The organism is Corynebacterium sp. AOP12-C2-36, assembly GCF_052379185.1.
Lineage (GTDB): Bacteria > Actinomycetota > Actinomycetes > Mycobacteriales > Mycobacteriaceae > Corynebacterium.
On record NZ_JBQSYJ010000003.1, the window covers coordinates 1 to 115,343 of the forward strand.

The window sequence follows — 115,343 nt, forward strand, 5'->3', positions numbered from 1 at the left end:
TGATGCGAGGTGGAAACGGGAATCGAACCCGTCTACACGGTTTTGCAGACCGTTGCCTAAGCCACTCAGCCATTCCACCGTGGCGTCGCCGCCTCGTATCGGATCTCGACCCTACCGACTCGGGAGCCGGAAGAGAAATGAGAACCTGAGCGGATGACGAGACTCGAACTCGCGACCCTAACCTTGGCAAGGTTATGCGCTACCAACTGCGCTACATCCGCAAGCACCGTGTAGTACCGGTGCGCCACAGAACTCTATAGGTTCCGGCTTCCACGCACAAACATGCAGGTGAAGTCGCATATCCAGGCTCAAGGGGAGTCATGGTGAACCCCAACGGTGTGATTCGTCCGCGTTTTGTGACGGTCCTCGACGGCCCGGTCGGCTCCGTCGGCGTCTCGTAGCCTCCACGCGCCGCGCGCGTCGCCCGCTCGCGCACGCGCGAGGCCGCAGGATGCCCCGAAGTGCAGCACGCCCGGGGCCGCGTCCTGCGCGACGGAGGCGCCATGCCTGCGCCGTCCCCGGGGCGTCCTGACCTGGCGATTTGTACGTAGGCACGGCGAGGGTGATAGATTACCTCTCGTTCCACAGAGGTCCCATAGCTCAGTGGGAGAGCGTTCCGTTCACACCGGAAAGGTCGCTGGTTCAATCCCAGCTGGGACCACCACCGCAAAGCCCCCGGCAGTCACAACGACTGCCGGGGGTTTTGTCGTCGTGGAACGGGTCGGGGGTGAGCTTGGTCATTCGGTGGCGGTCCCGCCGCGGCGGCGCCGTTAAGGTGGGGAATCGACCTCATGCGGGCACTGCCTCCCGCGACCCTGCCGAGCGAAAGGACCCCCATGTCCCGTCTGCCGTCTGCCCGTTCCGACCGTTCCCATGCTGCCCGGGGTGCCCGTGCCGCCCGTGTCGTCGCCGCCCCGGTGCTGGCCGCTGCCATGATCTCCGCCCCCGTCTTCCTCGGTGCCGGGGCGACGGGTGGACTGCCGGTGGCGTCGGCGCACGATGCGATGGTCGGGGCCACACCCGAGCCGGACTCCACGGTCGCCGAGGCGCCGACCAGCATCGAGCTGGAGTTCTCCGGCATCCCGCAGGACACCTTCAACACCGTCGCGCTGTCCCGGGACGGCGACGTGGTCCACACCGGCGAACCCACGATCGACGGGCGCATGCTGACCCTGGACATCTCCGACAACGTGGACATGGAGGACGGCACCTACACCGTCGGCTACCAGATCACCTCGTCCGACGGCCACGCCACGCGCGGCGACTACACCTTCAACCTGGGGGAGGCGTCGGCCACCGGTACGTCCGAGGATTCCGATGCTTCCGACGTCTCCGACGAGGCGCAGGACGACGGCCTGCCGGGCTGGGCGATCACGCTGGGCAGCATCGCCGGGGTCATCGTGGTGCTCGGCGCGCTCGTCGTGGCGATCGCACGCTTCCGCAGCATGTCCTCGAACGACACCGAGGGTACGGACGGCCCTGACGGCTCCGACGGCTCCGACGGTTCCCGGGATTCCGACGACAGGTAAGGTGGTCCTCGACTTACGGCTGTCACCAGGTATGTGACCGCCGCCATCTTTTCCGTGTAAGGAGCACAGCACCCGTGAGTGAATCAGCACTGGACGCCGAACGAGGAGCCGTCACCGCGGTGCCCGTGGTCTTCACCGTCCCCGCCGGCGAGTCCGCCGGGGCGGCCATGCGCCCGTTGGACCTGCCCAACAAGGGCGCCGACGCCATCGTCTGCGTCAAGGACGCCGAGGGGTCCCTGCGCGACCTCGCCTTCGTGCCGGAGACCGACACGGAGGTCACCGCCGTCGCCGCGAACACCGAGGACGGACGCGCGGTCATCCGCCACTCCTGTGCCCACGTGCTGGCACAGGCGGTCCAGCGTGAGTTCCCGGGCACCAAGCTCGGCATCGGCCCGGCGATCGAGAACGGCTTCTACTACGACTTCCAGGTCGACGAGCCCTTCACCCCGGAGGACCTCAAGACGCTCGAGAAGCGCATGAAGAAGATCATCAAGTCCGGTCAGCGCTTCGAGCGTCGGGTCTACGAGTCCACCGAGGCAGCCGCCGAGGAGCTCGCCGCCGAGCCGTTCAAGCTGGAGCTGATCCAGGACAAGGGCAACGTGGACCCGGACTCCGACGAGGCCACCGAGGTCGGTGCCGGCGAACTCACCGCCTATGACAACGTCAACCCGCGCACCAGCGAGGTCGAGTGGTCGGACCTGTGCCGCGGCCCGCACATCCCCACGACCCGCTACATCCCGGCCTTCGCCCTGACCCGGTCCTCGGCCGCCTACTGGCGCGGCGACCAGTCTCGCGAGGGTCTGCAGCGTGTCTACGGCACCGCCTGGGAGTCCAGGGAGGCCCTCGACGAGCACCAGCACATGCTGGCGGAGGCGGAGAAGCGCGACCACCGTCGTCTCGGCCAGGAGCTTGACCTGTTCAGCTTCCCCGACGACCTGGGCTCCGGCCTGCCGGTCTTCCACCCGGACGGCGGCATCGTCCGCCTGGAGATGGAGGAGCACTCGCGGCGTCGCCACATCGAGGCCGGCTACTCCTTCGTCAACACCCCGCACATCACCAAGGGCGACCTCTACGAGCGTTCCGGGCACCTCGGGTTCTACAAGGACGCGATGTTCCCGCCGATGCAGGCCGACGGTGAGTGGGACGAGGACGGCAACTGCACCAAGCAGCCGCAGGACTACTACCTCAAGCCGATGAACTGCCCGATGCACAACCTGGTCTTCGACTCCCGTGGCCGCTCCTACCGTGAGCTCCCGCTGCGTCTGTTCGAGTTCGGCACGGTGTACCGCTACGAGAAGTCCGGCGTGATCCACGGCCTGACCCGTGCCCGTGGCTTCACGCAGGACGACGCGCACATCTACTGCACCGAGGACCAGCTCGAGGACGAGCTGACCACCGTGCTCGAGTTCGTCATCTCGTTGCTGCGCGACTACGGCCTGGACGACTTCTACCTGGAGCTGTCCACCCGCGACCCGAAGAAGTCCGTGGGCTCGGACGAGATCTGGGAGCGTTCCACCGAGACCTTGCGTCGGGTAGCCACGCAGTCAGGTCTCGAGCTTGTGCCGGATCCGGAGGGTGCGGCGTTCTACGGCCCCAAGATCTCCGTCCAGGCTCGCGACGCCATCGGCCGGACCTGGCAGATGTCCACCGTTCAGCTGGACTTCAACATGCCCGAGCGCTTCAACCTGGAGTACACCGCGCCCGACGGCACGAAGAAGCAGCCGATCATGGTGCACCGTGCGCTCTTCGGGTCGATCGAGCGCTTCTTCGGCGTGCTGCTCGAGCACTACGCCGGCGCCTTCCCGGCCTGGCTGGCACCGCACCAGGTGACCGGCATCCCGGTGGCCGACGAGTTCGTCGACTACCTGGAGGACATCACCGCCCAGCTGCGCGGGCAGGGCATCCGTGCCGCGGTCGACACCTCCGACGACCGGATGCAGAAGAAGATCCGCAACCACACCACCGGCAAGGTCCCGTTCATGCTGCTGGCCGGCGGACGCGACGTCGAGGCCGGTGCGGTGAGCTTCCGGTTCCTCGACGGCACCCAGGTCAACGGCGTGCCGAAGGACGATGCGGTGCGCATCATCACCGACTGGGTGCGTAGCCGGCGCAATGAGCAGCCGAGTGGAGACAACATTGGCGAGCTCAGCTGACGACCTGTCGCCGGACGGCCTGCAGAGGTTGTGGGCGCCGTACCGCTCGGCCTACATCGGTGAGAAGAGCGGGTCCGGCGAGACCGGTGGGGACACCGGCGCCGACCCGGACGACCCGTTCCTGACGATCCCCGACAAGTCCGACGAGGACGGTCTGATCGTCGCCAGGGGAGCGGAGGTCTTCTGCATCCTGAACCTGTACCCGTACAATCCGGGGCACATGATGGTCCTGCCGTACCGTAGGGTCGCCTCGTACGAGGACCTCACGGACTCCGAGACCGCGGAGTTCGCCGAGTTCACGAAGAAGGCGATCCGGGTGCTGCGGGCGGTCTCCGGGCCGGACGCGCTGAACGTGGGCATGAACCTCGGCCGGGCGTCCGGCGGGTCGGTGCCTGGTCACCTGCACCAGCACATCGTTCCGCGCTGGCAGGGTGACACGAGTTTCATGACCGTGTTGTCCGGCTCGAAGGTGCTGATCCAGGTGCTGGGGGAGACCCGGGAGCTGCTGGCCTCGGCGTGGCAACAGCTCGACTGACACGGAACTGAGAGAATATCGGCGGAGATGAAGTCTGCAAGCACGGCAAGGAGACCTGAAACATGTTGAGCGTTCGTGGACGCCGGCCGGCGGCGGTGGTCATTGAACCGATCGCCCGACGGCTGGTGAACTGGGGAGTGACCCCCAACACCGTGACGATCACCTCGACCACGGTCGCCGTCGTGCTGTCGGTGGCGTTGATCCCCACCGGGCACCACTTCCTCGCCGGCATCCTGCTCGGGATCACGGTGGCCACCGACATGATCGACGGCACCATGGCCCGGATGCTCGGTGGTGGCACCAGGTTCGGTGCCACGCTGGACGCGACCTGCGACCGGATCACCGACGGTGTCCTGTTCGGCGCGATCGCGTGGTGGATGGCCTTCCAGCACGACCACGAGCCCTACAAGGGGCTGTTCGCCGCGGCGCTGGTGATCATGATCGCCAGCCAGGTGACGTCCTACGTCAAGGCCCGTGCGGAGGCCTCGCAGATCAAGGTCGACGGTGGGCTCATCGAGCGCCCGGAGCGCCTGATCATCGGCCTGGTGTCGCTGGGGCTGTCCGGCCTCGGGGTGCCCTACATCCTGGGAGCGGGCCTGATCCTGCTGGCGGTGGGGTCGGTGTACACCGTCTTCGAGCGCCTGGTGATCGTGTCCCGCTCCGACGCGGCGTCCGAGCGCATCGCCCCGCCGACCGGGGCGAAGAGCTATGAAGACACGGCGGACGCAGAGGAAAGCAGGTCACATGAGTGAGGACGCGTCGTTCGCCGAGCGGCTCAGCGCGCTCGGCTACCAGGCCGGATGGGCGCTGACGCGACGGTTGCCGCAGGGACTGGCGGACCGTCTGTTCACCGTCATCGCCGACAGGGTGTCCGGTAACGGGCGGGGTCCGGAGCAGTTGCGGGCGAACCTCGGCCGGGTCGTGGGCGACGAGAACGTGACCCGCGAGCTGGTGCGCGACTCCATGCGGTCCTACATGCGCTACTGGCGCGAGGCCTTCCAGCTTCCCAGCATGGCGGGCCCGGAGTTGGCCGCACGCGTGGCCGCGGGCTTCGACCCGGCGGACGTGGAACGTCTCGACGCGGCACTGGCCCGGGGCAAGGGCGCGGTGCTGAGTCTGCCGCACTCCGGCAACTGGGACATGGCGGGGGTGTGGCTCGTCGACCACTTCGGCCAGTTCGCCACCGTCGCCGAGCGGTTGAAGCCGGAGAGCCTGTTCGAGGCCTTCGTGGAGTTCCGTGAGTCCCTCGGGTTCGAGGTGCTGGCGCTCTCCGGTGGTGAGGCCCCGCCGTTCGGCCGGTTGCGCGAGGTCGTGCGCGCCGGCGGCGTGGTGTGCCTGCTCGGCGAGCGTGATCTCTCGGGCAAGGGGGTCGAGGTGGACTTCCTCGGCGAGCGCACCTCCATGCCGGCCGGCGCGGCGCGGCTGGCGCAAGAGACCGGTGCGGCGCTGATGGTCTTCCACACGTCCTTCACCCCCGACGGCTGGGAGTCCAGTTTCAGCGAGGAACTCGACACCAGCGGCACGCTGGACGAGATCGTCCAGCAGCAGGCGGACGTCTACGCCCGCAACATCACCGCGCACCCGGCGGACTGGCACATGCTGCAGCCCCTGTGGTTCTCCGACCTGTCGGACGCCCGGCGCCGACGCCTCGGCATCACCGGTGATGCCGGTGATGCCGGGGGAGACGGCGCGCGATGAAGATCGGCATGGTGTGCCCCTACTCCTTCGACGAGCCGGGAGGGGTCCAGATCCACGCCGTCGACCTGTGCACCGAGCTCATCCGTCGGGGCCACGAGGTCAGCCTGATCGGGCCGGGCGGGGAGGACGCCGAGGTCCCCGACTTCGTGGAGCTCGGCGGTGCCGCCATCCCGATCCCGTACAACGGGTCGGTCGCCCGGCTGGCATTCGGGCCGTCCACCTGGCGGCACCTGGGTGACTGGATCGACCGGCACGACTTCGACGTGGTGCACATCCACGAACCGAACTCACCGAGTTACTCCATGATCACCCTGGCCAAGGCCGACGGGCCGATCGTGGCGACCTACCACGCCTCGGCGAGCGAGTCCCTGGTCCTCAAGGTCTTCCTGCCGGTGCTGCGTCCCTTCCTGGAACGCATCCAGGGAGGTATCGCCGTGTCCGAGGAGGCGCGACGCTGGCAGGTCGAGATGCTGTCCGGGGATCCGGTGCTCATCCCCAACGGGGTGGACACCGCGACCTACCGGGCGGCCACACCGATGCCCGCGCTCGACCCGGACCGTCCTCGCGTGATGTTCCTCGGCCGGTTCACCGAACCGCGCAAGGGGTTCCCGTTGCTGCTCAAGGCGCTTCCGGGGATCCTGCGGGAGGTGCCGGACGTCGAGGTCGTCGTGGTCGGCGGTGGTGAGACCGAGGAACTTAGGCAGTCGCTGCGCAAGGCGCGGGTGAGTTTCGTGGAGGGCAGCGGCAACGAAGCCGGGGAGGGAGCAGGGCAGGACCGCGCCACCGTGCGCATCCTCGGCCGGCTCAGCGAGGCGGACAAGGCTGCGGCGCTGGCGGCGTCCGACGTCTACGTCGCTCCGAACACCGGCGGCGAGAGTTTCGGCATCGTGCTCGTCGAGGCCATGGCCGCGGGCGCGGCCGTGGTGGCCAGCGACATCCCCGCCTTCAGCGCGGTGACCGACCACGGTCGTGCCGGACGGTTGTTCTCCAACGGCTCGGCACGCGACCTGGCGCGCGCGGTGAAGGACCTGCTCGCCGATGACGGACGGCGCGCGCGTCTCGTCGAGCGCGGTTACGAGCGTAGCCGCGACTTCGACTGGGATCGGGTGACCACCCAGGTCGAACGGGTCTACGAGACGGTCGTCACCGACGGCAGGAAGGTGCGCAGGTCATGATCCCGGTGTGGTTGCTTGTCCTGGTCGTGGTGGTGGCGGTCCTGGCGTTGGTGGGGCTGTGGTTGTCGTTGACCGCCTCGCGGCTCAACCGGCTGCACATCCGCACCGACGCCGCACGTCTGGCGCTCGAGGGGGCGCTGCAGTCGCGCTCCGCGGTGGTCTCCGCGATCCATCCGGACCTGATGCGCAGCGCCGGACGCACCACGTCCGTGGCCCTGCGCGCCGAGGACATGGACGCCCGCTCCGACGCGGAGAACGTCCTGCTGCGGCAACTGCGCGCCGAGGACATCGCCAATCCGGCGTTCGTCGAGGCGTCGGTGAAGGTCGACCTGGCGGCACGGTTCTACAACGACGCCGTCGGCGACACGCGCGACCTGCGGGGACGCCCGGTGATCCGGGTGTTCCGGCTGGCGGGCTCCGCCCCGCTGCCCGCCTACTACGAGGCGATGTCGGTGGGTTCGGAGACGCCCTGACGGGCGTCCGCGATCTGATTCACACCCTGTGGACCGCACGGTCTGTCTTGCCCGGTAGAATGCGCCTTGATCACCATTAGGCTACCGAGATCACTCGAGAATCAGAGGTCATGATGACGCAGAACAGTGCCGACAACGTCGCAGCCAGGGGTACCGGGCGCGTGAAGCGCGGCCTCGCCGACATGCTCAAGGGGGGTGTGATCATGGACGTGGTCACCCCGGAGCAGGCGAAGATCGCCGAGGACGCCGGCGCCACCGCCGTGATGGCACTGGAGCGCGTGCCCGCCGACATCCGCGCCGAGGGCGGCGTGTCACGTATGTCGGACCCCGACATGATCGAGGGCATCGTCGAGGCCGTCACCATCCCGGTGATGGCGAAGGCCCGCATCGGCCACTTCGTCGAGGCGCAGGTGCTCGAGAGCCTCGGGGTCGACTTCATCGACGAGTCCGAGGTCCTCACCCCGGCCGACTACGCCAACCACATCGACAAGTTCGGTTTCACCGTGCCCTTCGTCTGTGGCGCGACGAACCTCGGCGAGGCGCTGCGTCGCATCAACGAGGGTGCGGCGATGATCCGTTCCAAGGGCGAGGCCGGCACCGGCGACGTCTCGAACGCGGTCACCCACATGCGCACCATCCGCGGCGAGATCAACCGGCTGACCTCGATGGCGCCCGATGAGCTCTACGTGGCGGCCAAGGAGCTGCAGGCCCCCTACGAGCTGGTGCGCGAGGTCGCCGAGAACGGCAAGCTGCCCGTGGTGATGTTCACCGCCGGCGGTATCGCCACCCCGGCGGACGCGGCGATGATGATGCAGCTCGGCGCCGAGGGCGTCTTCGTGGGTTCGGGCATCTTCAAGTCCGGCGACCCGGAGAAGCGGGCCCGCGCGATCGTGCAGGCCACGCTCAACTACGAGGACGCCGCCACGGTGGCCTCGGTCTCGCGCGGTCTCGGTGAGGCCATGGTCGGCATCAACGTCGACGAGATCCCGGAGCCCCACCGTCTGGCAGAGCGGGGCTGGTGAATGTCTGACGCCCAGTCTGCCCAGCCTGCCGACGGTCGTCGGCCGCGGATCACCGACGTCCTCGATCTCGAGCAGATCGAACCGGGGATCTTCCGCGGCCAGGTCATCCCGTCGGCGCTCTCGCGCACCTTCGGTGGCCAGGTGGCTGCACAGTCCCTCGTCGCCGCCACACGCACGGTGGGCGCGGAGTACCGGGTGCACTCGCTGCACGGGTACTTCGTGGGGCCGGGCAACTCGGACCGTCCGACCGTGTACCTCGTCGACGAGGTGCGCAACGGCCGCTCGTTCCGGGTGCGCTCCGTGCGCGCCGTGCAGGACGGCCGGACGTTGTTCGTGATGCAGGCCAGCTTCCACGTACGCGGTGACGAGGGCCCGGAGCATTCGGACATCGTCCGCAAGGTGCCGCCGCCGGAGGAGATCCGTCCGCAGGTGGACTCCGACCGTCCGCTGGTCCGCGCCTTCGCCAAGGACTGGGAGGACTGGGACATCCGCATCGTCCCGCCGGAGATGTGGGAGAAGAGCCCCGGCGCCGCCTCCCAGCAGGTGGTGTGGTTCAAGTCGAAGGTGCCGCTGCCGGACGACGAGACCTTCCACATCTGCACCCTGGCGTACATGTCGGACATGACCCTGCTGGGTTCGGCGCTGGTCCCGCACCGCGACGAGCCGGTCCAGGAGGCGTCGTTGGACCACGCCATGTGGTTCATGCGCCCGTTCCGGGCCGACGAGTGGCTGCTCTACGACCAGTCCTCGCCGTCCGCCCACGGTGGGCGCGCGCTGACCACGGGCCGGATCTTCAACCAGCAGGGCGACCTGGTGGCGACGGTGACCCAGGAGGGTCTTACCCGGTCCCTGGCCGAGGGGAAGCAGTCCGTGCCGATCAAGACCGACCTTCAGGGGAAGTAAGTGAGCGAACGTCCACTCATCGGTGTGCTGGCCCTGCAGGGCGGGGTCGTGGAGCATGTCCGCATGCTGGAGGGCCTGGGCGCGCGCACGCGTCTGGTGCGCCGTCCGGGTCATCTGGAGGGCCTCGACGGCCTCGTGTTCCCCGGTGGGGAGTCCACCACGATGTCGAAGCTCATGGAGCTCGGCGGGATGCTGGAGCCCCTGCGTTCCCTGATCGCCGACGGACTGCCCTGCTTCGGCACGTGCGCTGGCCTGATCCTGCTGGGCAGCGAGATCCTGGACACGCGCGCGGACGCGCACTGCCTGAACGCCCTGGACGTGACGGTGCGCCGCAACGCCTTCGGACGTCAGGTCGACTCCTTCGAGACGGACCTCGACGTCGCCGGCGTCACCGGTGCCACCGGCGACCCGGTGCACGCGGTGTTCATCCGCGCGCCGTGGGTCGAGCGGGTCGGCGAGGACGTCGAGGTGCTGTCCCGCGTCGACGACGGCGGCCCGGCGCACGGTGCCGTCGTCGCGGTCCGTCAGGGCCCCGTCCTGGGGCTGTCCTTCCACCCGGAACTCACCGGCGACGACCGGCTGCACCGGTACTTCCTCACGATGGTGGGGGAGTCAGCGCAGGCGCGGAAGTCACCGCATCACGTGTGAACACGGTGCGGTGAACCGGTGTTTCGGTGTGGTGCACTATCATGGGTTCGTCAAGCACCCGACCAATGGGAGATCAGGTAGACGATGAGCGGCCACTCTAAATGGGCGACAACGAAGCACAAGAAAGCTGCGAATGACGCCAAGCGCGGCAAGGAGTTCGCGAAGCTGATCAAGAACATCGAGGTCGCTGCCCGCACCGGTGGTGGGGACCCGTCGGCGAACCCGACCCTCGACGACATGATCAAGAAGGCCAAGAAGGCTTCGGTCCCCAACGACAACATCGAGCGCGCCCGCAAGCGCGGCTCCGGCGAGGAGGCCGGCGGTGCGGACTGGGAGACCATCGTCTACGAGGGTTACGGTCCCAACGGTGTCGCGGTGCTCATCGAGTGCCTCACCGACAACCGCAACCGCGCCACCACGGACGTGCGTACCGCGATGAACAAGAACGGCGGGAACATGGCGGACGCCGGTTCGGTGTCCTACCTGTTCGAGCGCAAGGGTGTCGTGATCCTGGACAAGGCCGACCACACCGAGGACGACCTGCTCATGGCCGTGCTCGACGCGGGCGCAGACGAGGTCAACGACCTCGGCGAGAAGTTCGAGATCGTCTCCAGCCTGTCCGACCTGACCAACGTGCGCAGCGCGCTGGACGAGAACGGCATCGAGTACGACTCCGCCGACCCGGACTACCGGGCCGACGTCGAGGTCCCGTTGGACGCCGAGGGCGCGAAGAAGATCTTCCGCCTCATCGACGTCCTCGAGGAGTCCGACGACGTCCAGGACGTGTTCACGAACATGGACGTCTCCGACGAGGTCCTGGCGGAACTCGACGCCTGACGTCCCGCTACCCGCCGAAGGGCGGGCCGACGACCAGCAGGCCGCCGAAGACGAGCAGCACGACCACGGCGAGGGTTCCGGCGGACAGGTAGGGACGTCCCACCAGTACCGCGAGGATCCGGTCGCCGAGGGGTGCCCCGGGGCCGGCCTCGGTACGCCACGGGCCGTCCAGCCCACCCCGGTTGGCCACGGCCATCTCGAAGGGGACGGTGGCGAAGGGGACGACGGCGGAGAACAGGCCCAGGATGCCCTGGCCGGCACTCCAGCGGTTGTTCATCCACACGAGGACGGTCACCACGACGAAGGCCAGAAAGGCCAGTCCGTGGATCGGGCCGGCGGCGGAGACACCTGCCTCGGTCACGCCGGTGTACTTGAGGATCATCCCGAGGATCAGCAGCCCCCAGGTCACGGCCTCGATGATTGCGGTGGTCCGGTATATTTTCAGAGGAGTCATCGGCTGCTGATGCTACCCGACGCCGCGGTGCCGGTCATAAGTCACCTTGGGGGAGTTCGCGGCACGTGGCCCGCGGCTTTCGCACAGGTGTGCTATGTTCAGGTCGCGAAGGTGTGCACGGGCGATCATGGTGAGGAGCAGACAGGTGACAGGGCAACCACGCTCCACCCCGGCGGCGCAGGGACTGCTCGTGATGGGTATCGACCCTGGTCTGACCCGGTGTGGGCTGTCGGTGGTGCGTTCCGGTCAGGGGCGCTCCGTGGTGCCGGTCGCCGTGGGTGTGGTGCGCACGCCGGCGGAGGTCGAGCTTCCCCAGCGGCTGCGCCGGCTTTCCGAGGCGGTCGAGAGCTGGATGGACGACTACCGTCCGGACGTGGTGGCCATTGAACGAGTTTTCGAACGCGGGAACGTGTCCACCGTGATGAACACCGCTCACGCCGTCGGGGTACTCATGCTCAGCGCCGCGCGCCGCAACCTGCCCGTGCACCAGTACACCCCCAGCGAGGTCAAGAAGGCGGTCTCCGGCAACGGCCGGGCCGACAAACGCCAGATGACCAACATGATCACCCGCATCCTCGGACTGTCGGAACCGCCGAAACCCGCGGACGCCGCCGACGCCCTCGCGCTGGCGGTGTGTCACTGCTGGCGTTCGCCGTACCAGGCCCTGGTCTCAGATGCCTCAGACTCGAAAGGTTCATAAGTGATTGCTTCATTGAGGGGCACCGTCATCGACAAGAGGCGCGACTCCGTGGTGATCGAGTGCGCCGGCGTCGGCTACCAGTGCCAGGCGACGGCCCCGACGTTGGCCACCCTGCCGCGCGGGGAGGAGGTCTTCGTGCTGACCACCATGGTGGTGCGTGAGGACTCGCAGACCCTGTTCGCGTTCCCGGACGTCGCCTCGCGCGAGGTCTTCGGCCTGCTGCAGTCGGTGTCGGGCGTGGGCGCCCGCCTGGCCATGGGCGTGATGTCGGTGCTCGACCCGGCCGAGTTGTCCCGTGCCGTCACCGAAGGCGACGTCAAGGCCCTGCAGCGCGCCCCGGGGGTCGGCAAGCGGCTTGCCGAGCGCATGGCCGTGGACCTCAAGGGCAAGCTCGACGGGTACGCCGTCGCGCCCACCGCGACAGCGGCCGATGGTGGCGTGGGGCAGGACGAGCCGCTCGCCGACGCGGTGCCCGGTCAGGTCGTCGACGCACTCACCGGCCTCGGCTTCACCGAACGTGACGCGGAGAAGGCCGTACGCGAGATCAGCGCGACTGGTGCAGACGGCGACGGCGGTGCTGCCGAGCCCGAGGACACCGCCACCGTCCTGCGCCGGGCGCTCGCCCACCTCGGTGGCCGACGGTAGCGTGGGCACCGGTACAAGAAGGAGAACAGATGGGTGACATCGAACGCACCGAGTTCGACACCGGCTCGGCCGGGGTGACGAACAGCGGGGGAGGCGCAGGGTTCGGCGGCAGCGGCAGCGGCGTCAACGAGGACCTCTCGCCGACGCCCCAGCCCGGGGAGGGCGACGCCGAGCTCTCGCTGCGTCCTCGCTCACTGGGCGAGTTCATCGGCCAGCCGAAGGTCCGCAGCCAGCTGGAGCTGGTCCTCGGCGGGGCGAAGGCGCGCAACGTCGCCCCCGACCACGTGCTGCTCGCCGGGCCTCCCGGGCTCGGTAAGACGACCATGGCCATGATCATCGCCCAGGAACTCGGCTCCTCGGTCCGCATGACGTCGGGGCCGGCCCTGGAACGCGCCGGCGACCTCGCGGCGATGCTGTCGAACCTCATCGAGGGCGACGTCCTGTTCATCGACGAGATCCACCGCATGGCCCGCCCGGCGGAGGAGATGCTCTACATGGCGATGGAGGACTTCCGGATCGACGTGATCGTGGGCAAGGGGCCCGGGGCTACCTCGATCCCGATCGAACTGCCGCAATTCACCCTCGTCGGCGCCACCACGCGTGCCGGCATGCTCACCGGGCCGCTGCGCGACCGCTTCGGCTTCACCGCGCAGATGGAGTTCTACGACACCGCCGACCTCACCCGTGTGGTCACCCGCGCCGCCGGCATCCTCGGGGTAACCGTGACCGCGGACGCCGCCGTGGAGATCGCCTCCCGGTCGCGGGGCACCCCGCGTATCGCCAACCGCCTGCTGCGCCGCGTGCGTGACTACGCCGAGGTCGAGGGTGACGGGACGATCAGCGTGGACGTCGCCCGCGCCGCGCTGCAGATCTTCGACGTCGACGAGCTCGGTCTCGACCGGCTCGACCGGGCGGTCCTGGACGCTCTGGTGCGTGGCCACAACGGTGGTCCCGTCGGGGTGAACACCCTGGCGGTCGCGGTGGGGGAGGAACCCACCACCGTCGAGGAGGTCTGCGAGCCCTACCTGGTGCGGGCCGGTATGGTCTCGCGCACGCCCCGCGGGAGGACCGCCACGCCGGCGGCCTGGCGGCACCTCGGACTGGAACAACCGGCCGATAGGTGACCAAACACCCGTGTGGCAGACTGGCCGCATGGAACCCTTTCTTCTGATTCTGATTGTCCTTGTCTTCCTCGGCCTGCCCGTCCTGTCGATGCGTAAGCAGTCGAAGCAGATCAATCAGATCAAGACCTTCCAGTCACAGCTGGAACCCGGAATGATCGTGCAGATGACCTCGGGCATCCACGCCCGGCTCGTCGAGGTGGGCACCACCACCGTCGACGTCGAGCTCGCACCCGGCGTGACCACCACCTGGGACCGCACCGCCGTGCTCAAGCTGGTGGAGACCGACCAGGGTGGCGAGGCCGACGGGGCCGTCGAGGAGAACGTCGTGGCCGAGGAAGCTCCGGCCTCCGAGTTCGAGAACTTTGACACCGTGGAGCCCTTCGAGGACCGTCAGGACGAGGCCATGGACAACCCGTTCAACGGCGACGAGCGTAAGGACGACGGCGACACGCCCCGGTCGTAACCGGTCCCGCCACCTCAGTTCCTTCCCCACACACCCCTCCGGTGAGACCGTGATGACCCACGTTGCCAGCCGGAGGGTCTAGACTCAGTCGACGACATGGCGGTGGTTCTTTTGTCATGCCCATGTTGCCGACATCCCCGAAACTTCAGGAGTAACCCGAGTGAGTTCCAAGGGCTCAACGGCCGCCAGAGCAAGAAGGTGGCCTAAGCAGGCACTTCTGCTCTTCGTCGCCATCCTGGTCGTGATTTACGGCCTCGTATTCTTCACCGGTGACAAGAGCCCCACGCCGAAGCTGGGCATCGACCTGCAAGGCGGTACCCGGGTCACCCTGGTGCCACAGGGCGAGGAGCCCACCAGCGACCAGCTGAGCCAGGCACGCCGGATCCTCGAGGAACGTGTCAACGGCATGGGTGTCAGTGGCGCCCAGGTCGTCTCCGACGGCAACTCCCTTGTCATCACCGTTCCCGGCGAGGACTCCTCCGAGGCACGCACCCTGGGCCAGACCTCCCAGATGCTCTTCCGTCCGGTGATGCAGGGCGGTATGCCCGAGGACGGTCTCAACGACGTCCTCACCGAGATGGCCGACCGCTGGGTCGAGACCGGGATTCTCACCGCCGACGAGGCGGACCAGAAGCTCGAGGACGCCATGGCGACCGTCGAGCAGATGGGTATGGAGACCCCGGAGGACACCCCGACCGTCACCGCGCAGGAACCGGCCGAGCCGGCCAACTCCATCGAGGAGGCCGACCGGCGCCAGGAGACCACCGAGGTGATGCGTGAGGACCGCCAGTCCGAGGACACCAACACCCAGATCGCCGCCTCCTTCCTCATGACCTGCTCGGACGGCGTCGACCCGCTCGCCGGTGCCGACGACGCCGCCAAGCCGCTGGTCAGCTGCAGCGAGGGTCAGCCGATCCTGCTGGAGCCGGCCCCGCTGCTCAATGGCCAGGAGGACGAGGAGAACGGGACCCGCCTCACCGGTGACATGATCGACACCGATTCGCAGATCTTCGGCGGACTGGACTCCGAGACCGGCCAGATCAAGATCACCTTCCGGTTCAAGACCGGCGACGCCACCCCCGGTGGCGAGACCTGGCAGCGCATCGGGCAGGAGTACGCCCAGCAGCAGGTCGCCATCACCCTCGACAGCCAGGTGCTCTCCGCACCGACGATGCAGTCGCCGACGCCCCCCGGCCGCGACTCCGAGATCACCGGTGACTTCACCGAGAGCGAGGCGTCCGACCTCGCCAACAACCTGCGCTACGGCGCGCTGCCGCTCAGCTTCACCGGCGAGAACGGTGAGCAGGGCGGTACGGCCGAGACGATCTCGCCGACGATGGGTACCGCCGCACTGCAGGCCGGTCTCATCGCCGGTCTGGTCGGCCTGGTCCTCGTCGCGCTCTGGTCGCTGATCTACTACCGCGGCTTCGGTGTCGTCGCCGTGTTCTCGTTGATCGCCTCGGGTCTGCTGATCTACGGTGCCCTGGTCCTGCTGGGCCGGTGGATCGACTACAGCCTGGACCTGGCCGGCATCGCCGGTCTGATCATCGGTATCGGTACGACCGCGGACTCTTTCGTGGTCTACTTCGAACGCATCAAGGACATGATCCAACAGGGGCACAGTTTCCGGTCCGCGGTGCCACGCGCCTGGAAGCGGGCGCGTGCCACGATCATCACGGGCAACGTGGTGTCCATCGTCGCCTCCCTGGTCCTGTACTTCGTGGCCGTCGGCGACGTCAAGGGCTTCGCCTTCACCCTGGGTCTGTCCACCGTCTTCGACGTGGTCATCGCCTTCCTGGTCACCGCACCGCTGGTGATCCTGATGTCGCGCTCGGAGAAGTTCGCCTCGCCGAAGCTCAACGGCCTGCACTCGGCCTTCCGCTCGGCGGAACGCCGCCGCGCCGGCCAGCTGGCCGAAGGCTCCGAGCCCGTGACGGTCCCCGACAGCGAGCCGGACGGAGAACCCGACGGCGATCCGGACAGCGCTCCACAGGACGGCCCTGCGTCCTCCACTGAGAACGGAAAGGACCAGTGAGCATGAACGCGACGACTGAAACCACGTCTTCCAACACGTCTTCCACCGCGCCTACCCCCAAGCCCGCCGGTATCCTCGAGAAGACCTATAACGGCGAGGCCAACTTCGCCTTCGTCGACAAGCGGCGCCGCTGGTACTGGATCTACGCGCTGCTGACCTTGCTGTGCTTCCTGGTCATCGCGATCAAGGGCTTCACCTTGGGCATCGACCTGGAGGGTGGCACGAAGCTGACCATGCCGCCGTCCAACGGTGCCACCGAGACCTCGGTCACCGAGGTCGTCGAGGACGCCACCGGTGTGACACCGCAGTCGGTGCAGACCGTGGGCAGCGGCAACAGCCAGAGCATCGAGGTCGCCTCCGAGCGTCTGTCGGACGAGCAGATCCGTGAGGCACGGGTCGCGCTCTACGATGAGTTCGAGCCGACCGACCAGACCGGCCAGCCCAGCCCCGACGCCATCAGCGACTCCACCGTGTCGGAGTCCTGGGGCCAGTCGGTCACCGAACGCATGGTCATCGGCATGGTGGTGTTCCTGGCGATCGTCTTCGTCTACATCACCATCCGCATGGAGCGCGACATGGCGATCTCCGCGATCGTCACCCTGCTGCTGGACGGCATCTTCGTCGCCGGCATCTACTCGCTCGTCGGATTCGAGGTCTCACCGGCCACGATCATCGGCCTGCTGACGATTCTGGCGTACTCGCTCTACGACACCGTGATCGTGTTCGACAAGGTCCACGAGAACACGCAGGACGTGTTCAGCTCGACGCGCTCCACCTACGGTGAACAGGTCAACCTGGCGATCAACCAGACGGTGATGAGGTCGTTGAACACCTCGCTGTTCTCCGTGGTCCCGATTGCCTCGCTGCTGGTCGTGGCGGTGTGGCTGATGGGTGTCGGCACGCTCAAGGACCTGGCCCTGGTCCAGTTCGTGGGCGTGATCGCCGGTACCTTCAGCTCGATCTACTTCTCGGCGCCGCTGCTGGTGACCCTGAAGAGCCGCCAGAAGAAGATGGTCGAGCACGACCGCAAGGTCGCCCGCGCCCGCGAACTCGCCGCGGACCGCAGCGTCGTACCGGCGGACCAGTCCGCTGCTGACGCCTCCGGCGACGAGGCCGCGCAGGACGGCCCGGCCGCCGAAGCGGCCGACGAGCAGCCGCGGCGCACCGTCACGTTGCCGCCGCACTCGCACGGCGGGGACACCGAACCCGGTCAGGACAGGGGCCGCACCTGGCGGCCCGGGATGTAATCTCACAAGGAAAGACAGGACGATGACGCATCGATTCCGCCGTCCGGCGGCTCTCCTCACGGCCACGGCGGTGGCCTTCGGGGTGGTGGCGTGCTCCTCCGACGACGGAGTCGAGGACGCGTCCGACCCGCTGTTCGGCTACGCACTGCCACGCCCGATCGTGACCCTCAACGCCGCGAGCGCCCAGGGCGCGGCGACCGATGCGGCGAAGGTGTCCGCACGCCTGTACCCGGGCTCCTACCTCACCGGGCCGGACGGACGGCTGTTGCCGAACACCGACCTGGTGAGGGCGACGCCCTCGGCGGACAACGGCGACATCGTCAACTACCGGATCAGCGACCAGGTGACCTACTCCGACGGCGCCCCGGTGGTCTGCGACGACTTCCTGCTGACGTGGGTGGCATCGAAGTACCCGGACCTGTTCTCCTCCGACCTGGGCCTGACCGCCCGGGTCAAGGACTTCAACTGCGACGCCGGTCAGCGTGACTTCAGCATCGAGTTCGACCGGGGCATGGGCAGCCGTTACCGCGAGCTGTTCAGTGTCGGCGAGGTTCTGCCCTCGCACACCGTGGCCGAGCGCGCCGGCGTGGACGACGTGGTCGGTGCCATCGACACCGGCGACCAGGATGCTCTGGCCGACCTGGGCCGGGAGTGGAGCTCCACCTTCCGCGTCGCCGAGACCGACCCCTCGCAGGTCCCGACCTACGGGCCGTACCGGGTGGCCTCCCGTGGTGAGGACGGCTCCCTGGCGCTCACCGTCAACCCGGAGTGGACCGGGGTGCGCCCCGGTCTGGACGAGGTCGTGATGTGGTCGGGTCCCGGTGCCGGCATCGAGGGACCCGACTTCGAGCAGCTCTCCTCGGACTACCGGCTCTACGTCGCCGACGTCCCCCCTGAGACCGACCCGGTGGCCGCGGGCCTCGAGGTCGCTCCGGAGACAGGGACGCAGACGGCGACTGACACGGCAACCGAGACCGGTGCACCGTCCAGCGAGACGACCGGCAGCGATGACGCCGACGGTGCCGACGGTGCAGAGGACGGTGATGACGGCATCCGGGCGGACACCGACGAGACCGCCCCGGACCTCTCGGACTCCGACGACGTCTCCGGACGCTTCGCCGTGACCCGTGGCTCCGGCACCCGTGTCGACGGTCTGACGCTGTCGGACAGCGGCATCTTCGACTCCGCGGAGAACCGGCGCGCCTTCGCGCGCTGCGTGGACCGCAGTGCGGTGGCCGACGCGGTGAAGTCGGAGTCCGGCATCACCGTCGACGAGGCACCCTTCCGGCTGATCGCCCCCGGCGCCCAGGCAGGGGAGAACCTCGGCGACATCGCCGCCCGCAACAACAACACCGACACCGCGCCGACCACCGACCGCCTGGGCGGGACGACCGTGCGCGTCGGCTACTTCTCCGACGTGGCACGCTACCGGGCGATGGTCGACACCCTCGTCGAGTCCTGCTCCGCCGCGGACGTGACCGTGGTGCCGGTCCCGCTGGGTGTCGACGACCTCGACGGCCTCGGCACCGACTACGACGCCCTGCTGGAGACCCGGTCGACCTTCGGCCAGAACCCGCAGGTCTCGTTCCCGGCGTCGTCGGGCGCCTCGGGCACGGCCACGGTCAGCCAGCTGCGTGACGCCGAGAACGTCCTGGCGGACTCGACGGCGACCGTGCCGTTGACCGCCGAGCCCCGCTCGGTTGCGGTGGACCGTGGCCTGTCCAACGTGGTCGACAACCCCGGCGAGACCGGCATGAGCTGGAACATGGACCGCTGGGTCTCCCCGGACTTCCCGACGACCTCGGCACCGACCACGGCGCCGACCGAGCCCAGCAGCAGCAACAGTGACGACAGTGACGACAGTGAAAACAGTGAGGACGAGCAGTGACTGACTACCCGGACGCCAGGACCGCCCTGGCGGCCAAGACCCGACACGTCCCGGACTTCCCGGGGCCCGGGATCGTCTTCCAGGACCTGACCCCCGTCCTCGCCGACGGAACGGCCTTCCGCACGATCGTCACCGAGATGGCCGACGTCTGCCGCGAGTTCGACATCGACGTCGTCGCCGGCCTCGACGCCCGCGGCTTCCTGCTCGGCTCCGCGGTCGCCCTGCAACTCGGTGTCGGTGTGCTCGCGCTGCGCAAGGCGGGCAAGCTCCCGTCGCCGGTGTTCCACCAGGACTACGCCCTGGAGTACGGCACCGCCGCCCTGGAGATCCCCTCGGAGGGCCTCGACGTGCACGGACGCCGCGTCCTGCTCGTCGACGACGTGCTCGCCACCGGCGGCACGCTGGTCGCCGCACGTGCCCTGCTGGACAAGGCCGGCGCGATCACCGTGGGTGTCGCCGTGGCCCTGGAGGTCCCGGAACTGCAGGGTGCGAAACGTTTGGGGGACCTTCCGTTGTACGTGGTTTCCCGCGGACAGTAGGCTTGTCGTTCACACGCTGCACACAGTAGGGAAACGGTGAGGCATGACGAACGAGAAGAACTCGCTGTGGATGGCCGCGCGTATCGCGCGCAGCCTCACCGGCAAGAGCAGGATCAACCCCGTGCTGGGGCCGCTGATCGCCGTGCACCGGCGCTACCACCCCAAGGCCGACGTCGAGATCCTCAGCCGCGCCTACACCACCGCAGAACGCCTGCACTCCGGGGTGCTGCGTAAGTCGGGGGAGCCCTACATCACCCACCCGCTTGCCGTGGCGACCATCGCCGCGGAGATCGGCATGGACACCACCACGCTGGTCGCCGCGCTGCTGCACGACACGGTCGAGGACACCGACTACTCCCTCGACGACCTCACCGCCGACTTCGGCGCCGAGGTCACCCAGCTGGTGGACGGGGTGACCAAGCTGGACAAGGTCGCCCTGGGTTCCGCGGCCGAGGCCGAGACGATCCGCAAGATGATCGTGGCCATGGCCCACGACCCGCGCGTGCTGGTGATCAAGGTCGCCGACCGGCTGCACAACATGCGCACGATGCGTTTCCTGCCGCCGGAGAAGCAGGCCAAGAAGGCCCGGCAGACCCTGGAGGTCATCGCACCGCTGGCGCACCGCCTGGGCATGGCCACGATCAAGTGGGAGCTGGAGGACCTGTCCTTCGCGATCCTGTACCCGAAGAAGTACGAGGAGATCGTCCGGCTCGTCGCCGACCGTGCGCCCAAGCGTGACCAGTACCTGGCGAAGGTCATCAACGACATCCAGTCCACGCTGCGCGACTCGCACATCACCGCCGAGGTGGTGGGCCGGCCGAAGCACTACTGGTCGATCTACCAGAAGATGATCGTGCGCGGCCGCGACTTCGACGAGATCTTCGACTTGGTGGGCATCCGCATCCTCGTCGACGAGATCCGCGACTGCTACGCCGCCGTCGGCGCGGTGCACTCGCAGTACCAGCCGATGCCCGGCCGGTTCAAGGACTACATCTCCCAGCCGCGCTTCGACGTGTACCGCTCGCTGCACACCACGGTCATCGGGCCGGACGCCAAGGTGCTGGAGGTGCAGATCCGTACCCACGAGATGCATTACCAGGCGGAGTACGGCATCGCCGCCCACTGGCGCTACAAGGAGACCAAGGGCTCGCACAAGGGCGACGCCGCCGAGGTCGACCAGATGGCGTGGATGCGTCAGCTGCTCGACTGGCAGAAGGAGGCCGCGGACCCCAACGAGTTCCTGGACTCGCTGCGCTACGACCTCTCGACGACCCAGATCTTCGTGTTCACCCCCCGTGGCGACGCGGTGACACTGCCCACGGACGCCACCCCGGTGGACTTCGCCTACGCGGTGCACACCGAGGTCGGCCACCGGTGCATCGGTGCGAAGGTCAACGGCAAGCTGGTCGCGTTGGAGTCGCCGCTCAAGACCGGCGACAAGGTGGAGATCTTCACCTCGAAGGACTCGACCGCGGGTCCGTCGAAGGACTGGGAGAAGTTCGTGGTCTCCCCGCGGGCGCGTAACCGCATCCGCACCTGGTTCAACAAGGAGCGCCGCGAGGAGACCCTGGAGAAGGGCAAGGAGGCTCTGGCGGCCGAGGCGCAGCGTACGGGTATCCCGTTGCAGCGTCTGGTGACGGCCACGGCGTTGCGCACGGTGGCTACGCAGCTCTCCCGCGATTCCGTGGACGACCTGTACGACGCCATCGGCAAGGGCGGGGTCACCGCCGGGCATGTGGTCCACATGCTGCAGGACATCTACCAGGGCGACGCCGACGAGGACGACCAGCCGGTCGCCCCGGCCCCCGCGGTGCGTCGCACGACCCCGCAGCAGCAGGTCCAGTCCGGCCGTGGTGACGGCTCCGGTGTGCTGGTGCAGGGCAACTCGGATTTCTCGGCGAAGCTCGCCAAGTGCTGTACCCCGGTGCCCGGCGACGAGATCTTCGGCTTCATCACCAAGGGTGGAGGGGTGTCGGTGCACCGTACGGACTGCACCAACTCCGAGAAGCTGCACTCAGAGCCGGAGCGCCTCATCGACGTGGCGTGGGCCTCGGACGTGCGCGACGCGGTCTTCGTGGTCACCCTGCAGATCGAGGGCCTGGACCGCACGGGCCTGCTCAGCGAGGTCACTCGTGTGGTCAGTGAACAGAAGGTGCCGATCATCGCCACGAGCACTCACGTGGCGGAGGACCGGGTGGCGATGTGCCGGTTCACCTTCGAGGTGTCGGACACCAAGCAGCTGGGTTACCTGATGAACCAGCTGCGCAACGTGGAGGGCGTCTACGACGTCTACCGCGTCACCACCGGGGGGTAGGACGCGCCGACGGCGCGACCTACCGGACGCGGGGTGTCAGGCGACCGTGGCGCTCTCGATGCGGACCTCGTCGACGGGCTCGCCGTCGCCGCCGGTGTCCTCGTGCTGACCCTCGTTCTCCTCGATGATGGAGTCCAGGGTGCTCAGCCCGTCCTCGGAGATGGTGCCGAAGATGGTGTAGTCGTTGGGCAGCTGGGTCTCGTCGTCGACGAGGAAGAACTGGGAGCCGTTGGTGTTCTCGCCGCTGTTGGCCATCGCGAGCACGCCGCGCTTGTACTGGCCCTCCTCCTCGACCGGCTCGCCGTCCTCGTTCCAGACGGGGTACTCGTCGGGGAAGGAGTAGCCGGGGCCGCCGGAACCGTCACCGGCAGGGTCACCGCACTGCAGGATCTTCATGGAGTCGCTGACGACCACGCGGTGGCAGGTGGTGTCGTTGTAGAAGTCCTCCGAGGCGAGGTGCTCGAAGCTGGTGGCGGCACAGGGGGCCTGGCCGTAGTCCAGGGTCACGCCGATGTCGCCCTTGTTGGTGGCCAGGGTGACGTCCGAGGTGCCGTCCGTGCGCAGGTCGTCGGCACTGGGCACGGAGACCTCCTTGGCGGCGTCGCCGGACTCGTTGTAGGCGCACTCCTGCGGGGCCGAGGCCTCCTCGGTCTCCGGGGTGCTCGGGGCGGAGCTCTGGCCGTCGGCGAGGTTCTCCTGGTCGTCTTCGTCGCCGCCACCGGCCGTGGCGGCGATGTAGATGCCGCCGACCAGGGCGACGAGCACGACCAGGGTGGCCAGCGTGACGCCGAGGGGGCGCAGCTTTTCGCGCCGTGCCCTCGACTTCAGTTCCTTGTCGAGATTCTTGAGTGCCGCGTCGCGGCGGGAGGAGTTGTCGGACAAAGCTCCGTGGCCTTTCCCTCGGGGATGGTCGTGATCGGATGTGATCGGTCGTGATCGACTGCCCCATTGTTCCACCCCGCACCTGCTTACTCCAGCAGCACGCCACCTTGTCGCCTGTGAATCTGCCCCGGGATCCACCTCGCCGGTGAATCCGGGCCGCGCCGGACGGTAGGGTGGCGGCCATGGCGAACCTCACCGTGGAAGTATTGCCCACCGGCCCGTTCGAGACGAACTGCCTGCTCCTGCACGACGGGGCCGAGGCCACCGTCGTGGACCCGGGGATGGGGGCCGCGGCACTGATCGAGCAGGCCGTGGCGGAGAAGGGGCTGCGGGTCACGCAGATCGTGCTGACCCACGGTCACATCGACCACGTCCGCGACCTGCCTTCGGTGCAGGCCACCTACGCCGTGGCGTCCCACATGCACCCGGCGGACAACGTCTTCCTGCAGCGCGAGGTGCTCGACGCGATGGGACCGTCCGGCGAGGCGCACGACGTGGCCACGATGGAGACCCCGGAGGTCCCCACGCCCGTCGCCGACGGCGACGTGCTGGACATCTGCGGGGTGGGGTTCACCGCCCACCACATGCCCGGGCACTCGCCGGGCTCGGTGATGTTCCGCAGCGAGGTCGAGGGCCAGGGCCTGATCCTCGGCGGCGACGTGCTCTTCCGCGGAGGGGTGGGACGCACCGACCTGCCGTTCTCCGAGCCGGCGGTGATGGTCGACAGCCTGCGCCGCCTGGTGGAGACCTTCGACGGGGAGGACACCGTGGTGCCCGGTCACGGCCCGGCGACGACGGTGGGCACGGAGAAGGAGCAGAACGGCTTCCTGCAGGGGGTCGTGTGAGCCGACGGCCGGGTCGCTATAGTTGACCCCCGTGAGTGACTCCAGCAGCACCGGTTCCACCGGACAGGTCCAATCGTTCGCCGGCCCCAAGGGGGTGCCGGACTACGTGCCCCCGGCATCCGCGGCGTTCCATGCTGTGCGCAGCACGTTCGAGGAGGTCATCCACAAGTCCGGCTACGGCCACATCGAACTGCCGGTCTTCGAGGAGACCGCCCTGTTCGCCCGCGGGGTGGGGGAGTCCACGGACGTGGTCTCCAAGGAGATGTACACCTTCGAGGACCGTGGTGGCCGCTCGGTGACCCTGCGTCCGGAGGGCACCGCCGGGGTGATGCGTTCGGTGATCGAGCACAACCTCGACCGCGGCCAGCTTCCGGTGAAGCTGACCTACTCCGGCCCGTTCTTCCGCTACGAGCGTCCGCAGGCGGGACGCTACCGCCAGCTCCAGCAGGTCGGCGTCGAGGCGATCGGCGTCGACGACCCCACGTTGGACGCCGAGGTCGTGGCCATGGCCGACCGCTGTTACCGCGCGCTCGGGCTCTCGGACTTCCGCCTTGAACTCTCCACGCTGGGCGACGAGACCTGCCGCCCGCAGTACCGCGCGAAGCTGCAGGAGTTCCTCTTCGCCCTGCCGTTGGACGAGGAGACCCGTCGACGTGCCGAGATCAACCCGCTGCGCGTGCTCGACGACAAGCGCCCGGAGGTCCGCGAGATGATGGCGGACGCCCCGTTGATGCCGGACAACCTGTCCGACGCGGCCCGGGAGCACTTCGAGACCGTGACCGGCACCCTCGACGACATGGGCGTGTCCTACACCCTGAACCCCCGCCTCGTGCGCGGGCTGGACTACTACACCAAGACCTGCTTCGAGTTCGTCCACGACGGACTCGGCGCGCAGTCCGGCATCGGCGGGGGAGGACGCTACGACGGCCTGATGGCCCAGCTGGGCGGCCAGGACCTCTCCGGCATCGGGTTCGGTCTCGGCGTGGACCGCACCGTGCTCGCCCTGGAGGCCGAGGGTGTCTCGCCGACGACGGGACGCCGTGTCGACGTCTACGGCGTGCCGATGGGTGCCGACGCGAAGCGTCGGATGGCGGTGGTCGTCGACCGGCTGCGCCGCGCCGGCGTCAGCGCCGACATGTCCTACGGCGACCGTGGTCTCAAGGGCGCGATGAAGGGCGCGGACCGGGCGGGCGCCCTCTTCGCTCTGGTCCTGGGCGACAACGAGCTCCGGGACGGCACCGTGGTGTTGCGCGACCTGTCGACCCGTCAGCAGACCGAGGTCGCGGTAGAGGATGTGGAGCAGGTTGTGACCAGGGCATTAGCGGAAGTAACCGCCTGATCTTGCTCTGACCTTAGCCTCTCCTCAACCGGGGGTGGCGGGTGCTCCGATGGGCTAGTCTTGTCTCTGAATCCTGAAAGTTACATTCAGGCGCAGAGACCTCACACTGAGCCCAGAGGAGTATTTTCATGGAAGAATCTGAGTCCCCGGGAGGCGGGGAGTCAACGACGGCAGCACGCAGTTCACCGGTCAACTGGCCGGTGTTTATTGTGTCCGCCGGACTGATGGTCGCCTTCGTGGTCTGGGCCTGGCTGGCCCCGGACTCCGCGGACAACGTGATCAACACGGTCAAGGAGTGGGTCTCCACCAACCTGGGCTGGTACTACGTGTTGACCGCCGGGGTGGTGGTGGTCTTCGTCCTGGTGATCGCGTTTCGCCGCGTGGGCAACACCAAGATCGGCCCGGACCACTCGCAGCCACGGTTCGGGATGTTCACCTGGGGCGCAATGCTCTTCGCCGCCGGCATCGGTGTGGACCTGATGTTCTTCGGCGTCTCGGGCCCCGCGACGAACTACCTCACCCCGCCGGAGACCGCCGAGCTCTCCGACGAGGCCGCCCGCATGGCCCCGCTGTGGACGATGTTCCACTACGGCATCCCGGGCTGGGCGATGTACGCCCTGATGGGGATGGCCTTCGGCCTGTTCGCCTACCGCTACCACATGCCGCTGAGCATCCGCTCGGCCCTGGCCCCGGTCTTCGGACGCCGCATCCACGGCGCGATCGGCCACGGCGTGGACATCGCCGCGGCCATCGGCACCGCCTTCGGCATCGCCGTCTCCCTGGGCATCGGCGTGGTGTTCCTGAACTACGGTCTCTCCGAGATCTTCGGGATCCCCACGAACACCGGCGTCCAGGTCGCCCTGATCGGCCTTTCCGTGCTGATCACCGTCATCTCCACGGTCTCCGGCGTGGACAAGGGCATCCGCCGGCTCTCCGAGCTCAACGTGTGGCTGGCCCTGGCGCTGATGGTGTGGATCGTGGTCATGGGCCGGACCGCCGAGCTGCTCAACGCCCTGGTGCAGAACCTCGGCGACTTCGTGGCCCGGTTCCCCTCGATGATCATGAACACCTTCGCCTACACCGACGGTGCCGCCGACTACCCGGCGGACCAGTGGCAGTCGGACTGGACACTGTTCTTCTGGGCCTGGTGGATCGCCTGGGCACCCTTCGTGGGCCTGTTCCTGGCCCGGATCTCGCGCGGACGCACCCTGCGCCAGTTCATCCTCGGCGTGCTCGTGATCCCCTTCGCCTTCATCGCGATCTGGATCTCGATCTTCGGCAACGCCGCCCTCGGCTTCTTCCGCGACGGCGACGAGGAGTTCCTGCAGACCGCGGTGGACACCCCGGAGTCCGGGTTCTTCCTGCTGCTGCAGCAGTACCCGGGATCGACCTTCGCGGTGGCCCTGGCCGTGCTGACCGGCCTGCTTTTCTACGTCACCTCGGCGGACTCCGGTTCGCTGGTGATGGCGAACATCACGTCCAAGCCCTCGGTGGAGGACGCGGACGGCCCGCCGTGGCTGCGGATCGTGTGGGCGGTGCTCACCGGTGCGCTGACGCTGGTGATGCTGCTCATCGGCGGTGTCTACACACTGCAGGCGGCGACGGTGCTCATCGGGCTGCCGTTCTCGGTGATCATGTACCTGCTGATGTTCAGCATCTGGCGGGTCCTGGGCGCCGAGGCCCACTGGTTGCAGTCCCGGGCGCTCTCCCTGCCCGGCGCGCTGTCCGACCGGGCGGGAACCCCGCAGCCGCGACTGGCGTGGCGCAACCGGCTCAAGCGCCGGATGAGCTTCCCCTCGGCGAAGGAGACCCAGGCCTACGTGGAGAGCACCGCGGCGCCGGCCATCACCGAGGTCGCCGAGGAACTGCGCGAACTCGGCCTGGACGTCTCGCTCACCCGCGACACACACCCGGAGCACCCGATCGACTTCGTCGACCTGCTGGTCCGGTTCCCGGGCCAGGACGACTTCAAGTACCAGGCGTACCCGGTGCCGGGGCAGGTGCCGAACTTCGCGGTGAACCTTAACGTGGACCACGACGTGTACTTCACGCTCGAGGTCTTCTCGGCGACCGGTTCACGCGGCCACAACATCCTCGGCTATTCGAAGGACCAGGTCATCTCGGATGTCCTGGACTCCTATGAGGTGCACGTGGAGTACATGTCCCTGACCGGTGACGGTGGTACCCCCACCGCCGACGCCCACGGCACGGCACCCTCGCTGTGGACCAACGACGACAACGACCCTGAACAGACAGGAAGAGAGAACAGCAATGACTGACACCATCCGGGACACCCCCCAGGACACCCCCTGGTCGCTGTACATCGACGGCGCCTGGACCGCCGCGGCCGACGGCGGCACCCGAACCGTGACCTGCCCGGCGGACGGCAGCGTCGTCGCCGTGGTCTCCGAGGCGACCTCCGCCGACACCGAGAAGGCCATCGCCGCGGCCCGACGGGCCTTCGACGCCGGCGAGTGGTCCTCCACCTCGGCTGCCTACCGTGGCGACCTGCTGCTCAAGGTCGCCGACGCCATGGCCGAGCGCAAGGACGAGTTCGCCCGCGCCGAGGCCCTGGACACCGGCAAGCGTCTGGTCGAGGCCGAGGGCGACATGGACGACATCATGAACTGCTTCCGGTTCTTCGGCAAGATCGCCGACCAGCACCCGGGCCGCATCATCGACGCCGGGGACGACTCGGTGATCTCCCGGGTCGTCTACGAGCCCGTCGGCGTGTGCGGGATGATCACCCCGTGGAACTTCCCGCTGCTGCAGGCCAGCTGGAAGATCGCCCCGGCGATCGCCGCCGGCAACACCTTCGTGCTCAAGCCCGCCGAACTGACCCCGCACACCGCCATCCTGATCATCGACGTGCTGGACAAGCTCGGGCTGCCCGCCGGTGTGGCCAACCTGGTGCTCGGCGCGGGTGCCGAGGCCGGTGCGCCGCTGTCGTCGCACCCGGACGTGGACATGGTCTCGTTCACCGGTGGTCTGGTCACCGGTCAGCGCATCGCCGCCGCCGCGGCCCCGTCCATCAAGAAGCTGGCCCTGGAGCTCGGCGGCAAGAACCCGAACGTGGTCTTCGCCGACGCCGACTTCGACGCCGCCGTGGACAACGCCCTCAACGCCGGTTTCCTGGACTCCGGCCTGGTCTGCTCGGCCGGCACCCGTCTGATCGTCGAGGAGAGCATCAAGGAGCGTTTCGTCGACGAGCTCGTCCGCCGTGCCGAGGGCATCGTGATGGGCGGTCCCTTCGACGAGGCCGCCGAGACCGGCCCGCTGATCTCGGTGGAGCACCGCGACAAGGTCACCGACTACGTCCGGCGTGGTGTGGAGGCCGGCGCGACCCTGCGCTGCGGCGGCCACTGGGGCGGCCCCGAGCTGGAGAAGGGCTGCTTCTACGCCCCGACGGTCCTCGACAACTGCACCGCGGAGAACCCCGCGGTCGTCGAGGAGGGCTTCGGCCCGGTCATCACCGTGGAGACCTTCACCACGGAGGCCGAGGCCATCGCCACGGCAAACCACACCGAGTACGGCCTGGCCGGCGCGGTGTGGACCAGCGATCGGGGAGTGGCGAACCGGGTCTCCCGGGCGCTGCGCCACGGCACGGTGTGGATCAACGACTACCACCCCTACGTCCCCCAGGCGGAGTGGGGCGGCTTCAAGGCCTCCGGCACCGGACGCGAGCTCGGCCTGGCCGGACTCGAGGAGTACCGCGAGGCCAAGCACGTCTACGAGAACACCGAGCCGGCCGCGACCGGCTGGTTCCCCCAGAAGTAGTACCCCGTCAGCAGTACCTGACTGTTCACCTGAATTCATGGAACACATGAGGAGTGGAGAAGACATGCGAGACAACTACGACTACATCGTCATCGGTGCAGGTTCCTCGGGCGCCGTGGTGGCGTCCCGGCTCAGCGAGGACCCGGAGGTCACCGTCGCCCTGATCGAGGCCGGCCCCACCGATGTCGACAAGCCAGAGATCCTGAACCTCGCCGAGTGGCCCGGACTGCTGGAGTCCGGCTACGACTGGGACTACCCGATCGAGCCGCAGCAGCACGGCAACTCCTTCATGCGCCACGCGCGTGCGAAGGTGCTCGGCGGCTGTTCCTCGCACAACTCGTGCATCGCCTTCCACACCCCGGCCCAGGACCTGGACCACTGGGTGAGCCTGGGTGCGGCCGGCTGGGACTCCGAGAGCGTCCTGCCGCTGATCAAGCGCCTGGAGACCAATGACCGTGAGGGCGACAACCACGGCCACGACGGCCCCGTCCGTCTGCGCTCGGTGCCGCACCGCGACCCGGTGGGCACGGCGATCATCGAGGCCTGCGAACAGCAGGGCCTGCCGAACACGCCTTTCAACGAGGGCACCACCGTCAACCACGGTGCGGACTGGTTCCAGATCAACGCCACCGACGAGAACGTGCGTTCCTCGTCCTCGGTGTCCTACCTGCACCCGGTCATGGAGCGCGAGAACCTGGACATCCTGACCGACCGTCAGGTCTCCCGGATCCTGTTCAGCGAGACCACCGACGGCGAGGGCGGGCAGCCCACGGCCACCGGCATCGAGTACCTGGACAACCCCTTCGGACGGCTCAAGACCCTGGACGCCAACCGTGAGGTCATCCTCTCCGCCGGCGCGATCGACAGCCCGAAGCTGCTCATGCTCTCCGGCATCGGCCCGGCCGAGCACCTCGCCGAGGTCGGCGTGGAGACCCTGGTCGACGCCCCCGGCGTCGGCGAGCACCTGCAGGACCACCCGGAGGCCGTGATCTCCTGGGAGTCCAAGGTCCCGATGACCCGTGACGCCACACAGTGGTGGGAGATCGGGATCTTCGACAAGGTCGACGAGGGCGGTGCCGACGGCCTGGACCTGCCGGACCTGATGATGCACTACGGTTCGATGCCCTTCGACATGCACACACGTCGTCAGGGCTACCCGACCGCGGACGAGGCGTTCTGCCTGACGCCGAACATCACCCACGCCAAGGCCCGCGGCACGGTGCGGCTGCGGACCTGCGACTTCCGCGACAAGCCGATGGTCGACCCGCGGTACTTCACCGACGAGGAGGGCTACGACATGCACATCGCCGTGGAGGGCATCAAGCTCGCCCGCGAGATCGTCGCCCAGCCGGCCATGGCCGAGTACGCCGGCCGGGAGCTCTTCCCGGGTACCGAGGTGCAGTCGGACGAGGACATCGCCGACTACGTGGCCAAGACGCACAACACCGTCTACCACCCGGCCGGCACGGTGCGCATGGGTGCCGTGGACGACGTCATGTCGCCGCTGGACCCGGAGCTGCGCGTCAAGGGTGTCTCCGGGCTGCGCGTCGTCGACGCCTCGGTGATGCCGCAACTCACCGCGGTCAACCCCAACATCAGCTGCATGCTGATCGGGGAGCGCGCCTCGGACCTGATCCGCGGCAACTGATCAGCATCCGATCGGCGAGGGGAGTCCTCAGCGCCTGAAGTCCTGGGCGCAGGACTCCATCGTGCCGTTGTCGTAGCCGGTAGTGAACCACTGCTGGCGCTGCTCGGATGAGCCGTGGGTCCAGGCGTCCGGGTTGACCTGGCCGCCGCCGGCGGACTGGATGGCGTCGTCGCCGATCGCCTGGGCGGAGGTGATGGCCTGGTTGACCTGCTCGGGGGTGACGGGGTCGAGCACGGCGTCCTCGCCCTTGTCGGCGTGGGCGGCCCAGACACCGGCGTAGCAGTCGGCCTGCAGCTCCATCTTCACCGCATTGGAGTCCTCGCCGGGGTCGTCGTAGTCAGACAGCCCCAGGTTCCCCTCCAGGTTCTGGATGTGGTGGCCGAACTCGTGGGCGACCACGTACATCTGCGCGAACGGGCCGTCGGAGCCGCCCATCTGGCGCAGCTGGGTGAAGAAGTCGTCACCGATGTAGACGGTCTGGTCGCCGGGGCAGTAGAACGGGCCGGTCTGGGCCGTCGAGGCCGTACCGCACCCGGTGTTGACCTGCCCGTCACCGATGACCAGGCCGGGTTCGGTGTAGCGGATGCCCGCCTGCTCGGGGAGCAGACCGGACCACACGGCGTCCAGGGAGATGGCGGTGCCCTCGATGCGGCAGTCGTCGTAGGTGTTGGCGTCCTCCACCGTGGTGCAGTGCTCCAGGTTCCCGCCATCGGTGCGCGTGGCACCGGAGGTTCCATCGGAGCCGCCGAACATGCCGGCACCACCGTTGGCGAAGAAGATCACCGCGGCGACGACGATGATCCCCGGAAGCCCGAAGCGCCGTCCGACACGGCTCATCAGGATCATGCCGAGGATACCGCCGCCCCGGTTGCCCCCGTTGTTACCCCCGCCGAGGCCGAAGCCTCCGCCACCACCGCTGCTGCCGCCCGAGCGGGCGCGACCGCCCATCCCGGACAGGTTGTTGTTGAACGACATGGTGGAAGTGTAGCGGGACCGGGGTGTCAGTCGGTCACCGTGAACTCCACGGTGTCCTGGAACTCCTCGCCGTGGCGGTCGGTGCCGGTGACCACGGCGGTGTGCCGGCCGACCTCCAGGTCGGCGGGCAGGGAGGTCCGCCACAGGTGCGGGCTCGCCTGGGCCACGTTGCCGGTGGAGCTGAGGTTGTGGGTGGCAGAGACGGTCTCGGTGTACTCCCACCCCTTGTTGAGGGGTTCCCCCTCGGCCGGCTGGGTCAGCTCGGCGTCCTGCGGCTCGGAGTCGTCGATGCTCACGGTGACGGAGGCGTCGGTGGAGCCGTTGAAGAAACTGCTCGACAGGTAGCTCTCGCCGCCCTCGACGTCGGCCTTGGAGACCTCGCGCGGGTCGATCGGCTCGACCTTTGCGTCCTCGCCCTTGGCCTCCGCGGCGGCGACCCAGGAGCGCCAGGTGGGGGAGTTGACACCGGTGAGGAACTGGTGGGAGGGGTCCTCGTTGCGCACGGTGTAGTACTCGCTGCGCTGTCCGCCGGAGAACTGCATGGTCAGCACTCCCGGCTCGGCGGCGTCCTGGGTGTAAGCGTAGGGCACGCCGTTGTCGTTGAGCTCCCCGGAGTACCAGTCGCCGGAGACCGCACCGGCGACGATCTGGTCGTTGGGCAGTTCCTCGATCGGGCTCTCGTCGTAGGTGGCCCACTCCTCGCGGCGTTCCCCGGCGAGCAGGGTCTCGCGGGTGTGGGTGTGGCCGCCGACGGTGACGGCGTCGGGACGCTCGGCGAGCACGTCGTAGAGCTCCGCGGCGTTGTCGGTGACGACCTCGGCGTAGTTGACGATCGGGGCGTGGGCCGCGATCACGACCTGACGGTCGTCGGGCACGGTGGCCAGGTCGTTTCGCAGCCAGCGCAGCTGCTCGTCCGAGATGCGCTCGTCGTAGCCACCGTTGCCGGAGCCGTCGTCGCCGTTGTAGTCGATGTTGTCGAGGGCGACGATGTGCACGTCGCCGACGTCGTAGGAGTAGTAGGGGGAGCCGAAGTCACGCCGGTAGGTGTCGGTGGCGTTGATGTCGCTGTCGGCGTCGTAGTCGATGTCGTGGTTGCCGGGCAGGGCGCGGACCGGGCCGTTGGCGTCCGCGTAGAGGCCCTTGAGGTCCGGGTTGAGGCTGAGGTCGTCGCCGACGTTGTCGCCGAGCAGCAGGATGCCGCAGCCGGCGTAGTCGTCGCGTGCGGCCAGGTCGGCCGGGGCACCCTTGGCGGCGTAACCGACCTCGGTCTTGTCGTAGGTCTGGGTGTCGGCGGCGATAGCGCAGTTCTGGGCGCTCGAGGCGGTGGCCTCGGACTTCGCCAGGGGGAAGTTCACCGCGTCCGGCACCGGGCCGGTGGGCTCGAGTCCGCCGTACTTCAGGTCGGGGGAACCCTCGGGGTAGTGCTCGTAACTGAACTGGGCGAAGTTGGAGGAGTCGACCGGGACCTGCCAGCCGGAAGGCTGGGTGACGGTGACGGACATGTTGTCGCGGACCGGAAGGCTGTAGTTGCCGTCCTCGTCGGTGGTGACCACGTCGATGCCGTTGGAGACGCTCACCCCGGCGACGCCGTCCTCGTCGCCGCCGAGGGAGGAGTCACGGTCGGCGTCGTCGAAGACCCGGCCGGTGATGGTCTCGGCGGTATCGGCGGCACTGTCGTCGCCACGCAGTACCTCGACGGATCCTTCGTAGAGGCCGTCGTTGGTGGTGGGGGCTTCGTCGGGGGCCGCGGCATCCGAGGAGCCCGAGGAGCTGGAGAGGGACGGCCCGTCGGAGAAGGACGAGGTGTCGGCGTCCGGCAGTGCGTCCTGTCCTGCGGCGGGTGCCGCGGTGGCGAGGGTGGTGGACAGGGCGGTCAGCAGGACGGTGGAGAGTGCGATCCCGGTGCGCGACCGGAACGGCTGTCGAGACATGGTGGGGGTGCTCCCTGGGATGTTGGATCATGAGGGGTGTGAAGCCACGGGTTAGGCCGTGCCTCTGGGAGCGTAGGGCGTGGGGTTGTTGCCGCGGTGGCCTCGACGTGACACCGGGGTGAACAGCTGTGGGCGGGAGGGTTGCCGGCCCGGCGGGTTGGGGCGCAGGGGAGGCGCGGGACGCCTGTGGCTGCGGTCCGGGGTGAGGAAGGCTATACTTCGTTTCATAATTGTCGGGATGTGGGCATAGGAACTGGCTTCACCCCGACAAAGCAACCCCGACGCACAGGAGAACCGGAAGAACATGGACTACATCGCACTCGCGCAGCAGGCTCTCGACGCAGGCGACTGGGCCGCCTACAACCACTGGGACATCGCCCAGCAGGTGTACGACGCCACCCTCGGCCGCTTCGACTGGAGCGGCGTCGGCGCCTGAGTGTGCCCCCCTTCCTGACCGTGCCACCTCCTGGTCATGCCCGGCAGGGGCGCGGTCAGATCACGTCTGCGGCCTTCAGGTCGCTGCCCAGACGGGCGAGCAGTAGTCCGATCACCGCGAGCATGCTGATGCCCAAGCACGCCATGCCGCTGACCCAGGACGCCTCGGTGTCGGTGGCCAGCCCGTACACCAGTGCCACCACGGCTATGACCGTGGAGAACAGCAGCACGATCTGGCTCGTCAGCCAGAACAGGCGGTAGGGGTCGCGGGAGTCCAGGGGGGTGACCACGGTGTCCTCGACCGTCAGCTGGTCGGCGATGCCGTCGGAGTCGGGGTGGCGGTGGGCCCCGGCGCCCTGTCCTGCGGCGCCCGGTGTGTTGGGGTCCTGCTGTGTCATCTCAGGTGTCCTTTCGTCGTCGATCGGATCTCGACCGTTGCCCTCCAGCATGCCACCGTTGTTCCGCCCGCGACGGAGGGGTAGTACACTGGGCCGCTGATATCGGGCTACCTCCGGCACCACCGTGCCGACGAGTAGCCTCCCCGAACAATCCGAAAGGACTACGCGACGTGCTGCGGACCCATCTTTGTGGTGACCTTCGCTCAGACCACATCGGCGAGGAGGTCACCCTCACCGGATGGGTCTCCCGTCGACGGGACCACGGTGGAGTGATCTTCATCGACCTGCGCGACCGTTCCGGACTCGCCCAGGTGGTGTTCCGTGAGAGTGATGTCGCCGAGCGCGCCCACGCACTGCGCAGCGAGTACTGCCTGCGTGTCACCGGTGTGGTCGAGGGGCGCCCCGAAGGCTCGGAGAACCCGAACCTGGCCTCCGGCGCCATCGAACTCAACGTCTCCGGCCTGGAGATCCTCAACGAGTCCGCGGCCCTGCCGTTCCAGATCGACGACTCCGCCAGCGGCGGAGAGGTTGGCGAGGAGACCCGTCTGAAGTACCGCTACCTGGACCTGCGCCGGGACAACCAGGCCCGTGCCCTGCGCCTGCGCTCCAAGGTGAACGCCGCAGCCCGCAACGTGCTGGTCGACCAGGACTTCACCGAGATCGAGACGCCCACCCTCACCCGCTCCACCCCGGAGGGTGCACGCGACTTCCTGGTGCCGGCGCGTCTGCGCCCCGGTAACTTCTACGCCCTGCCGCAGTCCCCGCAGCTGTTCAAGCAGCTGCTCATGGTCTCCGGCATGGAGCGCTACTTCCAGATCGCGCGCTGCTACCGCGACGAGGACTTCCGTGCCGACCGTCAGCCGGAGTTCACCCAGCTCGACGTGGAGATGAGCTTCGTCGACCAGGAGGACGTCATCGCCCTGGCCGAGCAGATCCTCGCCGCGGTGTGGAAGGAGATCGGCTACGAGATCACCGGGCCGATCCCGCGGATCACCTACGCCGACGCGATGCGCCGCTACGGTTCGGACAAGCCGGACCTGCGTTTCGACATCGAGATCACCGAGTGCGCGGAGTTCTTCGAGAACACCTCCTTCCGCGTGTTCAAGTCCGACTACGTCGGTGCCGTGGTCATGGACGGCGGTGCCTCGCAGGCCCGTCGTACCCTCGACGCCTGGCAGGACTGGGCCAAGCAGCGCGGCGCCAAGGGTCTGGCCTACATCCTCGTCGGCGAGGACGGCACCCTGTCCGGCCCCGTCGCCAAGAACATCACCGAGGAGGAGCGTGCCGGCATCGCCGAGCACGTCGGCGCCAAGCCCGGCGACTGCATCTTCTTCGCCGCCGGCGACGTGAAGTCCTCCCGCGCATTGCTCGGCGCGGCCCGTGGCGAGATCGCCGAGCGCCTCGGCCTGATCAAGGACGGCGACTGGGCCTTCACCTGGGTCGTCGACGCCCCGATGTTCGAGCCGGCCGCCGACGCGACCGCCTCCGGCGACGTGGCCCTGGGCCACTCCGCCTGGACCGCGGTGCACCACGCGTTCACCTCCCCGAAGCCGGAGTGGATCGACAACTTCGACGACAACCCGGGCGAGGCCACCGCCTACGCCTACGACATCGTCTGCAACGGCAACGAGATCGGCGGCGGGTCGATCCGTATCCACCGTCGCGACATCCAGGAGCGTGTCTTCGCGGTCATGGGCATCACCGAGGAGGAGGCGCGCGAGAAGTTCGGCTTCCTGCTCGACGCCTTCGCCTTCGGCGCCCCGCCGCACGGCGGTATCGCCTTCGGCTGGGACCGTATCGTCTCGCTGCTCGGCGGCTACGACTCCATCCGTGACGTCATCGCCTTCCCGAAGTCCGGCGGCGGCATCGACCCGCTGACGGACGCCCCGGGCGAGATCACCGCGCAGCAGCGCAAGGAGTCCGGGATCGACGCCAAACCCAAGAAGAACGCCTGAGTCCTTCGCACATGGAGGGACGTCCGAGAGAGGACATCGACGTGCTGAGTATCGACGACGCGCTGGAGAGTGCGGCACACCTGCTGGGGAACCGTTTCGGCGGCACCCCGGAACTGACCCACCCGGAGAACCTCGGTGGGAGCGGGGATTCCCTGGTCGTGCGGGTGCGGGTGTCGCCGAACCCGTTCCTCCAGGAGCGCACCGTCGTGATCAAGCAGCTTCCGCCGGTCACCTCGCGTGGCGACGACTCCGAGGCGATCTCGGCGATGGTCCGCGAGGTGGTGGCCTACCAGTACACCAACACGCTGGCCGAGGAGCACCGTCCGGGCCCGCAGCTGCTGGCCCACGACATCGACACCCGCATCATGGTGCTCTCCGACCTCGGTGACGGACGCAACTATTCCGACATCCTCACCATGGCCGACGAACCGGAGCGCGCCGCGGCCCTGCGCAAGCTGGGCCGGGCGTTGGGACGCATGCACGTCGCGACCGCCGACGGGCAGGAGGCCTTCGACACGCTCAACCGTCGTCAGCACTCCCGCCACAACCTCCCGGCCTCCGGTGTCACCGACCGTGACGTGGACGTCGCCGCTCTGGTGGAGCAGGGCCTGGACCTGCTGCGTCGCAGCGGGGTGACGGTGGACCCCACCGTGGAGGCGCTCGCCCACGAGGCAGGGGCGCGTCAGTCCCGCAGCCGGGTGCAGGCGTTCACCCCCTTCGACCTGACCCCGGACAACATCATGCTGGCCGACTCGGTGGTCTTCCTGGACTACGAGTGGGCGGGTTTCCGCGACATCGTCTCCGACGTCGCCTGCGTGATCGCCGGGTTCCCCCACGACATCACCACCCCGCTGCTGGACCCCGAGGAACTCCGCGAGTTCATCGAGTCCTGGTCCTCGGAGGTCTCCGTGGTGTGGCCTGCCGTGCGTGAGGAGGGGCGCCTGGAGAAGGCGCTGATGGCGTCGTTGGTCGGCTGGGCGCTGATGAGCCTGTCGTTGCTCTACCACGGCACCCTGGCGGTCATCGAGACCTCCGCATCGGCGGCCGAGGGCGCCCGTCGTCTCGACCTGATGCCCCGTGAGCACCTCGCCGACCTGGCGACCACGGTGGAGGCGGTGCGCCGCTTCGCCGAGCGTCACGACGTCGACGAGAGCTTCCCGGCCGTGCGCGACTTCGCCGCCGAGCTGCTCACCACCCTGGCCAAGCTCGGGGCGCAGCCGCAGATTCGATGACTGACGGCGACGGACTTTTCGAGGTCCCTGGCGGGAGCCCCGAGGCCGCGGATAACCCTGGGGCCTCCGGGGCCGGCATCCCGTCGCGGTCGGCGGACTCCTACTTCCACCCCGGGGCGCACGCGCCCTTGGCGGTGCGCATGCGTCCGCGCTCCCTCGACGAGGTCGTCGGCCAGTCCCACGTGCTCGGCGACAACTCCCCGCTGCGCCGTCTGATCGACGGCCGCGGGGACTCCTCGGTCATCCTCTACGGCCCACCCGGCACGGGCAAGACCACGGTGGCCTCCCTGGTCGCCGGGGCGTCCGGCCGGCGTTTCGAGGCGCTCTCGGCGCTCAACGCCGGGGTCAAGGAGGTCCGTTCGGTCATCGACAACGCCCGTCGCCTGCTCACCCACGGTGAGTCGACGGTGCTGTTCATCGACGAGGTCCACCGGTTCTCCAAGACCCAGCAGGACGCACTGCTGGGCGCGGTGGAGAACCGCACGGTGCTGCTCGTCGCGGCGACGACTGAGAACCCGAGCTTCTCGGTGGTCTCACCGCTGCTGTCACGTTCGCTGCTGGTGCAGCTCAAGCCGTTGCAGGACGCCGACGTCGCCATGCTGCTCACCCGGGCCACGACCGACCGCCGCGGCTACGGTGGCGCGGTCACCCTGGCCGACGACGCCCGTGACCTGCTCGCCGCCCTCGCGGCCGGGGATGCCCGCCGTGGTCTGACCTACCTCGAGGCCGCCGTCGAGGGACTCGGGGACCTTGGTGGGAACGGAACGACCGACACAGACGCGCCCAGCCTCCTGACCGCCGAGGACGTCCGGGCGTCCACCGACCGCGCGGTGGCGCGCTACGACCGCGACGGCGACCAGCACTACGACATCACCAGTGCCTTCGTGAAGTCGTTGCGCGGCTCGGACCCGGACGCCGCGCTGCACTACCTGGCCCGCATGATCGACGCGGGGGAGGACCCCCGCTTCATCGCCCGCCGACTGGTGGTGCACGCCTCCGAGGACGTCGGCATGGCCGACCCCACGGCCCTGCAGGCGGCGATCGCCGCGCACCAGGCGGTGAGCTTCATCGGCATGCCCGAGGGACGCATCCCGCTGGCGCAGGCGACGGTGCACATCGCCACCGCGGCGAAGTCGAACTCGGTGGTGCAGGGCATCGACGCCGCCCTCGCCGACGTCCGGGAAGGACGCGGCTCGGTGGTGCCGCCGCATCTGCGCGACGGGCACTACTCGGGGGCGGAGTCGCTCGGCAACGCCGTCGGCTACCGGTACCCGCACGACGACCCGCGCGGCGTCCTGCGCCAGGACTACCTGCCGGAGGACCTGGCGGAAGCCCGCTACTACCGGCCGACCGAGCACGGCCGTGAGCACACGCTCAAGCCCCGCCTGGAGACCCTGCGTGGCATCGTCCGGGGCAGCGGGTAGACTGTTTCCGGTTAAGGCAACACGTGTAAAACACCGCGTCGACGATTCAGCTATCAAGAAGGTTCCGAAACTGTGCAGACCCATGAGATCCGCGAGCGCTTTCTCTCCCACTTCGTGAAGCAAGGCCACACCGAGGTCCCCAGTGCCTCGTTGATCCTGGACGACCCGAACCTGCTGTTCGTCAACGCCGGCATGGTGCCGTTCAAGCCCTACTTCCTCGGTGAGCAGACGCCGCCGTCCTCGCGCGCCACCTCGATCCAGAAGTGCGTGCGCACCCTGGACATCGAGGAGGTCGGCATCACCACCCGCCACAACACCTTCTTCCAGATGGCCGGCAACTTCTCCTTCGGCGACTACTTCAAGCGCGAGGTCATCCACTTCGCCTGGGGCCTGCTGACCAACCCCGTCGCCGAGGGCGGCTTCGGCCTGGACCCCGACCGGCTGTGGCCCACCGTGTACCGGACCGACGACGAGGCCGCGGCGATCTGGCACGAGGAGATCGGTGTGCCCGCCGAGCGCATCCAGCGCCGCGGTGGCGAGGACAACTACTGGGACATGGGGGTGCCCGGCCCGGGCGGCCCGTGCTCGGAGATCTTCTACGACCGTGGCCCGGAGTACGGCGTCGACGGCGGCCCGGAGGCCGACGAAAACCGGTTCATCGAGATCTGGAACCTGGTCTTCATGCAGGACGTGCGCGGTGAGAAGAGCCCGAAGGAGGGCTTCGAACCCGTCGGTGAGCTGCCGCAGAAGAACATCGACACCGGCATGGGCATCGAGCGCGTCGCCTGCATCCTGCAGGGCGTGGAGAACGTCTACGAGACCGACCTGCTCGCCCCGGTGATCAAGGTCGCCGAGGAGCTCACCGGCGCCGTCTACGGTCTGGTGGAGAACTCGGTGGAGGACGTGCGTTTCCGCGTCATCGCCGACCACACCCGCACGGCCCTGATGCTCATCCTGGACGGCGTGACCCCCGGCAACGAGGGCCGCGGCTACATCCTGCGCCGTCTGCTGCGCCGCATCATCCGTTCGGCCCGGCTGCTGGGCGCCACCGGGGTGACCATGGAGCGCTTCATGGACACCGTGCGCACCACGATGACCCCGTCCTACCCGGAGATCACGGAGAACTGGGAGCGCATCCGCGCCGTCGCCGTGGGCGAGGAGACCGCCTTCCTGAAGACCCTGGAGTCCGGCACCCGCCTGTTCGAGGAGGCCGCGGCCAAGGTCAAGGCCCAGGGCCGGACCGAGCTCGACGGCGCCTCCGCCTTCACCCTGCACGACACCCACGGTTTCCCCATCGACCTGACCATCGAGATGGCCTCGGAGGAGGGACTGACCGTCGACAAGGACGGGGAGAACGGCTTCGACGCCCACATGGCCGAGCAGAAGGCCCGCGCCAAGGCCGACAGCCGGGCGAAGAAGCAGGTCCACGCCGACGTGTCGGTGTACCGCTCCTTCGTCGACAACCACCCCACGGTCTTCCTGGGCTACGACTTCACCGACGCCGAGGCCCACATCCTGGGCCTGGTCTCCGCCGGCACCCTGGTCGACCGCGCCCCGGAGGGCACCGAGGTCGAGGTCATCCTGGACCGCACCCCGTTCTACGCCGAGGCCGGCGGCCAGATGGCCGACCGCGGCACCCTCACCGGCCCCGGCGGGCTGGGCGAGGTCCGCGACGTGCAGAAGACCGGACGCAAGGTCTCGCTGCACCGCGTCGCCGTCACCGGCGGTGAGCTCGCCGTGGGCGACACCGTCTCCGCACACGTCGACCACGCGTGGCGCCACGCCGCACGCCAGGCGCACTCCGGCACCCACCTGATCCACGCCGCCCTGCGCGACGTGCTCGGGCCCACCGCGGTGCAGGCCGGTTCGATGAACAAGCCGGGCTACCTGCGCTTCGACTTCAAGTACGGCACCCAGCTCACCGACGACCAGCTGCGCCGCATCCAGGAGATCTCCAACGAGGCCGTGGACACCGACTACAAGGTCAACACCATCGAGACCAGCCTCGAGGAGGCCAAGGCGATGGGTGCGATGGCCCTGTTCGGTGAGAACTACGGTTCGCAGGTACGCGTCGTGGAGATCGGCGGACCGTTCTCCATCGAGCTGTGCGGCGGCATCCACGTCGACCACTCCTCCCAGGTCGGCCCGGTCACCATCCTCGGCGAGTCCTCCGTGGGCTCGGGCACGCGCCGTATCGAGGCCTACACCGGCATGGACTCGATGCGTTTCCTCGCCGGCCAGAACGCCGTCGCCGGCAGCCTGGCCTCGCGGCTGAAGGTCACCTCCGAGGACCTGCCGGAGCGCTTCGCCCAGATCAACGAGCGCCTGCAGGCGGCGGAGAAGCGGATCAACCAGTTCCGCACCGCCGAGCTGACCGCCAAGGTCGGCGACTACGTGCTGCAGGCCGTCACCGTTGACGGTGTGCGTGTGCTCGCCGCCCGTGTGGCCGACGGTATCGCCGGCGGCGACCTGCGCACCATCGCCAACGACGCCAAGGCCCGCTTCGGGTCCGAGCCGGCGGTCGTGCTCTTCGCCTCGGCGGACACCGAGTCCGGCAAGGTGCCGTTCATCGCCGCAGTCACCGACGCCGCCGTCGACCGTGGCCTGTCCGCCGGTGAGGTCGTCAAGGCCGTCGGCCCGCTGGTCGGCGGACGCGGCGGCGGCAAGCCGTCGATGGCGCAGGGCTCCGGCAACGACGCCTCCGGCATCGACGCCGCGGTCGCCGCGGTGCGTCCGCACGTCGAGTCGGTCCTCGCCGGCGGCAAGTGATGGAGGACGGGGACCCCGGGCGGGGACGCCGTCTGGGCCTGGACGTCGGCACGGTACGCATCGGCGTGGCCCTGTCCGACCCCGACGGCATCCTCGCCACCCCGCTGGAGACCGTCGCCGCGGAGAAGGGCAGCGGTCGGCGCCCCGGCAGCGAGTTCGCCCGCGTCCTCGAGCTCATCGAGGAGAATTTCGTGGTCGAGGTCGTCGTGGGGCTTCCGGTGACACTGCGCTCCAAGCGCACCGAGAGCACGATCCGCGCGGAGAACTACGCCGCCGCCCTGCGTGAGGCGTTGGACGGCACACCGGTGCGCCTGGTTGACGAACGCATGTCCACCGTGGCCGCCACCAGCGCAATGCGTGCCTCCGGGGTCAGCGAACGCAAGGGCCGCTCGCGCATCGACCAGGCCGCCGCGGTGCACATCCTGCAGGGGTGGCTGGACACGCGTACCACCCGGCTGGACCGTTAACCACCCCGTAACCGGGTGTCCGATCAAGGATTTCCGGGCAGGACATGCGAGAATAACGCGCAGCGGAACATGCGATGCTGTTCCATAGACTTTTTATGACGTTCCAAGACGTTGTTACACCAAGTACACAGTAGAGACGTGGGAGTGAACCTTGCCTCGAAAGATCAGTACCGAACCCAGGTACCGTCGGCGCCGACAGTGGTCGATTGCTATCAGCCTTGCACTGATCCTTCTTCTCGTCTTCGTCGTCGCCTACGTCTACTACCAGCGTGAGGTCGTCGGCACCCGCGACTACGAGGGGGAGGGCAACGGCAACGTGGTCCTCGTCCGCGTCGACGAGGGCGACACCGTCTCCGGCCTGCTGCCGCAGCTGCTGGAGGACAACGTGGTCGGCTCACGCTCGGCGATGCTCAGTGCCGCCGACCACGCGGAGCAGAACGGGGACACCCGCGGCCTGGAGGCCGGCTACTACGCACTGCAGGAGGAGATGTCCGCCGAGGCGGCGATGACCGCACTGACCGACGACGAGCGTCGCCTGGGTGTCATCGACATCCCCAACGGCCTGACCCTCGAGGACGTCACCGTGGTCGGCGGCGAGGCCCGCGAGGGCATCTACTCCGCCATCGCCGGCAACTCCTGCCGTGAAGGCCTGACCGACGGGCTGGAGGACTGCGTCAGCGTCGACGACCTGCGTGAGACCGTCGCGACCACCCCGGCCGACGAGCTCGGCGTGCCCGAGTGGGCCGTGGACGCCGTGGAGGCCCGCGGCGACGACGCACGACGGGTCGAGGGCCTGATCTCCCCGGGTGTGCACCTCTTCGACCCCACCGCCGGCCCGCAGGAGATCATGAACACCCTGCTGGAGGACTCCGCGGAGGTCTACGAGGGCACCGGTCTGCTCGAGGCGTCCGACAGCGTGGGCCTGAGCCCCTATGACATGATCACCGCCGCCTCCCTCGTGGAGCGCGAGGCCCCGGAGGGCGACTTCGACAAGGTCGCCCGGGTGATCCTCAACCGTCTGGACGAGGACCAGCAGCTGGAGTTCGACTCCACGGTCAACTACGACGTCTCCGCCCAGGAGGTCGCCACCACCGACGAGGACCGTGCCCGCAACACCCCGTGGAACACCTACGCCAAGAAGGGGCTGCCGGACACCCCGATCGCCTCACCGGGCATCACCGCGCTGCAGTCCGTGGAGCACCCCGCCGACGGCGACTGGCTCTACTTCGTGACCGTGGACACCGACGGACGCACCGTGTTCAACCGCGAGTTCTCCGACCACGAGGCCGCCATCGAGGAGTCGCGCCGCAACGGTGTCCTCGACAGTGCCCGTTAGTGCCCGTTAGTGCCCGTTAGTGCCCGATAACCCCAGACAGACGCGAGGTAAGAGGATCATGGACAGCAGCAACGACGCCCCCGAGGTGTACAGCGTCGAGGAGTTCCTCGAACTCGCCGCCCGGCTCCAGGCTGACTCGGAAGGCACAGAGGGCACGCCGGCACAGTTGTGCGCCGTGCTGGGGCGTCCGGTGGGGCACTCCCTGTCCCCGGTGATCCACCTGGGCAGTGCGGCGATGATGGACAACGACGCCCTGGTGTACGTCCGCGTGGACGCCGGTGAGCCCTCGGAGGTGCGTCGGCTGATGCAGCACTCGCCGGCGTGCGTGCGTGGTTTCTCGGTGACGATGCCGGGCAAGTCCGCCGCCCACGACCTTGCCGACGAGGTCACCGACCGCGCGGCGCTGATCGGCAGTGCGAACACCCTGGTGCCCCTGCGCGACGCCGACGACGTCCCCACGGGCCGCTGGATGGCCGACAACACCGACGTCGACGGTCTGGCCGCCTGCCTCCGCGCCGTCCTCGGCGAGGACGAGGCCCCCGGTTCAGGACGTGGCTCAGGACGAGGTGTCGTCGTCGGCAACGGCGGGACGTCGCGTCCTGCCGTCGCCGCGCTGGCGGCCGAGGGGTTCACCTCGGTCACCGTGCTGGCACGCTCCGAGCGGGCGTTGAACCTGCAGAGCCTGGTCGAGTCCTACGGCATGGAGTTCGACTGGCTGCGCCTGGACGATGAGCGGCTCGCGTCGACCTGTGCCGCGGCGGACGTGCTGATCTCCACCATCCCGGCCGCCGGGGCGGGTGCGGTCGCCGAGCAGCTGGCCTCGGCGGCCGCGGTGGTCGACGTGATCTACGACCCGTACCCCACGCCGCTGATGCTGGCCGCGCGCAGCGCCGGCCACCCGGTGTCGGACGGCCTGCTGATGCTGGCCGGCCAGGGTGTCGAGCAGTTCCGGCAGTTCACCGCGGAGACGCCCTCCACGGAGGGCATGTACCGGTTGCTGCGGGCGCACCGCAGGACCCTGGAGTCGGCCGCCGGCTCTGACGCGGGGGCGTAGGGGACGAACGGGGGGACGAATGGGGATGGGGGAGACCGGGGGGTCTGTGCTAATCAGCACAGCGCTGCTCAGCACGGTCGCGTTGGCGGCCGTGGCACTGTGGGCGGGCGCGCTGGTGGTGCACGACCTGCGCTCGCGGCGGCTGCCGGACAGGTTGACGTTGCCCGCCGTGCCGGTGGCCTGGGTGCTCGCCGTGGCGTCCGGTCACCCGTGGGCGGTGCTCGGTGGGCTGGGCTGGTTCCTGCTGTGCGTGCTGCCCGGCAGGCTCACCCCGCGATGGCGCGTCGGTGGCGGCGACGCCAAGTTGGCCCTGAGTCTGGGCGTGGCCCCCGCGGTGGCCGGGGGAGCGGCCGGGGTGTTGCTCGCCGTGGCCGGCGCCTCGCTGGTCACCCTCGTGTTCGCCCTGTCGCCACGGGTCCGGGCGCGCGGGTTGCTGCACGGTCCCGGCATGCTGCTGGCCACGGTAGTCGCCACGGCCGTCACCGCCGTGACGGTGACCTGAGCCATAAACCCCGGGTTGTGGTGACGACCAATGGTTGCCCGTGCGACAATGTAGGGCATGCTTCGATGGACGACTGCCGGGGAATCACACGGCCAGGCCCTTGTTTCCGTTGTCGAGGACATTCCCGCCGGGGTGCCAGTCACCCGCGTCGAGGTGTCCCGCCAACTCGCCCGACGGCGCCTCGGCTACGGCCGTGGCGCACGCATGAAGTTCGAGGCCGACGAGGTGACCTTCCTCGGCGGCGTGCGTCACGGACTGACCATCGGTTCGCCGGTGGCCGTGATGATCGGCAACACCGAGTGGCCGAAGTGGACCACCATCATGTCCGCCGACCCGGTGGACCTCACCGACGAGGCCGTGGCCAAGGAGATGGACTCCGGCCGCGGTGCACGTCTGACCCGCCCACGCCCGGGGCACGCCGACTTCCCCGGCATGGTGAAGTACGGCCACGACGAGGCCCGCCCGGTGCTGGAACGCTCCAGTGCCCGGGAGACCGCCGCGCGCGTGGCGGCGGGCACCTTCGCCCGCGCCCTGCTGCGCGAGGTCACCGGTGCCGAGGTTGTCAGCCACGTCCTGTCGATCGGCCCGTCGGACACCTACACCGGCCCGCCGCCGACCGCGGCGGACCTGGACGCGGTGGACGGCTCCCCGGTGCGCGCGTTCACCGCCCACGGCGACAACCACGAGAAGTCGATGATCAGCGAGATCGAGGCCGCCCGCAAGTCCGGCGACACCCTCGGTGGCGTGGTGGAGGTCGTGGTTTCCGGGCTGCCGGTCGGCCTGGGCACCCACGTCAGCTGGGACGGTCGTCTCGACGGCCAGCTGGCCCAGGCGCTGATGAGCATCCAGGCGATCAAGGGTGTCGAGGTCGGCGACGGCTTCGAGGAGGCCCGTCGCCGTGGCTCCGAGGCCCACGACGAGATCGACCGCCTCGACCGGAGTTCGGGTGTGGGGCGTCGGACGAACCGCGCCGGCGGCCTGGAGGGCGGCATGACCAACGGTGAGCAGCTGCGCGTGCGTGCGGCGATGAAGCCGATCTCAACCGTGCCGCGTGCCCTGGCCACCGTGGACATGGACGACGGACGTCCGGCCACCGGCATCCACCAGCGTTCCGACGTGTGCGCGGTGCCCGCCGCCGGCGTGGTCGCCGAGTCAATGGTCGCCTTGGTGCTGGCGCGTGCGGTGATGGAGAAGTTCGGCGGCGACAGCGTCGCCGAGACCCGCCGCAACTACCGCTCCTACATCGACGACGTGGACGCCCGACTGACCTGGGACGAGGCCTGATGGCCGGCGAGACGGGCGCTGCCGGAGCGTCTGCCACCGCAACCCCCCGGGTCGTGCTCGTCGGGCCGCCCGGTGCCGGCAAGAGCACCGTGGGTCACGCCCTCGGCGAGGCGTTGCGCTGCGGGGTCGTGGACTCCGACACCCTGTTGGAGGACGCCAACGGCACGTCCTGCGGTGAGTTGTTCACCGCCCTCGGCGAGCCGGAGTTCCGGGCGCGCGAGGAGACCCACGTCGCCGAGGCGCTGGGCTCCACCGGCGTGGTGTCCCTCGGCGGCGGCGCGGTGCTCTCCGCGGCGACCCGCCGGCTGCTCGCCGCGCACACCGTGGTCTACCTGCGGGTGTCGGCGGAGGAGGGGACCAGGCGCACCGCGCACCTGGCGACCCGTCCGGTGCTCGCCGCCGCCGACGGCGACGACCCCGCCGCGCGCTACCGCGAGATCCTCGCCGAGCGTGAGGACCTCTACGGGGAGGTCGCCACCTACGTCGTCGACGCCGACGGACGCACCCCCCGGCACACCGTGGCCGAGGTGCTCGCCCTGATCGGCGTGCACGACCCCGCCGCCGACGAGCCTGCCGACGACGAGCCCGAACACACCCCGGAGGCCCAGCTGTGAGTACCCCGACCACCCGCACGGTGCACGTCGCCACGGAGCACCCCTACGACGTCGTCATCGGACGCGACCTGACCGCCGCTGTCGCCGACGCCGTGCCCGGGGCACGCCGCGCCGTGGTGCTGCACCAGCCGCCGCTGGCGGACCTGGCGTCCCGCGTGGCCGACGGCCTGCGCGCCGCCGGTGTCGAACCGGTCCTGTACGAGACGCCGGACGCCGAGGCAGCCAAGACCGTCGCCGGTGCCGCGCAGTGCTGGGACGTCTGCGCCGACGCCGGACTGTCGCGTCAGGACGTCGTCGTCGGCGTCGGCGGCGGGGCCACCACCGACCTCGCCGGGTTTATCGCCGCGACGTGGATGCGTGGGGTGCGGGTCGTGCAGTACCCCACCACGCTTCTGGCCATGGTCGACGCGGCGGTGGGCGGCAAGACCGGCATCAACACCGCCGCCGGCAAGAACCTCGTCGGCGCCTTCCACGAGCCCTCGGCCGTCCTGGTCGACCTCGACGTGCTCGAGACGCTGCCGCACCAGGAGATCGTGGCGGGCAGCGCGGAGATCATCAAGGCCGGGTTCATCCGCGACGGCCACATCCTCGACCTCTACGAGGCCGACCCCGCTGCCGCCTGCGACCCGCACGGCACCCTGCCGGAGCTCATCGAGGCGGCCATCAGGGTCAAGGCGGACGTCGTCGGCCAGGATCTGCGCGAGTCCTCGCTGCGCGAGATCCTCAACTACGGCCACACCTACGGTCACGCCGTGGAGCAGCACGAGAACTACCGGTGGCGCCACGGTCACGCCGTGGCGGTGGGCATGGTCTTCGAGGCCGAGCTCGCCCATGCCGCCGGCCTGCTCGACGCCGACGCGGTGGCCCGCCACCGACGTATCCTCGACAGCGTGGGCCTGCCCACCGGCTACTCCGACGCCACCCTCGCCGAGCTCACCGAGGTCATGGCCCGCGACAAGAAGAACAAGGACGGCAGCCTGCGCGTCGTCGTCGTGGGCGACCGTGAAGGCGACGGTGAGGGTGACGGTTCCTACGTCCCGCAGACGTTGGTGAACCCCGCCCAGGCAGACCTGCAGACCGCCTACCGCAACACCGCCAGCTAGCTCGTCAACAGTCAGCCAAAGTCAGCCAAGGAGACACCATGCGCATCGTCGTGCTCAACGGACCGAACCTCGACCGGCTCGGACGCCGCCAGCCCGAGATCTACGGCTCCACCACCCTGGCCGACGTGGAGGAGGGGCTCAGGGCCGACGCCCGGCGCCTCGGCGTGGAGATCGAGACGCTGCAGTCCAACCACGAGGGCGACCTCATCGACCGGGTGCACCGGGCGGCCGACGACGGCGACGCGGTCGTCATCAACCCCGGCGGCCTGACCCACACCTCGGTCGCCCTGCGCGACGCCCTAGTCGAGGTCGCCGACGGCCCCGGTTTCGTGGAGGTGCACATCTCCAACATCCACGCCCGCGAGGCCTTCCGCCACCACAGCTACCTCTCACCGATCGCCCGCGGCGTGATCGCCGGGCTCGGGGTCAAGGGCTACACCATGGCGCTGGAGTACCTCGCAGGCAGCTAGTGGGTACCTCCCGAGCGGGCACACCGTCGCCCGCGGCGGGGTAGTACCCTGAGGGTCATGACCGACACCCTCACCCGCCGCCGCGCCGTCGCACAGACCGTCGCCGACGCCGGCCACAGCCTCCTGCTCGTCTCCGACCTGAAGAACATCCGCTACCTCACCGGATTCAGCGGCTCCAACGCCGCCCTGCTGCTCGACACCGACGGTGCGGCGACCCTGGTCACCGACGGACGCTACGACACCCAGGTGCGCCAGGAGACCGCGGACTCGACCAACATCGACATCCGGATCACCCGTGACCTCTTCGGTGAACTGCGCGGAGTCGCCGGCGACAGCGCCTTCGCCGTCGAACCGGGCATGAGCGTGGCCACCGCCCGCGAACTCGGTGACCCGGCGATCCTCTCCGGCGCGGTCGAAGGGGCCCGCCTGGTCAAGGACGCGGCCGAGCTGGACGCCCTGCGCGAGGCCGGCCGGCTGGCGGACTCGGTCTTCACAGAATTCATCACCGCCGGCGGCATCCGCGAGGGCATCACCGAGATCGAGGCCGCGGCCGACCTGGAGTACCGCCTGCGGGCCGCCGGGGCGGACGGACTGAGCTTCGACACGATCCTGGCGTCCGGCGTGAACGCGGCCAAGCCGCACGCCGGCGTCTCGCGCGACGTCATCGTCCCGGGCCTGGTGACCATGGACTTCGGCGTGTGGCTCGACGGCTACGCCTCCGACCAGACCCGCACGGTGTGCGTGGGGGAGCCGGACGCACTGTCGGCGGAGATCTACGACCTGGTGTACCGCTCCTTCAACGCCGGGGTGGAGGCCGTGCGCCCGGGGGCGGGCCTGTTCGCCGTCGACAAGGTCTGCCGCGACATCATCGACGAAGCCGGTTACGCGGAGTACTTCGTGCACTCCACCGGCCACGGTGTCGGCCTGGACGTGCACGAGGCGCCCTACGCAGCCTCGCGCACCCCGCAGGACAAGCAGCTCTCCGAGTCGATGACGCTGACCATCGAACCGGGCGTCTACCTGCCCGGGCGTACCGGTGTGCGGATCGAGAACACCTACATCGTCACCGCCACCGGCGCGGAGTCGGTGAACCCCTCGCCGACCGAGTTGCGTGTGCTCTAGCAGGGGACTGCTAGACTGACCGGCTGACCATCCATCCTCGTTTCCCAGGGAGTAGACACGTGGCGACCACCGCGGATTTCAAGAACGGTCTCGTGCTGAAGATCGACAACAAGCTGCAGCAGATCATCGAGTTCCAGCACGTCAAGCCGGGCAAGGGCCCCGCGTTCGTGCGGACCAAGCTGAAGGACGTCGTCTCGGGCAAGACCCTCGACAAGACCTTCAACGCCGGTGTGAAGGTCGAGACCGCCACCGTCGACCGTCGCGACATGACCTACCTGTACCACGACGGCGAGAACTTCGTTGTCATGGACGACAAGGACTTCGAGCAGTTCGAGGTGCCCTCCGAGAAGTTCGGCGACGCCGGCCGCTTCCTGCTGGAGAACATGCGCGTGCAGCTGTCCTTCCACGACGGCCAGATCCTCTTCGGTGAGCTGCCGGTCTCCGTGGACCTGGAGATCCAGCACACCGACCCGGGCCTGCAGGGCGACCGCTCCACCGGTGGCAGCAAGCCCGCCACCCTGGAGACCGGCGCGGAGATCCAGGTCCCGCTGTTCCTGGAGACCGGCAACGTCGTCAAGGTCGACACCCGCTCGGGCGAGTACCTCTCCCGCGTCAACAACTAGACGTCATGTCCAACGAGAATCATTCCGGCGACAAGCAGGCCGGTGAGGCCTACCGCCGCCACGGGGCCCGTTACAAGGCCCGTCGACGCGCCGTCGACATCCTCTTCGAGGCCGAGTTCCGCGACATCGACCCCGTCGAGATCGTCGAGGACCGCACCGAACTGGCCAGGGACGAGTCCAACCAGGTCAAGCAGGTGCCGGAGTACACCGCCCGGATCGTGCCGGGGGTGGCGTCCTCCCTCGACGAGATCGACCGAGCGATCGCCAGCCACCTGAGCAGCACCTGGCGTCTGGAGCGCCTGCCGGCGGTGGACCGTGCGGTGCTGCGCGTGTCCGCCTGGGAGCTGCTCTACAACACGGAGGTCCCCTCGCGGGTGGCGCTCAAGGAGGGCATCCAGCTCGCCTCGGAGTACTCCCACGACAAGGCCCCCGGCTACGTCAACGCCGTGCTCGACGGGATCGCCCGCGACAAGCGCCTCGCTGACGAGGCGTCCGCCGCCGAGAAGGCCGAGCAGGACGCTGCGGCGGCGAAGGCCGAGCGTGACGCCGAGCAGGCGCGCGCCGACGCCCTCGTCGACGGCATCGTCGACGAACCCGCCGACGAGCCGGACGACGAGCCCGGCGACGAGAACTAGACTCCCCGGGGCTGACGTCCCGGGACCGTGCTAGAATTCTGCATGGAAACTGGATCCGGTCCTCGTGCCGGTTCCGACCACCTTTAACGATCCGTCCTGTGAGGCGGGGAAGGAGGTCACGATGAGCACGCAGCATACCGACGGCACCACGGTCACCCTCCTGGGTCCGGACGACGTCGGACGTACTGTCGCACGCATCGCGCACCAGATCATCGAGAAAACGGCACTGGACGCACCCGGCTCCGACCGGGTCGTGCTCCTGGGGATCCCGTCGGGGGGAGTGCCGCTGGCGGCGCGACTCGCCGAGAAGATCGAGGAGTTCAGCGGGGTGGGCGTGTTCCACGGGGCCGTGGACGCCACGCTCTACCGCGACGACCTCACCTCCACGCCGCACCGCGCCCTGAAGCCCACCAGCGTCCCGCGCGACGGGGTGGACGGTGCCACCGTCATCCTCGTCGACGACGTGCTGTTCTCCGGGCGGACCATCCGCGCCTCGTTGGACGCGCTGAGCGACGTGGGCCGTGCCCGCATCGTGCAGCTGGCGGTCCTGGTCGACCGTGGCCACCGCGAACTGCCCATCCGCGCCGACTACGTGGGCAAGAACATCCCCACCTCCACCAGTGAGGACGTCCGTGTCTCCCTCGCCGAGATCGACGGCGTGGACCGGGTGGAGTTGCTCCGCCCGGCCGGCACGGCGCCGGAAGGAGACAACGCATGAAGCACCTGCTGAGCATCGCCGACCTCGACGCCGACGACATCACCCTGCTGCTCGACGAGGCCGACCGCTTCGCCGAGACGCTGCGCGACCGTGAGGTCAAGAAACTGCCGACCCTGCGTGGTCGCACCGTGTTCACCCTGTTCTACGAGAACTCCACCCGCACGCGCTCCAGCTTCGAGACCGCGGGCAAGTGGATGAGCGCCGACGTGATCAACATCTCGGCGTCCTCGTCCTCGGTGAAGAAGGGCGAGTCACTCAAGGACACCGCCCTGACGTTGCGCGCCGTCGGCGCCGACGCGATCATCATGCGCCACCCCTCGTCCGGTGCGGCCCGCCAGGTCGCCAACTGGGTCGGCCAGGGCAGTGACGGCATCAGCGTGCTCAACGCCGGCGACGGCGCCCACGAGCACCCCACCCAGGCCCTGCTGGACGCGGTGACGCTGCGCAACAAGCTCGGCACGCTCGACGGCGCCCACGTGGTCATCGTCGGCGACATCCTGCACTCCCGGGTGGCGCGCTCCAACGCCCTGCTGCTCACCGCCCTGGGCGCGGACGTGACCTTCGTCGCCCCGCGAACCCTGCTGGCCCCGGGGATCGAGCACTGGGTCAACCCGAACGGCCCGGCCGCCGGCAAGGGCACCGTGCGCGTCAGCCACGACATGGACACCGCCATCGCCTCGGCGGACGCGGTGATGATGCTGCGCGTGCAGGCCGAGCGCATGGACGGCGGTTTCTTCCCCTCGCACCGCGAGTACGCCACGCGCTACGGGCTGTCCCAGGACCGCCTGGCAGCGCTGAAGGACGACGCGATCGTGCTGCACCCCGGCCCGATGCTGCGCGGCATGGAGATCAACGACGCGGTGGCGGACGCCCCGCAGACCGTGGTCCTCGACCAGGTCACCGCCGGTGTGCACGTGCGCATGGCGGCCCTGTTCACCCTGCTGGTCGGCACCGAGACGAACGCGGGGGAGCAGCGATGAGCACAACAACCATCCCGGAGGAGAACAACGTGAACGACTACCCGGCAACCGGCGTCCTTCACCCGGCCGCCGAGGGGGCCGTGCTGCTGCGCGGCGTCCTGCCCTACGGCGAGGGCGACCCGCAGGACGTGCTGGTGCGCGACGGCGTGATCGCCGAGATCGCCCCGACCGGGAGCATCAGCGCCACCGATGAGTTCGAGGTCATCGACCTCGACGGCCAGGTCCTGCTGCCGGGCCTGGTCGACATGCACGTGCACATGCGCGAGCCCGGCCGTGAGGACACCGAGACCATCGCCACCGGTTCGGCCGCCGCCGCCCGCGGCGGGTTCACCGCCGTGTTCACCATGGCCAACACCGACCCGGTCACCGACACCCCCGCCATCGCCGAGATGGTGTGGCTCAAGGGCCAGCAGAAGAACCTCTGCGACGTGCACCCGGTCGGCTCGATCAGCCGCGGGCTCAAGGGCACCGAGCTCACCGAGTTCGGCATGATGGCCGACTCGGACGCCAGGGTGCGCATGTTCTCCGACGACGGCAAGTGCGTCGACGACCCGCGCCTGATGCGCCGGGCCGTGGAGTACGCCGGGGGACTGGACGTGCTGCTCGCCCAGCACTGCGAGGAGCCCCGCCTGACCGAGGGCGCCGTCGCCCACGAGGGTGAGACCGCCGCCCGCCTGGGACTGCGCGGCTGGCCGCGCGTCGCCGAGGAGTCCATCGTGATCCGCGACGCCCTGCTGGCCCGCGACTACGGCGGACGCCTGCACATCTGCCACGCCTCCACCGAGGGCACCGTGGGCCTGCTGGGTTGGGCCCGCGAGCACGACATCCCGCTGTCCGCCGAGGTCACCCCGCACCACCTCATCCTCACCGACGAGAAGCTGGAGACCTACGACGGGCACTACCGGGTCAACCCTCCGCTGCGCGAGACCCGCGACACCCTGGCGCTGCGCCGGGCCCTGATCGACGGCACTGTGGACTGCGTGGCCACCGACCACGCCCCGCACGGCTCCGAGGAGAAGTGCTGCGAGTTCGACAAGGCCCGCCCCGGCATGCTGGGACTGGAGACCTCCCTGGCGATCATCGCCGGGCTGTTCGTCACCGACCCACCGCAGGACCAGGAGCGCCAGGACTGGCGTTTCGTGGCCCGGGTGATGTCGGAGCGCCCGGCGGAGATCCTGCGGCTGCCCGGACACGGGCGTCCGGTGGCCGTGGGCGAGCCGGCGAACCTGTGCGTGGTCGACCCTGACCACGGCTGGACCGCCCACGGCGAGCAGATGGCCTCCAAGTCGGCCAACACCCCCTACGAGGGGATGGACCTGCCGGTGAAGGTCACCACCACGCTGCTGCGCGGCAAGGTGACCTGGCAGGACGGCCAGGTGAGCGACAAATGACCGATAATACGACAGAGAAGAGTACTGCTGTGAGTTCCTCCCGCACCCCCGCGCTGCTGGTCCTCGGCGACGGACGGGTGTTCCGCGGCCGGGCCTTCGGCGCCACCGGCACCACCCTCGGTGAGGCCGTCTTCACCACCGGCATGACCGGTTACCAGGAGACGATGACCGACCCGTCCTACCACCGGCAGATCGTGGTGGCGACCGCCCCGCAGATCGGCAACACCGGCTGGAACGACGAGGACGGCGAGTCCCACGGTGACCACATCTGGGTCGCCGGCCTGGTCATCCGCGACCTCTCGCGCACCGTGTCCAACTGGCGCGCCGACCGCAGCCTCGCCGAGGAGATGGAGAAGCAGGGCGTCATCGGCATCCAGGGTGTCGACACCCGCGCTATCGTGCGTCACCTGCGCGACAAGGGTTCCGTCGCCGCCGGCGTGTTCAGCGGCGAGGCCGCCGGGCGTCCGGTCGAGGAGCTCGTCGCCGAGGTCAACGCCCAGCAGTCGATGGCCGGCGCCGACCTGGCGACCCAGGTCTCCACCGACGAGACCTACGTGCTTGAGCCCGAGGGGGAGACGCGCTTCACCGTGCTCGCCTACGACATGGGCATCAAGACCAACACCCCGCGCAACTTCGTCGCCCGCGGCGTGCGCACCGTGGTCGTGCCGGCGAACTCGCCGGTCGAGCCGCTCATCGAGCAGTACTCCCCGGACGGCGTGTTCATCTCCAACGGTCCCGGTGACCCGGCCACCGCCGACGTGATGGTCGAGCAGGTCCGTACCGTGCTGGAGCGCAGGATCCCGCTGTTCGGCATCTGCTTCGGCAACCAGATCCTGGGCCGCGCCCTGGGCATGGAGACCTACAAGCTGAAGTTCGGCCACCGTGGCATCAACGTGCCGGTGCTCAACCACCTCACCGGCAAGATCGACATCACCTCGCAGAACCACGGCTTCGCCCTGAGCGGCCGTGCCGGTGAGCCCTTCGACACCGACTTCGGCACCGCCCAGGTCACCCACACCTGCCTCAACGACGACTGCGTCGAGGGTGTAGCCCTCGACAGCGGCCTCGCCTTCTCCGTCCAGTACCACCCCGAGGCCGCCGCCGGTCCTCACGACGCCAATCCGCTGTTCGACCAGTTCATCGAACTGATGGAAGGGAACAACTAAATGCCGAAGCGCACCGACATCAACCACGTCCTCGTCATCGGCTCCGGCCCGATCGTCATCGGCCAGGCCTGCGAGTTCGACTACTCCGGCACCCAGGCGTGCCGTGCCCTCAAGGCCGAGGGCCTGCGGGTCTCGCTGATCAACTCCAACCCGGCCACGATCATGACCGACCCGGAGTTCGCCGACCACACCTACATCGAGCCGATCCAGCCCGAGTACATCGAGAAGATCTTCGCCGCGGAGAAGGAGGCCGGCCACCCGGTCGACGCCGTGCTGGCCACCCTCGGTGGGCAGACCGCGCTGAACGCCGCGATCCAGCTGGACCGCGCCGGCATCCTCGACAAGTTCGACGTCGAGCTCATCGGCGCCGACATCGACGCCATCGAGCGCGGCGAGGACCGTCAGAAGTTCAAGGACATCGTCGCCTCCATTGGCGGCGAGTCCGCCCGCTCGCGGGTCTGCCACAACATGGACGAGGTCCACGACACCGTCGCCGAGCTCGGCCTGCCGGTCGTCGTGCGCCCGTCGTTCACCATGGGTGGTCTGGGCTCCGGCCTCGCCTTCACCTACGAGGACCTGGACCGCATCGCCGGTGGCGGCCTGGCCGCCTCCCCCGAGGCCAACGTGCTCATCGAGGAGTCCATCCTCGGCTGGAAGGAGTACGAGCTGGAGCTCATGCGCGACGGCGACGACAACGCCGTGGTCATCTGCTCCATCGAGAACGTCGACGCACTCGGCGTGCACACCGGCGACTCCATGACCGTCGCGCCCTCCATGACGCTGACCGACCGCGAGTACCAGATCATGCGCGACCAGGGCATCGACATCCTGCGCGCCGTGGGCGTGGACACCGGCGGCTGCAACATCCAGTTCGCCGTCAACCCCGACGACGGCCGCCTGATCACCATCGAGATGAACCCGCGTGTGTCGCGCTCCTCGGCGCTGGCGTCGAAGGCGACCGGTTTCCCGATCGCCAAGATCGCCGCCCTGCTGGCCATCGGCTACACCCTCGACGAGCTGCGCAACGACATCACCCAGGTCACCCCGGCGGCCTTCGAGCCGACCCTGGACTACGTGATCGTCAAGGCCCCGCGCTTCGCCTTCGAGAAGTTCCCCGGCGCCGACGACACCCTCACCACCACCATGAAGGCCGTGGGTGAGGCCATGTCCGTGGGCCGCAACTACATCGCCGCCCTGAACAAGGTGCTGCGCTCCCTGGAGACCAAGCCGGCCGGCTTCTGGACGACCACCGACGAGTACTTCGCCGGCGAGCGTGCCGGCGACCTCGCCGCCGTGCTCGACGACCTGGGACGTCCCACCGAGGGCCGTATCTACGACATGGAGCTGGCCCTGCGCCTCGGCGCCACCGTGGACCAGGTCCACCGCGCCTCCGTGGGCGTGGACCCCTGGTTCCTGCACGAGCTCAAGGCCCTGGTGGACTTCCGCTCCGAGCTTCAGGACGCCCCGGTGCTCACCGAGGACCTGCTGCGCGAGGCGAAGTACATGGGCCTGGCGGACACCCAGATCGCCGCGCTGCGTCCCGAGCTCGCCGGCGAAGACGGCGTGCGGTCGCTGCGCTGGTCGCTGGGCATCCGTCCGGTCTTCAAGACCGTGGACACCTGCGCCGCGGAGTTCGAGGCGCAGACCCCGTACCACTACTCCGCCTACGAGATGGACCCCGAGGCCGAGACCGAGGTCGCCGAGCAGCGCGACCGCGAGAAGATCATCATCCTGGGCTCCGGGCCCAACCGCATCGGCCAGGGCATCGAGTTCGACTACTCCTGCGTGCACGCCGCGCTCGAGCTCTCGCGCGTGGGCTACGAGACGGTCATGGTCAACTGCAACCCGGAGACCGTCTCCACCGACTACGACACCGCCGACCGTCTCTACTTCGAGCCGCTGACGTTCGAGGACGTCATGGAGGTCTACCACGCCGAGGCACAGTCCGGCACCGTGGCCGGCGTGATCGTGCAGCTCGGCGGCCAGACCCCGCTGGGCCTGGCGCAGCGTCTCACCGACGCCGGCGTGCCGGTGATCGGCACCTCCTCCGAGGCGATCAACCTCGCCGAGGACCGCGGCGAGTTCGGCACCGTGCTGGAGAAGGCCGAGCTGCCCGCCCCGGCCTTCGGCACCGCCACGACCTTCGCCGAGGCACGCGCCGTCGCCGCCCGCATCGGCTACCCGGTGCTGGTGCGTCCGTCCTACGTGCTCGGCGGACGCGGCATGGAGATCGTCTACGACGAGGCCTCCCTGGAGGACTACATCGACCGCGCCACCGAGATCACCTCGGACCACCCGGTGCTGGTCGACCGCTTCCTGGACAACGCCATCGAGATCGACGTCGACGCCCTGTGCGACGGCGACGAGGTCTACCTCGCCGGCGTGATGGAGCACATCGAGGAGGCCGGCATCCACTCCGGTGACTCCGCCTGCGCCCTGCCGCCGATGACACTGGGGGAGAGCGACATCGACAACGTGCGTCGCTCCACCGCCGCCCTGGCCCACGGCATCGGGGTCAAGGGCCTGATGAACATCCAGTTCGCCCTGAAGGACGACGTCCTCTACGTCATCGAGGCCAACCCGCGTGCCTCGCGCACCGTGCCCTTCGTCTCGAAGGCCACCGGTGTGCCGCTGGCCAAGGCGGCCTCGCGCATCATGACCGGTACGCCGATCCGCGAGCTCATCGCCGAGGGCCTGATCCCGGGTGACCGGGACGGCGGCTCGCTGCCGCTGGGCCACCCCATCGCGGTCAAGGAGGCGGTCATGCCCTTCAACCGCTTCCGCAACCCGCAGGGTGAGATGCTCGACAGCCTGCTGAGCCCGGAGATGAAGTCCACCGGCGAGGTCATGGGCCTGGACTCCGACTTCGGCACCGCCTTCGCCAAGTCCCAGGAGGCCGCCACCGGCTCCCTGCCGACCAGTGGCCGGGTGTTCGTGTCCGTGGCCAACCGCGACAAGCGCACCATGATCCTGCCGATCCAGCGTCTGGCGTCACTGGGCTTCGACCTGGTCGCCACCGAGGGCACCGCGGCGATGCTACGGCGCAACGGTCTGGAGTGCGAGGTCGTGGCCAAGCAGACCGACATCGAGTCCGGCACCGCCGCCGAGGGCAAGAGCTCGATCGTGGACCTCATCGACCAGGGTTCGATCGACTTCATCCTCAACACCCCGGCCAGCACCGCCGCCGCCCGGGGCGACGGCTACGACATCCGTGCCGCCGCGGTGCGCCAGGGTGTCTCTTGCGTGACCACGGTGCAGGGTGCCGTGGCCGCGGTGCAGGGCATCGAGGCGCTGAAGGGCTCCACCACGGTGGTGCGCGCCATCCAGGACGTGGACCATGACAGCTACTGAGTCCACCCGGGACACCTTCGGCGAGCGTTTCCTCGCCCGCTCCGGGCACCTGGGACGCCTGTGCGTGGGCATGGACCCGCACGCCGGCATCCTGCGTGACTGGGGCCTGGGTGTGGACGTCGCCGGGTTGGCGGAGTTCTCCCGCATCTGCGTGGAGGCCTTCGCCGACACCGCCTGCGTGGTCAAGCCGCAGGTCGCCTTCTACGAGGCCTTCAGCTCCGCCGGGCTGGCCGTGCTGGAGGACGCCCTGGCGGCGCTGCGGGGTGCCGGCACGCTGGTGGTGGCCGACGCCAAGCGTGGCGACATCGGTTCGACGATGGCCGGCTACGCGACGGCCTGGCTGTCGGACGACTCGCCGCTGTGCGCCGACGCCGTGACGGTCTCGCCCTACCTGGGCCTGGACTCCCTGGCACCGGCCCTGGAGGCCGGTGAGGCCACGGGCAGGGGAGTGATCGTGCTCTCCGCGACGTCCAACCCGCAGGGCCCGCAGTTCCAGACGCTGACCACCCCGGACGGGCCGAGTGTGGCCCAGACGGTGGTGGACTGGGCGGCGTGCCACAACGCCGCACACCCCGGCGGCGGCAACGTCGGCGTGGTCGTCGGCGCGACGGTCGCCGAACCGCCGGTGCTGGACGCCGTGGGCGGGCTGGTGCTGATGCCCGGTGTGGGCGCCCAGGGCGGTGGTGCGCAGGACGTCCGGCGTATCGCCGGGGCGGCCGAACGGTGGGCCAGCCCCAACATCTCGCGGTCCGTGCTCGCCGCGGGCCCGGATGTTGGGTCCCTGCGCGAGGCGGTCGCCGCCGCCGCGGCGGAGTTCCCGCAGGTCTGAGCGCTCCGCGCGGGAGCGTCCCGCGGAGCGCGAACTGGGGCTTTGTTCAACTTCCCCCGGTCGTAGTGCTACACTTGGCGCGTTGTTTCATGGTCGCGACCTGCGACACCTCTCCCGTGTAAAACGTGGGGGTTGTTGGCATTCGGCACAGCGTATCGCTAGGATTCGTCGAGGCTGACGGTCGGACGTGACGTCCGACCGGCTGAAACACCTGAAGTACCTGAAGTGCCTGCATTTCATGCAGTACCCCATAGCAAGTGACATCGAACCACAGAACAAGACGGAGGAACCCGTGGCCCTTCCCCAGTTGACCCCGGAGCAGCGTGCAGAAGCCCTGAAGAAGGCCGCCGAGGCCCGCAAGGCCCGTGCCGAGCTCAAGGAGAAGCTCAAGCGTGGAGGCACCGACCTCAAGCAGGTCCTTGCTGACGCCGACGAAGACCCGATCATCGGCAAGATGAAGGTGTCGGCCCTTCTCGAGGCCATGCCCAAGGTCGGCAAGGTCAAGGCCCAGGAGATCATGACCGAGCTGGAGATCGCCCCCACCCGTCGCCTCCGCGGCCTGGGCGACCGTCAGCGTCGCGCCCTGCTGGGGCGCTTCGGTTTCGAGGTCTAGGAACCTTGTCCCCGCAAGTTCAGGCCGAAGTGCAGAACACCGACGTTCCCTCCCCGCACCTGGTCGTGCTGGCGGGACCGTCGGCCGTCGGGAAGTCGACTGTGGTCGCACAGTTGAAGGCCGCCGTGCCGGACCTGTTCTTCAGTGTGTCGTGGACGACCCGGGACCCCCGTCCCGGTGAGGTCGACGGCAGGGACTACCACTACGTCTCCCGGGAGCGATTCCGGGAGGAGGTGGACGGTGGCCTCATGCTCGAGTGGGCGGAGATCCACGGTGGCCTGCAGTTGTCCGGGACCCCGGCACAGCCGGTGACCGAGGCCCTGCGTTCCGGGCGTCCGGTCCTGGTCGAGGTCGACCTGGCCGGCGCGCGCAACATCAAGCAGATGATGCCCGAGGCACTCACGGTGTTCCTGGCACCTCCCACCTGGGAGGAGCTGGTGGAGCGGCTGACCGGCCGTGGTACCGAGAGTGAGGACGTCATCCGGCGTCGCCTGGAGACCGCCCGTGAGGAGCTCGCCTCCAAGGGTGAGTTCGACCGGGTGGTCGTGAACCGGGACGTGACCGAGGCTGTCGCCGAGATCAGCGCCCTGCTGACCGGCCACGCAGAGTAAGAGCAAGACAACTCGCGTTTTCCAACGCGGTGAACAAGCAAAGGTGTGGAGTGGAAACCAACGACAACTCAACCGTCTTCGACCCGGCGGTCGGCATCACCAACCCGCCGATCGATGATCTGCTGACCAAGGTGTCCTCGAAGTACGCCCTGGTGATCTTCGCGGCCAAGCGTGCGCGTCAGATCAACAACTACTTCCAGACCGTCGGTGACGGCGTGTTCGAGTTCGTCGGCCCGCTGGTCACCCCGGAAGCCCACGAGAAGCCGCTGTCGGTGGCCCTGCGTGAGATCGAGGGCGATCTGCTGGAGCACACCGAAGGCTGATCCACCCGCTTCCCGGCACCCAGGCCCGCCGTCGGCACCGTCGTACCCCGCACCCAGTGCGGGGGAGACGGTCGCCGGTGGCGGGCCTGAGCCGTCGGTGGGACACGGCAGGGCCCCAGCAGGTCCACGGCACTGGAACATCGCCCGGCGGGCGTGGGCTAGGCTGGTCTCCTGTGAGTGACAACCAACTGAACGTGCTCGTCGGCGTGGGGGGCGGTATCGCCGCCTACAAGTCCGGCGCCCTGGTCCGCTACTTCACCGAGGCCGGGCACGACGTCCACGTCATCCCCACCGAGTCGGCCCTGCGTTTCGTCGGTGCGGCGACGTTCGAGGCCCTCTCCGGCAACCCGGTGTCCACCACCGTCTTCGACGGGGTGGACGAGGTCCGGCACGTGCGCCTGGGGCAGGACGCCGACCTGATCGTGATCGCCCCGGCCACCGCGGACCTGCTGGCGCGTCTGGCGCACGGGCGTAGCGACGACCTGCTGTCCGCCAGCGTGCTGGTGGCGACGTGCCCGGTGGTGCTGGCGCCGGCGATGCACACCGAGATGTGGCAGAACCCGGCGACCCGCGACAACGTGGCCACGCTGCGTCGACGCGGGGTGACGGTGCTCGAGCCCGCCCACGGCCGGCTGACGGGCACGGACTCCGGTGCGGGGCGTCTGCCCGAGCCCGAGCACATCGGGGCGTTGGCCACGGCGGCACTGGACCGGTTCGGCATCTTCCGTCAGTCCCTGGCGGGTCGGCGGGTCCTGGTGACCGCCGGTGGCACGCACGAGGCCCTGGACCCGGTGCGCTACCTCGGCAACGCCTCCTCGGGCCGGCAGGGATTCGCCCTGGCCGACATCGCCGTGCAGCGTGGCGCGCAGGTGGAGCTCGTCGCCGGGGTCACCGAGGACCTGCCGGTGCCCTCGGGTGCCCGCGTCACCCGGGTGCGTAGTGCCCGGGAGATGGAGAATGCCGTGGCGGAACTGGCCGGTGGGGTGGACGCGGTGGTCATGGCCGCCGCGGTGGCGGACTTCCGCCCCGCGACCACGGCCGGAGCCAAGCTGAAGAAGGGTGGGGAGACAGACCTGACCACCCTGGAGCTGACCGAGAACCCGGACATCCTGCACGGTCTGGTGGAGCGTCGCCGCGGCGGCGGGCTGCCGGAGGACCTCGTCATCGCCGGCTTCGCCGCGGAAACCGGTGACGAGTCTCACTCCCCGTTGGACCTCGCGCGGGCAAAACTAGAGCGAAAAGGCTGTGACCTGCTGATGTGCAATGCCGTCGGCGACGGGGTGGTGTTCGGCCAGGCGGACAGCCAGGGCTGGATCCTCACCCCGGGACAGCGTCCGGGCGCCGAGGAGGTCACCGAGGTCCCGGCGTCGTCCAAGCTGGTCGTGGCCTCGTACATCCTCGACACGCTCGAGGACCTGCTGCCCGGCTGAGACCTCACCGGGTGCCCCACAGGCGCCATACCGGGTGCCCTCCGACACCCGCCGCCACCACTTTACAGACTGCTTGGTCTAGGATGGTGACGTTCGGGCGCGCACCACGGTCACGTACGACAGAAACAGAGCAGGATCTCGCCCCGAGATCCACCCAAGACACCATCTCGAAGACAAGTCAGGAAGTCAGCGAAGTCCATGACAGAGAGCACCCCCTCCTCCGCACGTCCCCGCCTGTTCACCAGTGAGTCGGTGACCGAGGGCCACCCCGACAAGATCTGCGACGCGATCTCGGACACGATCCTCGACGCGTTGCTGGCCAAGGACCCGCGCTCGCACGTGGCGGTGGAGACGATGGTCACCACCGGCCAGGTGCACGTGGCCGGCGAGGTCCGCACGGACGCCTACGTGGAGATCCCGAAGCTGGTCCGTGAGACCCTGCTGAGCATCGGCTTCACCTCCTCCTCCGTCGGTTTCGACGGCCGGACCTGCGGCGTCAACATCGCCATCGGCGAGCAGTCGCAGGAGATCGGCGACGGCGTCGACACCTCCCACGAGATTCGCAGCGGCGCGGAGGGAGACAAGTACGAGGACGTCGACCAGGCCGGTGCCGGCGACCAGGGCCTGATGTTCGGCTACGCCTCGGACGAGACCCCGGAGCTGATGCCCCTGCCGATCGCCACGGCCCACCGCCTGTCGCGCCGGCTGACCCAGGTGCGCAAGGAGGGCATCGTCAACCACCTGCGTCCGGACGGCAAGACCCAGGTCACCTTCGCCTACGACGCCGAGGGCCGCCCCTCCCACCTGGACACCGTGGTCATCTCCACCCAGCACGACGAGGAGATCACCCAGGCCGAGCTCACCGAGCAGCTGCGCACCAACGTGGTCGACTGGGTCATCGAGGACGCCGGCCTGCAGGACTTCGTCACCGGCGAGCTGACCCTGCTGATCAACCCGTCGGGGTCGTTCATCCTCGGCGGGCCGATGGGCGACGCCGGGCTGACCGGACGCAAGATCATCGTGGACACCTACGGCGGCATGGCCCGTCACGGTGGCGGGGCGTTCTCCGGCAAGGACCCGAGCAAGGTGGACCGCTCGGCGGCCTACGCGATGCGCTGGGTGGCCAAGAACATCGTCGCCGCGGGCCTGGCGCACCGTGCGGAGGTGCAGGTGGCCTACGCCATCGGCCGTGCCCGCCCGGTGGGCCTGTACGTGGAGACCTTCGGCACCGCCACCGGCGGGCTGACCGACGAGCAGATCCAGCAGGCGGTGAGCGAGGTCTTCGACCTTCGCCCCGGTGCGATCATCCGCGACCTGGACCTGCTGCGTCCGATCTACGCGCAGACCGCCGCCTACGGTCACTTCGGCCGCACGGACATCGACCTGCCGTGGGAGAGCACGCAGCGCGCCGACGCCCTGGCCGCCGCCGCCCAGAATGCGGCCCAGAACGCGGCACAGTAGGGAAAACCGGTGGCCGACCCGACCGGCCCGGCTGAGGGGGAGGTGGACGACCCGGTCGCCCGCGTCCTGCCGTTGCTGGGCATGCCGCACCTGGACCGGCTGTTCGACTACGCCGTGCCGGCGAAGCTGGACGCCGAGGCGCGCCCTGGGGTGAAGGTGCGGGTGCGTTTCGCCGGGCGTCTGGTGGACGCCCTGCTCGTGGAGCGCCGCCGCACCACCGACCACGTGGGCACCCTGGCCCCGTTGAACCGGGTGATCAGCCCGTTGCAGGTCGTGCCGCCGCGGATCTGGTCGTTGGTGAACCATCTCGCCGACCGCTACGCCGGCACCCGCTCGGACGTGATCCGCGCGCTGGTGCCGTCGCGGCACGCCTCGGCGGAGAAGGACGGGCTCTTCGGTGGTGGGGTGGACTGGGAGGAGCTCTACGGCCCGCTGGTCGCCCGAGACGATCTCGTCGCCGCCCCGCGTACCGCCGCGGCGTCGGGCTGGGCGGGGTACCGCCACGCCGACAGTTTCCTAGGTGCGGTGCTCGACGGCCGGGCCGCCCGGGCGTCCTGGCTGTGGACGCCGGGGGAGGACTGGGCCGCGCGGGTGGCAGAGGCCGCCGCGTCGGTCGCCTGGAACGGTGGCGGGGTGCTGGTCGTGGCCCCGAACCAGCGGGAGGTCGACCGGGTCGTCGCGGCGTTGCGGGTGTTCCTGTCCGCGGCGCAGATCACCGAACTCAGCGCGAAGGTCGGCCCGGCGGCACGTTACCGCCGTTATCTGGCGGTGCTGGCGGGCCAGGGCCGGGTGGTGGTCGGCACGAGGTCGGCGGCCAGTGCCCCGGTCGCCGACCTGCGCCTGATCGTGCTGCTGGGCGAGGCGGACGACAACCTGGTGGACCCGCGCTCGCCCTACCTGCACGCCCGTGAGGTGCTGCGGTTGCGCTCGGAACTGGAGGAGACCGGCCTGCTCGTGGGCGGGGCACACCGTTCGGCGGAGATCCAGCGCTGGGTGGAGGAGGGTTTCACCCCCACCCTGCGCCCGCTGCCGGAGTCCCTGCGTGCCCGCATGCCGTGGATCCATGCCCTCGACGACATCCACGACGCCCACGCCACGCACTCCCGTCTGCCCTCGGCCGGGCTCAAGGCGATCCGACGGAGCCTGGACGCCGACATGCCCTGCCTGGTGCAGGTGCCGCGGCGTGGCTACGCCCCGGCGGTGGCGTGTTCGACGTGCCGGACGCCCGCGCGGTGCCGGCGCTGCAACGGCCCCCTGGAGCTGCCGGCCGGCCCCACCGGCACCGACGGGTCCTCGGTGCCGCGCTGCCGCTGGTGTGGTGCACTGGAGGGCCAGTTCACCTGCGGGACCTGCGGCGGGCACGCCCTGCGCATGTCGGTGGTGGGCCAGGAGCGCACCGCCGAGGAATTGGGCCGGGCCTTCACCGGGGTGCCGGTGGTGGTCTCCGGCGGCGGCCAGATGCGCACCCACGTGCCGGACAAGGCGGGCCTGGTGGTCGCCACCCCGGGCTCGGAGCCGGTGGTGGAGGACGGCGGCGGCTACGGCGCGGTGCTGGTGCTGGACACCTGGCTCACCTTGGGCCGTGAAGACCTGCGGGCCGGGGAGGCCGCGCTGCGCCAGTGGATGGAGGCGGCGTGTCTGGCGGTGCCGCGCGAGTCCGGCGGCGAGATGGTCGTCGCCGTCGCACCGGACGACCCGACGGTGCAGGCCCTGATCCGCTGGGACCCGGAGGACGCGGCCGCCCGCGAGCTGGCAGGACGGCGCGAGGCGTCCTTCCCCCCGGCGGTGACGCTGGTCGCGGTGGACGGCACGCCAACGTCCCTGGAGCAGTTCGAGGACGCCTGGGCGCCGCCGGAACAGCTCGGCGGGGTCGAACGCCTCGGCCCGGTGGAATTGCCGCCGGGTGTGCGCAGACCGGCGGGGCTGGGCGAGCCGGAGGCGGCGACCGCGCGCCGGCTGATCGTCCGCGTCCCGGTCACCGTCGAGCCCGGTGGGACCGCCGAGATGCTCGGGGCGTCGCTGCGCGCGGCGTTGTCTTTGCGTGCCACGCGCCGCCAGTCCGACCCGCTGCGCATCGTCGTCGACCCGGTGCGGGTGGGGTAGCCGGGCCTGGCGGTAGACTGTGACGCCATGACCGTTCTCGACATCCGTCTCTTCGGCGACCCGGTCCTGCGCACTGTCGCGGACCCGGTCGGCGACCCCACCGGCGACGACTCCCTGCCCACCCTCATCGACGACATGCTGGAGACCATGGACTCCGCCGGGGGAGTCGGTCTGGCGGCGAACCAGGTGGGCCTGACCCGCCGGATCTTCGTCTACGACTGCGACGGCGACCGCGGCCACGTCATCGACCCGGTGTGGAGCGCCGTCGGCGAGGACGAGCAGACCGCGCGGGAGGGGTGCCTGTCGGTTCCCGAGACCGGCGGCCCGGTGACCAGGTTCGAACGGGTCCGTCTCACCGGTTCCACGGTGGACGGGGCCACGGTGGACCGCGAGGTCGACGGGCTGATGGCCCGCTGCGTGCAGCATGAGACCGACCACCTGGACGGGGTGATGTTCTTCCAGCGCATGGAGCCGGCGGAGCGTCGCGCGGTGATGGGTGAGATCCGGGGAAGCGAGTGGTTCAACCGATGAGGATCCTTTTCGCCGGCACGCCCGAGCCTGGCGCGGTGACCCTGGAGTACCTGCTGGAGGAGTCCGACCACGAGGTCGTCGGTGTACTGACCCAGCCGGACGCCAAGCGTGGACGTGGCCGCACGCTGCACCCCTCGGCGGTGGCGGAGGTTGCCACGGCCCACGGTGTGCCCGTGCACAAGTTCGCCTCGTTGAAGCCGGGGCACGAGGACGCCGAGGAGGTGCGTGAGACGTTGCGCGGTTACGCCGCCGACGGTGCGGAGGCCGTGGCGGTGGTGGCCTACGGGCAGATCCTGCCGCAGGACGTGCTGGGGATCTTCCCGCAGGGGTGGATCAACCTGCACTTCTCCCTGCTGCCACGTTGGCGCGGTGCGGCACCGGTGCAGGCCGCCATCGCCGCCGGTGACACCACCACGGGTGCCTCGACGTTCCGCATCGTTCCCGGGTTGGACGCCGGCCCGGTCACCGGTGAGGTCACCGAGACGATCGGGCTGGAGGACACCGCCGACGACCTGCTGACACGACTGACGTACTCGGGTCGGGTGCTGTTGTCCCGGACGTTGTCGGGGCTGGCCTCCGGCGAGGTCGTCGCCGAGGAGCAGGACGAGACGGGCTCGACGTACGCGTCGAAGATCACCAGCGCGCAGGCGCGGGTGGACTGGCGGCGTCCGGCGGCGGTGGTGCAGCGTACCGCGCGTGCGCACACCCCGGCGCCGGGTCCGTGGACGGTGCTCGACGGCGAGCGCTACAAGCTGGGCCTGATGCTTCCGGTGCCCTCGAGCGAGGACGACAGCGAGGACGCACGTTTGGCCCCCGGTGAGCTGCGCGCCACGAAGGCCGCGGTGGTCGTGGGCACCGGCGACGGCGTCCTGGAGATCACCCGGATCCAGCCGCCGGGCAAGAAGATGATGGTCGCGGCGGACTGGGCCCGTGGCCGCGGCGACCTGTTCGAGGTATCCCCGTCCGCATCCCCGGCCACGTCCCCGGCCACATTCGAGAGTCCGCTAGAGCAGCACGCAGCAGAGGGAGAGTCCTGATGGCAGGTTTCCGCGCACGGTCGACGTCGGGGGATTCCCCGAAGCAGCGTCCGGGTCAGAAGAAGACGTCCGGCGACCACCGTCAGGGTGGTCAGTCAGGCTACCGGCGGCGCAGCGAGTCGCACCGCCAGGAGCACCGCGACGTGGTGGAGCAGCGGGAGAAGCAGGGCAAGCGCGGCTCGGGCGACAAGGTGCGCGACGCGGTCTTCGGCGTGCTGCGCCAGGTCAGTTCGCAGGACGCCTACGCCAACCTGGTGCTGCCCGGGGTGATCCGCTCGGCCGGGTTGAGCGGGCGCGACGCCGCCTTCGCCACCGAGCTGACCTACGGCACCTTGCGTGCCCAGGGCCTGCTGGACGCCGTGATCGCCGAGGCCGCCGGGCGCCCGGTGGGACGCATCGACGAGACGGTGCTGGACGCGTTGCGCCTGGGTGCCTACCAGGTGCTGCGTACCCGTGTCGACGACCATGCGGCGGTGAACACCACCGTGGAGCTGGTCAAGGCCAACGGTGAGGAGAAGGCCGCCGGTTTCACCAACGGTGTGCTGCGCCGGATCACCCGCTCGACGCCGCAGGAGTGGCTGGGTACCGTCACCGCCGGGTTCACCGACCCGGTGGACGCCCTGGCGTTGCGTTACGCCCACCCGACGTGGATCGCCGAGGTATTCAACACCGCCCTCGGCGGGGCCGCCGGTGAGCCTGCCGCTGAGCTGGAGGCGGCGTTGACCGCCGACGACGAGCGTCCGCTGGTGCATCTGGCGGCGCGTCCGGGCCAGATCACTGCCGAGGAACTCGCCCTGGTCACCGGTGGTGAGGAAGGTCGGTGGTCGCCGTACGCGGTGTACCTCTCCGAGGGCGACCCGGGAAAGCTGGAGCCGGTGAAGGAGTCGCTGGCCTCGGTGCAGGACGAGGGCAGCCAGCTCATCGCCCTGGCGATGCTGCGCGCCGAGGTGGATGGCGACCAGGGCCGGTGGCTGGACCTGTGCTCGGGGCCGGGCGGCAAGACGGCGTTCCTGGTGTCCTGGGCGATGGGCGACGGAGCACGGGTGGACGCGGTCGAGTCCGCCCCGCACCGCGCGGAGCTGGTCCGCAAGGCCACGCAGGGGCTGCCGGTGTCGGTGCACCTCGGCGACGGCCGTGATCTGGCCGGCGTCGAGGGGCTCGAGGTGCCTGGCTCGCAGGATTCCGATGCCGGACGTGTCGGCTTCGACCGCGTGCTGGTGGACGCACCCTGTACGGGGTTGGGCGCGTTGCGTCGGCGTCCGGAGGCGCGCTGGCGCAAGTCGGCCGAGGACGTGGCCCCGCTGGTCACCCTGCAGCGTGACCTGCTGCGCTCGGCGGTGTCGGCGACGGCGCCGGGCGGGGTGACGGTGTACTCCACTTGCTCGCCGCACCCGGCGGAGACCAGCGCGGTGGTGCGCGCGGTGGCCGAGGAGACCGGCGCGGTCATCGAGGACGCCACCGCACTGTTCCCGGAGTTGGAGGACGTCTCGGGTCCGTTCGTGCAGCTGTGGCCGCACCGTCACGGTACCGACGCGATGTTCTTCGCGGTGCTGCGGCGGCCCTGACACACCTCGGGGACATCTCAGCGGCCGTCCCGACTAGAGTGGGTGCCATGAGTCCTGCGCGCCGTCAGCCCCAGATCGCCCCGTCCATCCTCGCCGCCGACTTCGCGGACATCAGGGGCAGTGTGGCCCTGGTTCCGGGGGCGGACTGGCTGCACATCGACGTGATGGACGGGCACTTCGTGCCGAACCTGAGCTTCGGTCTGCCGGTGGCGGACGCTGTGCGCCGCTCCACGGACACCTTCCTGGACGTGCACCTGATGATCGAGGACCCGGCCCGCTGGGCATCCGACTACGCCGCGTTCGGCAACGTGACCTTCCACCTGGAGGCCGTGGCGGACGTGGAGGCCGCGGTCGCCCTGGCCGCCACGTTGCGTGAGGCGGGCACCAGGGCCGGGGTGAGCATCAAGCCGGGAACCGCGGTGGAACCGCTGCTGGACCACCTCGCCGACTTCGACACGGTGCTGGTGATGAGTGTGGAGCCGGGCTTCGGCGGGCAGTCCTTCATGCCTGAGGTGCTGGACAAGGTCCGTGCCCTGCGTGCCCGTATCGACGCCGACGTGCTGGACACCCTTGTGGAGATCGACGGCGGCATCGGGCCGGACACGGTGGGCGTCAGCGCCGAGGCCGGGGTGGACGTCTTCGTCGCCGGCTCGAGCGTGTTCGGGGCAGAGAATCCCGAAGCCCGGGTGACCGAGCTGCGGAACACTGCCGCGCAGGCGGTCGCCGGGGCATGACGGACCCGCTCGTCGACCGGCTGTCCGCTCTGCTCGCCGAGGCAGGTGTCGGGGAGCCTGCAGAGTCCTGGGAGGCCGAGTCACTGGCCGCCGCGGTGTTGCAGGCGGACGCCGCCGGCCAGGAGGTCCGCGGGACGACCTCGCCGAACCCGCCGGTCGGCGCGGTGGTGCTGGACGCCCAGGGGACTGTTGTCGGTGTCGGGGCGACGAGCCCTCCCGGTGGTGCCCACGCCGAGGTCAACGCTCTGACCGCCGCGGGGGAGCGGGCGCGTGGGGGAACGGCCGTGGTGACCCTGGAGCCCTGTAACCACACCGGACGCACGGGTCCGTGCAGTCAGGCACTGCTGGCGGCGGGCGTGGCGCGCGTGGTGTTCGTCTTCGCCGACCCGGGTGAGACACAGGGCGGGGGAGCGGAGTATCTCCGCGCCGCCGGGGTAGAGGTCATCGGACCGTTGGTGGGAGACACCGGGAACTTGGCGGGAGTGCCGGTGTTCAGCGTGGAGCCGTGGTTGGCGGCACAGCGCCTGGGCCGGCCGCACGTGACGCTGAAGTACGCCGCCACGATGGACGGTTTCGCCGCGGCCACGGACGGCACGTCGCAGTGGATCACCGGCGAGGTTGCCCGCCAACGGGTTCACCGTGACCGTGCGCGCCGAGACGCGATCCTCGTGGGGACGGGGACGGTAGTCGCGGATGATCCACGCCTCACCGCCCGGCGGGCGGACGGATCCCTGTACGACCACCAGCCGCTGCGGATCGTGGTGGGAACCTCGGACCTGGCCGGGGACGCGTCGATCCGTCCTGCCCTGCACCTGCAGACGCGCGACCTGCCTGTGGTACTCGAGGAGTTGTGGGGCAGGGGCGTGGTGGATGTCCTGGTGGAGGGCGGCCCGCACCTGACGGCGGCATTCGTGGCGGCCGGTCTGGTGGACGCGGTGGAGGCGTACACCGCCCCGGCACTACTGGGGGCGGGTTTGCCGGCGGTCGTGGCACCGCAGGGTGCGACGACCACGATGGCCGGCATCCATCGGTTCACATTGAGGTCGGCAGAGACCATCGGCGGGGATGTGCTGATCGTGACAACGCGCAACTGAACCCGATCCTTCGGTGACTCCGGGAGCACGGTGCAGCTCCTGTGCCCCGCTTCACAAGCACCCCGGTACCTGTCCTACACTGAACAGTTATGTTCACCGGAATCGTCGAGGAGACGGGCACGGTCGCCGAGGTAGACGGCACCGAAGACGCCCAGCGCATCCGCATCGCCTGCAGCCACGTCCTGCAGGACGCCACCCACGGGGCGTCCATCAGCGTCAACGGTGTCTGCCTCACCGTGACCGAGTTCGACTCCACCGGCTTCTGGGCCGACTGCATGAAGGTCACCCTGGACTACACGGCCCTCGGTGCCGCGCACCCCGGTGACCGGGTCAACCTGGAGCGCGCCACACCGGCCGGCGGGCGTCTCGGCGGCCACATCGTCCAGGGCCACGTCGACGGCACCGCCGAGCTCATCTCCCGCACCCCGGGCAGCGAGTGGGAGGTCTTCCGCTTCGAACTCACCGGCGCCAGCGCCGAGCTCGCGCGCTACGTCGCCAAGAAGGGCAGCATCGCCGTCAACGGTGTCTCCCTCACCGTGGCTGAGGTCGGGCCCGTCAGCGACCCCTGGTTCGAGGTCTCGCTGATCCCCACCACCCTCGCCGAGACGATGCTCGGCGACCTCAAGACCGGCGACACCGTCAACATCGAGTGCGACGTACTCTCCAAGTACCTCGAACGACTGTCCCAGGCAGAAGGAGACGCCCAGTGAGCGACCTCACCAACCCCACCAGCGGCACCCACGGCTCCAGCTCGGACCGGAGCCAGTCCGGCGACCGTGGCAGCCTGCTCGACCCCGTCGAGGACGCCATCAGCGACATCGCCGCCGGCAAGCCCGTGGTCGTCGTCGACGACGAGGACCGGGAGAACGAGGGCGACATCATTTTCGCCGCCGAGACCGCCACCGCCGAGACCGTGGCCTTCACCGTCCGGCACTCCTCGGGCTACATCTGCGCCGCCGTTCCCGACAGTGAGGCCGACCGGCTCGGGCTGCCGCCCATGGTCGCCCGCAACGAGGACGTCCGCGGCACCGCCTACACCGTCACCGTCGACGCCGCCGAGGGCATCACCACCGGCATCAGCGCCACCGACCGTGCCCGCACCCTGCGCCTGCTCGCCGACCCCACGTCCACCCGCGAGAGCTTCCACCGTCCCGGGCACGTCGTGCCGCTGCGGGCGAAGAAGGGCGGGGTCCTCGAACGCGGCGGGCACACCGAGGCCTCCGTGGACCTCGCCCGCGCCGCCGGGCTGCGTCCGGCCGGTGTGCTGTGCGAGGTCGTCTCCGAGGAGGACCCGACCGGCATGGCACGCCTGCCGGAGCTGCGCCGCTTCTGCGACGAGCACGGCCTGTCGTTGATCTCCATCGAGCAGCTCGCCGACTGGCGCCGCGTGCACACCCCGGTGGTGGCCCGCAGCGTGGAGTCCCGGCTGCCCACCCGCTACGGCAACTTCCACGCCGTGGCCTATAACGGCCTGATCGACGGGGTCGAGCACGTCGCACTGGTTGCCGGTGCCACAGGAGACACCGGAGACACCGGCAACTTCAACGGCGCCGAGGACGTCCTGGTGCGCATCCACTCCGAGTGCCTCACCGGCGACATCTTCGGCTCCCTGCGCTGCGACTGCGGTGAGCAGCTGTCCACCTCCCTGGACCGCATCGCCGAGGCCGGCAGCGGGGTACTGGTGTACCTGCGCGGCCAGGAGGGCCGCGGCATCGGCCTGGTGCCGAAGCTCAAGGCCTACAACCTGCAGGACCAGGGGCTGGACACCGTCGACGCCAACACCGCCCAGGGCCTGCCGGTGGACTCGCGCGAGTACAGCGCCGCCGCCCAGATCCTGCGCGACCTCGGCGTCGGCTCGGTGGCCCTGCTGTCGAACAACCCCGGCAAGCGCCTCGACCTGGAACGCCACGGCATCCCCGTGACCCGCCGGGTGCCCGTGGAGCTGCCCGCCAACCCGGAGAATGAGGCCTACCTGCGCACCAAGCGTGACCGCATGGGCCACCAGATCGACTCGCTGACCCCCGCCGCCCACTAGCCACCACACTCCTAAGGAGCCACCCATGCCCTCGGACGGACTCGCCGACATCACCCTCACCCGCGACGCCGGGGCGGGCTACCGCATCGCCGTGGTCACCGCCTCCTGGAACGCCGAAGTCACCGACCGGCTGCACGAGCACGCCGTGACCGCCCTGCGCCAGGCCGGAGCCTACGTCGGACAGTGGCGCGTCGCCGGTGCCGTCGAACTGCCCGTCGTGGCCGCGGAGGCGGCGAAGAACTTCGACGCCGTCGTCGCCAACGGCTGCGTCATCCGTGGGGAGACCGCCCACTTCGACCACGTGTGCAATGCCGTGACCTACGGGCTGACCCGCGTCTCCCTGGACTGCGGAAAACCCGTCGGCAACGGTGTGCTCACCGTGGAGAACCAGGCCCAGGCCGTCGCCCGCGCCGGCGGCGACGGGGCCGTGGAGGACAAGGGGGCGGACGCCGCCCGCGCCGTCCTGCACTCGCTGCTGGTGCTGCGCGACATCCGCTCGGCACGCTGAGCACGGTTTCGTCGTGGTCCGTGCCCGGGGGTAGGCTGGTGACCCGTGAGCAGCTCTGAATCAGTGTCCCAGTCCACTGTGGCCGACGGCGCGGTAGACCGTGCGGCGGATAGCACGGCCACCGGCGCGACCCCCGGTCGCGCGGGCCGTCCGGAGTGGCTGCTGACCGTCACCTCCACCAGCCTGCGGTGGTGGGCGGTCATCGGTGCGGTCGTGGTCATGGCCGTGCACGTCTTCATGGCCGTCGTCTCCGGGGTGGGGGACACCGGCGCCACGGTCAGCAGCGTGGACCAGTGGGCGTTCATCGGCATCGGCGTGATCATCTCCGCCGCAGTGCTGATGCTGCTGCGCCCCCGGGTGCGCGTCAACGAGGACGGGGTGGAGGTCCGCAACATCTTCGGCGCCCAGTTCTACCACTGGTCGATCATCCACGGCCTGTCCTTCCCCCGTAAGGCCCGCTGGGCCCGCCTCGAGCTGCCGGACTTCGAGTTCGTGCCGATGATGGCCTTCCAGGTCGCCGACCGGTCCACGATCGCCAGGAAGGTGGAGGACTTCCGCGTCCTCGAGGACCGCTACATGCCCGACGAGTAGGGGAGTAGGCTCCGAGTCCATGGCCGACCCCGCCTCCTACCGACCCGCCCCCGGCACGATCCCCACCAGTCCGGGGGTCTACACGTTCCGTGACGCCGACGACCGGGTGATCTACGTCGGCAAGGCGAAGAACCTGCGCGCCCGCCTGTCGAACTACTTCCAGGACCCCGGGCACCTGGAACCGCGCATCCGCACCATGGTGCACACCGCCGACCACGTGCAGTGGACCGTGGTGGGCAGCGAGATCGAGGCCCTGAACCTCGAGTACACGTGGATCAAGAAGTTCGCCCCCCGGTTCAACGTGATGTACCGGGACGACAAGACCTACCCCATGCTCGCCGTGAGCGTGAAGGAGACCTACCCGCGGGCGTTCCTCTACCGTGGCCCGCGCAAGAAGGGCGTGCGCTACTTCGGCCCGTACCCCAAGGCCTGGGCCATCCGCGACACCCTGGAGTCGCTGACCCGGGTGTTCCCGGTGCGCACCTGCACCACCGGGGTGTACCGGCGCCACGAACAGCTCGGACGGCCCTGCCTGCTCGGCTACATCGACCGCTGTTCGGCACCGTGCGTGGGGCGGGTGTCGCCCTCGCAGCACCGCGAACTCGTCGACGAGTTCTGCTCCTTCCTGGCCGGCGGCAACACCGACCGGGTGATCCGCGACGTGCGCGGCGAGATGACGGACGCCGCCGCCGACCTCGACTTCGAACGCGCGGCATCCCTGCGCGACCAGCTCGGGGCGATGGAGAAGACCGTGGAGAAGCAGTCCGTGGTGTTCTCCGACGACACCGACGCCGACCTCGTCGCCGTGGCCAGCGATGAACTCGAGGCCGCCGTGCAGGTCTTCCACGTGCGCGGCGGACGCATCCGCGGCCAACGCGGCTGGGTGGTGGAGAAGAAGGCGTCCACCGACGATGCTGGTGAGGCTGGCGACGCTGGAGACGCCGAAGATTCAGAGGCCGACGGCTGGCCCACGCTGCTGGAGGACTTCCTCACCCAGTTCTACGGGGAGAACGCCGAACTCGCGAACGCCACCGAGTCCGCCGTCGGCGGCAACTCGCGCGCCGACGTCGCGTCCGGCAGTAGCGTCGGCGCTACCGGCACCGGCACCGAGCCGGACGCCGTGGCCCTGGAGCCCGTGCCGCGCGAGATCCTGCTGCCCGTCCTGCCCACCAACCGGGAGCGGCTCACCGACTGGCTCACCGTCCTGCGCGGTGCCCGGGTCACCCTGCGCGTCCCGCAGCGCGGCGACAAGCGCTCGCTGATGGAGACCGCCACCACCAACGCCACCCAGGCGTTACGCCAGCACAAGATCGCCCGCGCCGGCGATCTGACCACCCGCTCGGCGGCCCTGCAGGAACTGCAGGAGGCGCTGTGGATGGACGATTCCCCGCTGCGCATCGAGTGCACCGACATCTCCCACATCCAGGGCACCGACGTGGTCGCCAGCCTCGTGGTCTTCGAGGACGGCCTGCCGCGCAAGTCCGACTACCGTCGCTACCGCATCCGCGAGGCCGCCGGCGACGGGCACTCCGACGACGTCGCCTCGATCGCTGAAGTCGTCCGGCGCCGTTTTAAACGCCATCACAAGGACCGCACCGCCGTGCCCGAGGGCGACGACGGCGGCGACCTGCTGGACGGCGAGGTCACCGTGGAGCAGGCCGAGGCCGGGTCGAAGAAGTTCGCCTATCCGCCGCAGCTCTTCGTCGTCGACGGCGGCAAGCCCCAGGTCAACGCGGCCCAGGAGGTACTCGACGAGTTGGGCGTCACCGACGTCACCCTGGTGGGGGTGGCCAAGCGGCTGGAGGAGCTGTGGGTGCCCGGCGACGATTACCCGGTGATCCTGCCACGCAACTCCCAGGCGCTGTACCTGATCCAGCAACTGCGCGACGAGGCGCACCGATTCGCCATCACCTTCCACCGCTCCAGTCGCGGTAAACGTATGACCCGCTCCGCCCTCGACGAGGTCAAGGGGCTGGGTCCGAAGCGTCGGGCCGAGCTCGTGAAGACCTTCGGCTCGGTGGCCAAGGTCCGGGAGGCCGGGGTGGAGGGCATCACCCAGGTGCCAGGCTTCGGGCCGGCACTCGCCGAGGCCATCGTGGCGGCGTTGGAGCGGCAGACACCACCGGAGTCTTCGGTCTAGAATCGTGGCATGAACGATGCCACCCGAGACACGGGAACGCGACCTGACCGGCAGGAGGCGTCGCTGGTCCTCATCACCGGGATGTCCGGCGCCGGCCGCAAGGAGGCGGCCACCGTCCTGGAGGAGATGGGCTGGTACGTCGCCGACAACCTGCCCCCGGAACTGATCATGCGCATGGTCGAGCTCAGCTTCGAGTCTGACTCGCCCGTCGAGCGCCTGGCCGTGGTGACCGACGTACGCTCGCGCGACTTCGTCGGTTCGCTCACCGAGGTGCTCTCCAGCCTGCACGAGTCCGGCCGGCGGCCCGTGGTGCTCTACCTCGATGCCGACGACCGCACCCTGATCCGCCGATACGGCCGGGTGCGCCGCACCCACCCGCTGCAGGACGGGGAGACGCTGCAGGCCGGCATCGACCGGGAGCGCGAGATGATGGAGGGCATCCGTCAGCGCGCCGACCTGGTCATCGACACCTCCGGCACCAGCGTGCACGACCTGCGCCGCAGCATGGAGGGCTACTTCGAGGCGCTGTCGGACCGGCGTGAGCACGTGACCGTGCAGTCCTTCGGTTTCAAGAACGGCATCCCCAACGACGTGGACGTGATGCTGGACGCCCGCTTCCTGCCCAACCCGTACTGGGACGAGAACCTGCGCGACTACAGCGGGCTGGACGCCCCGGTCGCCGAGTTCGTCCTGTCCCGCCCGGAGGCCTCCGACTACCTCGACGCGGTCGAGACCCTCGTGTCCACCGCGCTGCCCGGCTACCGCAGGGAGGGCAAACGGTTCCTCACCGTCGCGATCGGCTGCACCGGTGGCCAGCACCGTAGCCCGGCGGTCGCCGAGGCGCTCGCCGCGCGCCTGGCGGCGAACCCGGAGCTGGACGTCCGCACCGTCCACCGCGACCTGGAGCCGGGGCGTCCCGGCCGCACCGCCACCGGAGAGGGGGCCTCGGCATGAGCGAGTTGAACGATACGGCTGAAATGAATATTGACCGCATCACCGCCCTCGGCGGCGGCCACGGCCTGTTCGCCACGCTGCGCTCGGCGCGTGCCGCGGCCGAGCACGTCACCGCCGTGGTGACCGTCGCCGACGACGGCGGTTCGTCCGGACGCATGCGCCGCGAGCTCGGCTCGCTGCCCCCGGGGGACCTGCGCATGGCGCTCGCCGCCCTGGTACGCGACACCCCGCGCGGGCACCTGTGGGAACGCACCCTGCAGCACCGCTTCTCCGGGCACGGCGCTCTCGCCGGCCACGCCGTGGGCAACCTGGTGCTCACCGGGCTGTCGGAGGTGCTGGGCTCCAGCATCGAGGCGCTCGACGAACTCAGCGACCTGCTCGGCATCCGCGGCCGGGTGCTGCCGATGTCGCCGGAGCCGCTGGACCTGGAGGCCGAGGTCCAGGGCATCGGCGACGACCCGCGCGAGGTCAACTCCGTGCGCGGGCAGGTCGCCGTCGCGTCCACCCTGGGGCAGGTGCGTCGCGTCCGGCTGATCCCGCAGAACCCGGAGGCCTCACCGGAGGCGGTGCAGGCCATCCTCGACGCCGACCTGGTCACCCTGGGCCCGGGCTCCTGGTTCTCCTCGGTGATCCCGCACCTGCTGATGCCCGGCATCGTCGAGGCGCTGGCCGAGACCACCGCCACCCGCGCGGTGATCATGAACCTCGTCGCCGAGCCGGGGGAGACCAGCGGGTTCTCCATGGAACGCCACATCCACATGCTGCTGCAGCACTGTCCCACCCTCACCATGGACGTGGTGGTGGTCGACACCTCCGTGCTGCTGCCCGGCAATGAACGCCGCCACATGGAACGCGCCGCCGCCCGGCTGGGCGCCACCGTGCTTTACCGCGACGTACGCGAGGACGACGACCGCGGCCGGTGGACCGACCGGCACTCCTCGGCCAAGCTCGCCGGGGTGCTGCGTGAACTCGCCGACTGGGACCGCACCGCCACCCCCACGGTAGGATCACCCGGAACACACGACGAGCCGGGGCACCCGGAGGAAAGGGGCGACAGCCACAGTGGCACTGACGTCTGAGGTGAAGGATGAGCTGGCCCGGGTCAACGAGACCCGGCCGGAGGTCATGACCGCCGAGGTGTCCGGCCTACTGCGCTACTGCGCGGGCCTGCACCTGGTGGCCGGACGCATCGTCGTCGAGGCCGAGGTCGACAACGGCGCCACCGCGCGCCGCGTCTCCCGCTTCGTCGAGGAGCTCTTCGACCTCACCGCCGAGATCCAGGTCGTCGGGGGAGGGAACCTGCGCACCTCCTCGCGCTACGTCCTGCGCTGGGCCGAGGGCGGCACCGAACTCGCCCGCCGCACCGGGCTGATCGACCGTGCCGGACGTCCCGTCCGCGGTCTGCCGCCCTACATCATCGGCGGCACCGCCGAGCAGTGCACCGCCGCCTGGCGCGGCGCGTTCCTCGCCCGCGGCTCGCTGACCGAGCCGGGCCGCTCGTCCTCCCTGGAGGTCACCACGCCCGGCAACGAGGCGGCCCTGGCGCTCGTCGGGGCGGCACGCCGGATCGGGGTCACCGCGAAGACGAAGGAGACCCGCGGGATCATCCGGGTGACCATCCGCGACGGGGAGAGCATCGGCGACCTGCTGACCCGCATGGGTGCGCAGCGCACCCGGCTGGACTGGGAGGAGCAGCGCATGCGCCGCGAGGTCCGGGCCACGGCCAACCGGCTGGCGAACTTCGACGACGCCAACCTGCGCCGGTCCGCCCGCGCCGCCGTCGTCGCCGCCGCCCGGGTGGACCGGGCGTTGACGATCCTCGGCGAGGACGTGCCCGACCACCTCGTGCAGGCCGGCACGCTGCGGGTGCAGCACCGGCAGGCCTCGCTGGAGGAACTCGGCCAGCTCGCCGACCCCCAGATGACCAAGGACGCCGTCGCCGGACGCATCCGCCGCCTGCTCACCATGGCCGACCAGCGCGCCGGCGAGGTCGGCATCCCCGACACCCACGCCGCGGTCACCGACGACATCTTCGACCTCGATGACATGGACGACATGGAAGATCTGGACGGTACGGGGGACCCCGCCGACGCCGAAGATAAGCGGTTGACCCCGGAGGATCAGGGCACGGAATAGCTCCACGGCGGGGCGCCGGATTCCGCTGTACTCTGGACAACGGCAACTCACCACTCATCGAGAACAGGAGCTTTACCGTGACGGTACGGGTAGGAATCAACGGGTTCGGCAGGATCGGCCGCAACTTCTTCCGGGCACTCCGCGAGAGCGGGGCTGACCTCGAGGTCGTCGCCTTCAACGACCTCACCGACAACAAGACCCTGGCCAACCTCCTGAAGTACGACTCCATCCTGGGTCGTCTGGACGCCGAGGTCAGCTACGACGAGGAGTCGATCACCGTCGACGGCAAGCGTCTCGTGGTCACCGCCGAGCGCGACCCGCAGAACCTCAAGTGGGGCGAGCTGGGTGTCGACATCGTCATCGAGTCCACCGGTTTCTTCACCGACGCCACCGCCGCGAAGGCGCACGTGGACGCGGGTGCGAAGAAGGTCATCATCTCCGCCCCGGCGAAGAACGAGGACGCGACCTTCGTCGTCGGTGTCAACCACACCGACTACGACCCGGCGGCGCACACGATCATCTCGAACGCATCGTGCACCACCAACTGCCTGGCACCGATGGCCAAGGTCCTCGACGAGGAGTTCGGCATCGTCAAGGGTCTGATGACCACCATCCACGCCTACACCGGCGACCAGCGTCTGCACGACGCACCTCACAAGGACCTGCGTCGCGCCCGCGCCGCGGCCCTGAACATCGTGCCGACCTCCACCGGTGCGGCCAAGGCCGTGTCCCTGGTGCTCCCGCAGCTCAAGGGCAAGCTGGACGGCTACGCACTGCGCGTGCCCGTGCCCACCGGCTCGGTCACCGACCTGACCTTCGAGGCGTCCAAGGAGGTCAGCGTCGAGGCCGTGAACGCCGCCATCAAGAAGCACGCCGAGGGTGAGCTCAAGGGCGTGCTGTCCTACTCCGACGACGAGCCGCTGGTCTCCACCGACATCGTCGGCGACTCGCACTCCTCGATCTTCGACTCGGGTCTGACGAAGGTCATCGGCAACCAGGTCAAGGTCGTCTCCTGGTACGACAACGAGTGGGGCTACTCGCGCCGCCTCGTGGACCTCGCCGCCTACGTGGGCGAGCGTCTCTGATCCACCTCCGGGTGGTCCAGTAGTCTGGAGCAGTACCGGCCGGTTCCACCGGTCCCACGGCGGGTCGGCACATGCCGACCCGCCGTCACCCTGTCTGCTCCCGTCCGGCCACCATTTCTTCCACCCCTCACGAACGATCCCCGTCAACCACCTATCCACAGGAGACTGAGCCATGACCGTGAAGACCATCGACGACCTCATCGCCGACGGTGTCGAAGGACGTCACGTCCTCGTCCGCGCCGACCTGAACGTGCCCCTCAAGGACGGTGACATCACCGACCCGGGCCGCATCGACGCCTCGCTGCCCACCCTGCGCCGCCTCGTCGACGCCGGTGCCCGCGTCATCGTCACCGCCCACCTCGGCCGCCCGAAGGGCGAGGTCAACCCCGAGTTCTCTCTCGCCCCCGTCGCCGAGGCCCTCGCCGAGCGTCTCGACCAGTGGGTGCCGCTGGCGCAGGACGTCACCGGCGAGGACGCCCACGAGCGTGCCAACGGCCTCAACGACGGCGACATCCTCCTGCTGGAGAACGTCCGCTTCGACGCCCGCGAGACCTCCAAGGACGAGGCCGAGCGCCAGGCGTTCGCCGCCGAGCTCGCCGCGCTCACCGGCGACAACGGGGCCTTCGTCTCCGACGGCTTCGGTGTAGTCCACCGTCGCCAGGCGTCCGTCTACGACGTCGCCGCCCTGCTGCCGCACTACGCCGGCGGTCTGGTGCAGTCCGAGCTCGAGGTCCTGCGCACCGTGTCCGAGGACCCGGCCCAGCCCTACGCCGTGGTGCTCGGCGGCTCGAAGGTCTCCGACAAGCTCGGCGTGATCGAGGCGCTCGCCCCCAAGGTCGACACGCTGATCATCGGCGGCGGCATGTGCTTCACCTTCCTCGCCGCCCAGGGCCACTCCGTGGGCAGCTCGCTGCTGCAGGAGGACATGATCGACACCTGCCGCGACCTGCTCGAGCGTTTCGGTGACGTCATCGCCCTGCCGTCCGACGTCGTCGTCGCCCCCGAGTTCGCCGCCGACGCACCGGCCACCACCGTCGCCGCCGACGCCATCCCGGACGGCCAGATGGGCCTCGACATCGGTCCGGACTCCGTGGCCGCGTTCTCCGAGACCCTCGGTGCCGCCAAGACCGTGTTCTGGAACGGCCCGATGGGCGTGTTCGAGTTCGCCGCCTTCGCCGACGGCACCCGTGGGCTGGCCGAGGCGATCATCAAGGCCACCTCCGCCGGCGCGTTCTCCGTGGTCGGTGGCGGCGACTCCGCCGCCGCCGTGCGCACCCTCGGCCTCGACGAGGACGGCTTCAGCCACATCTCCACCGGCGGCGGCGCCTCCCTCGAGTTCCTCGAGGGCAAGGAACTGCCCGGCATCACCGTTCTCGAGAACTGAGGAGTACCCACCATGTCACGCACCCCGCTCATCGCCGGCAACTGGAAGATGAACCTCAACCACCTGGAGGCCATCCAGGTCGTCCAGAAGTTCGCCTTCGCCCTGCCCAAGGACTACTACGAGCACGTCGACGTCGCCGTGATCCCCCCGTTCACCGACATCCGCAGCGTGCAGACCGTCGTGGACGGCGAGAAGATCCCGCTGACCTACGGCTCCCAGGACGTCTCCGTCCACGAGTCCGGCGCCTACACCGGCGAGGTCTCCGCCCCGATGCTGGCCAAGCTGGGCTGCAGCTGGGCCGTCGTCGGCCACTCGGAGCGTCGCCAGTACCACGGGGAGGACGACGCGACCGTGGCCGCCAAGGCCAAGGCCGCGCTGGGCTCCGGGCTGTCGCCGATCGTGTGCGTCGGCGAGCCGCTGGAGGTCCGCGAGTCCGGTGAGCACGTCGACTACGTCGTCGCGCAGACCCGCGCCTCCCTGGACGGTCTGTCGTCGTCCGACCTGGCCAACGTGGTCATCGCCTACGAGCCGGTGTGGGCCATCGGCACCGGCAAGGTCGCCTCGGCGTCCGACGCGCAGGAGGTCTGCGCCGCGATCCGCGTGCTCGTCGCCGAGCTCGCCGACCAGCAGACCGCCGACGGCGTCCGGATCCTCTACGGCGGTTCGGTGAAGACCGACTCCGTCGCCGAGATCGTCGGCCAGGCCGACGTCGACGGCGGACTCGTCGGCGGGGCCAGCCTCGACGGCGAGGATTTCGCACGACTGTGCGCGGCCGCTGCAAACGCCGCCGGCTAGAGGCACAATGGGGGAATGACATCCCCCACTGAAGAGTCCGACACCACGGTCCCCGGCACCGCCATCCCCGTCGTCCCACCGGACCGGGACGAGCCGGAGATCGTGCCGGGTCTGCGTCAGGAACTGCGCTACCTCGGCTCCATCCTCGGCGACGTCATCCGCGACCAGGAGGGCGAGGACGTCTTCGCCCTCGTCGAGGAGACCCGGCAGGCGGCGTTCTCCATCCGCCACGGTGACGGCGACGTCGCCGACCTCGCCGACCGGCTCCGCGACCTCTCCGCGGACAAGGCACTGCCCGTAATCCGGGCCTTCTCCCACTTCGCCCTGTTGGCCAACCTGGCCGAGGACCTGCACGAGGAGCGCCTGCGCGAGCGCCTGGCCGATGAAGGTGCCGCCCCGCCGCGTGCCACCCTGCAGGCCGCCTGGAAGGCCCTCGACGAGGGCGAGGTCAGCGCCGCGGAGGTCTCGAAGGTCGTGGAGTCCGCCTACGTGGCGCCCGTACTCACCGCGCACCCCACCGAGACGCGTCGGCGCACCGTCTTCGACGTCCAGTGGGACATCACCCGCCTGATGCGCAAGCGCGGCCACATCCTCAACGCCGGGCGCACCGCCCGCAGCGACGACCGGCTGGCGAGCATCGACCGCGACATCCGCCGCCGCGTGACCATCCTGTGGCAGACCGCCCTGATCCGCTCGGTGCGCCCGCGCATCGAGGACGAGATCAACGTGGGCCTGCGCTACTTCACCATCAGCCTGCTGCAGGAGATCCCGCAGATCAACCGGCGCGTCACCGTGGAACTGCGGGAACGCTACGGACAGGACGTCCCTGCCACCCCGGTGGTGCGCCCCGGCAGCTGGATCGGCGGCGACCACGACGGCAACCCCTTCGTCACCGGTGAGACGGTGGACTACGCGTCCTCGCGTGCCGCCCAGACCGTCTTCGACTGGTACCTCGCGCAGCTGCACGACCTGGAGCACGAGCTCAGCCTGTCCAGCCGGTTGACCTCGGCCACCCCGGAGCTCGACGAGCTCGCGGACCGCGGCCACAACGACGTCCCGTCCCGCGTCGACGAGCCCTACCGTCGGGCCGCCCACGGCATCCGCGGACGGATCGCGGCCACTGCCGCCGCCCGTCTCAGCGACGCCGTCGACCCGGACCGCACCGCCGGACCGCACGAGCCCTACGCCGACGCCACCGAGTTCCTCGCCGACCTGGAGACCGTGGACGCCTCCCTGCGAGCCAGCGCCGACGACCTCATCGCCGACCACCGTCTCGGCACCGTCATCGCCGCCGCCCAGTCCTTCGGCTTCCACCTGAGCAGCCTGGACCTGCGACAGAACTCCGAGAGCTTCGAGGCGATCCTCACCGAGATCTTCGCCCGGGCCGGTGTGGTCGGCGACTACACCACGCTGGACGAGGACGCCCGCGTCGAGCTGCTCGCCGGCGAACTGCACTCACCGCGTCCGCTGACCGACCCGCGCGCCACGTGGAGCGAGGCGACCGAGCGCGAGCTCGGCATCTTCCGCTCCGCGGCGGCCGCCGTCGCCCGCTTCGGTCCCGACGCCGTGCCGCACTGCATCATTTCCATGGCGTCCAGCGTCTCCGACATCCTGGAGCCGATGATCCTGCTCAAGGAGGTCGGCCTGATCGACGTCACCGACGGCGAGGTCACCGGCGGGATCGACGTGATCCCCCTGTTCGAGACCATCGACGACCTCGCCAACGGCTCGTCGGTGATGGCGCAGCTGTGGGGCCACGGCTTCTACCGTGACTACGTCGCCCAGCGTGGCGGTGTGCAGGAGGTCATGCTCGGCTACTCCGACTCGAACAAGGACGGCGGCTACTTCGCCGCCAACTGGGGCCTCTACGACGCGGAACTGTCGCTCGTCGCCGCGGCGAAGGACGCCGGGGTGGGCCTGCGCCTGTTCCACGGGCGCGGCGGCACCGTCGGACGCGGCGGCGGCCCCAGCCACGAGGCGATCCTCGCCCAGCCGGAGGGCGCGGTGCAGGGCAGCGTGCGCATCACCGAGCAGGGAGAGATCATCTCCGCGAAGTACGGGGTGCCCTCGGTGGCGCGCCGCAACCTCGAGGCGCTGGTGTCGGCGACACTGGAGGCCAGCCTGCTCCCCGTCGACCGCATCGACGACCCGGACGACGCCTACGCCGCCATGCGTGAGATCGCCGAGTTGTCCCGCAAGGCCTACGCCACGCTGATGCACGAGGACGACGGGTTCATCGACTACTTCACCTCCTCCACACCGCTGGCGGAGATCGGGAACCTGAACATCGGCTCGCGTCCGAGTTCGCGCAAGCAGACCAGCAGCATCGCCGACCTGCGCGCGATCCCGTGGGTGCTGTCCTGGTCGCAGTCGCGCATCATGCTGCCCGGCTGGTTCGGCGTGGGTTCGGCGTTGCGCGACTGGGTCGGCGAGGACGAGTCGGGGGAGAAGCTGGCGTACCTGCAGGAGCTGCACCGATCCTGGCCGTTCTTCCGCTCGGTCCTGTCGAACATGGCGCAGGTGATGGCCAAGGCCGACCTGTCCGTGGCGAAGTTGTACTCCGGCCTGGTGCCCGACGCCGCCGACGCCGAGCGCATCTACGACACCATCGTCGACGAGTTCCACCTCACCCTGGACATGTGCCTGAAGGTCACCGGGCAGGACAGCCTGGTCACCGACAACCCTGCACTGGCGATGTCGGTGCGCAACCGGTTCCCGTACCTGCTGCCGCTGAACCTGCTGCAACTGGAGCTGCTGCGCCGCTACCGTGCCGGGGACCGCAGCGAGGACGTGCTCGACGGCATCCGCCTGACCATGAACGGGCTGGCCACGGGGCTGCGCAACTCGGGCTAGGGCCCGTGTGCCTGGTGCGGGGTGTCGTGGGTGTCACGATGTCCGGCGGTGGGCTATGATGGTGTGGTTATCGCATGGCCCCGACCGACGTAAGGCAGTTCGCATGGTTCTCACCCTCCAGATCCTTCTGGTGGTCACCAGCCTCATTCTGGGACTCTCCGTTCTTCTCCACAAGGGGAAGGGCGGCGGCCTGTCCAGCCTGTTCGGTGGCGGTATGCAGTCGAGCCTGTCGGGCTCCACGGTGGTGGAGAAGAACCTCGACCGGTTGACGGTCACCACCGCGGTGATCTGGATCGCCGCCATCATCGGACTGAACCTGGTCGTCCACTACAACGTGGGCTGATCCGGCCTGTAGCTGGCCCGCACGTCCGGCCCCTGCACCTTGGTGGTGCGGGGGCTTTGGTGTGCGCGGGGGTCAGTCCTCGTCGGCAGGGTCCTCAGTGTCGGCGTCTGTGTCGTCTGTGTCGTCGAAGCTGGGGGCAGGGCCGGTGTCCTTGACTTCCGGGCCGTAGACCTGGGCCAACGGGCCGGTCGCGTGCGTGGTGTAGCGCACCCCACCCGGGCCCTGCCAGTGGATCGTGAACCCGCCATCGGGGGAGGAACACCGCCAGGACCCCTCGGTCTTCAGCCGGTGGTGTGGACGGCACAGTTTCTGCCCGTTGCTCGGATGCGTGGCCCCGTCACTGGTGGGGTCGGTGTGTGGCGAGTTGATGATGTGGTCGTTGTCGTAGAGCGTGGCCGGCACGTCACAGTACGGGAACCGGCACGTCGCGTCGCGGCCTTCCATGTAGGTGCGGTGGCCCAGCAGGAACGGGTAGCCCGGCGACTCGGGGTAGTCCTGCGGGTCGATGGGGATCTCCTTGACCTTCTTCGGGTCACAGGCCCCTTCGAAGCGTTCGGCGGTGGCCGGGTTGATCCACCCAACTCCGGCGACGTAGCCCGCCCCGGTACCGTGCACCCCGTCGATCGTCGCGCGGTAGAGATGCCCCCGGATGTCCATCGAGTTCGGGTTGTCGCCGAGCTGTTCGAGCATGACCTGCGCTTTGAGCTGGGAGCGGGTCGGTAGCTCGGAGCGTTCGTCGTCGGGGAGGTTTTCCTGAAGACGGCGGGCGTCGGCCAGCATGACGCGGGCTTTCTTGTCGAGTTCGTCGTCGATGGCTGCCAGGGTGATCTCGTCGCCGCCGGTGAGGATCATCTTGTTGCCCCGGCGCTTGAGGGTGACGGTGTCTTCCTGGGCCTGGGCGGTGTTGTCTGCCAGCACCGGTGCGGCATCGAGGATTGCTGCGCGTACGCGGTCGCCGAGTTCGCGCAGGGTGACCAGGCGGGTGGTGTCGCGCAGCCACGGGGTGACGTGGGTGTTGACTGCCGCGTCGAGGCAGGCGGTGATCTCGTCGTGGCGTCCTTTGGGCACGGTGGATAGTTGGGCGTGGATCATCCGGCGGATCAGGGCGAGGTGGTCGGCGGCGAGGATGCCGGTGGTCACCACGGCGCAGAAGAGTTCGAGGTTGCGTGCGGCGAGTTCGCCTGCGTGTGCGAAGCGGGTGGCGTCGTTGCGTGAGCGTCCGCGTAGGGCCAGTGCTGAGCCGAGGCGTTCGCTGGCCGGTAGTTGACGCAGGTGGATGATCAGGCCCATCTCGACGATGTTGATGTGGCGCTGCAGGGCATCGATGTCGACAGTGGCTGGTTCGTCGGTGGTGGTCATGTCCCTGGTTTCCCCCTTCTTCCATTTGTTGGATGAAGTGTATACCAGGGTCCGGACATGAAACGCGCACGTGTTCGAACAGGGTGCATAAAAGAAGGCCCACCAGGCACGATACCTGGTGGGCCCAACCGGAGGAATCCGCTAGCGCGGGTCCGCGGCGGCGTCGACGTGCAGTACGGTCCGGCGCGAACCGGACACCCCGGCCGCCGGCCACTGGGCGGGATCCTCACCGGAGACGACCTCGCCGGCCGCCTCCCGCTTGGCCTCGCCGGTGACCAGCAGCCACACCTCGGAGGCGGTGGCGATGGCCTCACGGGTCAACGACACCCGCTCCGACGGCGGCTTCGGGCACTCACGCACCGCCACCACGGAGGTGCCCGCGGCGGGGGAGAGCTCGGCGGTGTGGGGGAACAGGGAGTTCACGTGCCCCTCCGGCCCCATGCCGAGCAGGTGCAGGTCGAAACCGTCCGGAGCGAAGGCGGCCACGGCCTCACCGTAGGCCTCCGCCGCAGCGTCCAACCCGGACCCGTCGACCGGCTCGTCGTCGCGGGGAACGCCCACGCGGTGGACGTTGGCCTCCGGGACGTCGACGTGGCAGAGCAGTTCGGCGTGCGCCAGGTCGTCGTTGCGCGCCGTGGCACCGGTGGTGCCGGTCGGCACGAAACGCTCGTCGCCGAAGAAGACGTGCACCTTCGCCCAGTCGATCGCGGTGACGGGGAAGGAGTCGGCGGACGCACGGGCGGCGTGGTCGAGGGCGGCGAGCTGGCGCAGCACCGCACCGCCGGCGCCACCGCCGGTCAGCACGATCCTGGCGAAACCGTCCTCGCTCACCCCACCGTCGCGCTGGACGCCGGCGACGAGATCCACGATGTCGCGGGCCACGCCGGCGGCCAGGGCGTCGCCGTCCTGCCAGCCGACGACCTCGAGGTTCCTGCCGCCGCTCACCGGGTGCTCTCCTGCGCGGAGAAGGGGATCGAGGCGGTCATGCCGTCACGCGGGGTCCGCACACGCGGCAGCCCGTGCAGGGCCTGGCCGAAGGCACGGTCGGGCTCCAGGTGACGCAGTTCCTCGGCGAGGCAGTCGCCGACCTGACGCCGCGCCAGGTTCACCAGGGTGTCCGTGCCCACGCCGGTGCTCACCCGCACCGAGCGGTGGTTGACGACGGCGAGCTCCACCGACCCGTTGGAGCAGGTGATCACCGTGCGCTGAATCGGGGACATCGGCTTGCCCTCGTCGTCGAGGGGGACCGCCGGCGAGCCGTCGGCGCACCGGGTCACCGGCACGTTGAGACGGTCGGCCAGCCACCCGGCGGCGATGTCCACCGCCGGGTCGTCCGCCGGTCCGGAGACCTCCGCGGACAGGAAGGTGTCGCCGACCCGCTGATCCAGCGCACTGGACAGCAGCCCGCGCCACGGGGTGATACGGCTCCACACCAGGTCGGAGTCACCGAGGGAGTAGCCGATGCGTCGGCGGAAGATCGCCTCGGCACCGCGTCCCGCCGCCGCGTCGGCGAAGCTGTCGGTGATCCGTCGGGTCGCCAGTGCGCCGAGGGAGTCGGCCGCCGGGTTGCGCGGAGAGGTGAACGGCCACCAGACGACCACCGGGGTGTCCGGCAGCAGCAGGGGCATCACCGCGTGGTCGGCGTGGTCGGCCAGTTCCCCGTGCAGGCGCATCAGGATCATCTCCGAGGCGCCCGCGGTACCGCCCAGGTGGATCGCCGCGTCCATGCTGACCTCGTCGGTCGAGCGGTCGTGCACGACGAAGATCACCCGGGCCGGGTGCTCACGTGAGGCGTCCACGGTGGCGTTGACCACCGTGTCCAGGTCCTCCTCGGAGCGCACCGACACGATCAGCGTGAGCACGCGGCCGGTGGCGATCTCGCCCCGGTCCTCACGCAGCTGGTGCAGCCGGTCGGTCAACTCGTGTGTGGTGGTGGTTCCCAGGTCGACGACCGCGGCGTGGTCGCCGGCGTCGGTGAACGTCTTCCATGGCATCAGGGACGCCTCCAATTCCTGCCGTGTCGGGACAGCATCCGGTCGGCCCCCGAAGGGCCCCAGGTGCCCGGGTCGTAGTCTTCGGGGCGTCCGGCGTCGGCCCAGTAGTTGAGCACCGGGTCCAGGATCCGCCAGGACTCCTCGACCTCCTCGTTGGTGGGGAAGAGGCTCGCCTCGTCCAGCAGGGCGTCGAGGATCAGCCGCTCGTAGGCCTCCGGCGACTGCTCGGTGAACGCCTCCGAGTAGGAGAAGTCCATGTTCACGTCGCGCACGTCCATCGCCGAGCCCGGCACCTTCGAGCCAAAGCGCAGCAGCACACCTTCGTCGGGCTGCACGCGGATCACGAGCACGTTGGACTGCTGTGCCTCGGTCTGCTCCGGGCTGAACGACTGGTGCGGGGCGTCCTTGAACACCAGGGCGATCTCGGTCACCCGACGGCCCAGACGCTTGCCGGTACGCAGGTAGAACGGCACACCGGCCCACCGCCGAGAGTTGATCTCGAAGGTCGCCGCCGCATAGGTCTCCGTCGTCGAGGACGGGTCGAAACCCTCCTCGTCGCGCAGTCCGGGGACGTGCTCGGAACCCTGCCACCCGGAGGTGTACTGGCCACGCGCGGTCGTCTGCGCGAAGGGCCCCACCGGGCGGGTGGCCTTGAGCACCTTGAGCTTCTCGGCCTTGAGCTCGTCGGGGGAGAAGGTCACCGGCTCGTCCATCGCCACCAGGGCCAGCAGCTGGAGCAGGTGGTTCTGCATCACGTCGCGGGCGGCACCGATGCCGTCGTAGTAGCCGGCACGCCCGCCCAGGCCGATGTCCTCGGCCATGGTGACCTGCACGTGATCGATGTAGCCGGAGCTGAACAGCGGCTCGAACATCTGGTTGGCGAAACGCAGCACCAGGATGTTCTGGACGGTCTCCTTGCCGAGGTAGTGGTCGATGCGGAACACCGAGGACTCCGGGAAGACGGAGTTCACGATCCGGTTGAGCTCGGTCGCGGACTCCTCGTCGTGGCCGAAGGGCTTTTCGATGACCACGCGCTTCCACCCGTCGGTCGAGTCGGCGAGACCCGAACGCTCCAGCTGGTTGCACACCTCGGAGAAGTACTGCGGCGGGACGGAGAGGTAGTAGGCCCAGTTTCCGCCGGTGCCACGCTCCTCGTCCATCTTCTTCGTCATCGCGGCGAGGTCGTCGAAGGCGGAGTCGGTGACGAAGTCGCCCTTGACGAACTGGATGCCTGCGGCGAGCTGCTCCCACACGGCCTGACGCCAGGGGGTACGCACCCGCTCGCGGACGGCGTCGAGCACCTCGGCCTCGAACTCCTCCTTCGTCCAGTCACGACGCCCGTAACCGATCAGGCTGAAGCCGGCCGGCAGCAGGCCCCGGTTGGCGAGGTCGTACACGGCGGGCAGGAGCTTACGGCGGGCCAGGTCGCCGGTGACCCCGAAGATCACCAGGCCGCTGGGCCCGGCGATCCGCGGGACGCGCCGGTCGGCGGCGTCGCGCAGCGGATTCTCCCACTGTGGTGACTCGGAGCTCACAGACGCTCCCCGATGGTGTCGAGAAGCTCCTGCCAGGAGCTGACGAACTTGTCGACGCCCTCGTGCTCCAGGACGAGGAAGACGTCCTTGAGGTCCACGCCGAGGTCCTCGAGGGCGGCGAAGATCTCGCGGGAGTCCTCGCCGGTGCCGCTGAGCGTGTCACCGGAGACCGTGGCGTGGTCCAGGGTGGCGTTGAGGGTGTCCTCCGGCATGGTGTTCACCGTGTCCGGTCCGACGAGGCCGGAGACGTACAGGGTGTCGGGGTAGTCGGGGTTCTTCACGCCGGTGGACGCCCACAGCGGACGCTGCGGGTGCGCGCCGGCGGCCTCGAGCTGCTGCCAGCGCGAGTCCTGGCGCAGCTCGGACTCGAAGGCCTCGTAGGCCAGGCGGGCGTTGGCGAGACCGGCCTTGCCGCGCACGGCCAGGGCCGCGGCGGTGCCGATCTCGTCGAGGCGACGGTCGATCTCGGTGTCCACGCGGGAGACGAAGAAGCTGGCCACCGAGTGGATCTTCGAGATGTCCTGGCCGTTGGCCTGGGCCTGGGCGATTCCCTCGACGAAGGCGGCGATGACCTGGCGGTAGCGCTCCACGCTGAAGATCAGGGTCACGTTCACGCTGATGCCGTCGGCGAGCACCTCGGTGATCGCCGGCAGGCACGCCTCGGTGGCGGGGATCTTGATCATCACGTTCTCGCGTGCGACGTCCATGTACAGCTGGCGTGCCTGCGCCACCGTGCCCTCGCGGTCGTCGGCGAGACCCGGGTCGACCTCGATGGAGACCCGGCCGTCGACGCCGTCGGAGGACTCGTAGACCTCGGAGAAGACGTCGCAGGCGTTGCGGACGTCCTGCACGGCCATGGAGAACACGGCGGCGGAGACGTCCGAGCCGGCGGCCTTGAGCTCGGCGACCTGGGCGTCGTAGGCGGTGCCGACGGACATGGCCTTGGCGAAGATCGCCGGGTTGGTGGTGACCCCGACGATGCCGGAGTCGGCGATGAGCTCGGCGAGGTTACCGGTGTCGAGACGGTCGCGGGACAGGTCGTCCAGCCACACGGAGGTTCCGGCGGCGGCGAGTTCGGTGACGTGGTTCACGGGTGATCAACCAACTTTCTACGAAATGGGTGCGTGGTTCTCTGGGGGTGTTAGAGGATGTCGCGGGCGGCGGTGGCGACCGCCTCAGCGGTGATGCCGAACTCGCGGTAGAGGGTCTTGTAGTCGGCGGAGGCGCCGAAGTGCTCCAGCGAGACGTTGCGTCCGGCGAAACCGGTGTAGCCCTTCCACGGCATCGCGATGCCCGCCTCGACGGACACGCGCGCCGTGACCCCGGACGGCAGGACGGACTCGCGGTACTCGGCGTCCTGCTGCTCGAACCACTCCATGCAGGGCACGGAGACGACGCGGGTGCCGATGCCCTCGGACTCCAGCGCGGCGGCCGCCTCGACGGCCAGCTGCACCTCGGAGCCCGAGCCCATCAGGATCACCTGCGGGGTCTCGGTGGACGACTCGACGAGCACGTAGGCACCGCGGGCGACACCCTCGGCGGCCTTCTCCTTCGAGCCCTCCAGCACCGGCACACCCTGACGGGTGAGGATCAGTGCCTTCGGAGCGGCCGGGGCCTTGAGTGCTGCGGACCACGCCTGGGCGGTCTCGTTGGCGTCCGCGGGACGGATCACCGAGAGGTTCGGGATGGCGCGCAGCGCGGCGAGGTGCTCGACGGGCTGGTGGGTCGGGCCGTCCTCGCCGAGGCCGATGGAGTCGTGCGTCCACACGTGGTAGACGTCGCTGCTCATCAGCGCGCCGAGGCGCACCGCGCCACGGGCGTAGTCGGAGAACTGCAGGAACGTCGCGCCGTAGGGACGCGTCGCGCCGTGCAGGGCGATGCCGTTGAGGATCGCGGCCATGCCGTGCTCGCGGATGCCGAAGTGCAGGTTACGGCCGTAGGGGGTCGCCGACCAGGCGTCGGTGGAGATGGACTCCGGGCCCACGCTCTTGTCGCCCTTGATGATGGTGTTGGTGGAGCCGGCGAGGTCGGCGGAGCCGCCCCACAGCTCCGGCAGCGTGGCGCCGAGGGCCTGCAGCGCGGCCTCGGAGGCCTTGCGGGTGGCCAGGTTGTCGCCGTCGTCCCAGGTGGGAAGCTCGGCGTCGAAACCCTCCGGGAGCTCGCGGGCGGCGATGCGCGCGTGCAGCGCGGCGGCCTCCGGGTTGCTCTGCGCCCAGGCGTCGAAGCCGTCCTGCCAGGAGGTGTGCGCCTCGCGGCCACGCTCCACGAGACCGCGGGCGTGCGCCAGGACCTCGTCCTCCACCGGGAAGTCGACGTCGGTGGGGAAGCCGAGGGCCTTCTTCACCCCGGCGATCTCCTCGCCGCCGAGGGCGGCGCCGTGGGCGGCACCGGTGTTCATCTTCGTCGGCGCCGGGTAGCCGATCACCGAACGCACGCGCACGAACGTCGGACGCACCGTGTCGGCCTTGGCCTCCTCGACGGCGACGAGGATGCCCGTCACGTCCTCCGCGTTGACCTCCAGGGTCTGCCAGCCGTAGGCCTCGTAGCGGGCCACGACGTCCTCGCCGAAGGCGATGTCGGTGTTGTCCTCGATGGAGATGCTGTTGTCGTCCCAGAAGACCACCAGGTTGCCCAGCTGCTGGGTGCCGGCGAAGGACGACGCCTCGGACGTCACGCCCTCCTGCAGGTCACCGTCGGAGGCGATGACGTAGATGTGGTGGTCGAACGGGGAGGTCCCCTCCGCCGCGGACGGGTCGAACAGACCGCGCTCACGGCGCGACGCCACGGCCATGCCCACGGCGGACGCCAGGCCCTGGCCGAGCGGGCCGGTGGTGATCTCCACACCGTCGGTGTGGCCGACCTCCGGGTGTCCCGGGGTCTTCGAGCCCCAGGTGCGCAGCGCCTTGAGGTCGTCGAGCTCCAGGCCGAAACCGCCGAGGTACAGCTGGATGTACTGCGTCAGCGAGCTGTGGCCGGCCGACAGGACGAAGCGGTCGCGCCCGGCCCAGTTGTGGTCGGACGGATCGTGGCGCAGGACGCGCTGGTACAGCGTGTACGCCAGGGGGGCGAGGGACATCGCGGTGCCCGGGTGGCCGGATCCGCAGTTCTCCACGGCGTCGGCCGCGAGGACGCGGACCGTGTCCACCGCACGGGTGTCCAACTCCGACCAGTCGTCCGGGTACTTCCGGACCGTACGGGCTTCGAGGTCCTTGGGGAGTGTCACGCTGGGTAGCCTTCCTGTCGTCGGGGGACATAAAGAGGACACGGGCGCGGTGACCACAGCTGGTCGCAGGACGCGGCCCGTGTAACCCCGACCAGTGTAGTGGGCGGAGGTCGACCGTGTCACTGGCGGATCACCGGCAGGCCCGGAGGCGACAGCGGTTTTCGGTCCCACCACCGGCTCGGGTAACCTGTCCGTTTGGCAGATCCGTGTGTCCCGACAACCAGGAACACACGGTGACGATGGCGTTTATGGAGGCGGACTGACCGGTGGACAAGATCAAGGCGTATATCTCGCTGACGAAACCCCGGGTCATCGAGCTACTGCTTGTCGCCGCCATCCCGTCCATGCTCCAGGCGCAGCGCGGTGAGGTGAACCTCGGCCTGATCCTGCTGACACTGGTCGGCGGGTGGATGGGCGCCGCCGCGGCGAACACCTTCAACATGGTCGCCGACTACGACATCGACCAGAAGATGCGTCGCACGCACCGTAGGCCGCTGGCCAAGCACACGGTGAACAAGACCGAGGCCCGCATCTTCGCCTGGGCGCTGACCGTAGGCAGTGTGCTGTGGCTCGGCCTGCTGTGCCACTCGTGGCTGGCCGCCGGATTCATCCTGCTGACCATCTGGTTCTACATCTTCGTGTACACCAAGTGGCTCAAGCGTCGGACCTGGCAGAACGTGATCTGGGGCGGGGCGGCCGGCTGTATGCCGGTGATGGTCGGCTGGGCCACCGTGACCGAGGCCAACGGCGGTTCCTTCAACGCCGGCTGGGCGTCCTGGGGCCAGGCGCTGCTGCTGTTCCTGATCATCTTCTTCTGGACGCCGCCGCACACCTGGGCGCTGGGCATGCGCTACCGCGAGGACTACGAGGCCGCCGGCGTGCCGATGATGCCCGTCGTCAAGCCCCCGCTCGAGGTCACCCGCCAGATCCTCTGGTACACGTGGGCGACGGTGATCACATCGCTGCTGCTCGTCCCGGCGACCGGCTGGGTCTACGCCGTGGTGGCGCTGCTCAGCGGTGCGTGGTTCATCCTGCGCGCCCACGGGCTGCACAACGGGGTGAAGAAGGGCGTGAAGGTCAAGCCGATGAACCTCTTCTTCCTGTCGAACAACTATCTCTCGGTGCTCTTCGTGGGTCTGTCGGTGGACGCCGTCCTCGGCCTGGAGACCGTCAGCGAGATGCTCGGCCGCTAAGGGCCCCAACTCCAGCGTCCAACCCGACAGATCGGTCAGAGACCACCCTGTGGGGTTGTTCTCTGCCCGGCGCAATCACTGCATTCCGGTCCGGTCACTGGCAGTGACCGGACCGGAATGCAGTGATTGCGCCGTGGTGTGGGCACGAGCTACGTCGGGCTACTCGGAATCAGCGGACGCAGACCGGCCGTGGAGTACCGGTCACGGACACACATCTTGACCATCGACCGGGAGGGGACGGGGAGGGACACGAGAGAGGGCTGGAGGGCCCCGGCAACGAGCAACCCCCCCCCCAGGTCGGTAGCACCGACCTGGGGGGATTGCCACGTGCCCGTGGGGAGTGTGGATGGGCGGGGACCACCGCCGGACGCTACGAGGCGTCCACTGTGTCCGCGGCGTCCTCGGTGTCGTAGTCGCGGTCCGCGGCGTCCTCGCCACGGCGGAAGCGCATCGCCCACAGCAGGCCCGTGGCGGCGGTCACGACCGCGGAGCCGAGGACGTGCGGCGGCACCGTCCAGCGCGGCACACCGAGGTTGTACTGCACCACGCCGACCACGCCCTGGATCACGATCCCCAGGATCAGCACCAGGGCGGCGGTCTTGATCCGACGGTCCACGTGCACGGCCAGCAGGCCGGCGAGCAGGCCGATGGTGATGCCCATGTACAGGTACATCGCGTGGGCGTGCATGTTGGCGATCTCGAACAGGGCGATCTGCAGTCGGTCGCCCTCCATGATCGCCTCGTCGCCGGCGTGCGGGCCGGAGCTGGTGGTCATCGTGCCGGTGACCAGTGTGATCGCCAGGCCGAGCGCCGAACCCCAGGTGGCCCACCGCAACGGCCGCGGCATGGTGGCGCGACGCGGGGCGTCGTCGTCCTCACCGATCTTGACGAGCATCACCGCAGCGAAGAAGACCAGCACCATCGAGGGCAGGAAGTGGGCCATCACGATCCACCACGCCAGGTCCAGGTGCACGGTGATGCCGCCGATGACCGCCTGGGCGATGATGCCGATGCCCTGCAGGAAGGCGATGTGCAGGATCGAGTTGCGACGGGCCGCCCGCAGGACCGTCAGGAAGGCCACCAGGGCGGCGACGATGAGAACGAAGGTCAGCATCCGGTTGCCGAACTCGATGGCCTGGTGGATCGCCGGGGTCGTCCCGGACTCCGGCACCAGCGAGCCGGGGTGGCACTGCGGCCAGGTGGGGCAGCCCAGACCCGAGCCGGTGACGCGCACCAGCGAACCGGTGAAGGTGATGCCGCCCTGGCAGACCATGAGGATGATCGCGTACAGGCGCTGGCGTTTCACCGTGGGCACCGGCGACCACGCGCACAGGGCGAGGATCGCGGCGTAGAAGCGCAAGAAGCCCCGGTTCACCGGGTTGGAGGTGTGTTGCACACGGTCGCGCATCGCCACCAGTGTGGTGTCCCTCACCCGGGGCACGACCCCGGGGTCCGTGCTGGTTGTCGGGCTGCCGTCCTGGGGTTTCTGCGAGACCTTCACGGTGTGCCAGTCTATCGCTACAGGGCGCGACGGCCGTAATCTGAACGGCTCAGTCGTCGGCTCAGTCGTCGTCCATGGTGAAGGAGAAGAACCGCACGGCCAGTGCGCCGCCCACCACACCCCAGGCGGCAAGGACGAGCAGGGCGGGCAGGTTCATCGTGCCGGCGGAGGCGTCCACCAGCCCGTCGGTCAGCGCCACGGACGGCAGGACGCGCAGTCCGGCGTGCACCGGGCCGGGCAGGTCGGTGTCCATCGCCGCGACGACGGCGGCCCCCATGAGCACGAACCAGATCGTGTTGCCGAGTGCGAGCACCAGTTCGGAGCTCAGCGTCCCGCCGAGCAGCAGTCCCAGGGCGGTGAAGGTGGCCACGCCCACGAGGATGAACAGGGCCGCGGGCAGGGCGCCGGCCGCGCTCGGCGACCAGCCCAGCAGCAGCGCCACGGCGGTGAGGACGACGAGCTGCACGAGCACCGCGGCGCCCACGGCCATGATCTTGCCCGCGATCAGGACGCGGCGCGGAACGCCGCACGCGCCGATGCGTTTCAGCGCCCCGTAGCGTCGGTCGAAGGCCACGGCGATGGCCTGTCCGGTGAACCCGGCGCTCATCAGCGCGATGCCCACGGTCATCGGGTACACGTTCTGCACCGCGTCGTCCAGCGGGACCACGGGGATCAGGCTCAGGGCCACGAGCAGGCCCAGCGGGATCACCAGCGACAGCAGCTGCTGTTCGCCGTGGCGCAGGAAGAGCAGCGTCTCGATGCGGGCCTGGGCCAGCAGCATCCGCCCGGTCGGCGCCTGGTGCGGGTCGGGCGTGAACTGGCCGGGGGCGAAACGCCCGGAGGTCTGACGGGACCGGATCATGCGCGGATCTCCCTTCCGGTGATGTCGAGGAACACGCTCTCCAGGCTGCGCTGGTCGACCTCCAGGGAGGTCACGAGCACGTCCTGGCGGGCTGCCTCGGCGGTGATCTCGGCGACGAGCGCGGGGGTCACCGTCGCGGACACGGAGATCCGCGCGGGCCGGGTCACCGAGACGGTGGCGCCGGACGGTGCGAGCCGTTCGGCCAGGGCCGCCACGTCCAGCTCGCGGTCGGTGCACACGGTGACGCGCGGGTCGGAGGTGCTGGTGAGCTCGCTGATCGTGCCCTGGGCCACCGCCTTGCCGTGGTCGATGATGACCACGTGGTCGGCGAGCGCCTCGGCCTCGTCCATGAGGTGGGTGGTGAGCACCACCGACACCCCGTCGCCGCGCAGCGCGGTGATCAGGTCCCACACCGCCAGGCGCGACTGGGCGTCCAGCCCCGCGGTCGGTTCGTCGAGGAAGACCAGCTCGGGACGTCCCACCAGGGCCAGCGCCAGCGAGAGGCGCTGCTGCTGGCCGCCGGACAGGCGGCGGTAGCTGGACTTCTCGTGGCCGGTCAGGCCCACGGTCTCGAGCAGCCAGGCCGGGTCGAGGGGGTCGGCGGAGTAGGACGCCGCGAGGTCGAGCATCTCGCCGACGCGGATGCCCGGGTACGCCCCGCCGCCCTGCAGCATCACGCCGATGCGTCCGCGCAGCCGGTCGGTGTCGCGCGAGGGGTCGGTGCCGAGCACCTCGACGGTGCCCTCGTCGGGGGCCAGGAAGCCCTCGCACATCTCCACCGTCGTCGTCTTGCCCGCCCCGTTGGGGCCCAGCAGGGCAAGGACCTCGGCCTGCCCGACGGTGAGGTCCAGGCCGTCCACCGCGGTGACGTCCCCGTACCTCTTGACGACCCCGCGTAAACGGAGTGCAGCCCGGCTGCCCGCGTCCTTCCCTGCGCTAACCACGGTGCCAGAGTCTATCCGTTGCGCTGACGGCGTTGGTAAAGCAGCCAGCCCACCACGATGAACACCACCGAGAACAGCGCCGACATCAGGTACATCACCGCCACCGTCGCCGGCGGCAGGTTCAGCCCGCGCGGCAGGATGAAGTAGCTCAGGATCGCCGAGTAGGCCACCACGGCCACCCGGAACGTGCCGCGGTTGGCCCACGCCGCCAGCGGCATCACCGCCCACAGCACGTACCAGGGGTGCACCACTGGGAAGAAGACGACGAGGAAGAAGGTCGCCACGCCCAGCCCGCCGACGGGGTGCACGCGTCCGCGGAAGGACGCCCACAGCATGCGCACCACCCAGAACCCGCCGATCATCAACCCGATCAGCCGGGCGGTGGACAGGGCGGCGTCGGTGTGGTCGCCCAGCCCCAGCCACATGCCGCTGTTCGCGGTGAGCAGGCCGATGTCGGTGGTCACCGACATCCAGCTGATCACCTCGGTCGCCCCGCCCTGCACGGTGATCCAGCCGAAGCCGAGCCCGGAGGCCAGCGACACGGCGACGACCACCACGCCCGTGCCGACGGCGTAGATCGCCGCGGCGGCGAAGAGGTCGCGGAAGCGTCCCCCGAGGTAGCGGGCCAGTGCCACGCCGACGAAGCCGAGGGCGAGGAAGGCGGTGACCTTGACCATGCCCGCCGCACTGATCAGCACGATGCCGGACGCACCCCACAGCCACCGGCGCACGGCCGGCACCGGGCCGGCGTCCACCGCGCGCAGGCCGCACTCCACGCCGGCGAGCAGCATGCCCATCATCACCGACTCGTTGTGCACCCCGGCGACCAGGTGCAGGTAGACCAGCGGGTTGAGGATGCCCAGCCACAACGCCGCCTGCGGGTGCACACCGCAGCGGCGCGCCAGACGCACCACCGCCCACGCCGCCACGAACACGCCGACCACGGAGATCAGCCGGTGGGCGATCACCCCGAGGGCGATGACGTCGCCGGTGAGCTTCGAGATCACCGCCGCCATTCCCACGGCGACCGGGCCGTAGGGGGCGGGGGAGTGCGACCACTCGAAGGGCACGGAGCGGGCCAGGTCGTTGTCCACGCCGAGCAGGTCCACCGGCCCGGCGGAGTAGGGGTCCATCCCCTGGGCTGCGATGGATCCCTGGGCCAGGTAGGAGTAGATGTCCTGGGTGAACATCGGTGCGGTGGCCAGCAACGGCAGCACCCACAGCACGCCGATGCGCACCAGCGACGCCGTCGGCAGCAACGGCACGTCGGCGTCCCGCCGTGGCACGCAGTAGCGCCAGAGCAGCAGCCACCCCACGATCAGCAGACTGATGCCCACGAAGACCGCAACGGTGGTGGTGTGCAGCATGCGGGAGAGGAATCCGCTGATCGGCAACGACCACAGGGTGTTGCCGACCACGGGCAGCGCCCCGGCACCCACGCCGCCGACGGCGATCAATACCGAGCCGATGATGCCGGTGAACACGCCGAGCCGCAGGCGCAGCAGTTCACCGCCGGTGAAACGGCGGACGGGGGCCGCCGGGCTGGTGGTGTGCAGGGTGGCACTGCGCGAGCCGGCGGTGCCGATGTTCGGCAGCAGGCCGAACATCCGGGTCAGGCCACGTCCCCCCGCCTGCCGCCGCTCCGGGGACTCCTGTGCCGGGTCGTCGGTCACAGGGCTCTCGGAGGGGGGTGGCTGAGTCACACCGGCATTCTACGGGTCGGGCCGCGTGGACCGTGGCAGACACCCTGCCGTTGCGAAAATAGGACTGTCGGTAGAGCAGAGAAACAACAGGTCAGCCTGCCCTTATTAGACAACGGGAATGATTTACGCGACACTCGTGTTGTCTAATCATGACCCGCTGCCACAACTGTCGTCGAGGAGGGAACAGCTCATGAGCGAACGGGACACCCGTCGTGAAGTTCTGGCGCAGATCCTCCGGAACGGTCCGGTCAGCGCCACCGACATCAGCGACGCGCTCGGACTGAGCGCCGCCGGTGTGCGACGGCACCTGGACAACATCGTCTCGGACGGTCTCGCGGAGACCGTGGAGGCCCCGCGGTCGGCCAACGGCCGCACGCGCGGCCGCCCGGCCAGGCAGTACCGCCTGACCGACGCGGGACGCGGACGTTTCGGCCATGATTACGACACACTCGCGCTCCTGGCCCTGCGGGCCCTCCGGGAGACCGGAGGGGACGACGCGGTCGCGGCGTTCGCCGACCAGCGCATGCAGGAACTGTTCGGGTCGGTGGAGGACGACGAGTCCGGGGACGCCCCCGGGGCCGTGGTGGACCGCGCCGGACGCATCGCCGAGGCGTTGACGGACCGCGGTTACGCCGCGACGGTCAACGAGGCCGCGACCGGCGTGCAGATCTGCCGCCACCACTGTCCGATCCAGGACGTCGCCCACGAGTTCCCCGAACTCTGCGCGGCGGAGCACCGGGTGGTCACCGAACTCCTCGGCCACCACACCCAACCACTGGCGACCATCGCCGACGGCAACGGAATATGCACGACCCACATCCCGCTGACCACAATCCACCCTTCATCCACGAAGGAGAGCTGACATGACTCAAGCTGCACAACTACCTGACAACAAGCCCCAGAATGCGCCCCAGAACGCACCGCAGACCGATGACGAGATCATCGACTCGATCGGTGCCTACGGCTACGGCTGGCACGACTCGGACGCCGCGGGTGCCGCGGCCGAGCGTGGCCTGTCCGAGGCCGTGGTGAGGGACATCTCCGCCAAGAAGAACGAGCCCGAGTGGATGCTCGAACGTCGTCTCAAGGCGCTGAGCACCTTCGACCGCAAGCCGATGCCGACCTGGGGTGCCGACCTCGGCGGGATCGACTTCGACAACATCAAGTACTTCGTGCGTTCCACGGAGAAGCAGGCCCAGACCTGGGAGGACCTGCCGGACGACATCAAGGAGACCTACGACAAGCTGGGTATCCCCGAGGCGGAGAAGCAGCGTCTGGTCGCCGGTGTGGCCGCGCAGTACGAGTCGGAGGTCGTCTACCACCAGATCCGAGAGGACCTGGAGAGCCAGGGCGTGATCTTCCTGGACACCGACTCCGCCCTCAAGGAGTACCCGGAGCTGTTCAAGGAGCACTTCGGCACCGTCATCCCCGCCGGTGACAACAAGTTCTCCGCCCTGAACACCGCCGTGTGGTCCGGTGGCTCGTTCATCTACGTGCCCAAGGGCGTGCACGTCGACATCCCGCTGCAGGCCTACTTCCGGATCAACACCGAGAACATGGGCCAGTTCGAGCGCACGCTGATCATCGTCGACGAGGACGCCTACGTCCACTACGTCGAGGGTTGCACCGCGCCGATCTACAAGTCGGACTCCCTGCACTCCGCGGTCGTGGAGATCGTGGTGAAGAAGGGCGGTCGTTGCCGCTACACGACCATCCAGAACTGGTCGAACAACGTCTACAACCTGGTCACCAAGCGCACCCGTGCCGAGGAGGGCGCCACCATGGAGTGGGTCGACGGCAACATCGGCTCCAAGGTGACCATGAAGTACCCCGCGGTGTGGATGACCGGTCCGCACGCCAAGGGTGAGGTGCTCTCCGTGGCCTTCGCCGGCGAGAACCAGGTGCAGGACACGGGCGCGAAGATGGTGCACATGGCGCCGTACACCTCCAGCAACATCGTCTCGAAGTCGGTGGCGCGTTCCGGTGGCCGTGCCGCCTACCGCGGTCTGGTGCAGATCAACAAGGAGGCGCACCACTCCAAGGCGAACGTGGAGTGCGACGCCCTGCTGGTCGACTCGATCTCGCGGTCGGACACATACCCCTACAACGACATCCGCAACGACCACGTGACCCTCGGCCACGAGGCGACGGTCTCGCAGGTGTCCGAGGACCAGCTGTTCTACCTCATGAGCCGCGGGCTCGAGGAGGACGAGGCGATGGCGATGATCGTGCGCGGCTTCGTCGAGCCGATCGCCAAGGAACTCCCGATGGAGTACGCCCTGGAGCTCAACCGACTGATCGAACTGCAGATGGAAGGATCCGTGGGTTAACCGATGACCACACCTGTCACCACCCCTGAAGACAACGCCGTCACCCCGGCGAACAGCATGCCGACGAAGGGCGACCGCTACCAGTCGGCCGACCCGGCGTCGTTCCCCGTGCCGCACGGCAAGGACGAGGACTGGCGGTTCACGCCGCTGCGTCGTCTGCGTGGCCTGGAGGACACCTCGGCGGGCAAGGCCGCACCGGCGGCCCGCACGAAGATCTCCGTGGACACCGGCGACCAGGACGGCGTGAGCTACTCCGAGCTCGCCATGGACGACGAGCGCACCGGACGCGCCGGCCTGCCGGTCGACCGTCCCGCGGCGGAGGCCTGGGTCAACAGCCCGGTCGCCGACCAGGTGCTGGTCGCCAAGGACACCGTCCTGGCCGAGCCGGTCACCGTGACCGTCACCGGTTCCGGTGACGAGGTGACCACCTACGGCGCCACCGTCATCGAGCTGGAGCCCCACGCCGAGGCGATCGTGGTGCTGCGGTACCAGGGCGAGGGTGCGCACTCCGACAACCTGGAGTTCGTCGTCGGCGACGGCGCCCGCCTGACCACCGTGGTGTGGGAGGACTGGGGCCGCACCGCGGTGCACCTGTCCAACTCGCACATCCTCGTCGGACGCGACGCGACGGTGCGCCACACCGTGGCGACCTTCGGCGGCGACGTCGTCCGCTCCGTGCCGCACGTGCGGTTCACCGGCCCCGGCGGCGACGCCGAGCTGCTGGGCGTGTCCTTCGCCGACGCCGGCCAGTACTTCGAGCAGCGCCTGCTGGTCGACCACAGCGAGCCGAACTGCCGCTCCAACGTGCTCTACAAGTCCGCGCTGCAGGGCGAGACCGGGCGCCACGGGTCCGAGGCCCGCACCGTGTGGATCGGTGACGTGCTGATCCGTCCGGAGGCGACCGGCACGGACACCTACGAGACGAACAAGAACCTGGTGCTCACCGAGGGTGCGCGTGCCGACGCGGTGCCGAACCTGGAGATCCAGACGGGCGAGATCGTCGGTGCCGGCCACGCCGCCACCGTCGGACGCTTCGACGACGAGCACATGTTCTACCTGATGTCGCGCGGCATCCCGGACGACGAGGCCCGCCGTCTGATCATCCGCGGCTTCTTCACCGACGTCATCCGTCGCGTCCCCGTCGACGGCGTCCGCGAGAACCTCGAGGACGTCGTCGAGCAGGAACTCGCCAACACGGTCCTCTGATCCACCCCACACCCCGGTAAGGAACTAGAAAGAACAATGAGCACTCTCGAGATCAAGAACCTGCACGCACAGGTCGTCCCCCAGGACGAGAACGAGGATCCCAAGCCGATCCTCCACGGTGTGAACCTCACCGTGAACTCCGGCGAGACCCACGCCATCATGGGCCCGAACGGCTCCGGCAAGTCCACGCTGTCCTACGCCATCGCCGGTCACCCGCGTTACGAGATCACCGAGGGCGAGGTGCTGCTCGACGGGGAGAACCTGCTGGACATGGACGTCTCCGAGCGCGCCCGCGCCGGCCTGTTCCTCGCCATGCAGTACCCGGTCGAGGTCCCCGGTGTGTCGATGGCCAACTTCCTGCGCTCCTCGGCCACCGCTGTGCGCGGCGAGGCCCCGAAGCTGCGCCAGTGGGTCAAGGAGGCGCGCACCGCCATGGACGAGCTGGAGATCGACCCGGCGTTCTCCGAGCGTTCGGTCAACGAGGGTTTCTCCGGCGGCGAGAAGAAGCGCCACGAGATCCTGCAGCTCTCCCTGCTCAAGCCGAAGTTCGCCATCCTCGACGAGACCGACTCCGGCCTCGACGTGGACGCGCTGCGCACCGTCTCCGAGGGCATCAACCGGTACAAGGAGCGTGAGGACGGTGGCCTGATCATGATCACCCACTACCAGCGCATCCTGAACTACGTGAAGCCCGACTTCGTGCACGTCTTCGCCAAGGGACGCGTCGTGGAGTCCGGCGGCCCCGAGCTCGCCCAGGAGCTCGAGGAGCACGGCTACGAGCGATTCACCGCAAAGGCCTGATATCGAATGACCCCACTGGACACCGCCGCCATCAGGGCGGACTTCCCGATCCTGTCGCGCACGGTGCGGGACGGTCGTCCACTCGTGTACCTGGACTCCGGTGCGACTGCGCAGCGGCCGCTGCAGGTCCTCGACGCCGAGCGGACCTTCCTCACCGAGCACAACGCACCGGTGCACCGTGGCGCCTACGAGATCGCCGAGGAGGCGACGGACTCCTACGAGTCCGCGCGCGACGCCGTGGCGTCCTTCGTCGGTGCCGCAGGCCACGAGATCGCGTTCACCAAGAACGCCACCGAGGCGCTCAACGAGGTCGCCTACGTCCTGGGCGACCCGCGTGCCGGTGACCTGTGCGTGGGCGCGGACGACGAGATCGTGATCTCCGAGCTCGAGCACCACGCGAACCTGGTGCCGTGGCAGGAGCTCGCCCAGCGCACGGGCGCCACGTTGCGCTGGTACACCGCGACCGCCGACGGGCGCATCGACCTCGACAGCCTCGAGCTCTCGGAGCGCACGAAGGTCGTCGCCCTGTCCCACCAGTCGAACGTGACCGGTGCGCAGCTCGACGTCGACGAGGTCGTGCGGCGTGCCCGCGCCGTCGGCGCACTGGTGGTGCTGGACGCCTGCCAGTCGGTGCCGCACATGCCGGTGGACTTCCACGCGTTGGACGTGGACTTCGCCGCGTTCTCCGGGCACAAGATGCTCGGACCCAACGGTGTGGGCGTGCTCTACGGCAAGGCGGAGCTGCTGGAGGCGCTGCCGCCCTTCCTCACCGGCGGCTCGATGATCGAGATCGTCACGATGGAGAAGACCACCTTCGCCGAGGTCCCGCAGCGTTTCGAGGCCGGAACCCAGATGACCTCCCAGGTCGTGGGCCTGGGTGCGGCGGTGCGGTACCTGGAGCAGGTGGGCATGGACAACGTCGCCGCCCACGAGCACGCGATCACCGGCTACGCGCTGGAGCGTCTGTCCTCGGTGGAGGGTCTGCGGATCGTGGGCCCGGCGGAGAACGTGGACCGTGGTTCGGCGGTGAGTTTCGTCGTCGACGGGATCCACCCGCACGACCTGGGCCAGGTGCTCGACGACAACGGCGTGTGCATCCGGGTCGGCCACCACTGCGCGTGGCCGGCGCACCGCGCGCTCGGCGTGCAGGCCACCGCGCGGGCGAGCTTCTACCTGTACAACACCACCGGGGAGGTCGACGCCCTGGTCGACGCCATCGGTACCGCCCAGCGGTTCTTCGGCACGCTCGAGGACCGGGGCAGTGAAGAGAACGTGGACGAGAACGTGAGGCAGCCGCAGTGAAACTGGAGCAGATGTACCAGGAGGTCATCCTGGACCACTACAAGCACCCGCAGCACGCGGGGCTGCGCGCCCCCTTCAACGCCGAGGTCCACCACGTGAACACCTCGTGCGGCGACGAGGTGACCCTTCGGGTCACCCTGTCGGAGGACCTGGGCACCGTCGCCGACATCTCCTACGACGCGACCGGCTGCTCGATCAGCCAGGCGGCGACCTCGGTGATGGCCGAGGAGCTCACCGGGCTGAGCGTGCCGGACGCGATGGCGAAGCTGGCGGAGTTCGAGCACATGGTCACCTCGCGTGGCACGGTCGAGGGCGACGAGGACGTGATCGGCGACGGCGTGGCCTTCGCCGGGGTGTCCAAGTACCCCGCCCGTGTGAAATGTGCACTGCTCGGCTGGAAGGCCTTCGAGGCCGCCACGAGCGAGTCAACCAACAAGCAGTACGAGTAGTAAGGACGCACCATGAGTGACGACACCACCACCGAACCCACCTCCCCGCAGATGGACCCGAACCCGCTGGACGCCGTCCCGGAGCCTCCGAAGGACATCCCGCAGGAGGACGTGATGCTCTCCGACCAGATCGAGGAGGCGATGCTCGACGTGATCGACCCCGAGCTGGGCATCAACGTCGTGGACCTCGGGCTGGTCTACCAGGTGTGGGTCGAGCACACCGACGTCGGCACCGAGGCGGTCATCAACATGACCCTGACCTCGCCGGCGTGTCCGCTGACCGACATGCTGGAGGACCAGGCGAACACCGCCGTGGTCGACGGGATCGAGAAGGTCTCCGCCCTGCGCATCAACTGGGTCTGGTCGCCGCCGTGGGGCCCGCACATGATCAACGCCGACGGCCGCGAGCAGCTGCGCTACCTCGGCTTCAGCGTCTAACTTCAGCGTCTGGCAACCCGCCGCAACGCGGCGGGGGTGTTGCGCAGGAACGGCAGGACGCGGCGGGGGTGGCGTGCCAGGGCGAGCATCGCCAGCGCGACGCGTCCCGCGTCCTGCCCGGCGAGGTAGGACGCCTGCCGGTGGGTGGGGAGCCCGAAGAAAGCGTCGAAGAAGCTGCGTAGCGTGGGGGCGTCGGCGAGCACGAGGAGTTCGGCGCCGAAGCCACGCAGCCGGTGGGCCCATGCGGCCGACAGGCGTTCCCGCCGGGGAAGTGCACCGTGGCTGAGCAGGTGCAGCATGCGGTCGGCAGTGGCCGCCGAGGCCGCCACGGAGTAGCCGGTGGCGGGGTGGGTCAGCCCACCGGACGCCCCGAACACGGCCACCCCGTCACGCACCCCGGAATACCAGCCGCGGACACGCCGGTCGGTGGGGAAGTGCACGGTCTCCCTGAGCGTGTGACCCCCCGGCAAGCCACCCAGGCGCTGCTCCAGGCGCCGTTGCAGCACCTCCAGCGTCTCCCGCGTCGCCGCCCTGGTCACCAGGACGGTCTCCTCGTACAGGGTGCCGCCGGCGACGGGCTGGACGTAGAGGAAGCTCGGCGGCCCGGCGTCCTGCGGCCCCGGGACGGCCGCCGGACGCCAGTCCATGAACACCGACGGGGCGTCCTGCAGCTCAGGGACCACCACCCCGTAGGCGACCTGGCGGATGGCCCCGGGACGGTCGACCACACCACGGCAGTCGACGACCACGTCGACGCCCAGCTCCCGGGGATCCGGAGCATCGACCTTGCGTCGGTGCAGGCGGATGCCGGGGTGGTGCAGGCGCCGCGTCGTGGCGCCGCAGTCGACGATGGCGTAGGTGCGCCCGTGCAGGCGACGGGAGTGGGCGGTGTGCACCTGCGGCTCCGGCACGACCGCCGAGAAGACCAGGGCCTCGCGGGCCCACGACGGCAGGTCCTCCAGGAACATTCCGTAGGTGTTGCGCCAGCGTGGCAGCGTCTCCCCGGCGTCCGGCCCCGTCCCGCACGCCGGGTCGTAGCCGTCGACGGTCCAGCCCAGACATGCCGCGCGGTGGGCGAGCAGGGCACCGGCAGGACCGAGGCCGACGACGGCGATGTGCACGGGGACTCCTGTACTGGATCGGTTCACTGGGCTGGGGGAGATATGCGGGGACCACCCGGGACCACCCCCGTCGACATGGGCTTTGCACAGCCTCGCCTCACATCAACAATAGTTATGCTCACTAGGCGGGATGCAGGTCGACGAATGTGCGGTGCGCCGGACGGGACGTCCGGCATTCTACCCCCGGCTATAAGCCGAGGGGTAAGTATCATTCACGAAACACTATTCAAACAGGATCGAAAAGTTTATATTGATATCTGTCCAACAGGCCCCGGCCGAGCGGACCGGACGTCTGGGGTCATCCCGTTCGCCGGAAGATTCAGCGGAAGTGGCGGGTGGGACGCCCTCGGACCTCGAACCTGAGGACCGACGCGGCTCTCTCCTCTCGGGGGGAGAAGGAGAGCGCGGCGCCCACCTCCACGACTGCTGACAGGCGGTGTTAGGATGTACCGTTGTGATTGTTACTCAGGACCTCGAGGTGCGCGTGGGGGCACGCACCCTCCTCAATGCCCCCGGCCAACAGCTTCGCGTGCAGCCGGGCGACCGTATCGGCCTCGTCGGCCGCAACGGTGCCGGCAAGACCACGTCGATGCGCATCCTCGCCGGCGAGGGCGAGCCCTACGGCGGCACGGTGACCCGCGCCGGCGAGATCGGATACCTCCCGCAGGACTCCAAGGAGGGCGACATCAACCAGTCCGCCCGCGACCGGGTGCTCTCCGCGCGTGGACTCGACGAGCTGCGTTCCTCGATGGACCGTCAGCAGGAGCTCATGGAGACCGGGACCGACTCCCAGCGCGACGCCGCCATCCTCAAGTACAGCCGGCTGGAGGAGCGCTACTCCGCGCTCGGCGGCTACGAGGCCGACTCCGAGGCCGCCCGGATCTGTGACGGCCTCGGGCTGCCGCAGCGCGTGCTCGACCAGCAGCTCAAGACCCTGTCCGGCGGACAGCGTCGCCGTGTGGAGCTCGCGCAGATCCTCTTCGCCGCCACCTCCGGCTCCGGCCGATCGGCGACCACCCTGCTGCTCGACGAGCCCACCAACCACCTCGACGCCGACTCCATCACCTGGCTGCGCGACTTCCTGCAGCGCCACGAGGGTGGACTGGTCATGATCTCCCACGACGTGGACCTGCTGGCCGCGGTGGTCAACAAGGTCTGGTTCCTCGACGCCGTGCGTGGCGAGGCCGACGTCTACAACATGACGTGGAAGAAGTACCTCGACGCCCGCGCCACCGACGAGGCCCGTCGTCGTCGCGAGAAGGCCAACGCCGAGAAGAAGGCCGGCGCACTGCGCCAGCAGGCCGCGAAGCTGGGTGCGAAGGCCACCAAGGCCGCCGCTGCCAAGCAGATGATCGCCCGTGCCGACCGGATGATCGACGACCTCGACGAGGTCCGTCAGGACGACAAGTACGCCAGCATCTCCTTCCCGGAGCCCGCCCCCTGCGGCAAGACCCCGATGAACGCCACGGGTCTGACGAAGATGTACGGCTCCCTGGAGGTCTTCGCCGGTGTGGACCTGGCGGTGGACCGCGGTTCCCGCGTGGTCGTCCTCGGCTTCAACGGTGCCGGCAAGACGACGCTGCTCAAGCTGTTGGCCGGGGTGGAGCGCACCGACGGCGAGGGCGGCATCGTGTCCGGCTACGGGCTGAAGGTCGGTTACTTCGCCCAGGAGCACGACACCATCGACCCGGACGCCAGCGTGTGGGACAACGCCATCAGCGCCTGCCCCGAAGCCGGCGAGCAGGACCTACGTGGCCTGCTCGGCGCGTTCATGTTCTCCGGCGAGCAGCTCAACCAGCCGGCCGGCACGCTCTCCGGCGGTGAGAAGACCCGCCTGGCCCTGGCCACGCTGGTCAGCTCGCGTGCGAACGTGCTGCTGCTCGACGAGCCGACGAACAACCTCGACCCCCAGTCCCGCGAGCAGGTGCTCAACGCCCTGCGCACCTACACCGGCGCGGTCATCCTGGTCACCCACGACCCGGGCGCGGTCCGTGCCCTGGAACCGGAGCGCGTGATCGTGCTGCCCGACGGCGACGAGGACCTCTGGTCGGATGCCTACATGGATATCGTGGAGCTGGCCTAGCTAGACCCCAGTTGGGCCGTGCCCGTTCCGGCCCAGACGACCTGATGTCATCTGTGTCATGCCCCAGGGCCGATTTCGGCCGTTTCCTGCCCTGAGGCATGGCTCAGATGACATTGGCGTCTTCAGGGACTCCCAGGGCACCCCATGCCTCCCCAGAACCCGCGGACGCGCCGCCTCAGGCGGGCTGCTGCTGCGTGGCGCAGTGGATGCCGCCGCCACCGGCGGCGATGGCGTCGATGTTGAGCTGGACGACCTCACGCTCGGGGAACAACCGACGCAGCAGGTCACGTGCGGCGGTGTCGGTGTCCTCGGCGCCGAACTCCGGCACGATGACGGCGCCGTTGCACAGGTAGAAGTTGATGTAGCCGGCGGCGAAGTCCTCGCTGTCGTACTCCTCGCGCACGCTCGACGGGCTTTCCAGCACCTCCACCTGCAGTTCGCGTCCGGCGGCGTCGGTCGCCCCGCGCAGGATGTCCAGGTGGGTGCGCGTCACGTCGTAGTCGAAGGAGTCTGGGTCGGTCTCCAGGCCGGCCACGACGACGCCGGGCCGGGCGAAGCGGGCGTAGAAGTCGGTGTGCCCGTCGGTGATGTCCATGCCGGCGATGCCGGGCAGCCAGATGACGGTCGTCACGCCGAGCAGTCGCTCGAGCTCCTCCTCGACGTCCTGTTTGGACCAGCCGGGGTTGCGGTTGTCGTTGAGCACGCAGCTCTCGGTGATGATCGCGGTGCCTTCGCCGTCGACCTCCAGTGCGCCGCCCTCCAGGACGAGGTCGGTGCGCAGGTGTTCCACCCCGGCCTCGCCGGTGACGAATCCGGCGACCTCGCGGTCGCTGCGGTGCTCCTGCTTGTCGCCCCAGCCGTTGAAGTTGAAGTCCACTCCGGCACTGACCTCCCCGCCGTCGACCGGGCGCACGAACACCGGGCCGGTGTCACGGACCCAGAGGTCGTCCAGCTCGCAGGCGACGAGGTCCACGCCGGCGGTTCCGGTGAGTTCCCGGGCCAGGTCCATCTCGTGCTCGGGCACGAGCAGGGAGACGGGTTCGAAGGCGGCGATGGCGGTGGCGATGCCGGCGAGGTCGCGTTTCACCCCGGGGGCGAGGTCCCGGCCCCAGATGTCCTTCTCGGCGACGAAGGCCATCCAGGTGCGGGCGTGGCGGTCACCTTCGTCGGGCATGAGCCAGCGACGGGTGTCGTCCGGGTCGACGACGCTCGAGGAGCCGGAGGAGTCGGAGGCACCAGAAGAGTCAGAGGAGCCCAGCCCGCACGAGGCGAGCAGGGCACCTCCGAGCGCAGTGATGGAGGACTGGAGGAAGATCCGGCGGCGCACGATGGGTGTCCCTTAGGGTCGAAGGATGTGGTCAGGGTACTGACCTGCATAAGCCTAGCGCGGGGCACGGATACGGCCGAAACCGTCCGCAGCATCTTTCGCAGCCGATACCATCGCGGAATGAGGATCACGGACAACACCCAGGGCCCCGGGCGCGCACGGCAGGACGCCATCTACCGCGCGGGCATCGCAGGCCTGCACCCACAGGTCCCGACGGACGCCGCGGGGCTGGAGCGCGCGGCACGGCGCCGGATGTCGCGCAGGGCGTGGGCGTACGTCAACGGCGGGGCGGGGGAGAACCGCACCGCGGTAAACAACCGGCAGGCCTTCGACAGCTACCGGATCGCGCCACGTATGGCACACGGAATCAAGGAACGTGACTTGTCGACGACGTTGTTCGGCAGGACGCACGCCTCGCCGCTGCTGCTGGCGCCAGTGGGCGCCGGCGCGCTCGTCCACCGCGACGCCGACCTGCGCGTCGCCCGCGCCGCCGGCGCCGCGGGCGTCCCCTACGTGGTCAGCAACCAGGGGTCCTCGCCGCTGGAGGACACCGCCGCCGCCTGGAGATCATCGAGCGGGTCAAGTGAAATTCCTGGACACTGGTTCCAGCTGTACTGGTCGACGGACGGGGAGCTCGTCGACAGTCTCATCGCCCGTGCCGAGGCCAGCGGTGCCGGTGCACTGGTGGTCACCCTCGACACCACGGTGCTCGGCTGGCGTCCGCAGGACCTGAACCTGGGGTCGTTGCCGTTCTCCCGCGGGATGGGCATCAGCCAGTACACCTCGGACAGCCGCTTCCTTGGCATCGTGCGCGACCGGCTGGAACGCGGACTGGCCGGCGGGACCGGCGGGGTGCGCGTCACCCCGGCCGCCGCGGCGTCCTTGCTGTCCATCGCACGCCACCACCCGGGCTCCACGCTGCGCAACCTCGTCGCACCGGAGCCGCGCGCGGCGGTGGAGACCTTCCTCGACGTCTACTCCAACCCGGGGCTGGACTGGGACCTGCTGGCGACGCTGAAGGACCGCACATCGTTGCCGGTGGTGTTCAAGGGCGTCCTGCACCCGGACGACGCCGAGCGTGCCTTCGAGGTCGGTGCGGACGCCGTCGTGGTGTCCAACCACGGGGGACGCCAGGTCGACGGTTCCGTCGCCTCGCTCGACGCACTCGTGGAGATCAGGCAACGGGTCGGCGACGACCGTACCGTCCTGCTCGACTCCGGGGTACGCACGGGACGCGACGTCGCCGTGGCCCTCGCCCTCGGCGCGGACGCCGTCCTGCTGGGCCGTCCCCACCTCTACGGGCTTGCCGTGGCGGGGCAGCGCGGTGTGCGGGAGGTCGTGGACAACGTGCTGGCCGAACTGGACCTGACCATGGCACTGACCGGTGCCCGCGACGTCGCAGGACTACGGGAGCTGGAGCTGCGGCGTGTCTAGGGCTGGTTCCCGGACGCTCAGCGCACCCCGGCGGCGCGCAGCGCGGCCCCGATCTGGTTGAGCGAGAGGTTCGTGGTGACCGTGGAGGAGGCCGCGACGGTGTCGTGGTCGCCGGCGAGGTAACGCACCACCGTCCAGCCGTTGGAGTACTCCGGTTCGAAGACGTCCACCGGGTTCGGCGCGCTGACCAGGTCGTGCGGCGTGCCGGCGTGGTCGGCGAGGGCCTGGAAGGGTGCGGTGGTCACGGTGAAGACCGGTGAGCCGTCGGTGGGGTGGACCTCCAAGAGCGCCCGGAACCAGTACCGGTTGTCCTGGTTGGCGCCCTGGCTGTTCGCCCGCCCGTGGGTGACCAGGCGGTCGACCCACACCGCGCCGACGCGGGCCGGGGCGAAGCGAAGCCACCCGTTGCGCCATGCCGCGGCCAGCGCGAGCAGGCGTCGCCGACGACTGCGTGCGGTGACCAGCGACAGTCCCGCCAGTCCTGCACCCAGCAGGATCAGCACCACGCCCACACCCGTGCCCGAGACCGAGCCGGCGCCGAGCAGCAGCACGCCCACCAGGACCACCGCCACCGCGCAGGCCACCAGCACCAGCTGGGCCGTGGCCAGACCGAACAGGCGGGCCCCGGCGACCGGCATCGTGCCGTTGGCCGACAGCGCGTCGGTCACGGCCTCGTAGTCGGACGGGAAGGGGCAGGCGGTGCCGAAGCGTCCTGCACCGTAGCCGTCCTCGACGAGCCCGCCGGGGTCGGCGATGGTCGTGGCGCTACGCGCGTGGGTGAAGATCCGGGGCACGTCGACGGTCACCGCCTCTCAGTTACGGAAGCCGTGGACGGGGGCGGGGATGTAGCCGCCGCGGGAGATGAACTCCGCGGCGTCCACCGTGCTGACCGGCATGACGGGCGCGTGGCCCAGCAGGCCGCCGAAGTCGACGTCGTCGCCGGGGGAAGAGCCCACCGCAGGCACGACGCGGACGGCCGTGGTCTTGTGGTTCATCACGCCGATGGCCGCCTCGTCGGCGATCATGCCGGCGATGGAGGACGCCGGGGTGTCGCCCGGGATGGCGATCATGTCCAGACCCACCGAACAGATGGCGGTCATCGCCTCGAGCTTCTCGATGGTCAGGTTCCCGGCACGCACCGCGTCGATCATGCCGGCGTCCTCGGAGACCGGGATGAAGGAGCCGGAGAGCCCGCCGACGCGCGAGCAGGCCATCATGCCGCCCTTCTTCACCGCGTCGTTGAGCAGGGCGAGAGCGGCGGTGGTGCCGTGCCCGCCGACCTGACCCAGGCCCATGTGCTCCAGGATGTGGGCGACGGAGTCACCGATGTCGGCCGTCGGGGCCAGCGAGAGGTCCACGATGCCGAAGGGCACGCCCAGACGCTCCGCGGCCATCGTGCCCACGAGCTGGCCGGTGCGGGTCACCTTGAACGCCGCGCGCTTGATCTCCTCGGCGATCTCGTCGAGCCGGGCCTCCGGGCCCAGGGCGGCGACCGCGCGGTCCACGACGCCGGGGCCGGAGACGCCGACGCTGATCACGCAGTCCGGCTCCTCGATGCCGTGGAAGGCACCGGCCATGAAGGGGTTGTCGCCTACCGAGTTGGCGAAGACGACGAGCTTGGCGCAGGCGATCGAACTGCGGTCGGCGGTGGCCTCGGCGCAGTCCTTGACGACCTGGCCCATCTCACGCACCGCGTTCATGTTGATGCCCGCGCGTGAGGACGCGATGTTGACCGACGAGCAGACGACGTCCGTCTCGCTCAGCGCCTCCGGGATGGAGCGGATCAGCCGCTTGTCGCCGGAGGAACCGCCCTTCTCCACGAGGGCGGAGTAGCCGCCGATGAAGTTCACGCCCACGGCGACCGCGGCACGGTCGAGCGCGCGGGCGATGTCCACCGGGTCACAGCCGGGCACCGCGGAGGACACCAGGGCCACCGGGGTGACCGAGATGCGCTTGTTCACGATCGGGATGCCGAGCTCCTCCTCGATGCCGGAACACACCGGGACGAGGTGCTCGGCACGCGAGGTCACCAGGTCGTAGACCGCCTCACAGGTGGCCTCCGGCGTCGCCCGGACGGCGGGCAGGAGGTTGATCCCCATGGTCACCGTGCGGATGTCGAGACGGTAGCGCTGGATCATCTCGATGGTCTCGAGGATCGAGGACGAGGGCAGGAATGCAGTCATGGTGTCCCGGAACCTCAGATCTCGTGCATCGCGTCGAAGATGGCCTGGGACTGGATCGTGATGACCAGCTTCTCCCGCTGTTCCACCTCGCTCATCCGCGCGTTGACCTCGGTGACCGACAGGTCCTCGGGGAGTTCGACGTGCAGGATCATCGTGAACCAGTCGTCCATGATGGTCTGGGAGACGTTGCGGATGTTGATCTGCAGGTCAGCACATGCGGTAGACACGGCTGCGATGATTCCGGTGTGGTCTCGCCCGGTAACGGTCATGATCGCGATCATGAGACACCATGCTACTTGCCGGACGCGACGAGGCACCCACCGGGCCAGGGGGTCTGGCCGGTGGGTGCCTCGGGCGCATTCACGCACGCACACTCACGCGCTGTCGCGGAC

102 protein-coding genes and 3 tRNA genes (1 of these 105 running past the window's edge) are annotated in these 115,343 nt (G+C 69.4%); 82 read left to right on the forward strand and 23 right to left on the reverse strand.

Annotated features, from left to right (window positions below; translation table 11 throughout):
- Window positions 1–7: 7 nt before the first annotated feature.
- Window positions 8–79: transfer RNA gene (locus tag ACT3UN_RS02820), tRNA-Cys, on the reverse strand.
- A 69-nt stretch (window positions 80–148) separates the two neighbouring features.
- A tRNA-Gly gene (locus ACT3UN_RS02825) sits at window positions 149–221 on the reverse strand.
- 368 nt (window positions 222–589) lie between these two features.
- Here ACT3UN_RS02825 and ACT3UN_RS02830 point away from each other — a divergent pair.
- The 12 genes from ACT3UN_RS02830 (at window position 590) to ACT3UN_RS02885 (ending at window position 10,973) form a co-directional block, all read left to right on the forward strand.
- A tRNA-Val gene (locus ACT3UN_RS02830) sits at window positions 590–664 on the forward strand.
- Window positions 665–836: 172 nt separating this feature from the next.
- Complete coding sequence (locus ACT3UN_RS02835) at window positions 837–1,529, forward strand: copper resistance CopC family protein (protein WP_444656262.1); 693 nt, start codon at window positions 837–839, stop codon at window positions 1,527–1,529.
- 74 nt (window positions 1,530–1,603) lie between these two features.
- Complete coding sequence (thrS, locus tag ACT3UN_RS02840) at window positions 1,604–3,682, forward strand: threonine--tRNA ligase (RefSeq protein WP_444656264.1); 2,079 nt, start codon at window positions 1,604–1,606, stop codon at window positions 3,680–3,682.
- Window positions 3,642–4,217 carry an HIT family protein gene (locus ACT3UN_RS02845; RefSeq protein WP_301442018.1) on the forward strand — a complete coding sequence of 192 codons (576 nt, stop codon included), beginning with the start codon at window positions 3,642–3,644 and terminating at the stop codon, window positions 4,215–4,217. The genes thrS and ACT3UN_RS02845 overlap by 41 nt, the downstream gene beginning before the upstream one ends.
- A gap of 62 nt (window positions 4,218–4,279) precedes the next feature.
- Window positions 4,280–4,969, forward strand: a complete 690-nt coding sequence (pgsA, locus tag ACT3UN_RS02850) for a phosphatidylinositol phosphate synthase (protein ID WP_301442019.1) — start codon at window positions 4,280–4,282, stop codon at window positions 4,967–4,969.
- Window positions 4,962–5,915 carry a phosphatidylinositol mannoside acyltransferase gene (locus tag ACT3UN_RS02855; protein ID WP_301442020.1) on the forward strand — a complete coding sequence of 318 codons (954 nt, stop codon included), beginning with the start codon at window positions 4,962–4,964 and terminating at the stop codon, window positions 5,913–5,915. The genes pgsA and ACT3UN_RS02855 overlap by 8 nt, the downstream gene beginning before the upstream one ends.
- Window positions 5,912–7,090, forward strand: a complete 1,179-nt coding sequence (locus tag ACT3UN_RS02860) for a glycosyltransferase family 4 protein (RefSeq protein ID WP_301442021.1) — start codon at window positions 5,912–5,914, stop codon at window positions 7,088–7,090. Before ACT3UN_RS02855 ends, ACT3UN_RS02860 begins: the two co-directional genes overlap by 4 nt.
- Complete coding sequence (locus tag ACT3UN_RS02865) at window positions 7,087–7,563, forward strand: hypothetical protein (RefSeq protein WP_301442022.1); 477 nt, start codon at window positions 7,087–7,089, stop codon at window positions 7,561–7,563. Before ACT3UN_RS02860 ends, ACT3UN_RS02865 begins: the two co-directional genes overlap by 4 nt.
- A 113-nt stretch (window positions 7,564–7,676) precedes the next feature.
- A complete protein-coding gene (gene pdxS / locus ACT3UN_RS02870) occupies window positions 7,677–8,585 on the forward strand; it encodes a pyridoxal 5'-phosphate synthase lyase subunit PdxS (RefSeq protein ID WP_301442038.1) in 909 nt (302 codons plus the stop codon).
- A complete protein-coding gene (locus tag ACT3UN_RS02875) occupies window positions 8,586–9,488 on the forward strand; it encodes an acyl-CoA thioesterase (RefSeq protein WP_301442023.1) in 903 nt (300 codons plus the stop codon).
- Entirely contained in the window at window positions 9,489–10,136 is a 648-nt protein-coding gene (gene pdxT, locus ACT3UN_RS02880) for a pyridoxal 5'-phosphate synthase glutaminase subunit PdxT (protein WP_301442024.1), read from the forward strand.
- 84 nt (window positions 10,137–10,220) lie between these two features.
- A complete protein-coding gene (locus ACT3UN_RS02885; protein WP_301442025.1) occupies window positions 10,221–10,973 on the forward strand; it encodes a YebC/PmpR family DNA-binding transcriptional regulator in 753 nt (250 codons plus the stop codon).
- 7 nt (window positions 10,974–10,980) lie between these two features.
- Here the strand turns inward: ACT3UN_RS02885 and ACT3UN_RS02890 are convergent, their stop codons facing one another.
- Window positions 10,981–11,427, reverse strand: a complete 447-nt coding sequence (locus ACT3UN_RS02890) for a DUF3817 domain-containing protein (RefSeq protein ID WP_301442026.1) — start codon at window positions 11,425–11,427, stop codon at window positions 10,981–10,983.
- Between the two features lie 127 nt (window positions 11,428–11,554).
- On the opposite strand from ACT3UN_RS02890, the gene ruvC reads away from it, so the two are divergent.
- From ruvC to ACT3UN_RS02935, 9 genes are all read left to right on the forward strand, one after another.
- Window positions 11,555–12,127 (forward strand): crossover junction endodeoxyribonuclease RuvC, encoded by a 573-nt coding sequence (gene ruvC, locus ACT3UN_RS02895; RefSeq protein WP_367620291.1) that lies wholly within the window; start codon window positions 11,555–11,557, stop codon window positions 12,125–12,127.
- Window positions 12,128–12,772, forward strand: coding sequence for a Holliday junction branch migration protein RuvA (ruvA, locus tag ACT3UN_RS02900; RefSeq protein WP_444656266.1), 645 nt, complete (start codon window positions 12,128–12,130; stop codon window positions 12,770–12,772). It begins immediately after the preceding gene.
- Between the two features lie 29 nt (window positions 12,773–12,801).
- Window positions 12,802–13,896, forward strand: a complete 1,095-nt coding sequence (gene ruvB / locus ACT3UN_RS02905; protein WP_301442028.1) for a Holliday junction branch migration DNA helicase RuvB — start codon at window positions 12,802–12,804, stop codon at window positions 13,894–13,896.
- A gap of 28 nt (window positions 13,897–13,924) precedes the next feature.
- Window positions 13,925–14,359: a preprotein translocase subunit YajC gene (yajC, locus tag ACT3UN_RS02910; RefSeq protein WP_301442029.1), complete on the forward strand. Its 435-nt coding sequence runs from the start codon at window positions 13,925–13,927 to the stop codon at window positions 14,357–14,359.
- Between the two features lie 160 nt (window positions 14,360–14,519).
- Window positions 14,520–16,394 (forward strand): protein translocase subunit SecD, encoded by a 1,875-nt coding sequence (gene secD / locus ACT3UN_RS02915; protein ID WP_444626731.1) that lies wholly within the window; start codon window positions 14,520–14,522, stop codon window positions 16,392–16,394.
- A gap of 2 nt (window positions 16,395–16,396) precedes the next feature.
- A complete protein-coding gene (gene secF, locus ACT3UN_RS02920) occupies window positions 16,397–17,641 on the forward strand; it encodes a protein translocase subunit SecF (RefSeq protein ID WP_301442031.1) in 1,245 nt (414 codons plus the stop codon).
- A gap of 22 nt (window positions 17,642–17,663) precedes the next feature.
- Window positions 17,664–19,529: an ABC transporter substrate-binding protein gene (locus ACT3UN_RS02925; protein WP_444656268.1), complete on the forward strand. Its 1,866-nt coding sequence runs from the start codon at window positions 17,664–17,666 to the stop codon at window positions 19,527–19,529.
- On the forward strand, window positions 19,526–20,068 hold the full coding sequence (locus ACT3UN_RS02930) for an adenine phosphoribosyltransferase (protein ID WP_444656270.1): 543 nt from the start codon (window positions 19,526–19,528) through the stop codon (window positions 20,066–20,068). Before ACT3UN_RS02925 ends, ACT3UN_RS02930 begins: the two co-directional genes overlap by 4 nt.
- Window positions 20,069–20,111: 43 nt before the next feature.
- A complete protein-coding gene (locus ACT3UN_RS02935; protein ID WP_301442034.1) occupies window positions 20,112–22,382 on the forward strand; it encodes a RelA/SpoT family protein in 2,271 nt (756 codons plus the stop codon).
- A gap of 36 nt (window positions 22,383–22,418) precedes the next feature.
- On the opposite strand, the gene ACT3UN_RS02940 is transcribed toward ACT3UN_RS02935, so the two are convergent.
- Window positions 22,419–23,264 (reverse strand): peptidylprolyl isomerase, encoded by an 846-nt coding sequence (locus ACT3UN_RS02940; protein ID WP_301442035.1) that lies wholly within the window; start codon window positions 23,262–23,264, stop codon window positions 22,419–22,421.
- 182 nt (window positions 23,265–23,446) lie between these two features.
- Here ACT3UN_RS02940 and ACT3UN_RS02945 point away from each other — a divergent pair, with 182 nt between their 5' ends.
- The 5 genes from ACT3UN_RS02945 (at window position 23,447) to ACT3UN_RS02965 (ending at window position 30,873) form a co-directional block, all read left to right on the forward strand.
- Window positions 23,447–24,109 (forward strand): MBL fold metallo-hydrolase, encoded by a 663-nt coding sequence (locus tag ACT3UN_RS02945; protein ID WP_444656272.1) that lies wholly within the window; start codon window positions 23,447–23,449, stop codon window positions 24,107–24,109.
- A gap of 31 nt (window positions 24,110–24,140) precedes the next feature.
- Window positions 24,141–25,448: a histidine--tRNA ligase gene (gene hisS / locus ACT3UN_RS02950; RefSeq protein WP_441579623.1), complete on the forward strand. Its 1,308-nt coding sequence runs from the start codon at window positions 24,141–24,143 to the stop codon at window positions 25,446–25,448.
- A 128-nt stretch (window positions 25,449–25,576) separates the two neighbouring features.
- On the forward strand, window positions 25,577–27,727 hold the full coding sequence (betT, locus tag ACT3UN_RS02955) for a choline BCCT transporter BetT (protein ID WP_444656274.1): 2,151 nt from the start codon (window positions 25,577–25,579) through the stop codon (window positions 27,725–27,727).
- The gene (locus ACT3UN_RS02960; protein ID WP_301443163.1) at window positions 27,720–29,225 is read left to right on the forward strand and encodes an aldehyde dehydrogenase family protein; all 1,506 of its coding nucleotides are present in this window, start codon (window positions 27,720–27,722) and stop codon (window positions 29,223–29,225) included. Before betT ends, ACT3UN_RS02960 begins: the two co-directional genes overlap by 8 nt.
- Window positions 29,226–29,289: 64 nt before the next feature.
- On the forward strand, window positions 29,290–30,873 hold the full coding sequence (locus ACT3UN_RS02965) for a GMC family oxidoreductase (RefSeq protein ID WP_301443164.1): 1,584 nt from the start codon (window positions 29,290–29,292) through the stop codon (window positions 30,871–30,873).
- Window positions 30,874–30,900: 27 nt separating this feature from the next.
- Here the strand turns inward: ACT3UN_RS02965 and ypfJ are convergent, their stop codons facing one another.
- The gene (gene ypfJ / locus ACT3UN_RS02970) at window positions 30,901–31,848 is read right to left on the reverse strand and encodes a KPN_02809 family neutral zinc metallopeptidase (protein ID WP_441579699.1); all 948 of its coding nucleotides are present in this window, start codon (window positions 31,846–31,848) and stop codon (window positions 30,901–30,903) included.
- 26 nt (window positions 31,849–31,874) lie between these two features.
- Entirely contained in the window at window positions 31,875–33,779 is a 1,905-nt protein-coding gene (locus ACT3UN_RS02975; protein ID WP_444656276.1) for a calcineurin-like phosphoesterase C-terminal domain-containing protein, read from the reverse strand.
- A gap of 304 nt (window positions 33,780–34,083) precedes the next feature.
- Here ACT3UN_RS02975 and ACT3UN_RS02980 point away from each other — a divergent pair, with 304 nt between their 5' ends.
- Window positions 34,084–34,215 carry a hypothetical protein gene (locus tag ACT3UN_RS02980; protein WP_301442961.1) on the forward strand — a complete coding sequence of 44 codons (132 nt, stop codon included), beginning with the start codon at window positions 34,084–34,086 and terminating at the stop codon, window positions 34,213–34,215.
- A 55-nt stretch (window positions 34,216–34,270) separates the two neighbouring features.
- Here ACT3UN_RS02980 and ACT3UN_RS02985 read toward each other — a convergent pair whose 3' ends face one another.
- Window positions 34,271–34,612, reverse strand: a complete 342-nt coding sequence (locus ACT3UN_RS02985; RefSeq protein ID WP_301442962.1) for a hypothetical protein — start codon at window positions 34,610–34,612, stop codon at window positions 34,271–34,273.
- A gap of 170 nt (window positions 34,613–34,782) precedes the next feature.
- On the opposite strand from ACT3UN_RS02985, the gene aspS reads away from it, so the two are divergent.
- The 45 genes from aspS (at window position 34,783) to secG (ending at window position 85,963) form a co-directional block, all read left to right on the forward strand.
- On the forward strand, window positions 34,783–36,567 hold the full coding sequence (gene aspS, locus ACT3UN_RS02990) for an aspartate--tRNA ligase (RefSeq protein ID WP_301442963.1): 1,785 nt from the start codon (window positions 34,783–34,785) through the stop codon (window positions 36,565–36,567).
- 41 nt (window positions 36,568–36,608) lie between these two features.
- Window positions 36,609–37,799, forward strand: a complete 1,191-nt coding sequence (locus tag ACT3UN_RS02995; RefSeq protein WP_301442964.1) for a phosphotransferase — start codon at window positions 36,609–36,611, stop codon at window positions 37,797–37,799.
- A complete protein-coding gene (locus ACT3UN_RS03000) occupies window positions 37,796–39,223 on the forward strand; it encodes a replication-associated recombination protein A (protein ID WP_301442965.1) in 1,428 nt (475 codons plus the stop codon). Before ACT3UN_RS02995 ends, ACT3UN_RS03000 begins: the two co-directional genes overlap by 4 nt.
- 72 nt (window positions 39,224–39,295) lie before the next feature.
- A complete protein-coding gene (gene alaS, locus ACT3UN_RS03005) occupies window positions 39,296–41,992 on the forward strand; it encodes an alanine--tRNA ligase (protein ID WP_444656278.1) in 2,697 nt (898 codons plus the stop codon).
- Window positions 41,992–42,459: a Holliday junction resolvase RuvX gene (ruvX, locus tag ACT3UN_RS03010; RefSeq protein WP_301442967.1), complete on the forward strand. Its 468-nt coding sequence runs from the start codon at window positions 41,992–41,994 to the stop codon at window positions 42,457–42,459. Before alaS ends, ruvX begins: the two co-directional genes overlap by 1 nt.
- A gap of 151 nt (window positions 42,460–42,610) precedes the next feature.
- Window positions 42,611–43,795 carry an endolytic transglycosylase MltG gene (gene mltG / locus ACT3UN_RS03015; protein ID WP_301442968.1) on the forward strand — a complete coding sequence of 395 codons (1,185 nt, stop codon included), beginning with the start codon at window positions 42,611–42,613 and terminating at the stop codon, window positions 43,793–43,795.
- 58 nt (window positions 43,796–43,853) lie between these two features.
- Complete coding sequence (locus tag ACT3UN_RS03020) at window positions 43,854–44,849, forward strand: shikimate dehydrogenase (protein ID WP_441579259.1); 996 nt, start codon at window positions 43,854–43,856, stop codon at window positions 44,847–44,849.
- A gap of 46 nt (window positions 44,850–44,895) precedes the next feature.
- Window positions 44,896–45,351, forward strand: coding sequence for an A24 family peptidase (locus ACT3UN_RS03025; protein WP_441579258.1), 456 nt, complete (start codon window positions 44,896–44,898; stop codon window positions 45,349–45,351).
- 57 nt (window positions 45,352–45,408) lie between these two features.
- On the forward strand, window positions 45,409–46,635 hold the full coding sequence (gene aroC, locus ACT3UN_RS03030) for a chorismate synthase (protein ID WP_301441895.1): 1,227 nt from the start codon (window positions 45,409–45,411) through the stop codon (window positions 46,633–46,635).
- Window positions 46,635–47,249, forward strand: coding sequence for a shikimate kinase (locus tag ACT3UN_RS03035; protein ID WP_301441896.1), 615 nt, complete (start codon window positions 46,635–46,637; stop codon window positions 47,247–47,249). Before aroC ends, ACT3UN_RS03035 begins: the two co-directional genes overlap by 1 nt.
- Window positions 47,246–48,352 (forward strand): 3-dehydroquinate synthase, encoded by a 1,107-nt coding sequence (gene aroB, locus ACT3UN_RS03040; RefSeq protein WP_441583063.1) that lies wholly within the window; start codon window positions 47,246–47,248, stop codon window positions 48,350–48,352. The genes ACT3UN_RS03035 and aroB overlap by 4 nt, the downstream gene beginning before the upstream one ends.
- Window positions 48,353–48,390: 38 nt before the next feature.
- Window positions 48,391–48,822 carry a type II 3-dehydroquinate dehydratase gene (gene aroQ, locus ACT3UN_RS03045; RefSeq protein ID WP_301441898.1) on the forward strand — a complete coding sequence of 144 codons (432 nt, stop codon included), beginning with the start codon at window positions 48,391–48,393 and terminating at the stop codon, window positions 48,820–48,822.
- Window positions 48,823–48,879: 57 nt separating this feature from the next.
- Complete coding sequence (locus tag ACT3UN_RS03050; RefSeq protein WP_301441899.1) at window positions 48,880–49,944, forward strand: M24 family metallopeptidase; 1,065 nt, start codon at window positions 48,880–48,882, stop codon at window positions 49,942–49,944.
- Between the two features lie 59 nt (window positions 49,945–50,003).
- The gene (efp, locus tag ACT3UN_RS03055) at window positions 50,004–50,567 is read left to right on the forward strand and encodes an elongation factor P (RefSeq protein WP_301441900.1); all 564 of its coding nucleotides are present in this window, start codon (window positions 50,004–50,006) and stop codon (window positions 50,565–50,567) included.
- Window positions 50,568–50,572: 5 nt separating this feature from the next.
- On the forward strand, window positions 50,573–51,202 hold the full coding sequence (gene nusB, locus ACT3UN_RS03060; protein WP_301441901.1) for a transcription antitermination factor NusB: 630 nt from the start codon (window positions 50,573–50,575) through the stop codon (window positions 51,200–51,202).
- A gap of 121 nt (window positions 51,203–51,323) precedes the next feature.
- Window positions 51,324–51,920 (forward strand): bifunctional pyr operon transcriptional regulator/uracil phosphoribosyltransferase PyrR, encoded by a 597-nt coding sequence (gene pyrR, locus ACT3UN_RS03065; RefSeq protein ID WP_301441902.1) that lies wholly within the window; start codon window positions 51,324–51,326, stop codon window positions 51,918–51,920.
- Window positions 51,917–52,900 carry an aspartate carbamoyltransferase catalytic subunit gene (locus ACT3UN_RS03070; protein ID WP_301441903.1) on the forward strand — a complete coding sequence of 328 codons (984 nt, stop codon included), beginning with the start codon at window positions 51,917–51,919 and terminating at the stop codon, window positions 52,898–52,900. The genes pyrR and ACT3UN_RS03070 overlap by 4 nt, the downstream gene beginning before the upstream one ends.
- Entirely contained in the window at window positions 52,897–54,291 is a 1,395-nt protein-coding gene (locus ACT3UN_RS03075; RefSeq protein ID WP_301441904.1) for a dihydroorotase, read from the forward strand. The genes ACT3UN_RS03070 and ACT3UN_RS03075 overlap by 4 nt, the downstream gene beginning before the upstream one ends.
- A complete protein-coding gene (gene carA, locus ACT3UN_RS03080; protein ID WP_301441905.1) occupies window positions 54,288–55,457 on the forward strand; it encodes a glutamine-hydrolyzing carbamoyl-phosphate synthase small subunit in 1,170 nt (389 codons plus the stop codon). The genes ACT3UN_RS03075 and carA overlap by 4 nt, the downstream gene beginning before the upstream one ends.
- On the forward strand, window positions 55,458–58,808 hold the full coding sequence (gene carB / locus ACT3UN_RS03085) for a carbamoyl-phosphate synthase large subunit (protein ID WP_301441906.1): 3,351 nt from the start codon (window positions 55,458–55,460) through the stop codon (window positions 58,806–58,808).
- A complete protein-coding gene (gene pyrF / locus ACT3UN_RS03090) occupies window positions 58,795–59,637 on the forward strand; it encodes an orotidine-5'-phosphate decarboxylase (RefSeq protein WP_444656280.1) in 843 nt (280 codons plus the stop codon). Before carB ends, pyrF begins: the two co-directional genes overlap by 14 nt.
- Before the next feature lie 292 nt (window positions 59,638–59,929).
- Complete coding sequence (gene mihF, locus ACT3UN_RS03095) at window positions 59,930–60,250, forward strand: integration host factor, actinobacterial type (protein ID WP_444656419.1); 321 nt, start codon at window positions 59,930–59,932, stop codon at window positions 60,248–60,250.
- Window positions 60,251–60,279: 29 nt separating this feature from the next.
- On the forward strand, window positions 60,280–60,861 hold the full coding sequence (gmk, locus tag ACT3UN_RS03100) for a guanylate kinase (RefSeq protein ID WP_301441908.1): 582 nt from the start codon (window positions 60,280–60,282) through the stop codon (window positions 60,859–60,861).
- Window positions 60,862–60,911: 50 nt separating this feature from the next.
- Window positions 60,912–61,184, forward strand: a complete 273-nt coding sequence (rpoZ, locus tag ACT3UN_RS03105) for a DNA-directed RNA polymerase subunit omega (protein WP_038548496.1) — start codon at window positions 60,912–60,914, stop codon at window positions 61,182–61,184.
- A 173-nt stretch (window positions 61,185–61,357) separates the two neighbouring features.
- Window positions 61,358–62,614, forward strand: a complete 1,257-nt coding sequence (gene coaBC / locus ACT3UN_RS03110; protein ID WP_444656282.1) for a bifunctional phosphopantothenoylcysteine decarboxylase/phosphopantothenate--cysteine ligase CoaBC — start codon at window positions 61,358–61,360, stop codon at window positions 62,612–62,614.
- A 198-nt stretch (window positions 62,615–62,812) separates the two neighbouring features.
- Window positions 62,813–64,075, forward strand: a complete 1,263-nt coding sequence (metK, locus tag ACT3UN_RS03115) for a methionine adenosyltransferase (protein ID WP_301441910.1) — start codon at window positions 62,813–62,815, stop codon at window positions 64,073–64,075.
- An 81-nt stretch (window positions 64,076–64,156) separates the two neighbouring features.
- Entirely contained in the window at window positions 64,157–66,178 is a 2,022-nt protein-coding gene (locus ACT3UN_RS03120) for a primosomal protein N' (RefSeq protein ID WP_444656421.1), read from the forward strand.
- Window positions 66,179–66,205: 27 nt separating this feature from the next.
- The gene (def, locus tag ACT3UN_RS03125) at window positions 66,206–66,709 is read left to right on the forward strand and encodes a peptide deformylase (protein ID WP_301441911.1); all 504 of its coding nucleotides are present in this window, start codon (window positions 66,206–66,208) and stop codon (window positions 66,707–66,709) included.
- Complete coding sequence (gene fmt / locus ACT3UN_RS03130) at window positions 66,706–67,746, forward strand: methionyl-tRNA formyltransferase (protein WP_444656284.1); 1,041 nt, start codon at window positions 66,706–66,708, stop codon at window positions 67,744–67,746. Before def ends, fmt begins: the two co-directional genes overlap by 4 nt.
- Window positions 67,746–69,311 (forward strand): RsmB/NOP family class I SAM-dependent RNA methyltransferase, encoded by a 1,566-nt coding sequence (locus tag ACT3UN_RS03135; protein WP_444656286.1) that lies wholly within the window; start codon window positions 67,746–67,748, stop codon window positions 69,309–69,311. The genes fmt and ACT3UN_RS03135 overlap by 1 nt, the downstream gene beginning before the upstream one ends.
- Window positions 69,312–69,358: 47 nt before the next feature.
- Window positions 69,359–70,045 (forward strand): ribulose-phosphate 3-epimerase, encoded by a 687-nt coding sequence (gene rpe, locus ACT3UN_RS03140; RefSeq protein WP_444626744.1) that lies wholly within the window; start codon window positions 69,359–69,361, stop codon window positions 70,043–70,045.
- Entirely contained in the window at window positions 70,042–71,139 is a 1,098-nt protein-coding gene (gene ribD / locus ACT3UN_RS03145) for a bifunctional diaminohydroxyphosphoribosylaminopyrimidine deaminase/5-amino-6-(5-phosphoribosylamino)uracil reductase RibD (protein WP_301441915.1), read from the forward strand. Before rpe ends, ribD begins: the two co-directional genes overlap by 4 nt.
- Before the next feature lie 89 nt (window positions 71,140–71,228).
- Complete coding sequence (locus ACT3UN_RS03150; RefSeq protein ID WP_301441916.1) at window positions 71,229–71,849, forward strand: riboflavin synthase; 621 nt, start codon at window positions 71,229–71,231, stop codon at window positions 71,847–71,849.
- A gap of 74 nt (window positions 71,850–71,923) precedes the next feature.
- Window positions 71,924–73,174, forward strand: coding sequence for a bifunctional 3,4-dihydroxy-2-butanone-4-phosphate synthase/GTP cyclohydrolase II (locus tag ACT3UN_RS03155; RefSeq protein WP_301441920.1), 1,251 nt, complete (start codon window positions 71,924–71,926; stop codon window positions 73,172–73,174).
- A 25-nt stretch (window positions 73,175–73,199) separates the two neighbouring features.
- Complete coding sequence (ribH, locus tag ACT3UN_RS03160) at window positions 73,200–73,682, forward strand: 6,7-dimethyl-8-ribityllumazine synthase (protein ID WP_301441917.1); 483 nt, start codon at window positions 73,200–73,202, stop codon at window positions 73,680–73,682.
- A 45-nt stretch (window positions 73,683–73,727) separates the two neighbouring features.
- Window positions 73,728–74,273: a PH domain-containing protein gene (locus ACT3UN_RS03165; RefSeq protein ID WP_441582932.1), complete on the forward strand. Its 546-nt coding sequence runs from the start codon at window positions 73,728–73,730 to the stop codon at window positions 74,271–74,273.
- Between the two features lie 19 nt (window positions 74,274–74,292).
- Window positions 74,293–76,413 carry an excinuclease ABC subunit UvrC gene (gene uvrC / locus ACT3UN_RS03170; protein ID WP_441579433.1) on the forward strand — a complete coding sequence of 707 codons (2,121 nt, stop codon included), beginning with the start codon at window positions 74,293–74,295 and terminating at the stop codon, window positions 76,411–76,413.
- Window positions 76,414–76,422: 9 nt separating this feature from the next.
- On the forward strand, window positions 76,423–77,367 hold the full coding sequence (rapZ, locus tag ACT3UN_RS03175) for an RNase adapter RapZ (RefSeq protein ID WP_301442875.1): 945 nt from the start codon (window positions 76,423–76,425) through the stop codon (window positions 77,365–77,367).
- The gene (locus ACT3UN_RS03180; RefSeq protein WP_301442876.1) at window positions 77,364–78,446 is read left to right on the forward strand and encodes a gluconeogenesis factor YvcK family protein; all 1,083 of its coding nucleotides are present in this window, start codon (window positions 77,364–77,366) and stop codon (window positions 78,444–78,446) included. The genes rapZ and ACT3UN_RS03180 overlap by 4 nt, the downstream gene beginning before the upstream one ends.
- Complete coding sequence (gene whiA, locus ACT3UN_RS03185; protein ID WP_301442877.1) at window positions 78,430–79,503, forward strand: DNA-binding protein WhiA; 1,074 nt, start codon at window positions 78,430–78,432, stop codon at window positions 79,501–79,503. The genes ACT3UN_RS03180 and whiA overlap by 17 nt, the downstream gene beginning before the upstream one ends.
- Window positions 79,504–79,580: 77 nt before the next feature.
- Window positions 79,581–80,588 (forward strand): type I glyceraldehyde-3-phosphate dehydrogenase, encoded by a 1,008-nt coding sequence (gene gap / locus ACT3UN_RS03190; RefSeq protein WP_301442878.1) that lies wholly within the window; start codon window positions 79,581–79,583, stop codon window positions 80,586–80,588.
- Between the two features lie 172 nt (window positions 80,589–80,760).
- Entirely contained in the window at window positions 80,761–81,972 is a 1,212-nt protein-coding gene (locus tag ACT3UN_RS03195) for a phosphoglycerate kinase (RefSeq protein WP_301442879.1), read from the forward strand.
- Between the two features lie 12 nt (window positions 81,973–81,984).
- Window positions 81,985–82,767 carry a triose-phosphate isomerase gene (gene tpiA / locus ACT3UN_RS03200; protein WP_444656288.1) on the forward strand — a complete coding sequence of 261 codons (783 nt, stop codon included), beginning with the start codon at window positions 81,985–81,987 and terminating at the stop codon, window positions 82,765–82,767.
- A 99-nt stretch (window positions 82,768–82,866) separates the two neighbouring features.
- Complete coding sequence (gene ppc / locus ACT3UN_RS03205; protein WP_301442882.1) at window positions 82,867–85,620, forward strand: phosphoenolpyruvate carboxylase; 2,754 nt, start codon at window positions 82,867–82,869, stop codon at window positions 85,618–85,620.
- A 103-nt stretch (window positions 85,621–85,723) separates the two neighbouring features.
- Entirely contained in the window at window positions 85,724–85,963 is a 240-nt protein-coding gene (gene secG, locus ACT3UN_RS03210; RefSeq protein WP_301442881.1) for a preprotein translocase subunit SecG, read from the forward strand.
- A gap of 72 nt (window positions 85,964–86,035) precedes the next feature.
- Here the strand turns inward: secG and ACT3UN_RS03215 are convergent, their stop codons facing one another.
- From ACT3UN_RS03215 to tkt, 6 genes are all read right to left on the reverse strand, one after another.
- Window positions 86,036–87,322: an HNH endonuclease signature motif containing protein gene (locus tag ACT3UN_RS03215; protein WP_444656290.1), complete on the reverse strand. Its 1,287-nt coding sequence runs from the start codon at window positions 87,320–87,322 to the stop codon at window positions 86,036–86,038.
- A 141-nt stretch (window positions 87,323–87,463) separates the two neighbouring features.
- Complete coding sequence (gene pgl, locus ACT3UN_RS03220) at window positions 87,464–88,267, reverse strand: 6-phosphogluconolactonase (RefSeq protein ID WP_301443287.1); 804 nt, start codon at window positions 88,265–88,267, stop codon at window positions 87,464–87,466.
- On the reverse strand, window positions 88,264–89,316 hold the full coding sequence (locus ACT3UN_RS03225) for a glucose-6-phosphate dehydrogenase assembly protein OpcA (RefSeq protein ID WP_301443286.1): 1,053 nt from the start codon (window positions 89,314–89,316) through the stop codon (window positions 88,264–88,266). Before ACT3UN_RS03225 ends, pgl begins: the two co-directional genes overlap by 4 nt.
- Entirely contained in the window at window positions 89,316–90,851 is a 1,536-nt protein-coding gene (gene zwf, locus ACT3UN_RS03230; RefSeq protein ID WP_301443285.1) for a glucose-6-phosphate dehydrogenase, read from the reverse strand. Before zwf ends, ACT3UN_RS03225 begins: the two co-directional genes overlap by 1 nt.
- Complete coding sequence (gene tal, locus ACT3UN_RS03235) at window positions 90,848–91,942, reverse strand: transaldolase (RefSeq protein ID WP_301443284.1); 1,095 nt, start codon at window positions 91,940–91,942, stop codon at window positions 90,848–90,850. Before tal ends, zwf begins: the two co-directional genes overlap by 4 nt.
- Window positions 91,943–91,992: 50 nt before the next feature.
- Entirely contained in the window at window positions 91,993–94,074 is a 2,082-nt protein-coding gene (gene tkt, locus ACT3UN_RS03240; RefSeq protein WP_301443283.1) for a transketolase, read from the reverse strand.
- Between the two features lie 266 nt (window positions 94,075–94,340).
- Here tkt and ACT3UN_RS03245 point away from each other — a divergent pair, with 266 nt between their 5' ends.
- The gene (locus ACT3UN_RS03245) at window positions 94,341–95,267 is read left to right on the forward strand and encodes a heme o synthase (RefSeq protein WP_301443282.1); all 927 of its coding nucleotides are present in this window, start codon (window positions 94,341–94,343) and stop codon (window positions 95,265–95,267) included.
- 370 nt (window positions 95,268–95,637) lie between these two features.
- On the opposite strand, the gene ACT3UN_RS03250 is transcribed toward ACT3UN_RS03245, so the two are convergent.
- The 4 genes from ACT3UN_RS03250 to mptB all read right to left on the reverse strand — a co-directional run bounded on the left by ACT3UN_RS03250 (window position 95,638) and on the right by mptB (window position 100,277).
- Window positions 95,638–96,675, reverse strand: coding sequence for a COX15/CtaA family protein (locus ACT3UN_RS03250; RefSeq protein WP_301443554.1), 1,038 nt, complete (start codon window positions 96,673–96,675; stop codon window positions 95,638–95,640).
- 154 nt (window positions 96,676–96,829) lie between these two features.
- The gene (locus ACT3UN_RS03255) at window positions 96,830–97,630 is read right to left on the reverse strand and encodes an ABC transporter permease (protein ID WP_301443552.1); all 801 of its coding nucleotides are present in this window, start codon (window positions 97,628–97,630) and stop codon (window positions 96,830–96,832) included.
- Window positions 97,627–98,574 carry an ABC transporter ATP-binding protein gene (locus ACT3UN_RS03260; protein WP_301443551.1) on the reverse strand — a complete coding sequence of 316 codons (948 nt, stop codon included), beginning with the start codon at window positions 98,572–98,574 and terminating at the stop codon, window positions 97,627–97,629. Before ACT3UN_RS03260 ends, ACT3UN_RS03255 begins: the two co-directional genes overlap by 4 nt.
- Window positions 98,575–98,585: 11 nt before the next feature.
- Entirely contained in the window at window positions 98,586–100,277 is a 1,692-nt protein-coding gene (gene mptB, locus ACT3UN_RS03265) for a polyprenol phosphomannose-dependent alpha 1,6 mannosyltransferase MptB (RefSeq protein ID WP_441579380.1), read from the reverse strand.
- A 190-nt stretch (window positions 100,278–100,467) separates the two neighbouring features.
- Between mptB and ACT3UN_RS03270 the strand changes: the two genes are divergently transcribed.
- Genes ACT3UN_RS03270 through ACT3UN_RS03300 form a run of 7 tightly spaced genes read left to right on the forward strand, consistent with a single transcriptional unit; the run spans window position 100,468 to window position 106,803 of the window.
- Window positions 100,468–101,139, forward strand: coding sequence for a helix-turn-helix transcriptional regulator (locus tag ACT3UN_RS03270; protein ID WP_301443550.1), 672 nt, complete (start codon window positions 100,468–100,470; stop codon window positions 101,137–101,139).
- A gap of 1 nt (window position 101,140) precedes the next feature.
- A complete protein-coding gene (gene sufB, locus ACT3UN_RS03275) occupies window positions 101,141–102,607 on the forward strand; it encodes a Fe-S cluster assembly protein SufB (RefSeq protein ID WP_441579381.1) in 1,467 nt (488 codons plus the stop codon).
- A 3-nt stretch (window positions 102,608–102,610) separates the two neighbouring features.
- Complete coding sequence (gene sufD / locus ACT3UN_RS03280) at window positions 102,611–103,813, forward strand: Fe-S cluster assembly protein SufD (RefSeq protein WP_444656292.1); 1,203 nt, start codon at window positions 102,611–102,613, stop codon at window positions 103,811–103,813.
- A 36-nt stretch (window positions 103,814–103,849) separates the two neighbouring features.
- Window positions 103,850–104,614 (forward strand): Fe-S cluster assembly ATPase SufC, encoded by a 765-nt coding sequence (gene sufC / locus ACT3UN_RS03285; RefSeq protein WP_444626759.1) that lies wholly within the window; start codon window positions 103,850–103,852, stop codon window positions 104,612–104,614.
- A 6-nt stretch (window positions 104,615–104,620) separates the two neighbouring features.
- Window positions 104,621–105,916, forward strand: a complete 1,296-nt coding sequence (locus tag ACT3UN_RS03290) for a cysteine desulfurase (protein WP_301442673.1) — start codon at window positions 104,621–104,623, stop codon at window positions 105,914–105,916.
- The gene (gene sufU, locus ACT3UN_RS03295) at window positions 105,913–106,365 is read left to right on the forward strand and encodes a Fe-S cluster assembly sulfur transfer protein SufU (protein ID WP_301442672.1); all 453 of its coding nucleotides are present in this window, start codon (window positions 105,913–105,915) and stop codon (window positions 106,363–106,365) included. Before ACT3UN_RS03290 ends, sufU begins: the two co-directional genes overlap by 4 nt.
- A 12-nt stretch (window positions 106,366–106,377) precedes the next feature.
- Window positions 106,378–106,803: a metal-sulfur cluster assembly factor gene (locus ACT3UN_RS03300; RefSeq protein WP_301442671.1), complete on the forward strand. Its 426-nt coding sequence runs from the start codon at window positions 106,378–106,380 to the stop codon at window positions 106,801–106,803.
- Window positions 106,804–106,805: 2 nt separating this feature from the next.
- On the opposite strand, the gene ACT3UN_RS03305 is transcribed toward ACT3UN_RS03300, so the two are convergent.
- Window positions 106,806–107,924: a lycopene cyclase family protein gene (locus ACT3UN_RS03305; RefSeq protein ID WP_444656294.1), complete on the reverse strand. Its 1,119-nt coding sequence runs from the start codon at window positions 107,922–107,924 to the stop codon at window positions 106,806–106,808.
- A gap of 454 nt (window positions 107,925–108,378) precedes the next feature.
- Here ACT3UN_RS03305 and ACT3UN_RS03310 point away from each other — a divergent pair, with 454 nt between their 5' ends.
- On the forward strand, window positions 108,379–110,007 hold the full coding sequence (locus ACT3UN_RS03310; RefSeq protein ID WP_301442669.1) for an ABC-F family ATP-binding cassette domain-containing protein: 1,629 nt from the start codon (window positions 108,379–108,381) through the stop codon (window positions 110,005–110,007).
- 175 nt (window positions 110,008–110,182) lie between these two features.
- Here ACT3UN_RS03310 and ACT3UN_RS03315 read toward each other — a convergent pair whose 3' ends face one another.
- Window positions 110,183–111,337 carry an agmatine deiminase family protein gene (locus tag ACT3UN_RS03315; protein ID WP_301442677.1) on the reverse strand — a complete coding sequence of 385 codons (1,155 nt, stop codon included), beginning with the start codon at window positions 111,335–111,337 and terminating at the stop codon, window positions 110,183–110,185.
- Window positions 111,338–111,454: 117 nt separating this feature from the next.
- Between ACT3UN_RS03315 and ACT3UN_RS03320 the strand changes: the two genes are divergently transcribed.
- Window positions 111,455–112,768: an alpha-hydroxy-acid oxidizing protein gene (locus ACT3UN_RS03320; RefSeq protein ID WP_444656296.1), complete on the forward strand. Its 1,314-nt coding sequence runs from the start codon at window positions 111,455–111,457 to the stop codon at window positions 112,766–112,768.
- A gap of 17 nt (window positions 112,769–112,785) precedes the next feature.
- Here ACT3UN_RS03320 and ACT3UN_RS03325 read toward each other — a convergent pair whose 3' ends face one another.
- From ACT3UN_RS03325 to ACT3UN_RS03340, 4 genes are all read right to left on the reverse strand, one after another.
- Window positions 112,786–113,574, reverse strand: coding sequence for a hypothetical protein (locus tag ACT3UN_RS03325; RefSeq protein WP_301442667.1), 789 nt, complete (start codon window positions 113,572–113,574; stop codon window positions 112,786–112,788).
- 6 nt (window positions 113,575–113,580) lie between these two features.
- Entirely contained in the window at window positions 113,581–114,951 is a 1,371-nt protein-coding gene (locus ACT3UN_RS03330; RefSeq protein ID WP_301442666.1) for a PFL family protein, read from the reverse strand.
- Between the two features lie 14 nt (window positions 114,952–114,965).
- Window positions 114,966–115,232 carry an ACT domain-containing protein gene (locus ACT3UN_RS03335; protein ID WP_301442665.1) on the reverse strand — a complete coding sequence of 89 codons (267 nt, stop codon included), beginning with the start codon at window positions 115,230–115,232 and terminating at the stop codon, window positions 114,966–114,968.
- A 93-nt stretch (window positions 115,233–115,325) separates the two neighbouring features.
- A protein-coding gene (locus ACT3UN_RS03340) for a TetR/AcrR family transcriptional regulator (protein ID WP_301442664.1) crosses the window boundary here: on the reverse strand, window positions 115,326–115,343 show its 3' end. Its footprint extends 564 nt past the window's final position; 18 of the gene's 582 nt are visible here — the last part of the coding sequence; its start codon lies beyond the right edge, outside the window; the stop codon is at window positions 115,326–115,328.

What these genes read in the sequence shown, in the direction of transcription:
- ACT3UN_RS02835 (WP_444656262.1), top strand. Translation starts at nt 837, where the DNA reads ATGTCCCGTCTGCCGTCTGCCCGTTCCGACCGTTCCCATGCTGCCCGG.
- ACT3UN_RS02845 (WP_301442018.1), top strand. Translation starts at nt 3,642, where the DNA reads ATGAGCAGCCGAGTGGAGACAACATTGGCGAGCTCAGCTGACGACCTG.
- pgsA (WP_301442019.1), top strand. Translation starts at nt 4,280, where the DNA reads ATGTTGAGCGTTCGTGGACGCCGGCCGGCGGCGGTGGTCATTGAACCG.
- ACT3UN_RS02855 (WP_301442020.1), top strand. Translation starts at nt 4,962, where the DNA reads ATGAGTGAGGACGCGTCGTTCGCCGAGCGGCTCAGCGCGCTCGGCTAC.
- ACT3UN_RS02860 (WP_301442021.1), top strand. Translation starts at nt 5,912, where the DNA reads ATGAAGATCGGCATGGTGTGCCCCTACTCCTTCGACGAGCCGGGAGGG.
- ACT3UN_RS02865 (WP_301442022.1), top strand. Translation starts at nt 7,087, where the DNA reads ATGATCCCGGTGTGGTTGCTTGTCCTGGTCGTGGTGGTGGCGGTCCTG.
- pdxS (WP_301442038.1), top strand. Translation starts at nt 7,677, where the DNA reads ATGACGCAGAACAGTGCCGACAACGTCGCAGCCAGGGGTACCGGGCGC.
- ACT3UN_RS02875 (WP_301442023.1), top strand. Translation starts at nt 8,586, where the DNA reads ATGTCTGACGCCCAGTCTGCCCAGCCTGCCGACGGTCGTCGGCCGCGG.
- ACT3UN_RS02885 (WP_301442025.1), top strand. Translation starts at nt 10,221, where the DNA reads ATGAGCGGCCACTCTAAATGGGCGACAACGAAGCACAAGAAAGCTGCG.
- ACT3UN_RS02890 (WP_301442026.1), bottom strand. Translation starts at nt 11,427, where the DNA reads ATGACTCCTCTGAAAATATACCGGACCACCGCAATCATCGAGGCCGTG.
- ruvC (WP_367620291.1), top strand. Translation starts at nt 11,555, where the DNA reads ATGGTGAGGAGCAGACAGGTGACAGGGCAACCACGCTCCACCCCGGCG.
- ruvB (WP_301442028.1), top strand. Translation starts at nt 12,802, where the DNA reads ATGGGTGACATCGAACGCACCGAGTTCGACACCGGCTCGGCCGGGGTG.
- yajC (WP_301442029.1), top strand. Translation starts at nt 13,925, where the DNA reads ATGGAACCCTTTCTTCTGATTCTGATTGTCCTTGTCTTCCTCGGCCTG.
- secF (WP_301442031.1), top strand. Translation starts at nt 16,397, where the DNA reads ATGAACGCGACGACTGAAACCACGTCTTCCAACACGTCTTCCACCGCG.
- ACT3UN_RS02925 (WP_444656268.1), top strand. Translation starts at nt 17,664, where the DNA reads ATGACGCATCGATTCCGCCGTCCGGCGGCTCTCCTCACGGCCACGGCG.
- ACT3UN_RS02935 (WP_301442034.1), top strand. Translation starts at nt 20,112, where the DNA reads ATGACGAACGAGAAGAACTCGCTGTGGATGGCCGCGCGTATCGCGCGC.
- ACT3UN_RS02945 (WP_444656272.1), top strand. Translation starts at nt 23,447, where the DNA reads ATGGCGAACCTCACCGTGGAAGTATTGCCCACCGGCCCGTTCGAGACG.
- betT (WP_444656274.1), top strand. Translation starts at nt 25,577, where the DNA reads ATGGAAGAATCTGAGTCCCCGGGAGGCGGGGAGTCAACGACGGCAGCA.
- ACT3UN_RS02960 (WP_301443163.1), top strand. Translation starts at nt 27,720, where the DNA reads ATGACTGACACCATCCGGGACACCCCCCAGGACACCCCCTGGTCGCTG.
- ACT3UN_RS02965 (WP_301443164.1), top strand. Translation starts at nt 29,290, where the DNA reads ATGCGAGACAACTACGACTACATCGTCATCGGTGCAGGTTCCTCGGGC.
- ypfJ (WP_441579699.1), bottom strand. Translation starts at nt 31,848, where the DNA reads ATGTCGTTCAACAACAACCTGTCCGGGATGGGCGGTCGCGCCCGCTCG.
- ACT3UN_RS02975 (WP_444656276.1), bottom strand. Translation starts at nt 33,779, where the DNA reads ATGTCTCGACAGCCGTTCCGGTCGCGCACCGGGATCGCACTCTCCACC.
- ACT3UN_RS02980 (WP_301442961.1), top strand. Translation starts at nt 34,084, where the DNA reads ATGGACTACATCGCACTCGCGCAGCAGGCTCTCGACGCAGGCGACTGG.
- ACT3UN_RS02985 (WP_301442962.1), bottom strand. Translation starts at nt 34,612, where the DNA reads ATGACACAGCAGGACCCCAACACACCGGGCGCCGCAGGACAGGGCGCC.
- ACT3UN_RS03000 (WP_301442965.1), top strand. Translation starts at nt 37,796, where the DNA reads ATGACTGACGGCGACGGACTTTTCGAGGTCCCTGGCGGGAGCCCCGAG.
- ruvX (WP_301442967.1), top strand. Translation starts at nt 41,992, where the DNA reads ATGGAGGACGGGGACCCCGGGCGGGGACGCCGTCTGGGCCTGGACGTC.
- ACT3UN_RS03020 (WP_441579259.1), top strand. Translation starts at nt 43,854, where the DNA reads ATGGACAGCAGCAACGACGCCCCCGAGGTGTACAGCGTCGAGGAGTTC.
- aroC (WP_301441895.1), top strand. Translation starts at nt 45,409, where the DNA reads ATGCTTCGATGGACGACTGCCGGGGAATCACACGGCCAGGCCCTTGTT.
- ACT3UN_RS03035 (WP_301441896.1), top strand. Translation starts at nt 46,635, where the DNA reads ATGGCCGGCGAGACGGGCGCTGCCGGAGCGTCTGCCACCGCAACCCCC.
- aroQ (WP_301441898.1), top strand. Translation starts at nt 48,391, where the DNA reads ATGCGCATCGTCGTGCTCAACGGACCGAACCTCGACCGGCTCGGACGC.
- ACT3UN_RS03050 (WP_301441899.1), top strand. Translation starts at nt 48,880, where the DNA reads ATGACCGACACCCTCACCCGCCGCCGCGCCGTCGCACAGACCGTCGCC.
- nusB (WP_301441901.1), top strand. Translation starts at nt 50,573, where the DNA reads ATGTCCAACGAGAATCATTCCGGCGACAAGCAGGCCGGTGAGGCCTAC.
- pyrR (WP_301441902.1), top strand. Translation starts at nt 51,324, where the DNA reads ATGAGCACGCAGCATACCGACGGCACCACGGTCACCCTCCTGGGTCCG.
- ACT3UN_RS03070 (WP_301441903.1), top strand. Translation starts at nt 51,917, where the DNA reads ATGAAGCACCTGCTGAGCATCGCCGACCTCGACGCCGACGACATCACC.
- ACT3UN_RS03075 (WP_301441904.1), top strand. Translation starts at nt 52,897, where the DNA reads ATGAGCACAACAACCATCCCGGAGGAGAACAACGTGAACGACTACCCG.
- carA (WP_301441905.1), top strand. Translation starts at nt 54,288, where the DNA reads ATGACCGATAATACGACAGAGAAGAGTACTGCTGTGAGTTCCTCCCGC.
- carB (WP_301441906.1), top strand. Translation starts at nt 55,458, where the DNA reads ATGCCGAAGCGCACCGACATCAACCACGTCCTCGTCATCGGCTCCGGC.
- pyrF (WP_444656280.1), top strand. Translation starts at nt 58,795, where the DNA reads ATGACAGCTACTGAGTCCACCCGGGACACCTTCGGCGAGCGTTTCCTC.
- metK (WP_301441910.1), top strand. Translation starts at nt 62,813, where the DNA reads ATGACAGAGAGCACCCCCTCCTCCGCACGTCCCCGCCTGTTCACCAGT.
- ACT3UN_RS03120 (WP_444656421.1), top strand. Translation starts at nt 64,157, where the DNA reads ATGCCGCACCTGGACCGGCTGTTCGACTACGCCGTGCCGGCGAAGCTG.
- def (WP_301441911.1), top strand. Translation starts at nt 66,206, where the DNA reads ATGACCGTTCTCGACATCCGTCTCTTCGGCGACCCGGTCCTGCGCACT.
- fmt (WP_444656284.1), top strand. Translation starts at nt 66,706, where the DNA reads ATGAGGATCCTTTTCGCCGGCACGCCCGAGCCTGGCGCGGTGACCCTG.
- ACT3UN_RS03135 (WP_444656286.1), top strand. Translation starts at nt 67,746, where the DNA reads ATGGCAGGTTTCCGCGCACGGTCGACGTCGGGGGATTCCCCGAAGCAG.
- rpe (WP_444626744.1), top strand. Translation starts at nt 69,359, where the DNA reads ATGAGTCCTGCGCGCCGTCAGCCCCAGATCGCCCCGTCCATCCTCGCC.
- ribD (WP_301441915.1), top strand. Translation starts at nt 70,042, where the DNA reads ATGACGGACCCGCTCGTCGACCGGCTGTCCGCTCTGCTCGCCGAGGCA.
- ACT3UN_RS03150 (WP_301441916.1), top strand. Translation starts at nt 71,229, where the DNA reads ATGTTCACCGGAATCGTCGAGGAGACGGGCACGGTCGCCGAGGTAGAC.
- ribH (WP_301441917.1), top strand. Translation starts at nt 73,200, where the DNA reads ATGCCCTCGGACGGACTCGCCGACATCACCCTCACCCGCGACGCCGGG.
- uvrC (WP_441579433.1), top strand. Translation starts at nt 74,293, where the DNA reads ATGGCCGACCCCGCCTCCTACCGACCCGCCCCCGGCACGATCCCCACC.
- rapZ (WP_301442875.1), top strand. Translation starts at nt 76,423, where the DNA reads ATGAACGATGCCACCCGAGACACGGGAACGCGACCTGACCGGCAGGAG.
- ACT3UN_RS03180 (WP_301442876.1), top strand. Translation starts at nt 77,364, where the DNA reads ATGAGCGAGTTGAACGATACGGCTGAAATGAATATTGACCGCATCACC.
- ACT3UN_RS03195 (WP_301442879.1), top strand. Translation starts at nt 80,761, where the DNA reads ATGACCGTGAAGACCATCGACGACCTCATCGCCGACGGTGTCGAAGGA.
- tpiA (WP_444656288.1), top strand. Translation starts at nt 81,985, where the DNA reads ATGTCACGCACCCCGCTCATCGCCGGCAACTGGAAGATGAACCTCAAC.
- secG (WP_301442881.1), top strand. Translation starts at nt 85,724, where the DNA reads ATGGTTCTCACCCTCCAGATCCTTCTGGTGGTCACCAGCCTCATTCTG.
- ACT3UN_RS03215 (WP_444656290.1), bottom strand. Translation starts at nt 87,322, where the DNA reads ATGACCACCACCGACGAACCAGCCACTGTCGACATCGATGCCCTGCAG.
- ACT3UN_RS03225 (WP_301443286.1), bottom strand. Translation starts at nt 89,316, where the DNA reads ATGCCATGGAAGACGTTCACCGACGCCGGCGACCACGCCGCGGTCGTC.
- ACT3UN_RS03250 (WP_301443554.1), bottom strand. Translation starts at nt 96,675, where the DNA reads ATGCGCGACCGTGTGCAACACACCTCCAACCCGGTGAACCGGGGCTTC.
- ACT3UN_RS03255 (WP_301443552.1), bottom strand. Translation starts at nt 97,630, where the DNA reads ATGATCCGGTCCCGTCAGACCTCCGGGCGTTTCGCCCCCGGCCAGTTC.
- ACT3UN_RS03270 (WP_301443550.1), top strand. Translation starts at nt 100,468, where the DNA reads ATGAGCGAACGGGACACCCGTCGTGAAGTTCTGGCGCAGATCCTCCGG.
- sufB (WP_441579381.1), top strand. Translation starts at nt 101,141, where the DNA reads ATGACTCAAGCTGCACAACTACCTGACAACAAGCCCCAGAATGCGCCC.
- sufD (WP_444656292.1), top strand. Translation starts at nt 102,611, where the DNA reads ATGACCACACCTGTCACCACCCCTGAAGACAACGCCGTCACCCCGGCG.
- sufC (WP_444626759.1), top strand. Translation starts at nt 103,850, where the DNA reads ATGAGCACTCTCGAGATCAAGAACCTGCACGCACAGGTCGTCCCCCAG.
- ACT3UN_RS03290 (WP_301442673.1), top strand. Translation starts at nt 104,621, where the DNA reads ATGACCCCACTGGACACCGCCGCCATCAGGGCGGACTTCCCGATCCTG.
- ACT3UN_RS03300 (WP_301442671.1), top strand. Translation starts at nt 106,378, where the DNA reads ATGAGTGACGACACCACCACCGAACCCACCTCCCCGCAGATGGACCCG.
- ACT3UN_RS03320 (WP_444656296.1), top strand. Translation starts at nt 111,455, where the DNA reads ATGAGGATCACGGACAACACCCAGGGCCCCGGGCGCGCACGGCAGGAC.
- ACT3UN_RS03330 (WP_301442666.1), bottom strand. Translation starts at nt 114,951, where the DNA reads ATGACTGCATTCCTGCCCTCGTCCTCGATCCTCGAGACCATCGAGATG.
- ACT3UN_RS03335 (WP_301442665.1), bottom strand. Translation starts at nt 115,232, where the DNA reads ATGATCGCGATCATGACCGTTACCGGGCGAGACCACACCGGAATCATC.